The sequence below is a fragment of the Azospirillum lipoferum 4B genome, assembly GCF_000283655.1.
Lineage (GTDB): Bacteria > Pseudomonadota > Alphaproteobacteria > Azospirillales > Azospirillaceae > Azospirillum > Azospirillum lipoferum_C.
This window is the reverse complement of sequence record NC_016586.1, coordinates 69,197-184,539: the sequence shown is the minus strand read 5'-3', so window position 1 is coordinate 184,539 and position 115,343 is coordinate 69,197. Positions and strand designations below refer to the sequence as shown.

At 65.8% G+C, this 115,343-nt stretch carries 73 protein-coding genes, 12 pseudogenes and 1 other annotated feature (1 of these 86 cut by a window edge); of the genes and pseudogenes, 44 read left to right on the top strand and 41 right to left on the bottom strand.

Annotated elements, in window-relative coordinates; genetic code table 11:
- The first annotated feature begins 441 nt into the window (after positions 1 to 441).
- From AZOLI_RS19150 to AZOLI_RS32635, 5 genes are read left to right on the top strand one after another with little or no spacing between them, the layout of a single operon-like run.
- Positions 442 to 780, top strand: a complete 339-nt coding sequence (locus AZOLI_RS19150; RefSeq protein ID WP_014188780.1) for a trypco2 family protein — start codon at positions 442 to 444, stop codon at positions 778 to 780.
- A 29-nt stretch (positions 781 to 809) separates the two neighbouring features.
- Positions 810 to 2,315: a S1 family peptidase gene (locus AZOLI_RS19145; RefSeq protein ID WP_014188779.1), complete on the top strand. Its 1,506-nt coding sequence runs from the start codon at positions 810 to 812 to the stop codon at positions 2,313 to 2,315.
- A complete protein-coding gene (locus tag AZOLI_RS19140) occupies positions 2,312 to 3,358 on the top strand; it encodes an AAA family ATPase (RefSeq protein WP_014188778.1) in 1,047 nt (348 codons plus the stop codon). The genes AZOLI_RS19145 and AZOLI_RS19140 overlap by 4 nt, the downstream gene beginning before the upstream one ends.
- A gap of 17 nt (positions 3,359 to 3,375) precedes the next feature.
- Positions 3,376 to 7,611, top strand: coding sequence for an O-antigen polymerase (locus AZOLI_RS19135; protein WP_014188777.1), 4,236 nt, complete (start codon positions 3,376 to 3,378; stop codon positions 7,609 to 7,611).
- Positions 7,608 to 7,925, top strand: coding sequence for a hypothetical protein (locus tag AZOLI_RS32635; protein ID WP_162488305.1), 318 nt, complete (start codon positions 7,608 to 7,610; stop codon positions 7,923 to 7,925). Before AZOLI_RS19135 ends, AZOLI_RS32635 begins: the two co-directional genes overlap by 4 nt.
- Positions 7,926 to 8,314: 389 nt before the next feature.
- Here AZOLI_RS32635 and AZOLI_RS19130 read toward each other — a convergent pair whose 3' ends face one another.
- The 3 genes from AZOLI_RS19130 to AZOLI_RS19120 are packed head-to-tail and all read right to left on the bottom strand — an operon-like array spanning position 8,315 to position 11,588.
- A complete protein-coding gene (locus AZOLI_RS19130; RefSeq protein WP_014188776.1) occupies positions 8,315 to 9,199 on the bottom strand; it encodes an efflux RND transporter periplasmic adaptor subunit in 885 nt (294 codons plus the stop codon).
- Positions 9,196 to 9,411: a DUF1656 domain-containing protein gene (locus AZOLI_RS19125; protein ID WP_014188775.1), complete on the bottom strand. Its 216-nt coding sequence runs from the start codon at positions 9,409 to 9,411 to the stop codon at positions 9,196 to 9,198. Before AZOLI_RS19125 ends, AZOLI_RS19130 begins: the two co-directional genes overlap by 4 nt.
- Positions 9,408 to 11,588, bottom strand: a complete 2,181-nt coding sequence (locus tag AZOLI_RS19120; RefSeq protein ID WP_014188774.1) for an FUSC family protein — start codon at positions 11,586 to 11,588, stop codon at positions 9,408 to 9,410. The genes AZOLI_RS19125 and AZOLI_RS19120 overlap by 4 nt, the downstream gene beginning before the upstream one ends.
- Positions 11,589 to 11,681: 93 nt before the next feature.
- Between AZOLI_RS19120 and AZOLI_RS19115 the strand changes: the two genes are divergently transcribed.
- The gene (locus AZOLI_RS19115) at positions 11,682 to 12,533 is read left to right on the top strand and encodes an AraC family transcriptional regulator (protein ID WP_014188773.1); all 852 of its coding nucleotides are present in this window, start codon (positions 11,682 to 11,684) and stop codon (positions 12,531 to 12,533) included.
- Positions 12,534 to 12,592: 59 nt separating this feature from the next.
- Here AZOLI_RS19115 and AZOLI_RS32630 read toward each other — a convergent pair.
- The 3 genes and pseudogenes from AZOLI_RS32630 to AZOLI_RS19100 all read right to left on the bottom strand — a co-directional run.
- A pseudogene (locus tag AZOLI_RS32630) lies at positions 12,593 to 12,763 on the bottom strand (IS3 family transposase); the annotation flags it as partial.
- A gap of 185 nt (positions 12,764 to 12,948) precedes the next feature.
- Positions 12,949 to 13,691: pseudogene (locus AZOLI_RS31440) on the bottom strand (IS5 family transposase).
- 334 nt (positions 13,692 to 14,025) lie between these two features.
- On the bottom strand, positions 14,026 to 15,105 hold the full coding sequence (locus tag AZOLI_RS19100; protein WP_014188771.1) for a LacI family DNA-binding transcriptional regulator: 1,080 nt from the start codon (positions 15,103 to 15,105) through the stop codon (positions 14,026 to 14,028).
- Between the two features lie 223 nt (positions 15,106 to 15,328).
- Here AZOLI_RS19100 and AZOLI_RS19095 point away from each other — a divergent pair, with 223 nt between their 5' ends.
- The 5 genes from AZOLI_RS19095 to AZOLI_RS19075 all read left to right on the top strand — a co-directional run bounded on the left by AZOLI_RS19095 (position 15,329) and on the right by AZOLI_RS19075 (position 20,305).
- On the top strand, positions 15,329 to 16,351 hold the full coding sequence (locus AZOLI_RS19095) for a TRAP transporter substrate-binding protein (RefSeq protein WP_014188770.1): 1,023 nt from the start codon (positions 15,329 to 15,331) through the stop codon (positions 16,349 to 16,351).
- Between the two features lie 70 nt (positions 16,352 to 16,421).
- Positions 16,422 to 17,333, top strand: coding sequence for a ribokinase (locus AZOLI_RS19090; RefSeq protein WP_014188769.1), 912 nt, complete (start codon positions 16,422 to 16,424; stop codon positions 17,331 to 17,333).
- A 72-nt stretch (positions 17,334 to 17,405) separates the two neighbouring features.
- Positions 17,406 to 18,344 carry a dihydrodipicolinate synthase family protein gene (locus AZOLI_RS19085; protein WP_014188768.1) on the top strand — a complete coding sequence of 313 codons (939 nt, stop codon included), beginning with the start codon at positions 17,406 to 17,408 and terminating at the stop codon, positions 18,342 to 18,344.
- An 83-nt stretch (positions 18,345 to 18,427) separates the two neighbouring features.
- Positions 18,428 to 18,982: a TRAP transporter small permease gene (locus AZOLI_RS19080; RefSeq protein WP_014188767.1), complete on the top strand. Its 555-nt coding sequence runs from the start codon at positions 18,428 to 18,430 to the stop codon at positions 18,980 to 18,982.
- A gap of 42 nt (positions 18,983 to 19,024) precedes the next feature.
- A complete protein-coding gene (locus tag AZOLI_RS19075; protein ID WP_014188766.1) occupies positions 19,025 to 20,305 on the top strand; it encodes a TRAP transporter large permease subunit in 1,281 nt (426 codons plus the stop codon).
- Between the two features lie 240 nt (positions 20,306 to 20,545).
- On the opposite strand, the pseudogene AZOLI_RS33335 reads toward AZOLI_RS19075, so the two are convergent.
- From AZOLI_RS33335 to AZOLI_RS33850, 7 genes and pseudogenes are all read right to left on the bottom strand, one after another.
- Positions 20,546 to 20,649, bottom strand: a pseudogene (locus AZOLI_RS33335) (IS6 family transposase); the annotation flags it as partial.
- A gap of 193 nt (positions 20,650 to 20,842) precedes the next feature.
- Positions 20,843 to 22,312: an efflux transporter outer membrane subunit gene (locus tag AZOLI_RS19065; RefSeq protein WP_044552481.1), complete on the bottom strand. Its 1,470-nt coding sequence runs from the start codon at positions 22,310 to 22,312 to the stop codon at positions 20,843 to 20,845.
- A 17-nt stretch (positions 22,313 to 22,329) separates the two neighbouring features.
- On the bottom strand, positions 22,330 to 25,503 hold the full coding sequence (locus AZOLI_RS19060; protein ID WP_014188764.1) for an efflux RND transporter permease subunit: 3,174 nt from the start codon (positions 25,501 to 25,503) through the stop codon (positions 22,330 to 22,332).
- Between the two features lie 10 nt (positions 25,504 to 25,513).
- Positions 25,514 to 26,590: an efflux RND transporter periplasmic adaptor subunit gene (locus AZOLI_RS19055; RefSeq protein ID WP_244442610.1), complete on the bottom strand. Its 1,077-nt coding sequence runs from the start codon at positions 26,588 to 26,590 to the stop codon at positions 25,514 to 25,516.
- Positions 26,591 to 27,337: 747 nt separating this feature from the next.
- Complete coding sequence (locus AZOLI_RS19050; protein WP_014188762.1) at positions 27,338 to 28,267, bottom strand: DUF1932 domain-containing protein; 930 nt, start codon at positions 28,265 to 28,267, stop codon at positions 27,338 to 27,340.
- A 4-nt stretch (positions 28,268 to 28,271) separates the two neighbouring features.
- Positions 28,272 to 28,955, bottom strand: a complete 684-nt coding sequence (gene ligK, locus AZOLI_RS19045) for a 4-carboxy-4-hydroxy-2-oxoadipate aldolase/oxaloacetate decarboxylase (protein WP_044552475.1) — start codon at positions 28,953 to 28,955, stop codon at positions 28,272 to 28,274.
- A gap of 99 nt (positions 28,956 to 29,054) precedes the next feature.
- A pseudogene (locus tag AZOLI_RS33850) lies at positions 29,055 to 29,231 on the bottom strand (PrpF domain-containing protein); the annotation flags it as partial.
- Positions 29,232 to 29,292: 61 nt separating this feature from the next.
- Between AZOLI_RS33850 and AZOLI_RS19040 the strand changes: the two are divergent.
- Positions 29,293 to 29,913, top strand: a complete 621-nt coding sequence (locus tag AZOLI_RS19040) for a LysR substrate-binding domain-containing protein (protein ID WP_014188760.1) — start codon at positions 29,293 to 29,295, stop codon at positions 29,911 to 29,913.
- Between the two features lie 91 nt (positions 29,914 to 30,004).
- On the opposite strand, the gene AZOLI_RS19035 is transcribed toward AZOLI_RS19040, so the two are convergent.
- From AZOLI_RS19035 to AZOLI_RS19005, 7 genes are read right to left on the bottom strand one after another with little or no spacing between them, the layout of a single operon-like run.
- Entirely contained in the window at positions 30,005 to 31,456 is a 1,452-nt protein-coding gene (locus tag AZOLI_RS19035) for an isochorismate synthase (protein ID WP_014188759.1), read from the bottom strand.
- A gap of 13 nt (positions 31,457 to 31,469) precedes the next feature.
- Positions 31,470 to 31,772, bottom strand: a complete 303-nt coding sequence (locus tag AZOLI_RS19030) for an isochorismate lyase (RefSeq protein WP_014188758.1) — start codon at positions 31,770 to 31,772, stop codon at positions 31,470 to 31,472.
- A gap of 55 nt (positions 31,773 to 31,827) precedes the next feature.
- Positions 31,828 to 32,616 carry a thioesterase II family protein gene (locus tag AZOLI_RS19025; protein WP_044552143.1) on the bottom strand — a complete coding sequence of 263 codons (789 nt, stop codon included), beginning with the start codon at positions 32,614 to 32,616 and terminating at the stop codon, positions 31,828 to 31,830.
- A gap of 14 nt (positions 32,617 to 32,630) precedes the next feature.
- Entirely contained in the window at positions 32,631 to 33,767 is a 1,137-nt protein-coding gene (locus AZOLI_RS19020) for a saccharopine dehydrogenase NADP-binding domain-containing protein (RefSeq protein WP_014188756.1), read from the bottom strand.
- Complete coding sequence (locus AZOLI_RS19015) at positions 33,757 to 39,246, bottom strand: non-ribosomal peptide synthetase (protein WP_014188755.1); 5,490 nt, start codon at positions 39,244 to 39,246, stop codon at positions 33,757 to 33,759. Before AZOLI_RS19015 ends, AZOLI_RS19020 begins: the two co-directional genes overlap by 11 nt.
- Positions 39,243 to 42,680, bottom strand: a complete 3,438-nt coding sequence (locus tag AZOLI_RS19010; RefSeq protein ID WP_014188754.1) for a non-ribosomal peptide synthetase — start codon at positions 42,678 to 42,680, stop codon at positions 39,243 to 39,245. The genes AZOLI_RS19015 and AZOLI_RS19010 overlap by 4 nt, the downstream gene beginning before the upstream one ends.
- 8 nt (positions 42,681 to 42,688) lie before the next feature.
- Entirely contained in the window at positions 42,689 to 44,350 is a 1,662-nt protein-coding gene (locus tag AZOLI_RS19005; RefSeq protein WP_014188753.1) for a (2,3-dihydroxybenzoyl)adenylate synthase, read from the bottom strand.
- Positions 44,351 to 44,914: 564 nt separating this feature from the next.
- Between AZOLI_RS19005 and AZOLI_RS19000 the strand changes: the two genes are divergently transcribed.
- The 7 genes from AZOLI_RS19000 (at position 44,915) to AZOLI_RS18970 (ending at position 54,973) form a co-directional block, all read left to right on the top strand.
- Positions 44,915 to 45,811, top strand: coding sequence for a helix-turn-helix domain-containing protein (locus AZOLI_RS19000; protein WP_014188752.1), 897 nt, complete (start codon positions 44,915 to 44,917; stop codon positions 45,809 to 45,811).
- A 239-nt stretch (positions 45,812 to 46,050) separates the two neighbouring features.
- Entirely contained in the window at positions 46,051 to 48,288 is a 2,238-nt protein-coding gene (locus AZOLI_RS18995) for a TonB-dependent siderophore receptor (RefSeq protein WP_044552138.1), read from the top strand.
- A gap of 11 nt (positions 48,289 to 48,299) precedes the next feature.
- Positions 48,300 to 49,466 (top strand): ABC transporter substrate-binding protein, encoded by a 1,167-nt coding sequence (locus AZOLI_RS18990; protein WP_014188750.1) that lies wholly within the window; start codon positions 48,300 to 48,302, stop codon positions 49,464 to 49,466.
- A complete protein-coding gene (locus AZOLI_RS18985) occupies positions 49,463 to 50,530 on the top strand; it encodes a FecCD family ABC transporter permease (RefSeq protein WP_014188749.1) in 1,068 nt (355 codons plus the stop codon). The genes AZOLI_RS18990 and AZOLI_RS18985 overlap by 4 nt, the downstream gene beginning before the upstream one ends.
- Complete coding sequence (locus AZOLI_RS18980; RefSeq protein ID WP_014188748.1) at positions 50,527 to 51,315, top strand: ABC transporter ATP-binding protein; 789 nt, start codon at positions 50,527 to 50,529, stop codon at positions 51,313 to 51,315. The genes AZOLI_RS18985 and AZOLI_RS18980 overlap by 4 nt, the downstream gene beginning before the upstream one ends.
- Before the next feature lie 119 nt (positions 51,316 to 51,434).
- Complete coding sequence (locus AZOLI_RS18975) at positions 51,435 to 53,147, top strand: ABC transporter ATP-binding protein (RefSeq protein WP_244442609.1); 1,713 nt, start codon at positions 51,435 to 51,437, stop codon at positions 53,145 to 53,147.
- Positions 53,144 to 54,973, top strand: a complete 1,830-nt coding sequence (locus AZOLI_RS18970; RefSeq protein WP_014188746.1) for an ABC transporter ATP-binding protein — start codon at positions 53,144 to 53,146, stop codon at positions 54,971 to 54,973. The genes AZOLI_RS18975 and AZOLI_RS18970 overlap by 4 nt, the downstream gene beginning before the upstream one ends.
- 346 nt (positions 54,974 to 55,319) lie before the next feature.
- On the opposite strand, the pseudogene AZOLI_RS18965 reads toward AZOLI_RS18970, so the two are convergent.
- Positions 55,320 to 55,469, bottom strand: a pseudogene (locus AZOLI_RS18965) (transposase); the annotation flags it as partial.
- A 58-nt stretch (positions 55,470 to 55,527) separates the two neighbouring features.
- On the opposite strand from AZOLI_RS18965, the pseudogene AZOLI_RS33330 reads away from it, so the two are divergent.
- From AZOLI_RS33330 to AZOLI_RS18940, 6 genes and pseudogenes are all read left to right on the top strand, one after another.
- Positions 55,528 to 55,641: pseudogene (locus AZOLI_RS33330) on the top strand (AbrB/MazE/SpoVT family DNA-binding domain-containing protein); the annotation flags it as partial.
- A gap of 556 nt (positions 55,642 to 56,197) precedes the next feature.
- Positions 56,198 to 57,910, top strand: a complete 1,713-nt coding sequence (locus AZOLI_RS18960; RefSeq protein WP_081505991.1) for a hypothetical protein — start codon at positions 56,198 to 56,200, stop codon at positions 57,908 to 57,910.
- Positions 57,911 to 58,012: 102 nt separating this feature from the next.
- Positions 58,013 to 59,722, top strand: coding sequence for a hypothetical protein (locus AZOLI_RS18955; RefSeq protein ID WP_014188743.1), 1,710 nt, complete (start codon positions 58,013 to 58,015; stop codon positions 59,720 to 59,722).
- An 81-nt stretch (positions 59,723 to 59,803) separates the two neighbouring features.
- Entirely contained in the window at positions 59,804 to 61,702 is a 1,899-nt protein-coding gene (locus tag AZOLI_RS18950; RefSeq protein WP_162488321.1) for a hypothetical protein, read from the top strand.
- 67 nt (positions 61,703 to 61,769) lie between these two features.
- Positions 61,770 to 64,166, top strand: coding sequence for an SAM-dependent methyltransferase (locus AZOLI_RS18945; RefSeq protein WP_014188741.1), 2,397 nt, complete (start codon positions 61,770 to 61,772; stop codon positions 64,164 to 64,166).
- Between the two features lie 41 nt (positions 64,167 to 64,207).
- Positions 64,208 to 64,906: a streptomycin biosynthesis enzyme StrG gene (locus tag AZOLI_RS18940; RefSeq protein ID WP_014188740.1), complete on the top strand. Its 699-nt coding sequence runs from the start codon at positions 64,208 to 64,210 to the stop codon at positions 64,904 to 64,906.
- A gap of 329 nt (positions 64,907 to 65,235) precedes the next feature.
- Here AZOLI_RS18940 and AZOLI_RS33080 read toward each other — a convergent pair.
- The 3 genes and pseudogenes from AZOLI_RS33080 to AZOLI_RS33845 all read right to left on the bottom strand — a co-directional run.
- Positions 65,236 to 65,379: pseudogene (locus AZOLI_RS33080) on the bottom strand (IS30 family transposase); the annotation flags it as partial.
- A 17-nt stretch (positions 65,380 to 65,396) separates the two neighbouring features.
- Positions 65,397 to 66,463, bottom strand: a protein-coding gene (locus AZOLI_RS31415) for an IS630-like element ISAli3 family transposase (RefSeq protein ID WP_085938487.1) whose coding sequence is annotated in 2 segments (ribosomal slippage) — positions 65,397 to 65,977 and positions 65,977 to 66,463 — 1,068 coding nt in all. Because the reading frame shifts where the segments join, the coding sequence is not laid out codon by codon here.
- Positions 66,464 to 66,567: 104 nt separating this feature from the next.
- Positions 66,568 to 66,844: pseudogene (locus AZOLI_RS33845) on the bottom strand (IS30 family transposase); the annotation flags it as partial.
- A 509-nt stretch (positions 66,845 to 67,353) separates the two neighbouring features.
- On the opposite strand from AZOLI_RS33845, the gene AZOLI_RS18925 reads away from it, so the two are divergent.
- The 3 genes from AZOLI_RS18925 to AZOLI_RS18915 all read left to right on the top strand — a co-directional run bounded on the left by AZOLI_RS18925 (position 67,354) and on the right by AZOLI_RS18915 (position 69,459).
- Entirely contained in the window at positions 67,354 to 67,791 is a 438-nt protein-coding gene (locus AZOLI_RS18925) for a hypothetical protein (RefSeq protein WP_014188738.1), read from the top strand.
- Between the two features lie 115 nt (positions 67,792 to 67,906).
- The gene (locus tag AZOLI_RS18920) at positions 67,907 to 68,701 is read left to right on the top strand and encodes a hypothetical protein (RefSeq protein ID WP_014188737.1); all 795 of its coding nucleotides are present in this window, start codon (positions 67,907 to 67,909) and stop codon (positions 68,699 to 68,701) included.
- Positions 68,702 to 68,808: 107 nt separating this feature from the next.
- A complete protein-coding gene (locus AZOLI_RS18915; protein WP_044552128.1) occupies positions 68,809 to 69,459 on the top strand; it encodes a hypothetical protein in 651 nt (216 codons plus the stop codon).
- 269 nt (positions 69,460 to 69,728) lie between these two features.
- On the opposite strand, the gene AZOLI_RS18910 is transcribed toward AZOLI_RS18915, so the two are convergent.
- The 6 genes and pseudogenes from AZOLI_RS18910 to AZOLI_RS32620 form a co-directional block, all read right to left on the bottom strand.
- Positions 69,729 to 70,820: a hypothetical protein gene (locus AZOLI_RS18910; protein ID WP_162488320.1), complete on the bottom strand. Its 1,092-nt coding sequence runs from the start codon at positions 70,818 to 70,820 to the stop codon at positions 69,729 to 69,731.
- Between the two features lie 135 nt (positions 70,821 to 70,955).
- Positions 70,956 to 71,474, bottom strand: coding sequence for a glycosyltransferase (locus AZOLI_RS18905; RefSeq protein ID WP_052315468.1), 519 nt, complete (start codon positions 71,472 to 71,474; stop codon positions 70,956 to 70,958).
- A 336-nt stretch (positions 71,475 to 71,810) separates the two neighbouring features.
- Positions 71,811 to 72,080: a hypothetical protein gene (locus tag AZOLI_RS18900; RefSeq protein ID WP_162488319.1), complete on the bottom strand. Its 270-nt coding sequence runs from the start codon at positions 72,078 to 72,080 to the stop codon at positions 71,811 to 71,813.
- Between the two features lie 192 nt (positions 72,081 to 72,272).
- Positions 72,273 to 74,747: a hypothetical protein gene (locus tag AZOLI_RS18890; protein WP_044552116.1), complete on the bottom strand. Its 2,475-nt coding sequence runs from the start codon at positions 74,745 to 74,747 to the stop codon at positions 72,273 to 72,275.
- Between the two features lie 138 nt (positions 74,748 to 74,885).
- A complete protein-coding gene (locus AZOLI_RS18885) occupies positions 74,886 to 79,598 on the bottom strand; it encodes an SIR2 family protein (RefSeq protein WP_162488318.1) in 4,713 nt (1,570 codons plus the stop codon).
- A gap of 540 nt (positions 79,599 to 80,138) precedes the next feature.
- A pseudogene (locus AZOLI_RS32620) lies at positions 80,139 to 80,294 on the bottom strand (IS6 family transposase); the annotation flags it as partial.
- A 73-nt stretch (positions 80,295 to 80,367) separates the two neighbouring features.
- Between AZOLI_RS32620 and AZOLI_RS18880 the strand changes: the two are divergent.
- From AZOLI_RS18880 to AZOLI_RS18805, 16 genes and pseudogenes are all read left to right on the top strand, one after another.
- Positions 80,368 to 80,517 (top strand): annotated as a pseudogene (locus AZOLI_RS18880) (transposase); the annotation flags it as partial.
- Between the two features lie 149 nt (positions 80,518 to 80,666).
- Positions 80,667 to 81,068, top strand: a complete 402-nt coding sequence (locus tag AZOLI_RS18875; RefSeq protein ID WP_162488317.1) for a winged helix-turn-helix domain-containing protein — start codon at positions 80,667 to 80,669, stop codon at positions 81,066 to 81,068.
- Positions 81,025 to 81,348, top strand: a complete 324-nt coding sequence (locus AZOLI_RS33840; RefSeq protein WP_081505989.1) for a helix-turn-helix domain-containing protein — start codon at positions 81,025 to 81,027, stop codon at positions 81,346 to 81,348. The genes AZOLI_RS18875 and AZOLI_RS33840 overlap by 44 nt, the downstream gene beginning before the upstream one ends.
- A complete protein-coding gene (locus tag AZOLI_RS18865; RefSeq protein WP_429725908.1) occupies positions 81,294 to 81,902 on the top strand; it encodes an IS630 family transposase in 609 nt (202 codons plus the stop codon). Before AZOLI_RS33840 ends, AZOLI_RS18865 begins: the two co-directional genes overlap by 55 nt.
- Positions 81,903 to 82,048: 146 nt before the next feature.
- Positions 82,049 to 83,115, top strand: a protein-coding gene (locus AZOLI_RS31400; protein WP_076611116.1) for an IS630-like element ISAli3 family transposase whose coding sequence is annotated in 2 segments (ribosomal slippage) — positions 82,049 to 82,535 and positions 82,535 to 83,115 — 1,068 coding nt in all. Because the reading frame shifts where the segments join, the coding sequence is not laid out codon by codon here.
- Positions 83,116 to 83,155: 40 nt separating this feature from the next.
- Positions 83,156 to 84,005 (top strand): annotated as a pseudogene (locus AZOLI_RS31395) (transposase); the annotation flags it as partial.
- A 76-nt stretch (positions 84,006 to 84,081) separates the two neighbouring features.
- Positions 84,082 to 84,231: pseudogene (gene tnpA, locus AZOLI_RS33835) on the top strand (IS66 family insertion sequence element accessory protein TnpA); the annotation flags it as partial.
- A 42-nt stretch (positions 84,232 to 84,273) separates the two neighbouring features.
- Positions 84,274 to 84,657 (top strand): IS66-like element accessory protein TnpA, encoded by a 384-nt coding sequence (tnpA, locus tag AZOLI_RS33830; RefSeq protein WP_014188733.1) that lies wholly within the window; start codon positions 84,274 to 84,276, stop codon positions 84,655 to 84,657.
- A complete protein-coding gene (gene tnpB / locus AZOLI_RS18840) occupies positions 84,657 to 85,010 on the top strand; it encodes an IS66 family insertion sequence element accessory protein TnpB (protein ID WP_044552105.1) in 354 nt (117 codons plus the stop codon). Before tnpA (AZOLI_RS33830) ends, tnpB begins: the two co-directional genes overlap by 1 nt.
- Before the next feature lie 69 nt (positions 85,011 to 85,079).
- Entirely contained in the window at positions 85,080 to 86,606 is a 1,527-nt protein-coding gene (locus AZOLI_RS18835; RefSeq protein WP_014188731.1) for an IS66-like element ISAli15 family transposase, read from the top strand.
- 774 nt (positions 86,607 to 87,380) lie between these two features.
- Entirely contained in the window at positions 87,381 to 87,737 is a 357-nt protein-coding gene (locus AZOLI_RS32615) for a hypothetical protein (RefSeq protein WP_162488314.1), read from the top strand.
- A gap of 49 nt (positions 87,738 to 87,786) precedes the next feature.
- Positions 87,787 to 88,230, top strand: coding sequence for a hypothetical protein (locus tag AZOLI_RS32610; RefSeq protein ID WP_044552101.1), 444 nt, complete (start codon positions 87,787 to 87,789; stop codon positions 88,228 to 88,230).
- Between the two features lie 4 nt (positions 88,231 to 88,234).
- Positions 88,235 to 91,486, top strand: a complete 3,252-nt coding sequence (locus AZOLI_RS18825; protein WP_014188728.1) for a hypothetical protein — start codon at positions 88,235 to 88,237, stop codon at positions 91,484 to 91,486.
- 22 nt (positions 91,487 to 91,508) lie between these two features.
- Entirely contained in the window at positions 91,509 to 92,735 is a 1,227-nt protein-coding gene (locus tag AZOLI_RS18820; protein WP_014188727.1) for an endonuclease/exonuclease/phosphatase family protein, read from the top strand.
- Positions 92,736 to 92,753: 18 nt separating this feature from the next.
- Positions 92,754 to 102,896: a hypothetical protein gene (locus AZOLI_RS18815; RefSeq protein WP_014188726.1), complete on the top strand. Its 10,143-nt coding sequence runs from the start codon at positions 92,754 to 92,756 to the stop codon at positions 102,894 to 102,896.
- A 100-nt stretch (positions 102,897 to 102,996) separates the two neighbouring features.
- A protein-coding gene (locus tag AZOLI_RS18805; protein ID WP_085938455.1) for an IS3-like element ISAli4 family transposase occupies positions 102,997 to 104,228 on the top strand; the annotation gives its coding sequence in 2 pieces (ribosomal slippage) (positions 102,997 to 103,291 and positions 103,291 to 104,228; 1,233 coding nt in all).
- Positions 103,281 to 103,397 (top strand) — a sequence feature (AL1L pseudoknot). (Overlaps the previous gene by 117 nt.)
- Positions 104,229 to 104,264: 36 nt before the next feature.
- Here the strand turns inward: AZOLI_RS18805 and AZOLI_RS32990 are convergent.
- The 11 genes from AZOLI_RS32990 to AZOLI_RS18755 all read right to left on the bottom strand — a co-directional run.
- Entirely contained in the window at positions 104,265 to 104,714 is a 450-nt protein-coding gene (locus tag AZOLI_RS32990; RefSeq protein WP_244442615.1) for an IS630 family transposase, read from the bottom strand.
- Positions 104,711 to 104,899: a helix-turn-helix domain-containing protein gene (locus tag AZOLI_RS31375; protein ID WP_081505987.1), complete on the bottom strand. Its 189-nt coding sequence runs from the start codon at positions 104,897 to 104,899 to the stop codon at positions 104,711 to 104,713. Before AZOLI_RS31375 ends, AZOLI_RS32990 begins: the two co-directional genes overlap by 4 nt.
- A gap of 90 nt (positions 104,900 to 104,989) precedes the next feature.
- On the bottom strand, positions 104,990 to 105,145 hold the full coding sequence (locus AZOLI_RS31370; protein ID WP_081505986.1) for a winged helix-turn-helix domain-containing protein: 156 nt from the start codon (positions 105,143 to 105,145) through the stop codon (positions 104,990 to 104,992).
- A 23-nt stretch (positions 105,146 to 105,168) separates the two neighbouring features.
- Positions 105,169 to 106,235, bottom strand: a protein-coding gene (locus tag AZOLI_RS31365; RefSeq protein WP_076611116.1) for an IS630-like element ISAli3 family transposase whose coding sequence is annotated in 2 segments (ribosomal slippage) — positions 105,169 to 105,749 and positions 105,749 to 106,235 — 1,068 coding nt in all. Because the reading frame shifts where the segments join, the coding sequence is not laid out codon by codon here.
- A gap of 315 nt (positions 106,236 to 106,550) precedes the next feature.
- Positions 106,551 to 107,630 carry a type III-B CRISPR module RAMP protein Cmr6 gene (cmr6, locus tag AZOLI_RS18785; RefSeq protein WP_014188724.1) on the bottom strand — a complete coding sequence of 360 codons (1,080 nt, stop codon included), beginning with the start codon at positions 107,628 to 107,630 and terminating at the stop codon, positions 106,551 to 106,553.
- Entirely contained in the window at positions 107,627 to 108,064 is a 438-nt protein-coding gene (locus AZOLI_RS18780; protein WP_014188723.1) for a type III-B CRISPR module-associated protein Cmr5, read from the bottom strand. Before AZOLI_RS18780 ends, cmr6 begins: the two co-directional genes overlap by 4 nt.
- Positions 108,061 to 109,056 carry a type III-B CRISPR module RAMP protein Cmr4 gene (gene cmr4 / locus AZOLI_RS18775; RefSeq protein ID WP_014188722.1) on the bottom strand — a complete coding sequence of 332 codons (996 nt, stop codon included), beginning with the start codon at positions 109,054 to 109,056 and terminating at the stop codon, positions 108,061 to 108,063. Before cmr4 ends, AZOLI_RS18780 begins: the two co-directional genes overlap by 4 nt.
- Positions 109,053 to 110,288, bottom strand: a complete 1,236-nt coding sequence (locus AZOLI_RS18770) for a type III-B CRISPR module-associated Cmr3 family protein (RefSeq protein WP_014188721.1) — start codon at positions 110,286 to 110,288, stop codon at positions 109,053 to 109,055. The genes cmr4 and AZOLI_RS18770 overlap by 4 nt, the downstream gene beginning before the upstream one ends.
- Positions 110,285 to 113,533, bottom strand: a complete 3,249-nt coding sequence (gene cas10, locus AZOLI_RS18765) for a type III-B CRISPR-associated protein Cas10/Cmr2 (protein ID WP_014188720.1) — start codon at positions 113,531 to 113,533, stop codon at positions 110,285 to 110,287. The genes AZOLI_RS18770 and cas10 overlap by 4 nt, the downstream gene beginning before the upstream one ends.
- Entirely contained in the window at positions 113,530 to 114,714 is a 1,185-nt protein-coding gene (gene cmr1, locus AZOLI_RS18760) for a type III-B CRISPR module RAMP protein Cmr1 (protein WP_014188719.1), read from the bottom strand. Before cmr1 ends, cas10 begins: the two co-directional genes overlap by 4 nt.
- Positions 114,715 to 114,738: 24 nt before the next feature.
- Positions 114,739 to 115,343, bottom strand: partial view of an AAA family ATPase gene (locus AZOLI_RS18755; RefSeq protein WP_014188718.1) — the end only. Its footprint extends 1,423 nt past the window's final position; only the last 605 of its 2,028 coding nucleotides appear in the window; its start codon lies beyond the right edge, outside the window; it ends in the stop codon at positions 114,739 to 114,741.

The following is a 115,343-nucleotide window of genomic DNA, read 5'->3' as shown; positions in this document are numbered from 1 at the left end:
TGTCTCAGATGGATGCTCCGGTCAACAAGTTCTATATAGAACTATATGAGCGGTCGACGGACAGTGTGAAACGGCCCATCCGTCATTCTGCTCCAAGAGGATGGCGCCGATGAGGTGATTTGGGCGTCGATCCGCGGAATTCATCAACGCCAGCAGCCAGCGGCTGCGACAACAGGCCGGACAAAGGGATGCATCCTTCTCGGCCAGTCAACGCGGAATTCCCACTTACGCCGGAGAGGCCATCCACACATGCCCTCCCGCTCTTCGCCGCCGGGCTCGGTCGGCGGCGGACCCACTTCCCGACTCTGCCGGTTCTCTCGCCGCAACCACCAGCAATTAAAAAGTGTTCAGAATGGCATAACGGTATATTTTGCTGTGGCTTTCGATTGATCATCTCCTATAAGTAGGAATACATAGGTCATATATGTTCTGAGAGGAAGCATGTCGGACGCACTCATCCCTCTGGCGGATGCAATCCGCGCATTACGCACCGAGTTGATGGAAGCCGTGAAGGAAGGCGAGGAGAAGGACCTGCGCTTTGAACTCGGCCCGGTGGAGCTGGAGTTCAACGCGATCGTCAGTCGGGAGGGGTCCGGGGGCGGCAAGATCGGCTTCAAGTTGTTCGGCCAGGGGGCCGAAGTGAACCTGGGAGGCAAGGTCAGCGACCAGCAGGTTCAGCGGCTGAAGCTGGTTCTGACCCCCCGTTCCCCCGGCGGGACGGTCGAGACGGGCAAGCTGCTGGTCGGCACGACCATCAAGCGTCCGCGTGCGGGCGACTGAACCGTTCCTGACGGTGCGGGAGCTCGGCCATGGAGCGTGAAAGGGTTGTCGAAGTCTATGTCGAGGAAGAGAACGACGGCTACGGCTATGGCAGCGGCTATCTGATCACGGACCGGCTGGTGCTGACTGCGCGACACGTCGCGAAGCTCAGTGGCGCCGCCTGCGAGATCGCCGTCCTCGGCACGGCGCCGGCGAACGGAGGCACCGGTCCGAAGCTGCTGGCGGCCCGGGTCGTCTGGGTTTCGCCATCGCACGACGTTGCCCTGGTGGCGGTCGACGAGCCGGTGGCAGGTCTTCCGCGTGCTCCGGTCCGGTTCGGCAAGGTCGATCTGAACGACCGGGCCGACCGCTGCTACGGCATCGGCTTTCCCGATGCGCAGCGGCGGCAGGACGGAAATGCGGACCGGCTGATCCAGGCCGCCTTGTCCTGGGTCAGCAAGGATGGCCTGTTCAATGCGGACGTGCTCAACGCCGCTCCCGATCAGGAGATCGGGTGGAAAGGCTTCTCCGGAACCGCCCTGTTCGTCGAGGATGCGCTCGTCGCGGTGGTGGAAGCCGTGCCGCCGAACTTTGCCGGTCGGGTGCTGACCGCCACCTCAGTCGCCTCCTTCTGTGACGATGCCGGCTTCCGGGAATGCCTTCGCAGTCACGGGGCGGCCCCTCCCATCCTGGAACGGGTAGACGGGTCCTTCCCCACCGGGCTGACCGAAAGCATCGCGTACAACGTGTGCTTCGTCGATCGCATCCCCCAGGTCGAGATGATCGTCACCGCGGTGACCGATCATGGCTCCGCCGATGGCCGGCCGCGGCTGTTCCTGATCCCTGGCGAGCCGGACGACGACCACGCCCGCGTCATCGAACGGCTGGCGCGCGAGGACCAGATGCAGCGCTTTCTCGGCCGCGACACCGATCCGGGGGACGCCATCATCGAGATCCATTGGCCCCAGGCGCCGGTCATCGACGCTGCCGCGGCATTCCGCAACATGCTTTGCCGCGACCTGACGAACGCGCTGTGCCTTCCGCCGGAGGCGGCCACCGCGGCATCCCTGCGCCAGGCGATGGACCGGCCGGACGCCCCGCGCGCGTTCTGGACACGGATCAGCGCCGGGCGGGCGGGGCCGGGCCACGGCGAGTTGCTCCGGTCCTGGCTCGGGCTGTGGAGCGAACTTGCGGCGCTACCGGGCCGCAACACCGTGCTGCTGCTTCTGTGCCTCATCACCGGGGAGCAGATGCCGGCGCGTAAGCCGCCGCTTCCCTTCATGCGGCCGCCTCCCCCGGTCGACCCCGACCCTTTGCTTCAACAAGTGCTGGAGGAGGCGGTTACCGGCAACCGCCTGCCCTGGGTCGACCCGCTGTCGCCGATCGAGCATGGCCACGTCCGAGACTGGCTTGACCGGATACGGCCGCGATGCAGACAGGTCCGACGGGAGCAGATCGACTTCCTTCGAATGCGCATCGAGCGACGGCTGACCAGCGCAGTCAGCATGCGCGCCTTCTGCGACCACCTGACCGAGGTGCTGGAGTCCCCGCTATGACCCTGGAAAGTCCGTCCGCACAGGATGTCACGCTCGTTCCCCGTGCCGATCAGGCGGCCCCGGTCCGTCTTCCCGCGCCGTTCCACGAACGCTACAAGGATCCGGCCGGCTACGACCCGGATCCCGATCTGACGGCGGCGGTCAACGTCGCCCTGCTTCTGGGGCAGCCCCTGCTGCTGACCGGGGAGCCCGGCTGTGGAAAGACCAGCCTCGCCTTTTGGCTGGCCCGCCAGCTGGGCCTGGACGAGCCCCTGCTGCAATCGGTCAAGTCGACCACCACCGGCCGGGATCTGCTTTACGGCTTCGACGATCTCGCCCGGTTTCGCGACTCCCAGACCGGGACCCGCCGACCGACAGCCGGTTACCTGTCCCTCAACGCCCTGGGGAAGGCTATCCTGTTCTCGGCAGGTCCGGACCGCGAGCTGATACGTCCGGACGACGGCTGGGCCGACGACGGTGTCGCCCGTCATGGCGATCTCTTTCCCCGGGACTATCCGCCGCCCCGCCGCCGGGTCGTCCTGATCGACGAGTTGGACAAGGCGCCGCGCGACACGCCCAACGACCTGCTGCTGGAGATCGAGGCGATGCGCTTCGACATTCCCGAACTGCGGGTGACGGTCAAGGGAGAGCCATCCAACCGCCCGATCGTGGTAATCACCAGCAACTCCGAGAAAAGCCTGCCGGAGCCGTTCCTGCGCCGCTGCGTCTATCATCATATCCCGGCGCCGGGACCGGAGCGGCGGCGTGCCATCGTCGTCAAGCGGCTTGCTCCTTTCGCACAGCGCGGGGAGCTGTTCAACGAGGCGATGACCCTGTTCACGCGCGTCCGCGACCGGCTGGGCCGGCCTCCCGGCACGGCGGAACTGCTGGCATGGCTCGACGTCCTGGAGACGATGGTCCGCCGCCTGGAGGCCGGCGGCGAAACGGTCGCCGGACTGGCCGGGCAGCCCGCCATTCTGCGCGCCAGCCTGCGGGCGCTCGCCAAGACCCAGGAGGATCTGGAGCGCGCGGAAATCGAGCTTGGCGTCGCCGCGCCGCGTTGACCTTGGGAGAACCGTCGATGGAATGGCCGGCCGATGGACTGGGGGACGGGATCGCGCTCGCGGCGTTCCTGCGCGGCGAGGGGTTCCGGCTCGGCGTCGGCGACGACCTGCGGCTGGCCGAACTGCGGCAGCGCCTGCTCGAACAAGAGATCTTCCCCGCTGACGGGCGGGAGGCGGCCCGCTGGTTCGGCCCGGTTCTCTGCCGCAATCCCGATCAGCGCGAACGCCTGCCAGACCTTCTCGACCAATGGATGGAGCGGTCGCGGCTGGAGCGGTCCCGGTTGGCTCCCGCCCCGGCGGTGGAGCTGACGGCGCCGGTGGAAGATTGCGACGCCGGCCAGGCGTCACCCGCCACCAGGCGGCGGCCGTGGATTTGGCTCGTTCTGGCCGTCCTGCTGCTGGCTGGCGGCATCACCTACTTCCTGGCCTCCTTCCAAGGGGCCGAGCTTGCGGCGCCGGCCGTGGAGGCGATAACCCAGCCGACGCCGGACCTGCCCCCCTGGTGGTCGGGATTGTTGACCGACCTGGAGGTCCGGCTGGCCAAGGGAGGGGCGATGATCCTGCCGCTGGCCGCAGCGGTCGCGTACCTGTGGATGCGGCGCCGGCGCCGGACGGCGGTTTTGCGAGGGATGGCCCCGCGCGACGCGCCGCGCGCGGCGCTGGCCCTCAGCGTGCGCGATCAGCCGCTGTTCCGGCCCGCCATGGTGCGGACCGCGCTCCGGGACCTGCGCCGGCACCGGATGGTGGCGTCCGACGAGGTGGACGGCCGCGCCAGCCTCAGGGCGACGGTGGCGGGGGCCGGCTTCGTCAGGCTCGTCAAGGCGCACAGGCCAGTCACGCCCGACTATCTGCTGCTGGTGGACCGGGTCCGCCAGGACGACCATCTGGCGCTGCTGGCGGAACTGCTGGTGGACAGGCTTTCCGCCGAACAGATCCACGTCACCCGCTACGATTATCGCGGCGACCCGCGCATCCTCCGGCGCATCGAACGTGATGGCCGGGCGGAGGCGATGACCGACCTGGAGACGCTGCGGGAGACCTGCCGCGACCACCGCCTGCTGCTGCTGACCGACGCCGCCAATTTCGCGGACCCCGCGACCGGCACGGAGCGCGTGTGGGTGGAGCATCTGCGGCGATGGGAGGTGACGGCGATCGTCACCCCGTCCCCGCAGGGCACCTGGGGACCGCGCGAGCGGGCCTTGATGCGGCAGGGCTTCCTGGTGGTGGAGGCTTCGCCGACCGGGTTGCGGGATCTGGCCGGGCAAGTGCGCAGCGACCTGCCGGTCGACCGTGCCACGCCGGCAGGGCCGGAACCGCTGGCGCTCGACCGCCGTCTGGCCCGTTCGCCGTTCAACTGGACCAGCGATCGGGCGCCGTCCGATGCCGACATTGCTGCTCTGGTCGCCGATCTGCGGGCGGCGCTGGGGGCAGAGGGGATGCAGTATCTCGCCGCGCTGGCGGTCTTTCCCGCCGTGCATCCCAAGCTGACTCTGCTGGTCGGCAATGCCGTGCGGGACGGCGCCGGCCGGTCGTTGCTGACCGAGGATCGCCTGGCCTCGCTCTGCCGCCTGCCCTGGCTGCGCCGGGGCAGGCTTCCGGACTGGCTCCGGCTGGCACTGGTGCGGGACTTGCAGACTCAACCGGAGCGGGCCGCCGCGGTGCGTGACGCCTGGACGGCACTGCTGGAGCCGGTACCGGAGGGCGAGCGGGATACGCTGCGTTTCCCCGTGGTGCCGCGCCGCGATCCCGGCATACGCGCCGTCATCAACGAGCTGGTGCGCCGCGGCAAGGCCCCCGATCTGGAGGAAGCGATCCTGCTTCGTTTCCTGAATGATTTGCCGGTCGAGGAGTTGGGGATGGCGATGCCGGATCGCATCCCTGCGGAAGCCCGCCCGCGCCTATCGCCGAGTGAGGCAGGCCTGCTGGCCGCCGTTTCGTTGACTTCCGCGGCTCTGGCATGGAACCCCGGGGCTCTGGTGGATGGAATCGCCGGACTTGTCGATCGGATGCCCGAGGCCGCGACGACGACGTGGGTGCTTGGCCTCATCCTCCTGACGATGCTGACAAGCTCGTTGCGGGGGGTCCTGGGGACTGCTCCGCGGTGGATCGTCTGGACGCAATGGTCGAGCGTCATCGCGTCCTGTGTGCTGGCATGCTTGGGCCTGTTTGCCGATGATCGCGACAGTGGTCCGATCTTCGTCTCGGCGGTGACCTCTTCGTCCTTGCTGTTTTTCGGCAACACGGAGCGGTCGGCAAGATTTTTTGGATTCCTCAGGTGGTTTATCGACGAACGCTATCCGTTCCTACTGAATCTCCTAATTGTCCCTATTATTATCATAATGGGATCGTTTCTTGCGGTTATTCTTTATGCATATAGCGATAAAAGTACAATATCTGAAGTTTCTGCTATTGGATTGGCAGCGATTTTAATTTCCGCGATTTATATTTTTATTATAGGGATCGGATGCCCTTTCCCAATGCGCGGCATGTATGGGCTGCCGATTGCCATTTCTCTGAATTTAATGATGTCGTGGTCTTATTCATCTTCGGCAATCAATCATCTCTACAGCGGAGCTAGCTCAGAATTAATCCAAATTGGCTATTTTGCTTTTTTTGTCATAGTATTTTCTCTATCTGCAAAGACAGCTCTACAGAGTATATCTTCACATGTTTGGGATTTTATGAGCAGATTGTCAAGATGTTATGTAATTTCTCTCTTATTTTTGGCATTTTTAATTGTATATGGCAAATTTTATAATGCCAATTTGGATACCTTTCTCATGTTGCCGGTTGTTTTGTTATTCAATTTTTATTTGTACATTTTTATGCCGAATAAAACGGCGAAAAAGCACATTTTTTTATATATATCAACGAGCATGATTATTACATTTTTTCTTGTGATTGCGCATTTTTATACAGTTATGTATTTGATGAATTCAGACATCACTGTGACAAGCGCAATTTCTATTGCCAAAAATACAGGCGCCATAAATTTGAAAATATCTAGAGATGATATGCTCATTCTAGGAATAGCTTTCGGGGTTTCTATCATATGGATTTTTCCGATAATAGCTATAGCGTCAACGCGCAGATTGTTGAAGTTGCATGAGCGCCAAGATCCAAAAACACTTACATCATGTGTCAAATATCATAAATTGCCATCGATTTGCTTCTTGAGCATTTTATTGGGGATTGTGGTTAAAATCGATGATTCGTCCATGTTGAATTTCAGCCATTTTGTTCTAGGCCTGTCAATTTGGATTGCAAGCACTCATGCCTGGTCACAGGCGGCGCGCGCAATCGGTTTGGCCGTGCCATTTTTCCTGATCGATACTCAGGTTGGCCCTGTTGCCTCCGTGTTCGAACCCGGCCTGCTCGTCACCGCCTTCCTGCTCATGCGTCTTGTTGCCGATTCCGACTTCCGGAATTCCTGCCGGACGGCCGATAGCCTTTCATGGCGGGCTTGGGCCTTTCTGCTGCTACCGATGGGATTGGGCGTTACGGTCAGCCTGGGGCCGTTCCTGTCACTGGGCTGGAGCCCCGGACCGCTGGCGGTGTTTCTCTTCGGGCTGGTGGGTTTCTCAGCCTTGCCCCTGGTCGTACCGTTACGGGTCGTCGGGGTGGGCGTGGCCCTGTCGGTGGTGGCGTCGGTGGCGGCGTTGGCGGTGCCGGTCGGTCCGACGGCGGAACTTCCCTGGCTGCAGATGTCCCTGTTGTGGCTTCCTCTGACGCCGGCCTGGGGCGTGGCGGCGGTGGCCGGACTGCTGTGCGGGCGGGCGATCCGCGACGCGCTCGACGCCGGGCCGGCGGAATTGCACGGGAGCTGGGGATTTCCGACGATGATGGTCGCGCTGTTCCTGCTCCCCAACCTCGTGCTGCCGCTGGGCGCCGCGGGCCAGGCCGTCTCTGCCGGTACCAGGACGATGCTGCTGATGCCGGGATTCGGCATGGCCGCGCTGGCCGGACTCCGCTATGGATCCGCTGGGGTGAGGACCGTATTGGGCGTGGCTCTCGGCTCCACGGCCTTCCTCCTGATCACCCTCGACAAGCGCGGGATACTGGATGATCCGCTGGTCCTTTTCTTCGGCAGCGGGCCATCGGCGGCATCCCTGGCGGAGGCGACAGGCATCGGCTTCGCTTATCCGGGCCTCATCGCGCTTTCGGTAAACGGCTTGGCCGCCCTCTGGCTGGCGGCCCTGGCCGCCGGCTGGCGAAGGAAGGCGGTCCCTTCGGTGGCGGGGGCGCCGGCATGAGCGGGGAGCGTCCGCCCACCGACATCGTCGCCTGGATGCGGGACCGGCGGCCGGCGCATTCTGCGGCGCCACGGCAGACGGCTGCTACATTCCGCCGCGTGCCGCCGCCGCTCGACTGGCGCCCCTGGGATCTGCTCCTCACCTGCTTGGCCGCGGCACTCCTCGCCGCCGCCATCCTCGCCAGCGTTGTCTCCGCTCCGCCCGGCGGAACGGATCGGCCGGCGCATACGCCGCCGGAAAGGTCCCTACCGCTGGACTCCCCGCCTTCGCCCAAGGCCCCGCCGACTGTCGGCCAGTCTCAGGCGAAGCCCTGACCTTTCCTGCCCGGCGGAGCGGGTGGCGGTGCGCCTTCTGGCGACCGCCGCCATGCTGGACGGTCACAGCCGGGCCCACGCCGCGCGCTTGAGTGGCATGAGCAGCGTCATGGATAAACGATCCATCCTCACGTGGCGGCCGATCCACAGGTTTGGACGGAGGCAGAGCGGGCGCGCAAGGTCTTCTTGTCGCTTTTCCCGGCACTCGTTCCCGGCAATTCTCCAACGGCCATGAAGCGGTCGAGTTTCGCGCACCGCATACCGGCCGAGGTTAGAGCGTGCCCCTCAATGGGCTCTTCCGAAGACTGCCAGATAGCGCAGCCGTGGAAGGTATTCTGGCACGGCGCATATGTTTGACGGTGAAGGATGCTGCGCTCTACCGTAGCCGGTTACAGCGCGTCGGAAGCCGTCTTGGATTCGATGGCGACGGTCGCCGTCATGCCCGCCGCCAATTCGACGCCGGGCGGCACCCGGTCGATATGGATGCGCACCGGTATGCGCTGGGCGAGGCGGACCCAGCTGAAGGTCGGCTCGACATTCGGCAGGCCGCGATGACCAGGCGTTCCGTTGCTGTCCTCGATGCCCCGGCCGATGCTGTCGACATGGCCGGAAAGCGGTTCATCGAAGCCCATCAGCATGATCTGCGCCGGGCTGCCGACATGGATCCGCCGCAGCTTCGTTTCCTCGAAATAGCTGGTGATCCAGAAGCTGCTGGCATCGAGGATGGCGATCTTCGTCACGCCGGCCGTGGCATAGTCGCCGGGGCGCAGCCGCAGATTGGTGACATACCCGTCGATGGGCGCCCGGATCGTCGCCCGTGCGAGGTTGAGCTTGGCAAGATCGAGTGCCGCCACCGCGCCTTCATAGCTTGCGGCCGACTGGGCGGCGGCTCCGGCCGTCTGTTGCAGATCCTCCTGGGAAACGACCTCGCGGAGCTGGCTTCGCCGCCGCGCCGCCGCCTGGCGGACAAGCATGTCCTGGCGCCTGGCTTCGGCCTCGGCCTGCGCGGACGCCACCGCGAGCGAAAAACGCTCGCGGTCGATCACATAGAGAATGTCGCCACGATGCACATACTGGTTGTCGGCGACGGAGACAGCGCCCACGGTCCCGGAGACCTCCGGTGCGATCTGGACGACCTCCGCGCTCACCCGGGCATCGCGCGTCCACGGCGTCTGCTCGTGACGATTCCATACCTGCAGTGCCACGAGAGCGGCAACCGTGCCGAAGCAAAGAGTCAGGGCGTAGCGCCCGAGCAGGGAGAGCACAGGTTTCATTGGAATGTTCCGCTGGATGGCAGAGCCTGCAGGAGCAGACCGAAAAGAAGGGCGAAGGTGGCGAGTTCGACGAGCGGCCGGCTGGCGGTCAGCCGGAAGAGTCCCGCGGCTGCGAAGAGGCGGACCACCGCAACGGTGCCGACGAGGGCTGCCAGGGCGAGCACCAGCAAGCCGGGGAGGAAGACTCCCCCGATGTCGAGATCGGGAATCATCGGTCGTTCTTCCAACTCACCCCGCCGCCCGGACCGAGAGCGAACCGGAGGTCGATGAGCAGGTCGAGCAACAGAACGCGGTCTGCAATCGGGCTGTCGGCGATCCGTGACATCAGCGCTTCGATGCGACGGTGCAGAGCGATGGCATCGGAAGGCCCCGCCCGATATCCGGGGCCGAAGCGCAGGGCAATCGCGGTGAGAAGCTCCAACCCGTCACAGCCGATCTTGCCGTCATTGTTGGCACCGTCATTGCCGTCGACATGCCGGATTGCCTGATAAAACCGACTGGCGGCGTGACCGACACGAAGATGGTGCAGGGTGTCGTCAAGAACATCCGGGTGGGATCTCCCGGACAGCCGGAGCCTCGGCAGCAGCAGCGCCGTCCGGTCGATCATGAGGCTTGTCCAGAGCGCTTCGTCGGAACCGCCACCCAGGGCCCGCCGCCTCACATCCCGCCGGTTCAGTCGAAGCAGCCGGCCGATTGCCGCATCGGCCGGAATGGTCTGGAACAGACCCATGCTCACCACCGCGAATCCCGTCGCGGCAAACAGCGCGATGACGCTGTTGAGCCACCCGGCGAAATCGCCGGCATAGGTGGCGCCCAGCCCCGACAGGATCGGGATCGTCAGGGTGATGCCGAGCGCCATGTATGTCGTCGGCGGCCGCGCCTGCAGGGAACCAGCAATCAGGAAGGCCGGTGCGAGCACAGCGGCGAGGCCGGCAAAATCCGTCACGCGGGGTAGGATGACGAAGCTGTAGACAAGGCTGATCGCCACCCCGGCGACCGAGCCGACCATGTATTTGACGACATTCGGCGCCGGCGTGTCGACATTGCCGAACAGGGCACAGCAGACGCCCAGGATCGACACCGCCAGTCCGCCCTCCGGCCAGGCCGACCAGATCCAGAAGGCACAGCCGATGACGATGCCGGCGACCGCACCCAGCGCGGACCGCGCCGCCATCCAGGGGTCACGGTGATAGACATAGCCTGTCGCACGCCTGGAACGGAGGTGCAATGCGGCGTCCGGCGGCCGGGCGGCGGCTATGGCGGTCCGTGTGCCGGTCCGTGCGCCCCTCCGTACGATGATCCGTTCAAGCCGGTCGCACTCGTGAAGCAGGCCGATCATCTCGGCGAGGTGTCCGGCGAGGTTGGCCGCAAGCCTGTCGCCGACCGTCATGGCCTCCGCGGCCATGCGTGTCCGCACCGTCTTCGCCCGGTCGATCAGCCGGATCGCAACAGCGTCCCGATCGGCCGCATCGGCGGCGGCGACCCAATGCCCTGCTCCATCCAGCAGCCCTGTCAAATCGTCAGGCAGGCGGTGGTCTCCGGTGCGAAGGGCATGGATGCGGTCCTCGACTTCCGTCGCGAGTGGAAGCAGTTGCGCAAGCCGGTCATGGATCAGTTGCAGCGTTTGGCGGTTCGGCTTTACCGGGACCGGGTCGTATGGCAGGTGGGCGGCCAGCCCTTGCAGGGCGAGAAGATCCCCCGCGAGCCAGTCGCGGTCGCGGCGGATCGCCTGCCCGGAGCTTCCGCGGAGCGCGTCTTCCGCCAGCCGGCGGGCGTCCCGCAACGTTGCCGACAGCTTGGCGGTGAACTGGCCGGTCATGCGCTTGGGCAGGACGAAGCGATGGACCAGGACCGCGCAGAGGATGCCGATGGAGATCTCCTGGACCCGCACCGACGCCGTATCGAAGATGGCGGCGGGATCGAACACGCCGGGGAAGCCGATCAGGCTGGCGGTGTAGCCGGACAGAACGAAGGCATAGGCTCGCGCGGTGCGGTCCAGCAGCGAGAGGTAGAGGCACAGGCCGATCCAGCCGGCGAGAACCACACTGCAGACAATCGGATCGTTCACGAAGCAGGGGATGATAGCCACGGTCGCCACGGCACCGACAATCGTCCCCACGAATCGATAGACGCCGCGACTGAGCGACGCGCCGGCCGAGTTCTGCGAAACGATGTAGACGGTGACGATAGCCCAAGAGGGTTTCGGCACTCCTGCACGCAGCGCGATGTAGTAGGCCAGCATCGCCGCGGCGAAGCTCTTCGCCGAGAAGAGCAGCGCATCCGCATCCGTTCGCAATTCCGGCATCCGGAATTGCAGTGACCACGCGCGCCCGATGGCCGCGATGCCGGTGATGGCAAAAAGCCGGTTCGAAGGTTGTTCGGTTCTCATGACCGAGAGTATCGGCGCGTTGCGCAGCCGGATAAATTAGATATCCTGTCAAAAAATCCCTTAATCATGCCAAAGTTGATCATGCAGAAACCCATGTCCGCGTCACGGTCGGCCGTTTCCGTCTTCGACCCCGATGTGGCGGATCGGCCTGCGGTCGCACGGCTGCTCGACTTCGCGGAGTACAAGGCGGAAGTGCCGGTGCATGCGCATCGCAAGGGACAGCTGATTCTGGCGCTGCATGGTGCCGTCACCTGCACCGCGGACGACGAGATCTGGATCGTTCCGACCGACTGCGGAGTCTGGATTCCGGGCGGCATGCCGCACAGCGTCAGGACGACGGCGAATGCCCGGCTCAGCTACCTGTTCGTGGAGCCGGGAGCCGCAAATCTGCCCGATGTCTGCTGCACCCTGTCGATCTCTCCGCTGGTGCGGGAACTGGTCAAACGGCTGAGCGGCGAGGTTTCGGACTATCCACCGGACAGCCATGCCGCCCGGCTTGCACGGGTAACCCTGGACGAACTGGCCGGTATGCCGCGTGAACACTTCAACCTGCCCATCTCCAATGATCCGAAGATCCGGGCGATCGCCGACGCCCTGACAATCGAACCGTCTGACCGGAGCACATTGGGGGAGTGGGCAAAGCGCGTCGGGATGAGCGAGAGGTCGCTGGCTCGTTTGATGATCCGGGAGACAGGCCTGACGTTCGGACGCTGGCGTCAACAGTTGCACCTTGTCGTAGCACTGCGTGAATTGGCCAGTGGAGCAGCGGTGCAGACTGTGGCGGATTCGCTGGGCTATGAGTCGGTCAATGCTTTCATCACGATGTTCAAGAAAGCTCTGGGAAGTACACCAGCACAGTATTTCATCCAACGCAGGGTGAAGCTATCACAATCCCGAATAATGACGAACGCGAGAGATATTGGGGCCGGAACTCACAACCGATAACCGCAGGTCGGTGGCGGTGCCGTAACTGAACCGCGCCGGGTTTGTCGGATGCCATTTGTTTAGAGTCGCGCCGCGATGGCAACGTCCTCGGATTGAGCATAGTAGCGTGCTTCGGCCTCGGCGGGAGGAACATTGCCGATGGGCTCAAGGAGGCGCCGGTGGTTGAATCAGTCCACCCATTCCAGGGTGGCGAACTCGACGGCCTCCAGGGTGCGCCATGGGCCGCGGCGAAGCGACTCCAGTTTCCGAGATGGTGTTGCGAAACGGAGCCGATAGAAGCCGCCCTCAAGTTGGCGGCTACAGCGTCGTGCGTTCAATATGAAACGCACGACGCTGTAGCTTTATGTTCGGCGATCGGATTCACGCTCCAAATCGATTCCGATTTTACGCGATCCGATCTAGGGTCTGTTGACATTCACCGTGTTGCCAAGACGGTAGCGACGAGGTTGATGGCAGCGGCGTAGCTTGTGTCTGTTTTGTCGTATCGCGTGGCAATACGGCGAAATTCCTTGATTTTGCAGAAGAAGTTCTCGACCAGATGGCGCCATTTGTACATTTCGGCGTCATGGGGAATCGGAGTGGTGCGGCTGGTCTTGGACGGAATGACGGCGACCGCGCCACGCTCGGCGATCAAGGTGCGGATGGCGTTGCTGTCGAAGGCTCTATCAGCCAGCAAGGCGGAGAACTCGATACCGTCCAGCACCGGTTCGACGCCAACGCTGTCATGTCGTTGGCCCGGCAGCAGGATGAAGCGCCCAAGGTTTCCCAACCCATCGACGACGGCCAGGATCTTGGTCGTCAGTCCGCCGCGAGAGCGGCCAATGGCCTGAGCCTGAGTCCCCCCCTTGCGCCGGTGCCGTGCTGATGCACCCGGACAATCGTTCCATCGATGATCGCGTACTCGAAGTCCGCGTCGCTCGATAAGGCGGCGAAGACCTCATCGAAGACACCGGCCTTGGCCCATCGGCGAAAGCGTTGGAACACCGAGTTCCAATTACCGAAGGCTTCGGGCAAGTCCCGCCAGGGTGACCCAACACGGACGATCCACAGGACCGCCTCCAGAAACAGCCGATTGTCCGCCCCCGAGCGGCCGGGATCGCCGACTTTGCCCGGAAGAAGCGCCGCTATCCGCTCCCACTGATCGTCCCGCAGAACCATCCGATCCAAGGATACCTCCTTTTTGGAAGCCTTGAATCAGATTTCAGAGGCCAGCGGAATCCCCTTTCGTTCCTCAAATGTCAACAGGCCCTAGGTCGTCGGCGCGCCGGTCCCGTCGCACCGCCTTGGGCGAGCAACACCGCTTTCCGCGCCATCCCGGCGATGTCCTCATCGCCTTTCAAGTCCGGAACGCTCTGTGTAGAGTGAAGATGCACAACCGCACAGGCGGGGCGGGCGGTGTCGTTCACGGAAAAGGTTTCCGTTGCAAAGCTTGACGGCAGGCGCGGAGAGCCGCGGAAGCCGCCAAACCTTGCAACGGAACCGTCAGGCGGACTCATCCCTGGCCGGCGATCCCGCCCGAGGCGACGTCTCCCGCGGCCGGTGCGGCGGTGCTCCCACGGCGGATCAGGGTCGGCTCCAGCGGCGGCAGCGGTGGCGGCGGCGATGGCGTGCCCCCCTCCAGGCAGTCGAGCAGATAGCCGGCGGCGCGCCGGCCGATCTCGCGGTTGTCGATGTGCATGGTGGTCAGCGGCGGGTCCATCTGGCGGCTGATGGCGATGTCGTCGAAGCCGGTGATCGACAGGTCTCCCGGCACCGCCAGCCCCATGGCGCGCGCCTCCAGAAGAGCGCCCACCGCCAGATAATCGTTGCCGCAGATCACCGCGGTCGGCCTGGGCTCGGTCGCCAGGATGGCGCGCACGCTCTGACGTCCGAAATCGATGCTCCATTCTCCTTCGCACAGATGCTGCGGGCGGATGCCCAGCCCGCGTTCGGCCAGCGCGTCGCGCACCCCGTCCAGTCGGGCGGCAACACGGTCGTTGCCGGCCGTCGGCTGGACGATGACACCGATCACCTCATGGCCGAGATCGAGCAGGTGCCGCGTGATGGTGCGGAAAGCCTGCCGGTTGTCGAAGCCGACGCACGGGTGCGGGCTGTCCGGGCGATGACTGTAGGTGACGACATAGGGGACGTGCCGTGCCTGGATGCTGGGGAACAGATCCGGGCGGTGCGCCTCGCCGACGATGGCCAGCGCCTCCACCCCGCGCGCCAGCATGGCCTGGACATCGTCGAAAGCCTGGTCGCGGTTGTAATTGAAGCAGCTGAGCAGCAGCGTGATACCGCGTTCGGCGAAGGCCGTCTGCATCGCCCCGACCTGGGCGGCAAAGACCTCGTTGTCGAGAGTCGGAATGACCGCTCCGACGATCGAGGTGCGGCGCCGGGCCAGCGCACTGCCGGCGGCATGCGGCATCCAGCCCATCGCCTTGGCGGCGGCAAGCACCCGTTCGCGGATCGCCGGCGCGACCTTCTCCGGGCTGTTGAACGCGCGGGAAACGGTGGCGATGGACACTTCGGCGGCCGCAGCCACATCCACCGCGCGCGGCGGGCGCTTCGGCTTCGGCTCACGCTCTGACATCGGCGGCATCTCCATTGGCCGGTGGGGGGAAACCGTCTGGATGAAAGCGGTTACATATCCACCATGCTGCGTCAAGTTTGCCGTTGCATCAGTTCGTGCAACGATCTATGTAAGCGCTTACATCGGTGACGGACGCGTGAATTCACAGCCCCGTCCGCCGACCCGGTTTCCACGGCATCCCGCAAGGCCCGCCCCCTGAACGGGCCACCAGAGGAGGAATGGTATGCGCAACGGTCTGTCAGCACTTCTCGCGAGCACCATCACGGCAGGCATGCTGCTGTTCGGCGCCCCCTCCACCGCGGCGGAGATCGGCGCCCACACGATGAAGCTCGCCAGCGCCGGGGCCGATGGATCGCCGCTGGCTCTGGGCATGGCGAAGTTCGCCGAGATCGTGAAGGAGAAGAGCGGCGGCAAGATCAAGGTCCAGCTGTTCACCAACGGCGTGTTGGGCGGCGACGTCCAGATGATCTCTGCGCTGCAGGGCGGCATCGTCGAGATGACGGTGCTGAATGCCGGCCTGCTCTCCAGCCTGGACGACAGTTTCGTGCTGGTCGACCTGCCCTTCCAGTTCGATACGCCGAAGGAGGCAGACGCCGTCATGGACGGCCCGGTCGGCAAGGCCCTGCTGGACAAGCTGTCGCCGAAGGGGCTGGTCGGGCTGGGCTATTGGGAGCTGGGCTTCCGCCAGCTGACCAACAGCCGCCGCCCGATCGCCAGTGTCGACGACATCGCCGGCCTGAAGATCCGCGTGGTGCAATCGCCGATCTACATCGACCTGTTCAACGCGTTGGGCGCCAATGCCGTGCCCCTGCCCTTCCCGGAGGTCTACACCGCGCTGGAAACCAAGACGGTCGACGGACAGGAGAACCCGGCCCCCAGCATCCTGACCGCCAAGCTGAACGAGGTGCAGAAATATCTGACCCTCAGCAACCACATGTACAATCCACAGGCCGTTCTGATCGGCGCCAAGTTCTGGAACAAGCTGAACGAGGACGAGCGCAAGCTGATCCAGAACGCGGCGCTCGAAGCCCGCGACTACGAGCGCCGCGTGTCGCGCGAGCAGGCCGGCAAGGCGGTGGATGAGCTGAAGGCCAAGGGCATGACCGTCACCGAGCTGGCACCCGCGGAGATCGAGAAGTTCCGGGCGAAGATCCGCCCGGTGGTGGAGAAGTTCTCGCAGAAGGTCGATCCGGCCCTGATGGCTCAGGCCCAGGCGGAGATCGCCAAGGCGCGTGCCGCCCGCTGACCGGCCCATCCGGCAGCGGAGCTCGAGTCATGATTCCGGCCTCCCTGCGGCCGGTTTGCGGAGCAGAACCATGATTGTCGTCTTCGGATCGATCAACCTCGACATGATCTTCGCGATGGACGATCTGCCCGGCGCCGGCCAGACCCTTCTGGCACGGTCGCTGGAGCTACATCCCGGCGGCAAGGGTGCGAACCAGGCGGTAGCCGCCGCCCGCGAGGGTGCCGCCGTGACCATGGCCGGCGCGGTCGGCGGCGACGGGCTGAAGGAAACTGCGCTGAGCGGTCTGCGCAGCGCCGGGGTCGAGCTGTCCCGCGTGGCCGTGACCGACCGCGCGACCGGCACCGCCGCCGTCTGCACCGACGCGGCGGGCCGCAACCAGATCGTCGTCGCCGGTGGGGCCAACCTGCAGGCGCGCGCCGCTCAGGTTGAGGATGCGCTGCTCTCCCCCGGCACCACCCTGCTGGTGCAGATGGAGTCCGATCCCGGCGAGACCACGGCGCTGATCCTGCGTGCCCGCCGGCTCGGCGCGCGGGTCATCCTGAACCTCGCCCCGGCGGCCCCGCTGCCGCTGCCGGTACTCAAGGCCGTCGACATCCTGGTGATGAACGAGGACGAGGCGGCGTGGCTGGGTGCCCGTCTGGGATGCGGCGGCGACGCGCCGTCGCTCCATGGCGTGCTGGGCGGCACGGTCATCCGCACGCTGGGCGGCGACGGTGTCGAATGGTCGTCGACCGACGGCAGCGGGCATCGGCCGGCCCCCGCAGTCGCCGTGCGCGACACCACCGGGGCCGGCGATTGCTTCGTCGGGGTCCTGGCGGCCCAGCTCGACCGTGGGCAGCCGCTGGCTGCAGCGATCCGCCGCGCCGCCGGCGCCGCCTCGCTGTCCTGCACGCGGGCCGGCGGACAGGCCAGCCTGCCGACCGCGGCGGAAACCGACGCGGCACTTGTCAGGTCGGTGGCCGGTGGGCTGGCCGTCGTCTGACGGCCGCTTCGCCACTGCCGGTATTCTCCCTTCCCTTGCTTTCGCACTCCCTCCCGATTGGAAAAGTCACCCATGGCGCAGCCTGTTGACGGCATCATTCCGGTGATGCTGACCCCCTTCACCGATGCCGGCGAAATCGATTATCCGGGGCTGGACCGGCTGATCGACTGGTATCTGGCCCACGGTGCGGACGCCCTGTTCGCCGTCTGCCAGTCCAGCGAGATGCAGTTCCTGTCGCTGGACGAACGGGTGCGGTTGGCGAAGGCCGTCATCGCCAAGGTCGCCGGCCGCGTCCCGGTGGTGGTGTCCGGCCACATCAGCGACGACCTCGACGCCCAGGTGGAGGAGTTGACGGCGATGGCCGCCACCGGTGCCGACGCGCTGGTTCTGGTGACCAACCACCTCGACCCGAAGAATGAGGGGACGGAGGCGTTCCGCCGCCACCTGGCGCATCTTCTGGAAAGGCTTCCGCGCGACATCCCGCTCGGTCTGTACGAATGCCCGGCCCCCTACCGCCGGCTGCTGACCGACGAGGAGTTGAGGCTGTGTATCGACACCGGCCGCTTCATCCTGCTGAAGGACGTCAGCTGCGATCTGGCCACGGTCAAGCGCCGGCTGGAGATCGCCCGCGGGTCTGGACTTGCGGTCATCAACGCCAACGCGGCCATCGCGCGGGACGCCATGCGAGCGGGATCCCCAGGCTTTACCGGCGTCTTCACCAACATCCATCCCGACCTGTACCGCTGGATGCGGCTGTCGGGCGACCGGCACCCCGAGTTGGCGGACGAGCTGGCGACCTTCCTGGTCGTGGCCGCGGTGTCGGAAAGCCTGGGATATCCGGCCTTCGCCAAGATGTATCACCAGCGCATCGGCAGCTTCGGGTCGATCCGTTGTCGGGCGATCGGGTATGACGTGCGCGAAAAATTCTGGGCGCTCGACGCGGTGCTGGACAAGATCGTCGAAGGCACCGACCGCTTCCGTGCAAAGATCGCCGCACTGCCCGCCGAATGATGCCGGCGGTCATTGAAGATGACCGCCGGTATCGCGTCCCGGCCGGCGGATGTTCGGGCCGAAAAGACGATAGGGAGGAGCACATGTGCCGGTTCATCGACGGGTATGTCTTCGTTCTGAAGGTCGCCATGGTGGCCTGCCTCGCCGGCATGCTGGTGCTGGTCTTCGGCAATGTCGTGCTGCGCTACGGCTTCAACAGCGGAATCACCGTCTCGGAGGAGCTCTCGCGGCTCCTGTTCGTCTGGATGACCTTCATGGGCGCGGTCGTGGCCCTGCACCGGCACGGCCATCTCGGTATGGATACCCTGGTCGCCGTCCTGCCCAGGATGGGACGTCTGGTGTGCTTCTGCGCCAGCCATCTGCTGATGATCTATGTGACCTGGCTGCTGCTGCGCGGCAGCTGGGACCAGACCATCATCAACCTGTCGGTGGTCGCGCCGGCCACCGGGATTTCGATGGGGGTCTTCTACGGCTCCGGCGTCATGTTCGGCGTTCTGGCGCTGGTGATCCTGGCGGTCAACCTCGTCCGCGCGCTGAGCGGTCGGGTCGGCGTCAACGAACTGATCATGGTGACGGAATCCGAGGAGGAGGCCGACGCCACGCGCGACACGCACACCACGCGCGGCCGCCCGGCCTGACATCCCGTTCCGGGCGCCCGGTCCAGTGTGAAGGAGTATCCGATGACCGTCACCATCTTCCTCGGCTCGCTGTTGGGTGCCATGGCCATCGGCACGCCGATCGCCTTCGCGCTGCTGCTGTGCGGTGTCGCGCTGATGGTTCATCTCGACCTGTTCGACGCCCAGATCGTTGCGCAGAACGTCATCAATGGGGCCGACAGCTATCACCTGATCGCCGTTCCCTTCTTCATGCTGGCGGGCGAGGTGATGAATGCCGGTGGGTTGTCGCGGCGCATCGTCGCCGTGGCGATGGCCCTGGTCGGCCATGTCCGCGGCGGGCTGGGCTATGTCGCCATCCTCGCTTCCTGCATCCTCGCCAGCCTGTCCGGGTCGGCGGTGGCCGACGCCGCCGCGCTGTCGGCCCTGCTGGTGCCGATGATGGTGCGGGCCGGACATAACAAGGCGCGGTCCTGCGGACTGATCGCCGCCGGCGGCATCATCGCCCCCATCATCCCGCCAAGCATCGGCTTCATCCTGTTCGGCGTGGTGGCCAACGTGTCGATCACCAAGCTGTTCCTGGCGGGGATCGTACCGGGCCTGATGCTCGGGCTGGCGCTGGTCTTCGCCTGGTGGCTGGTGGTCCGCCAGGAGGATCTGGTCCCGCCGCCGCGCGCCTCGAAGGCGGAGATCGCCACGGCGGTCAAGGACGGCGTCTGGGCGCTGATCCTGCCCGCCATTATAATCTTCGGCCTGAAATTCGGCATCTTCACCCCGACCGAAGCGGCGGTGGTGGCGGCGGTCTATGCGCTGTTCGTCGCCGTGGTGGTCTACCGGGAACTCAGGCCGTCCCAACTGTTCGACCTGTTTGCCTCGGCCGCCACGACCACCGCGGTGGTGATGTTCCTGGTCGCCGCGGCCATGGTGTCGGCATGGATGATCACCATCGCCAACCTGCCGGCCCAGGTCGGCGACATGCTGGCGCCCTTCATGGGCGACCCTAAGCTGCTGATGGCGGCTATCATGGTGCTGGTGGTCATCGTGGGAACGGCGATGGACATGGCGCCGACCATCCTGATCCTGACGCCCGTGCTGATGCCGATCATCAAGCAGGCCGGCATCGACCCCGTCTATTTCGGCGTGCTGTTCATCATCAACAACGCGATCGGATTGATCACTCCACCGGTCGGCACCGTGCTGAACGTCGTAGCCGGCGTCGCGAAGCTCAATATGGGCAGCCTGATGCGCGGGGTCTGGCCCTTCCTGATCGCGCAGCTGGCGGTGCTCGTCCTCCTGGTTCTGTTCCCTTCGCTGGTCATGGTTCCGGCCCGCTGGTTCGCGGGCTGAGGGGAAGGGGCGCCCCGACCGGCTCTGTTGCAAACTCTTGCTGTAGGCGCGAGATGATGGTTACGGGCATCACCGCCGACGCTATGCGTCCTGGAGTTCGAGCTGCAGGCTGATGAGCTGCATGGCCTCGGCGAGCACGCAGGGTCCGACGTTGAAGGCGCGTTCGACAAGGCGCGCCTCGCCCCGCATGTTGCGGGTGATGTTGAAGCTGGACGCTTGACCTTTGCGGAGCGCCCGCATCACCATCTGTTCGAGGTCGCGATAGCTGACGCCATATCGGCAGTACCAGCGCACCGCCCAGAGCACGATCTCACCCTCACATGGCGCCCCTTGACGTCCGACACGGCTTGGTTCGCTCCAACGTCCAGCCATTTCGCCGCCTGCCGGATAACTTTGCAACAGAGCCGAATGATGCGCAGAAGCCAGCATCGGAAAGTCCCTGGCGGCATGATGCGCAGGCTCGCCATGGCAAGCCTGCCACCTCGATGAATCCGCCATTGGAACGCTTGACAAACGACCCCGGCCAGTGGCGGTACGCTACTGCCAGCCTCCGCCCAGAACCTTGTAGAGGGTGACGAGATTCTCCAGTCTCGCGGCCTTCAGCGAGATCAGAGTCTGCTGTGCCGAATAGAGCGAGCGTTGCGCATCCAGGGTCGTCAGGTAATTGTCGGCCCCGCTGCGGAACCGCATCTCCGACAGCTGATAGGAGCGGGCGTAGGCATCGACGAGCGACTGCTGCGCCGCGATCTGGTCGTCATAGGTGCTGCGGGCGGCCAGCGCGTCGGCCACCTCGCGGAAGGCGGTCTGTACCGTCTTCTCGTAGGTCGCCACCTGGATGTCCTTCCTGACCTTGGCGAGGTCGAGGTTCGCCTCGTTCACGCCGGCCGAGAAGATCGGAATGTTGAGCGACGGGGCGAAGCTCCAATTGGAGGAGCCGGGGGCGAACAGAGACTGGATACCGGAGGCGGCGGTGCCGGCCCTGGCGGTCAGCGTCAGCGACGGGAAGAAGGCGGCGCGGGCCGCCCCGATGTCGGCATTGGCCGCCCGCAGATTGTGTTCGGCCGCCATCACGTCCGGGCGGCGCAACAGGACGCTGGAGGGAAGGCCCGCCGGCAGGTCGGTCAGCACCGGCTGGGCATCCAGCGATGCGCCGGAAGCGATGTCCTGCGGCAGGGGCTGGCCCAGCAGCAGGGCCAGCGCATTCTCGTCCTGCGCCACCTGCCGGGTGTAGAGCGCAAGATTGGCCCGCGCGCTGTCCACCGAGGTCTGCGCCTGCCGCAGGGTCAGCTCGGTGGCATTGCCGGCTTCGAAGCTCTTGCGCGTCAGCTGATAGGAGGCGTTCTGGCTGTCCAGCGTCTGCCGGGTCAGATCCAGCAGCGAGCGGTCGGCGAGCAGGGTCAGATAGCCGGTCGCCACCTGCGCCACCAGCGAGATCTGGGTGCTGCGCCGCGTCTCTTCATAGCCGAGATACTGCTCGAACGCCTGTTCGGTCAGCGCGCGGACGCGACCGAACAGATCCAGCTCATAGGAGGTGAAGCCGATCCCGGCGCTGTAGGAGCGCGATTCCACCCCCGCCGTCTTGCCCAGCGCCGAGCCGGCGGACGTGGTCGCGGCCGGCACGCGCGACCAGCTGGCGGATCCGCTGCCGGAGATCGTCGGGAACAGGTCGCCACGCTGGGCGCGGTAATCGGCCTCCGCCGACTGGACGTTCAGCATGGCGACACGCAGGTCGCGGTTGTTCGCCAGCGCGGTCTCGATCAGCTTCTGCAGCTTGGGATCGCGCATCACCTCGCGCCAGCCGATGGCGTCGGCGGAGCGCGCCGGATCGGTGCCCGCGGGCGCCGGGGCGGATACGGATGTGGCGGGCGGGCTCCGGTAGGCCGGCCCGTCCGGCCAGGCGGCCGGAACCGGCGGATCCGGCAGGACGAAGTCGGGCACCAGGGAACAGCCGGCCAGCAGCAGCGCGGCGGCGAGAGGGGCAGCGAAGGGAACGAATCTGTGGGTCATGGTCTTGTCACCGCCGCTCAACGATGGCCGTCGGCCAGAGCGTCCGGGCCGATTGGAGGGGATGCCGCCGCTTCGCCGGACTGCGCCAGCCGGGACGGCTTCACGCGGAACAGCTTCAGCACGACGACGAAGAAGATCGGAACGAAGATCAGGGCCAGCAGCGTCGCGGCCACCGTGCCGCCGACCACCGCCGTGCCGATGGCGTTCTGCCCGCCCGAGCCGGCCCCGCTGGCGATGGCGAGGGGCACCACGCCAAACGTGAAGGCCAGCGAGGTCATCAGGATCGGCCGCAGGCGCTGGCCCGCGGCGCCGATGGCCGCCTCCACCAGCGTCTGGCCCCGGTCGAAGCTCTCCTTGGCGAACTCGACGATCAGGATGGCGTTCTTGGCCGACAGGCCGATGGTGGTCAGCAGGCCGACCTGGAAATAGACGTCGTTCGACAAGCCGCGGCTCCAGGTGGCCATCACCGCGCCGAAGACGCCGAGCGGCACCACCAGCAGCACCGCCGCCGGGATCGACCAGCTCTCGTACAGCGCCGCCAGGCAGAGGAACACGACCAGCAGCGACAGCGCGTAGAGCGCCGGGGCCTGCGCGCCCGATTGCCGTTCCTCGTAGGAGGTGCCGGTCCAGTCGAAGCCGATGCCGGGCGGCAGCTGCGAGGCGAGCCGGGCCATTTCCGCCATGGCCGTGCCGCTGCTCTGGCCGGGGGCGGCCTGACCCAGGATCTCCATCGAGGCGGCGCCGTTGTAGCGTTCCAGCTTGGGCGCGCCGTAGGTCCATTCGGCATGGGCGAAGGCCGACAGCGGGATCATCGAGCCGCTGGAGTTGCGGATGAACCAGCGCGACAGGTCGCCCGGATCGGAGCGGGAGTCGGCGTTGCCCTGCATGTAGACGCGCTTGATGCGGCCGCGGTCGAGGAAATCGTTGACGTAGCTCTGGCCCCAGGCCGACGAGATGGTGCTGGTCACGTCGCTCACCGACAGCCCCAGGGCCTTGGCATGCGGCCAGTCGATGACCAGACGGTATTGCGCCTCGTCATTCAGCCCGTTGGGGCGGACGGCCATCAGCAGCGGGCTTTGCGCCGCCATTCCCAGCAGCTGGTTGCGCGCGGCCACCAGTTCCTCGTGCGTCACGCCGCTGCGCGCGATCAGTTCGAAATCGAAGCCGGCGGCGTTGCCCAGCTCGCTGATGGCGGGCGGCGCGAAGCCGAAGATCATCGCGTCCTGATAGCCAGCGAAGCGCCCCATGACCCGGCCGGCCAGGGATTGAACCTTGCTTGCCGCACCCGGACGGACGGACCAGTCCTTCAGACTGATGAAGGCGATGCCGGAATTCTGGCCACGGCCGCTGAAGTTGAAGCCCGACACCGTGAAGACCGACCGCACCAGCGCGCCCTCGTCCTTGAGAAGATAGTCGCGCACCTGGCCCAACGCCTGTTCGGTCCGCTCCAGCGTGGCGCCGGGCGAGGTAGTGACCTGGATGAACATCACGCCCTGGTCCTCGTCCGGCAGGAAGGAGGTGGGGATGCGCAGGAACACCACCGCCAGTCCGGCCACGATCAGGCCATAGACCAGCAGGAAGCGCATGGGCCGCTTCAGGACGCCGCCCAGTCCGCGCACATAGGCCCGGTTGCCGCGGTCGAAGTTGCGGTTGAACCAGCCGGCGAAGCCGCGCGAGGTCCTGTCGTGATCGGGCTGTTTCAGCAGCGTGGCGCAGAGCGCCGGGGTGAAGACGATGGCGACGCCGACCGATAGCAGCATCGAGGTGGCGATGGTGATGGAGAACTGACGGTAGATCACGCCGGTCGAGCCGCCGAAGAAGGCCATCGGCAGGAAGACGGCGGCCAGCACCATGGCGACGCCGACCAGTGCGCCGGTGATCTGGTCCATCGACTTGCGCGTTGCCTCCAGCGGCGACAGATGCTCCTCCTCCATCACGCGCTCGACATTCTCGACGACGACGATGGCGTCGTCGACCAGCAGGCCGATGGCCAGCACCATGCCGAACATGGTCAGCGTGTTGATGGAATAGCCGAAGGCCGCCAGCACCGCGAAGGTGCCGAGCAGCACGACGGGCACCGCGATGGTCGGGATCAGCGTGGCCCTGAAATTCTGCAGGAACAGCAGCATCACCAGGAAGACCAGCACGATGGCTTCGACCAGCGTCTTCACCACCTCTTCGATCGACAGCTGAACGAAGGGCGTGGTGTCGTAGGGATAGGTCACCTCGACGCCGGCCGGGAAGGACGGGCGCAGGTTCTCGATGGTCTGGCGCACCGCGGTCGCGGTGTTCAGCGCGTTGGCGCCGCTGGCCAGCTTGACCGCGATGCCCGCCGCCGGCATGCCGTTGTAACGGGTGTTCATCGTATAGTTTTCGCCGCCCAGCTCGATCGTCGCGACGTCGCGCAACAGGACCTGGGACCCGTCGGACTGCACCTTCAGCAGGATCTTGCCGAACTGCCCCGGCGTTTGCAGATAGGACGGACCGATGACGGTGGCGTTCAACTGCTGCCCCGGCCGGGACGGGAGGGCGCCGAGTTCGCCCGAAGCGATCTGGACGTTCTGGGCCGTGATGGCGCTCTGCACGTCGGACGGCATCAGGGCGTATTTGTTGAGCTTGTCGGGATCGAGCCAGATGCGCATCGCATACTGGGCGCCGAACAGCTGATAGTCGCCGACGCCGGCGGTGCGGCTCAGCGGATCCTGGATGGAGGAGGCGACGAAGTCGGACAGGTCGTTCGACGACATGCTGCCGTCGGTCGAATAGAACCCCACGACCATCAGGAAATTCTTGGTCGCCTTCGCAACGCGGATGCCCTGGTTGCGCACCGTTTCCGGCAGGCGGGATTCGGCCAGCGTCACTTTGTTCTGCACCTGCACCTGCGCAGTGTCGGGGTTGGTCCCCTGGGCGAAATACAGGGTGACGGTGATGCTGCCGTCCTTGTTCGATTCGGACGAGAAGTAGAGCAGGTTGTCGAGACCGCTCAGCTGCTGTTCGATCGGCTGGACGACGGTGTTCTGCACGGTTTCGGCGGATGCGCCGGGATAGCTGGCCGAGACGGAGATGGCGGGCGGCGCCACCGACGGGTATTGCGCCACCGGCAGCGTCCGCAGGGCGAGAAGGCCGGCCAGCATGATGACGATGGCCAACACCCAGGCGAAGACCGGCCGGTCGATGAAGAAACGGGCCATGGACGGTCTCCTAACGGGCCGGCTGGGTGGAGGAAGGCAGGGCCGCCACCGCACGCTGGTCGAACTGCTCCTCGGTGAGGTCGGTCGCCGCCAGCTTCACGCCGGGGCGAATCTTCTGCAGCCCTTCGACCACCACGCGGTCGCCGTCGGACAGGCCGTCGGTGACCACCCATTTGCTGCCCTGTGTGCGGTCGGTCGTCACCGGCCGCGCTTCCGCGCTGCCGTCGGCCTTGATCACCTGGACGATGGCCTGCCCGTGGGAATTCCGGGAGACCGCCTGCTGCGGGACCAGGAAGGCATTGGGGTCGGTGGCCTGCCGCAGCTTTTCCCGCACATACATGCCGGGCATCAGCAGCCCGTCCGGGTTGGGAAACACCGCGCGCAGGGTGACCGAGCTGGTGGTCTGATCGACGGTCACCTCGGAAAATTGCAGCGTGCCGGGCCGGTCGTACTCGCGCCCATCCTCCAGCACCAGCCGGACCTCCGCTTGGCCGGCGGCGGCTCCCTGGATGCGGCCGGCGGCCAGATCGCGCCGCAGGCCGAGCAGAGCGGAGCTGGGCTGGGTCACGTCGACATAGATGGGGTCGAGCTGGGTCACGGTGACCATCGAGGTGGTCTGGCCGGCGGTGACCAGCGCGCCGGGCGTCACCGACGAGCGGCCGGTGCGGCCGGAGATCGGCGAGCGCACCTTGGTGTATTCCAGATTGATGCGCGCTGTTTCGACATTCGCCTTCGCCGCGGCGACATCGGCCTGCCCCTGGCGCAGCGTGGCGATCGCGGTGTCCAGATCCTGCTGGCTGACCGCCTTCTCCTTCGCCAGCGGCTGATAGCGGTTGACGGTCAGCTGGGCCGACGCAGTCGCGGCCTCCGCCTTCTGCTGGGCGGCGATGGCGCTGTTGAGCGCCGCCTGATAGCTGGCCGGGTCGATCTGGTAGAGCGGCTGTCCCGCCGTCACCGGCTGCCCCTCGGTGAACAGCCGGTCGCGGATCACGCCGCCGACCTGTGGCCGCACCTCGGCGGTCTGGAAGGCGGTGACCCGGCCGGGCAACTCCGTCACCACCGGAACCGGATGAGGATGCAGGATCACGGCGGTCACCCCCTGCGGCGGGGCCGACGGGGCTCCCTGAGCGGAACTCCCTCCCTGGCCGCCTGTTTCCTGGCAGGCGGTAAGAAGCAGAAGCGCTGCACCGATGCCGAGCACCGGCAATCGTCCCGGCCGGACGGAAAGCAGACCGCTCCTCTCGACGGGACGGATCCTGGCGCAATCGTAGGACTGGCCGATCATTTCCAGATCTTCCTTTTGAAACTGGCGACTCTCATGTCTGTTCCGGAAAAGCTAAGGCTTGACTGTAACCTGTCGATGTCCGGTAGCGGCTTTCATGTTACGGTCTGTAACGGGCGGAACCTGTGCGCCATTTTCTGCCGGTCCCGCTTGGGTCGCCAGCGCACCGCGGCTGTTCTTAATGGACGATGCGGCTTTCCATGGCGCCCAGTCCCAAAACAGCAAGTCTTGCCATGTGTTTTCGAGCTTCCTTCCGGGACGGCCCAGCCGTGCCAGGCGACACGCGCCGGCTGCCCCTCGACCGGTGCCGGATGTTCGACGACCTGCGCATCCGCCGGCGACGCACCGCTGGACATCGACCGGATTTGTGCGCTCGACCACGCGCCGATGTCCCATGACGGATCCAGATTCCGTGGAGCGACCGATGTCGCTCTCGAGGCGGTCGGACGAAGCCGCCGGGTGGTCGCCGTGGTTCCAAGCTTTCTCATCCTGATCGACCTCGTGCGCCACTTCGATCTTGTGGCGATGGTTCCCAGCCGCTCTTCCGAACCTTCATGATCGGCGATGAGCAAGGATTCGGTCAGCTTCGGCGCGCCAATCCTCGGACTTTGCGAAGCCGTCACCGTCCCTCGATCCGAAGACGCCCTGTCCGGCCAGTTCGGCGATCCAGGCCTGACGCTCGGCGGTGCCGGCCGCCGACCAGGGATCGAGGCCGACCTCGCGCACCGTCTGCGCCACCTCGCGCATCTCCTCCGCCCGGCGGGCACCATGCTGGATCACCCGCTGGAAGATATAGGCCCCAGTCTGCTCCCAATCGATGCCAGGGAAGGTTTCCGCCAACGAGGCAAGCACGGCATCCTCAACACCATAGGCGCGCGCGGCGGTGAAGCTTTCGATCACCATGGCCTCGAGGCCCTTGATCATCACCGATCGGCACATCTTGGTGGCCGACGCCACGCCCAGGCGCTCGTCCGCGACCGCTGCGGCGAAGCCCAGAGCGGTGAGCGCCGGTGCCAGCCCGGCCGCACAGGGGCCGCCCAGCAGCAGCGGCACCTTGATGCGGTAGGGCGGCACCGAGGTCATCACGGCCCCTTCGACGAAACGGCCGCCCGACGCCGCCACCAGTTCCGCCGCCCTGGCCTTCGCACCGGGGGAGGCGGGTTTAACGTCGAGATACCAGACGCCGGAGCGCAGGCCGGGTGCCGCAGCCGCAGCCACCGCGACCGCCTGGCTGGCAGTGACGGCCGAGATGACCAGATCGGCCCGTTCCGCCAGCAGCTTCGGATCGGCGACCGGTTCGACCCCGTGGCGGGCGGCATGCTCGACCAGGAAGCGCCCCTCCGGGCCGCCCATCTTGATGTCCGAGGCCAGCAGGCGCGTCACGTCGCGTGCGCGCAGATCCTCGGCGAGAATCCGGCCCACCTCGCCATAGCCGATCAGGCCGATGGTCCAGTCCCGGAAGGAAGCGTCGGCCCGGTTCATGGCGTCAATCCACATAGGTGAGGCCGGCCTTGGCCAGCGCCTCGCGCATGGAATACATGTCGAGGCCCAGCTCTCCCGCGGCCAGCCGCTTGCGCTTGGCCGCCTCGTTGGCCTCGCGGCTTCCTGCTGCTTCGGTCACGGCGGCGGCGATGGCGGCCGGCACAACAACCACACCGTCGTCGTCGGCCATCACCACGTCGCCGGGATTGACCGCGGCACCGGCGCAGACGACCGGAATGTTGACGCTGCCCAGGGTCGCCTTGACGGTCCCCTTGGCGCTGATCGCCTTGGAGAACACGGGGAAGTTCATCTCGGTCAGATCGCGGACGTCGCGCACGCCGCCGTCGATGACCAGCCCCACCGCCCCCCGCGCCCGGAAGGAGGTGGCCAGAAGGTCGCCGAAGAAGCCGTCGCTGCTGTCGGCCGTCACTGCCGCAACCACCACGTCGCCCGGCTGGACCTGCTCGGCCGCCACATGCAATATCCAGTTGTCGCCCGGTTGCAGCAGCACCGTCACCGCCGGGCCGCAGAGGCGGGCGCCGGCATAGATCGGCCGCATGGTGGGCTTCATCAGGCCGACCCGGCCCATGGCCTCGTGAACGGTCGACACGCCGAAGGCGGACAGCAGCTCCAACGCGGCCCGGTCGGCCCGCGCGATGCCACGTTTCACGATGCCCAGCTTGTTCATGCTCATGATTACAGTCCTTTTGCCTTGAGCGCCCGGTCGAGGCGCGGATAGACGCGACGCGCATGCCCTCGTAGACCTTGAAGCGGTCCTCGGGCGAACCCCGTCGATCTGACGCCCATCGGGGCTGCCCATCGCCGCCAGAAGCAGGCGGTCGCGCGCGTCCCTGTCGGAGGGCAGATCCCTCGCCTGGAAGAACGCGGCCTTCGAGGTGCCGCCGCGTATCCACACGCAAGGGATCCTGGCAAGACCGGACACCGTCGCAGCGCTGGTGTTCATCGAAGTGCTCCAGGCCGTGAAACGATGGCGGGCACTATAGTCGGTTGTGCCAATCACACCGTTGCCGCTGCCTGATCATGCGTTCCATTTTTGTGATGCCCTTGTTTGGAAGCGTCTGGGCCTGCGCGATGGCGATATCGACTTCATTGTCGGCGCACTGCGCACCGGGGAACGCAATGCCGGGCTGATCACCGAAAGTCTTTTCGAAGACCGGCTGGGCATCGTCGCACGCGCCGGGCACCCGTTGGCGAACAGCCCGCTCTCGCTGCGCGACCTGCTGTCCCAGCGCTGGATCCTGCCCAGGCGCGGCGCGCCGGGACGCCGGCTGATCGACCGGTCCTTCCAGGAACTCGCATGCGACCCACCAACCCCATCGGTTGAAACCGGCGATCTGGCCGTGCTGCGCAGCCTGCTCAAAAACAGCGACATGCTTACCGCCATCTCGCCACACCAACTGCATTACGAGATCGCTTCGGGCGATCTCATGGAACTGCCCATCCTGCTGGGCGGGACTGTTCGTCAGATCGGTATCACGTCGCGCGAGGGGGCAAGGCTTTCTCCCGCGGCGCTGGCCGTTCTGGATGAGATACGGGCGGCATCCAAAGGCCCATCCGGCCCCGCGGGTGCGGAAGCTTTCGAGAAGGTCAGGCGCTTGGAGGCGCCGGGAGCGAGGTGGTCCTGAGGGGGGAATCGCCGCCCGTTCCCCGATCAGGAATCCGTAGGCGGCGATGCACAGCGTCGCGTGATGGTGGAATCCGCGCCAGCCCCGGTCTTCATAATGGCCGAGGCCGAGTTCCTGTTTGAGTTCGAGGCGCGGGAACCGCCCGAACAGCAAGCTCCCTGAGGCCGAGCGCATCCGCCATGGTCACGAATTTCAGCAGGGTCTCCCGATATTCACTGTCCGGTTCGGACCCGGCGACCAGGCCGCAGCCGGCGAACAGCGTGGCCCGGCGTCCGTCGATCAGTGCCGACCGCAGGGCGACCATGAATTCGCCATTTCCGTCGGTGTCGATCCATCCAACCGGGCTGGCGTACCATCCACGGTCGAGATCCTCGTGGCGGCGCAGGAAATCGAGCGCCGTTTCCAGGGACACGCCACCGACCGCCGGTGTCGGGTGGAGCCTGCCGACCAGTTCGATCAGCGACGTACCGCCGCGCACCCTGCCACCGAAACGGGTCATCAGATGCTGGACACGCGGCAGTTTGTGCAGGGTCGGTGCCGCATCCGTGTGAATCTCCGTGCAGAACGGCTCCAGCGCCCGGCGCAGGGTCTCGACGACCAGACGATGCTCCCGCCGGTCCTTGGCGCTGCCCAGAAGCCGCTCTCCCGCCCGTCCATCCTCGTCCGGATCGGCGCCGCGTCCGATGCTGCCCGCCAGCGCCATCGTCTGGAACGCGTGGTTTTCCATGGTGAGAAGCGTTTCCGGCGTGGCGCCGGCAAAACAGGCGCCATGCCGTTCGAACGCGAAGACGCTCGCCTTGGGATTCGCATCGCGAAGCCGGTCCAGAACCGATCCGGTCGGAACCGGTGCGGAGAAGGTCATATCGACGGTTCGCGCCACGACCACCTTTTCCAGTTCCCCGCGCCCGATGGTCGCGACCGCCCGATCGACCAGCGCCGTCCAGGCCGGTCGATCCCCGGGTCTCTCGCGCAGTTCCGGCATGGCGCTTTCGGTGGAATCCGGATTCCTGTTCAATTCCCGCAAGCGGGACCATGCATCCAACAATGCGGTGAAGCGGGCTTCGATGTCCGTGGCATGGTCGACCGCGTCGCTGACGATCACTTGGCCCCGGCCATGCCGCAAACGCAGGACGAAGCGCGGCACGCTCAGCACCGCATCGGGAAAGCCCCGCCACAACTCCGAAGTCGGCCGTCGCGGGTCGAACCGGAAGCCTCCGAGGGCGACCGGCCCCTCCTCTCCGGACACGACGGCGTTTTTCGCGGTCCGCCGCCATGCCGCCGCGATCGCGGAAAACCGCTCCTCCCCTTGGGCGACGGCTTCCCAGGCGACATCCAGGCCGACCATGCCGTGATCCCCGGTTCCCAGCCAAAGGAAGGCCGGCAACCGTTTCGGACGAGACGCGAAGAGCGACGGCAGGTCGAACGCGCTCGGTTCGACCGGCGCGCTCGCCGTGGCCAGCACCGTTTCGCCATGCCGCTCAGCCTGCCGTCGTGCGCCCTGCAAGGCTTCACGCAGACGGATCGCGAGAAAATCGGACAGCATTGCGTATCCTCCGTCACGCGTCGCGCCTGGCGCGCCAATAGGCGGTCTGTGTCGCGATGTACCAATCGGTGATCTTCGCGAACAAACCCGCGACGAAGTCCGGCGGGAGGCCGACCTCCACGGCCCAGCTCCGGCGTTCGACCATCATCGCCGCCACCCGCTCCGGCGCCGGGATGCTTTCCACCGTCGGTTTGAAGGCGGCGGCGGCATGAACATACCGCAGGCGTTCACCCAGCAGGGTGACGATCTGGCGGTCGATGGTGTCGATGCCCGTCCGGACATCCTGGAGATCCGCGCATTGCTCCGGACTCTTCATGCTCAACACTCCTTATGGATCGCGCTTGGCGGGCAACGGCCGCCAAGCCCTCGGGTCACGGTGTGGACGGCCATCCGGAAGACGGTGGATGGGCACAGCCGAGATCGGCCAGGATCGCCGCCACCACATCCCGCCAGCGCTCTACGAGGTAGAAATGGCTGCCGGTGAAAGTCCGTATCGTCGTTCGGCCGTGGCTGTGGCGTGCCCAGCCGCCGGCTTCGTCCAGGCTCACTTCGGTATCCGCATCCGCCAGCATGACCGTGATCGGACAGAGCAGGCGCCCCGTATCGTCCGCCCGATAGGTTTCTATCGCCCGGTAGTCGCTGCGAATGACCGGCAGCAGAAGCTGACGGATTTCGGCGATGTCGAAGATTTCCATCGGTGTGGCGGCAAGCCGCCGGACCTCGTCCAGCAGATCCTCGTCGGATTGCAGGTGGAAATGCGTCGCGCGATGGCGGTGCGGCGGGGTTTGACCGGAAAGGAAGAGATGGGAAACGGCGATGCCCGACCGCTCCAGCAGGCGGGCCGTCTCGAATGCCAGGGTCGCGCCCATGCTGTGCCCGAACAGGGCGATCCTTCTGCGAACGCCGTTCCGCAGGGCATCGGCCGCCGTCCGTGCAAGTTCGCCGATTTCCGGGATGAGCGCGTCGTCGATGCGGTCTTCGCGGCCGGGATACTGCACGGCAACCAGTTCGACCTCCGCCGGCAGGATGTCGGCCCAACGCCGGAAAAAGCTGGCGCCACCGCCGGCATGGGGAAAGCACGCGAGTTGGAGGGGAGCGGCAGGGCTCCGCCGATGGACTCTGAGCCAGTCCCCCCCGATGCCGGAGCTTGCGCCGTTCATAACGTTCCCGCGTTTCATAACGCTCCCTCGTCCACGGCGACCGCGGCGGCATCCGATCTCAGGATCCGGCAATCAGGCCACCACATCCCGATCCGGGACAGCACCGTCCGCACCGGCAGAATGTCTGCGGCATGATGGACCCCGTCCGGGATCGCGCCCTCCAGCACCGCCAGCACCGCGCATGCCGCGACTCCGCCCGTCAGCGCCGCACCGGAGCCGGCACGGACGGCGATGCTGCGCACCGCAGGACGGCCGGAGCGCAGGCCTGTCGCTTCGATGACCAGGAGCTGCTCCGGCGACCGTCCCGCCACGTCCAGAGCGCTGGCGCCGATCAGTCCCGCGACCGCCGCCGCATCCACCCCCGCATCCACCGTCTCGGGGGGACCGCCCCCGGCTTGCCCGGCTTGGAAACGGCGAAGGAAATCGACCGTGTGGCGCCCGGGAAAGACATTGTACCAGTCCCCATCCACCGCGAGCCGCCGGCAGAGCCGCAGGAACTCGCTGCTGACGTAAGGCCGCGCTTCGGCCGGAGTGCGCGAGAGGGGCAGCCTGACCGGATCGGGATGCGGTGCCGGGGACGGCCGCAGATCGCCGGCCCGGACGCACATGCCGCCCCAGCCGAAGCCGTTCGACAGGCTGGCCAGGAAATCCTCGGCCCCGGCGGGGGAGAAGCGCTCGATTCCCCCCGCATAGCCGGTCACGCGATCGATGCTGTCGAACTCCCCGACCAGATCGAGCGGCAGAAGCCCCGACAATCCGGGAAGCATGCCCGCCGACACCACCGCGGATCGTCCCCGCCAATCGTGGTGGACGATGCGGCGATGCAGCGGATCGTCTCCGCCCGGATCCACATAATGGGCACCGGCCGTCAGCGCCGCCAGCGCGACGGCATCCAGAAGGCGGCAGCTTGGCCCGGCGCAGTTGACGACCGCATCGCAGCCGTCGCAAAAGCGGGCGAGCGCGTCGCCGTCTTGCGGGTCGACCACGTGGATCTCGCCGTGCCCATCCGCCTCCTCCGCCAGAGCCCGCTCCGCCCGCTTCCGGTCGCGCCCGCCGACCCGCAGCCGGACGGTGCCGGCAAGGGCGCGCAGAACGCCGCGCCCGACAGCTCCCGATCCCCCCAGGAGTCCGACCGTCGGTTCACCGGCCATCGCCCGGCTCCCGCTTGTCGAGGCCGAGAGCGGCGGCGACGGCACCGACATTCGGTGGCGACAGGCAGCTGAAATGATCGCCTGGAACATCGGCGATGCGCAGCCGGCCGGAGCACAGGGCCGCCCAATAGGCGCTCATGTCGTCGTGCATGCCTGGAAGGACCTGGACCTCGCCGGTTTGCCGGATGAAGGTCATGTCACCGGAATATGGCCGTCCCTCGTGCCGGGCGACGGCAGCCAGGCTGTGCCTGATCAGCTCATACTGGGATTTCACCCGCTCGTGGGAAGCGAGATCGGTTCCGGCGTGGCGCATATGCCGCGCGATGGCCTCCAACCGCTCATCCTGCCCGCGGCTGGCCAGGATCAGCAGCGCCGACGCCGCATCCCCGCCGCGGGATGCCGCCGCCCGTTCCAGCGAGCCCGGACCGACCCGGCCGGGGGTCTCGGCCAGCACATCGCCGATCAGCCGCCGCATCCCGGCCTCGTCCGCCGGATAGCCGAGAACGGCCGGATCGGCGCGCATGACGCGGGCGAAGACATATTCGGCAAGAATATCGTCCTCGATGAGGAAAGGCACCCGATAGCTGCTGATGACGCTCAGCCGCTCCACCGCTATTCCGCGCTGCGCCAGCCGCTGTGCGATCTCCGTCGCCAGCAGACCGCCCAGGCAATAGCCGACGATATGGAGCCGTTCGCCCGGTGACAGGGCGGTCACGATGCGGCCGACATGACCGTCCGCCAATTCGGAGATGGCGCAGGCGGGATCCATCGCCAGGAAGGGCGCCGGATCCTGGATCGCAAGTCCCAGGATGCGACGGACGTTGCCGTCCGGACGGTCGAGCAGGGACCGGTACGGTACGATGGTTCCGCTGCCGTCATGGACGAACAGCAGCGTGGGCCCCTTGCCATCGCCCTGCCTCAGTTCGATCAGCGACAAGCCATCGCCCGCCGGCCCGCCGGCGCCGCGCAGCAGATCCGCCAATGCCGCCACCGTCGGCTGATTGAGCAGCCGCCGCAACAGCACGTCCCACTCCAGCCCGGCTGCCTTGGGCAAGCATTCACGCAGCCGGCCGACGACCTGCGCCACCAGCAGAGAATCTCCCCCGAGATCGAAGAAGTTCTGGTCGATGCCGACGGACTCCAGCCGCAGAACCGAGGCCCAGACGGCGGCGATCTCCCGTTCGAGATCGTCCCGCGGCATCGATCCGGCAGCCGCCGCGGTCCGCCGGGATTTCGGCGCCAAGCCGGCCAGCGCCTTGCGGTCGATCTTTCCGTTTTCCGTCACCGGCAAGCTGTCGAGAATATGGATTTCCGCAGGAACCATGTGTTCGGGCAGCCGTTCGCTTGCATGCCGGCGAAGCTCCGCCGCCGGGATCGCCATCCGGTCGGGTTTGAACTGGGCCGCGAAGACATGCTGACCGACATCGGACATCGCGCCGCCGTCGCCCGGAAAACGCAGGACGGTCGCAGCACCGGCCAGCCGCAGTTGATCCTCCCACTGGCCGCAGGACAGGAAGGTGGTGTCGAGGGCGCGGCGGCAATCCTCGAAGTCGGTGAGCCCTTCCTTGAACTCCATCGACGACATGATCTGATAGCTGTCGGACGTGGCCTCGATGAAGACCAGCCAGCCGCCGGGCGCCAGGATCTCCCGCAGCCGCCGCAGGACGTCGGCGACATCGCGGGAATTGTGCAGCACATTGGCGCACAGGATCACATCCACCGTATTCGGCTCGATGCCCTGGGCGATCGGATCGGCATTGATGTCGAACAGCCCGAACCGCACCCAGGGGAATGCGCCCAGCCGGCTTTCCGCCGCGTTCAGGAAATACTGGGAAACGTCGGTGAAATGGTACTCGACACCGCAGCCGTCCAGGCGGGGGATAAGCTCCATGCTGGTTCCGCCGACGCCGGCCCCGGCTTCGAGAAGCCTGATGCCGCCGCCCGTGCCGCCCGCCTTCCGGCTCAGGGCGATATGACGGACGACCGCGCAGACCAGACCGTTCATGTGCCGGCTCACCAGATTGTTCCGGTAGGCCGCCTCGGCGACGATGGTTTCCCCTTCCGGGAACAGAAGATGCAGAGGATCGACCTCGTCGCACATCAGCCCGCCGAGAACCTCCTGGCTCGACCGGACATAGCGGAGAACCTCGCCGCCCCAATCGACGTCCCGCGCCAGATCCTCGATCCGCGACCAGAGCCCGTCGATTTCGCCGCGATCGACCGGCCGAAGCCGACGATGGCGGCCGGTCTCGTCGCAGGCCAGAAACCCTTCACGGACAAGGGCGCGCAGCCAGCGCCGGATCAGCCTGCGGTTGCGCGGGCTGACCGCGCAGGCGCGAAGCACCTCATCGGCAGACGGCCCCGGTCCAGGGCCGGAGAAGACGCCCTGACCGTCGAGCGCCGCCGCCATCGACAGCAGAGAAACCCGTTCGATGCTGGCGGCGAGCGCGGAGACCTTGGCCATGTCCAGCCCGGCGACGAGCTGTCCCGCCGCGGCATCGACCACCTCGGGCAGATCCGGCAGCGCGTGGAGACGATGCGAGGCCGTGACGGCGGTGGCGAAGGCAACGAGGCGCCGGTCGCGGTTGTCCTCCCCCTGCACCAGCACCGCGGCACCGGCCACATCGGGATGATCGGCCAGCGCCGCCTCGACTTCGGCGATCTCGATCCGATGCCCGCGGATCTTCACCTGAAGATCCTGCCTGCCGAGGAATTCTATGCTGCCATCGGACAGGTAGCGCCCGAAGTCGCCCGTCCGATACAGGCGCTCGCCGGTCAGCGGGTGGCGGAAGAAGCGTTCGTCGGTCTTCTCCCGGTCGCCGAGATAACCCAGCGCCAGACCGTGGCCGCCGATGTAAAGCTCTCCAGCGACCTGATCGGGACAGGGGCGCAGGGCCTCGTCGAGGATGTGGAAGGTCTGGTTGGCAAGCGGCTTGCCATAGGGAATGCTTTTCCACTCCGGCGGCACCGTCCCGATCCGGTGGAAGATCGACCAGATCGACGCTTCCGTCGCACCGCCCAGGCCGATCAGCTCCAGATCGGGCAGGAAATGGCGGATGCGCGCCGGTAGGGAAACCGGAATCCAATCACCCGACAGCATCGCCAGCCGCAGGCTTCGCGGCCGGTGGCCGGGTTCGCCGCGCAGATAGTCGGTCAGCATCTCCAATTGGGCCGGAACCGAGTTCCACAGCGTGACCCCGCAGGCCGTCAGCCGTTCCGCCCAGTGCGATGGATCGCTACGCCTCGACGGATCGGGCAGAACCAGCGTTCCGCCCGCGCCGAGCACGCCGAAAATGTCGAAAACCGAGAGGTCGAACCCGAGATTCGCCAGCCCGAACACCCGATCCGCCGCGCCGACGGCGAAACGTTCGTTGATGTCGTCGATGGTGTTCCTGGCCCCCCGATGGTCGATCATCACCCCCTTGGGCGTGCCCGTCGAACCCGAGGTGAAAATCACATAGGCGAGATCGGTGACGGCGGCGAGATCGGTGACGGCGCCGTCATGCCCGGTGGTCTCGATCCGGTCCACCGCGATCACATGGTCCACCGTCATCGGCGGTTCCAGCCGCAGGGCGATATCGCTGTGGGTCAGCATATGGGTGACGGAGGCGGCGGTCAGAATGACGTCCCGGCGCGCCCGCGGCTGGCCGAGATCGAGCGGAAGATAAGCCGCTCCCGCCCGCAGCACGCCGAGCACGGCGACGATCTGGTCGATGCCCTTGTCCATCGCGACGGCCACCAGATCGCCGGGGGCGCAGCCGCTCCGCCTCAGGGTGGCCGCCACGGCGTCGGCCCGGCCGGCCAATTCGCCATAGGTGATCTCACGCTGCACCGGCCCCCGGTCGGTGTGCTGGAGGTCGATGACCGCGATGCGTTCGGGAGCTTTCGCCGCCTGCTCGAACAACGGATCCTGCAGCAGCCCGGTCGGCAGCGGCCGGGTCACGCCGTTCACCCCGGCCCGCCGTACCCGCTGGTCGGACGGCAGATCGATGGCGGCCGGCGCGGTCCAAGCCGTCGCGTCGCGGCAGAGGGAGCGCACCAGCGCCTCGAACGCCTCGAACATCGGCTGGATGACGTCGTCGGGAACGGCGCCGTCACGGATGTCCCAATTGACGGTCAGCCCCTCCTCGCCCGGGCCGATCTGGCAATCGATCGCCACCTGCGGGGTCTGGGTGATGCCGAAGCTCTGCTTCGCCCCCGGGAAAAGAGCGGCCCGGCATTCGGAGCCGCCGGCGATGGCGCTGGTGAAGGCGACCGGGAACAGCGCCGCATCGCGCCCGCGCCGTCTGGCCAATTCCCTCAGCACGTCGATGCCCGAGAAATTCGGATGATCGAGATCGGCCCACAGCTGCTCCTGAAGCGCGCGCGCCTGTTCGGCGAAGGATCGCTGCGGATCGAGCGTCACGCCCAGCAGTTCGACGGAACTGAAATCGCCGACCACGGCGTCGATCTCGGGATGGGCCGTTTCCCGCCGCGCCGTCGTCAGGCTGAGGGTGAAGGCGCTCTGGGCCGACCAACGGCCGATCGCCTCGGCATAGGCGGTCAACAGCGCGGGCGAGACGCCGATGTCATGGCGTCCGGCATGCGCGCCCAGGGCCTGGAAGTCCGTCTCGTGCAGGACGAAGGATTTTCTGGAAAAGCGGGGAGCCGCGCCGCCCGTCCCGGCCGGAAGCGCCGGCGCCGGCGGCAGGCTCTCGATCCGTTGCAGCCAATATCCCTGGTCGCGCTGGAAACGCGCATCCTCCTTGCGCCGGCGTTCGGCCAGCACATGATCGCGGAACGAGATGGCGGGCGGCGATCCGGCCGCACCGTCGAAATAGGCGGCGCTCAATTGGCCGAGAAGCAGCCGCGCGCTCTGGAAATCGCAGACCAGCAGATCGATCGACACATGCAGCGTGGCGCGGCGATCCTCCAGCGTTGCCTTGAGTTCGATCAGCGGCCAGCGGTCGGTGGCGGCCTTCCGGTGCGACAGCGCCGAACGGAACCCCTCGACCGCCGGAGGATTTCCGGCCTCCGCCCGTCCCCGCGCGTCGGTGACCTCGATCACATAGGCGGGCACATCGGCAAGGATCCGCTGGCTGCCATCGGGGCTGACGATGGCGCGGAGCATGTCGTGCCTGGCGATCAGGCTCCGCCACGCCGTTTGCAGCCGGGCCACGTCGAGAGCCGCGAACTCGAATTCCAGATAGCCGTGGCAGGCGACGCCGCCCAGGTCGAAAGCGTCGCCACGCCCCATCAGATAGGCGGATTGCAGATCGGTCAGCGGAAAGGGCTCATGCAGATGTTCGCGGTCCGGTGTGACGGACGAGGCGTCGTTGGCGGCGAGATAGTCCAGCACCGCCGCCTTGCCCTGCCGCAGGCGTTCCAGCCGCTCCGCCGACATCGCACCGGCCGGCGCACGATAGCGCAGGGCCCCATTCTCCTCCCAGAGATCGACGCCGGCATCCTTCAGTTCCATCACCAGCTGGTGGATCATCATACCGTTCCTTCTTCGACGGTACCCAGGCGGGCAGCGTCCAGTTCAATCAGTCCGGCAACGCCGGCTATCGTCGGGCGGCCGAGAAACGCACGCAGAGGAAGCGAAACGCCGAAGGTCCGGGCGATTGCGGCCGCGAGCCTCGCCGCTTGCAGGCTGTTTCCGCCGAGCTGGAAGAAGCTGTCGTCGCGGCGGGCCGCAGTCGTGCCCAGGGCCTCGTTCCACAAGGCGGCCACCGCCGTTTCGATAGGCCCCTGGGGGGGCGATCCACCATCCGCACCGGGCGGTGGCTGGAGATCCAACAATGCCCCGATGGCCGTCCGGTCGATCTTGCCGTTCGCGGTGAGTGGCAGGGCGTCCACGAAGGCCAGCCGTTGCGGCACCATGTGGTCCGAAAGCTGTCCCTGTGCGAAGGCCAGGATTTCGCTGTCGGCGGCCGGTGCCGACAGCGCGACGCAGGCGCCGAGCGCCCGGTCCGGTCCGTGCCCGACCACCGCCGCCGCCGCCCGCGTGACGGCGGGGTGGCGTTCCAGGGCAGCTTCGATCTCGCCCAGTTCGATCCGATGCCCGCGGATTTTGATCTGGTGGTCGAGCCGGCCGAGAAACTCCAGCGTGCCGTCATGCCAGTACCGTCCCCGGTCGCCGGTCCGGTACCAGCGCCCGCCATCGGCGGCGACGAAGCGTTCGGCGGTCAGCTCGGGCGCCCCCTTATAGCCGCGGGCAAGCCCGTCGCCGCCGATCCACAATTCTCCTGGCACCAGATCCGGGCAATCCCGGCCCTGGGCATCGACGACGCGGAATTGCTGGTTGGGCAGCGGCAGACCGTAGGGGATCGAAGGCCAGTGGGCCGGAATCTCGGTCACCTCGATGGCGTTGGACCAGATCGCCGCTTCGGTGGCGCCGCCGAGTGCCACGAAACGGACGCCCGGACCGGAGACGCGCCGCAGCCGGTCGGGAAGATCGAGCGGAATCCAATCGCCCGAGATCAGCGCGGCGCGCAGCGTCGCCAGCTGTTTGCCCTCCGTCACCGCGACCGTCGTCATCTCCAGCAGAGCCGGCACCGAGTTCCACAGCGTAACCCGATGCCGCCGGACGAGATCGATCCAGGCATCGGGATCGCGGCGCTGGCTCTCGTCGATGGTGACGATGGCGCCACCCGCCGACAGCGGACCGAAGATGTCGTAGACGGACAGGTCGAATTCGAGAGCCGACAGTGCCAGGATCCTGTCCCCGCTTCCGACGCCCAGACGGTCGTTGATGGAGGCGACGGTGTTCCAGGCGGCGGCATGGCTGACCTCGACGCCTTTGGGTTCTCCCGTCGAACCGGAGGTGAAGATGATGTAGGCGGAACGCTCGGGATCGCCGCTGACCGGTGCCGGAAGCGGCATGACACCGGCGGCCTCGGCCAGGTCGACCGGCGTGACCCCGTCAGGCCAGCCCGCGAAATCCAGTTTCTCGGCGCGGGTCAGAACCAGCCCGGCCCCGGCCCGCAGACAGATGCGCCGTGTCCGCGCGGCCGGCTGGTCCCAGGCCACCGGAAGATAGGTGGCGCCGGCGGCGGCCACCCCTAGAACGGCGGCGATCTGGTCCGCCCCCTTCGGCAGGGCGATGCCGACCACGTCGCCGTCCCGCACCCCCCGGCCGCGCAGCAATCCGGCGATGCGCAACGCCCGCTCGGCCAGGGTGCGGCGGCTGAGAATCTCATTGCCCGCGATCAGCGCGACGCAGTCGGGTCCGGCCAGGGCATGCGCGAAGAAGGCCTCGTGCAGTTGCCGCGCTTCGACCGGCGCGGCCGTGGCGTTCACCGCCGTCCGGACGGCAGCCTGAGCGGCAGGCAACGGAAGACTGGCCGGCTTGTCCCAGTCGCCGCCGGCCAGGGAGCGCACCAGCCCTTCGTAGGCGGCGAACATGTCGTCGAGAAGACCGGGCGGGAACAGATCCTCCACGGCGTCCCAGTTCAGCAGCAGCCCGTCCGGCGTCGGATATGTCTGGTGGTCGAGCCAGACCTGGGGCGTCTGCGAGATCATCCACGACACCTGTCCGAAGGCCTCGACAGCCTCCTGCGGAACGAAGGGCGCGCCGAGATTGCAGGCGAACACGACGGGTGCGGTCCGGCCGCCTCCCTGATCGTGGCGGGCGAGATCGCGCAGCACCTCCACGCCCGAATAATCGCCCTGGGCAATGTCGCGATGAAGCTGCGCCTGTATCCCCCTGACGCGATCGGCAAAGCCGGCCCTGGTCTGGAAGTCCACCTCCAGCAGGACGAGGTTGGTGAAATCCGCCACCATGTGGCGCACTGCCGGATCGATCTCCTGCCGGTCGAACAGGGGGATGTTGATGAGGAAGCGCTGCTCCCCGGCCCAGCGGGCCAGCACCTCGCCATAGGCGGTGGCGAGGACGCAGGCCAGCGTTACCCCGTGCCGCCGGGCCTGCGCACGGATCCGGTCGATGTCGGCCGATGCGAGATGGAACTGGCGGCGCACGAAACGGGGTGCGACCCGTTCCCGGGGATCCCGGCGAAGCGGAAGGCGGGGGCCGCCCGGCAGCGAGGGAAGCCGTTCCGACCAGTAGCGCCGCGCCATGTCGCTGTCCGCCGCGCGTTCGGACCGGATGCGCGCGAGATACTGCCGGAAGTCGAACGACAGCGGTGGCAATTCATCCTCGCGGCCGCCATAGATCGCCGCCAGATCGCCGAGAACGATGGAGACGCTCAGAACGTCGGCGACCAGCAGATCGATGTCGAAATGGAGCCGTGTTCTGCCGCCTTGAAGCAGGGAGAGCTGCACGCCGAACGGTTCGCCGTCCACCACCGCTAACCGGCGATGCGACAGCCGGTCGCGCAACTCGGCCAGCGCTCCCGCCCCCCCGTCCGGCCGGCGGCTGAAATCATGCACCGTCAACGCGGCGCCCGGACCGGCATCTCCGATCCGCTGCCGGCCGTCGTCGAGGAAACGCGCCCGGAGCATGGGATGGCGGATGGCGAGCCTTTTCACCGCCCGGTCGAGCCTGGATGGATCGACACCCTCGCCGTCGAGTTCGAGATACAGATGGCAACCGACGCCGCCGAGGGGCTGATCGTCGCGCCGGCCGAACCAGTAAGCCTGCTGCACCGGGGTCAGATCGAACGCCTCCCCGTCATCCCGGACGACGCCGTCGGCCGCGGCCGCATCGCCCTGTCCAGAGCGGGCGGGCCGGGCGTCTTCGCCCCGACCAGCCAGGCGCATCCAGGCCCCGATGGTCGGCGTCGCGATCAGGTCGTCGAATTTCACGCTGTGCCCGAATGACTTGAAATAGGCCGCGATCCGCATGATCGAGATCGAATCCAGGCCCGCCTCCAGCAAGGAGGCATCGGGAAACAGGTCTCGCGGCGGGATGTCCATCAGAGCGGCGACATAGTCGGTCAGCGCCCCGGCGGACAAGACGTTGCTGGCGGTCATATCCACTCCTATTCGGCGGCGGCGGCCGAGGCGGCCCCGGCCCCTGAATGCATCGCCTTCAGGGTCTCGCGCAGCGTCTTGCGGCTGATCTTGCCGACCCCCGTCGTGGGAAAGCTGTCGAGGAACTCGAAGCGATCCGGAATCTTGAAGGCGGCAAGTCCGCTGGCCTTGAGGAACATCCGCAGATCGTTCGGTGTCGGACGCGACGACCGCGGCAGCACGAAGGCGCAGGTACGTTCGCCCAGATAGCCGTCCGGCAACCCCACGACCGCCACGTCGAGCACGCCCTCATGGCCGAGCAGGAAATTCTCGACCTCCTCCGCCGCGATCTTCTCGCCACCACGATTGATCTGATCGGTGTCACGTCCCTCGACGACGAGTTGGCCGCCGGCAACGCGCCTGACCAGATCGCCGCTGCGGTAAAATCCATCGGGCGTGAAGGATGCGGCGTTCTGCTCGGACAGGCCGAAGTAGCCGCGTATGGTGTAAGGTCCCCTGGTCAGCAAATGCCCGGTGACGCCGTCGGGCACGTCGTTGCCGTCGCCATCGACGATCCGCACTTCGTCGGCCGTCGACATCGGCTTGCCTTGGGTGTTGAGAACCACATCGTCGGGATCCTCCGGCGCGGTGAAGCAGATCAGACCCTCGGCCATGCCGAAGACCTGTTGCAGCCTGCACCCCAGGGCCGGAGCGACACGACGGGCCGCTTCATGGCCGAGCTTGGCGCCGCCGACCTGCAGAATGCGCAGGCTCGGTACCTGCGGCTTCGTCATCTCCGCCACATCGAGCCAGACCATCGCCAACGGCGGAACCAGCGCGGTGGCGGTGACGTTCTCGCGGGCGATGAGGTCGAAACAGACGTCCGGGGTCGGCCGGTCCGTCACCACCACCCGTCCGCCGGCAAGAAGGGTGCCCAGGAAGCCGGGGCACGCCATCGGGAAATTATGCCCCATCGGCAAAGCGGCGAGGTAGACCGTGCGTTCGTTGAAGTCGCACGCCTCCACACTCGCCCTGACATTATAGAGATAGTCGCGATGACGGCGTGCGATCAGCTTGGGAATGCCGGTCGTCCCGCCGGAAAGCTGGAAACAGGCCAGATCGCCGGCGTCGATGGCCGGCAAGTCGACAGGCGGCCGCCGCAACCCGTCGAGCGCCAGGAAAGGGCCGGGCTCGCCGTCGACGATGACATGGGCAAGCGAGGGCGCGCGGGCGCGGATGTCGGCGGCCAGCTCCCGATAATCGAAGCCGCCGACGACATCGGCCACGATGTAGGCCTTTGCCCCGGTGAAGCTGCAGAATGCCCCGATCTCGACGGATCGGTGGGCGGGCAGCGCGAAAACCGGAACCGAGCCCAGCCTGAACAGGGCGAAGACGACCTCGACGAACGCCGCGCGGTTCGGAAGCTGGACGACGACGACATCGCCTTTGCCAAGCCCCAACCCGGCAAATCCGGCGGCCAGTTCATCGACGGAACGGTCGAGCTCCTCGAACGACAGGCGCCGGTCCCCATCGACCAGCGCGATCTGTGCCCCCATCCGCCCGGCCACGGTCTTCAGGACCCCGCCGAAGGTCTCGGATCTCCAGAAGCCAGCGGAAACATAGCGTTCCACGAATTCGGGGGGCCAATCCGGCGCAGTTGGGTGCATCGTGGCCGTGACAGGAGCGGACATGGCAGCGTCTCCGATTTGGATTGAAGGCATCCGCTTGCGATCTGCAAAGCCGCCCACCCGGAGAGCGCGGGACCATTGCGGGGCCGGGAGGGATCGGCGCGAATGCGCTCGATACAGGCAATTCCGCCTTCAGCCCCTGTGTATCGGCATCACTTGTAAATGAGAATGATTATCATTTTAGATTGCCGCACTCATTCTTTCGATCGAATGCGGGTTCCTTTGCTGTAGGATGGTTCCGAATCATCATGGCACCATTGGTTGACTGCCATTTTATGATTTATCGAAGTTGGATTGGCGTTTTTACATATAGCTCGTGATTATATTGTAGAATGTTTTCTGGATTTTAAAGAAATCGCACAGTGCTCTGTTGTTTGTTTTCTTAAAATTGTGTTTTGACGAATTTTCCGATGGAAATACGGGATTTCTCCCATCGGAACCGGCACGCGAGCTTGGGAAAAGAGTTTACAATTGATAATGATTATCAATCGCAATATGATGCGCAATGAACATGATTGAGGCACCTCGTCCCTTGGATGGGTGTCTTTGGATGTGGGGAAAGGCTTTATGGTTGAGAAAGCGCCCGAAATCGGCAAGACGATCCGTCCAGCGGTGTCCATCGGCGGCAGTGTCGCATCCTTCTATGACGGCACGGTCTCTCTGACATGCGGCCACATCTGCGCTCAATCCACCGCTTGGGAATCGGAACCTCTCACCAAAGGGTTGAAGCTGGTCGTCGTCGACAACAGCGAATTGCTGTGCAAGCTGCCCAACTGCGAAAAAACCAGGATTGTCGGCCCCTGCATCTGCGCGATCTGGAACGAGAGCGACTGCGAGGGGATGCAGTCCTTTCCAGCCGGAAGCCGGATGCAGTTCACCGCGATCAGCCTGTCGGCGTCGACCGTCAAGGATCGCCTCCCCACGGCGTTCGAACGGTTGAGCGATGCGTCGAAGGGCGCATCCGGCCCCAGCCTTGCCGTGACCAGTGCATCGGCCGCCGTGAGGGCGCTTTGCGCGCAGGTTGGCGCCTGCCCCCTTCGCGGGCTGTCGCGCACACTTTATCTGTCCGGAAAGGCGCTGGAGATCGCCGCGCATGCCCTGGACAGTTTGCAGGCCACCCCATCGAATGCCAAAGACCTGCATTTTTCGACGGCGGACATCGAGAAGCTCCAGCATGCGCGTGACATCCTGACGGCACGCATGCGCCAGCCGCCTTCACTGGCAGAACTGGGGCAAAGTGTCGGCCTCAATCCCCGAAAGCTGACGGTCGGTTTCCGCCGCGTCTTCGGCGACAGCGTCTTCGGCTATCTGCGATCGGCGAAGCTCGATGCTGCCTATCGCCTGCTGGTGGAGGGGGAGATGAGCGTCTCCTGCGCCGCCTATTCCGTCGGCTACAGCCCGGCACATTTCTCCGTCGCCTTCCGAAAGAAGTTCGGCGTTTCGCCGAAGCAGGTGTGTCTCTGAAGGCATGTCCCAACTCCGCCCATGGATGAGGGGCGGGGATTCCCGCAAGGCACACGTCTCGCCCGGACCGGACCATCAGCGCTCCGATCCGGGTGAGGCCGTTTCCGGGTGAGCCTTCGGTGGGGTTTTCCATCGGGCATCCGCTCACCGTGCTCCCAAACCCATGCGCCGCTATCGAAAGAAAAAGTGCGGCCATCGAAAGGCGGCGGCGTTGCCTGGAGGCGCCGGGAAGGCTTTCCATGTGGCAACTGATTTTCATTCGCAAATTGGGGAGAGGCAGTTTGCCCAGAAGCAGGCGCAAGCATCGTCTGGAGGCTCATGTCGCCGGTTCGGTCGCGATTCTGATGATCGCGGCGATCCCGTCGGCTGTTTCGGCGCAGACGGAAACGCGGAACGATCAATCGTCAGCCCGGCAAAACGGCGACGGAGCGACTTCGCTTCCAACGATTTCGGTTTCTGGCGAACAGCCCGATGGGGCCGTCACGGGCTATGTGGCGAACCGGAGCAGTACGGCCAGCAAGACCGGGGCTTCCATTCTCGAAACGCCGCAATCCGTCAGCGTCATCGGACGCGAGGAACTGTCCGACCGCGCCGTTCAGTCGACGACCCAGGCGCTCGGTTATGTTCCGGGCGTCTTCGCCTCGACCTCGGCGGTGTCTCAACGCTACGACAGCTTCACGATCCGTGGCTTCGATGCGACTTTGAGCGGCATCCTTCTGGACGGCCTGAGGTCGACGACGGCACAGTCCTATGTGCGCTACGAGCCGTACGGCATGGAGCGCATCGAGGTCCTGAACGGTCCGAACGGCTTCCTCTATGGAGCGGGTTCGCCGGGCGGCGTGGTCAACATGATCAACAAGCGCCCGACGGAAGAGACGCTGCGTGAGGTCGGCATTCAGTACGGCAGCGACAACCGTTTCCAGGGGCAGTTCGATTTCTCCGGTCCGGCGAACGACGACAAGACGCTGCTCTACAGGATCGTCGGCGTTGGCCGGAAGGCCGACACGCAATTCGACCACGTCCCCGACAACACGGGCTACATCGCCCCGTCCTTCACCTGGCGGCCCGATGCAGACACCACGCTGACGGTCCTCGGCTCCTACAGCCGCAACGAATTCGGACCGCCGCGCCCGATGGTGCCGATCAATGGCACGCTGCTGGCCAACCGCAACGGAAAGATTCCCTGGAACACCTATCTCGATGGCAAGGATCTGGACAATCACATGATCCAGGCCAGCATCGGATACATCCTCGACCATCGCATCGACGGCGTCTGGTCGCTCCATTCCGGCAGCCGCTACAGCTATACCGATCTCTACACCCAGACGCTGTCCGGCTTGAGTCTTGCCGCCGACATGCGCACGCTCAATCGCGCCGCATACGAATTCGACATCAAAGGCAACATCTTCTCCACGGACAATTACGCCAAGGCCGAATGGCGGGCGGGACCGGTCCGTGCCACGTCGGTTTTCGGCGTTTCCTGGCGCAGAACGGGCGAGGACTATTATCTGAATGCCGGCCGGGCGGCCAGCATCGACATCTACAACCCGACCTACACGGCGACCCTCGGCACGCTGTCGCCCAGCGCGAAGACCTATCAGAGCGCCGATGAGATCGGTCTCTACACCGCGCACAGCCTGACTCTCGCCGACCGTGTCGTGCTCGATCTCGCGGGGCGGCAGGACTGGGCTTCCGTCGATACCAAGAACAAGCTCCGGGGCGGCAGCACGTCGCAGAACGATCAGGACTTCACCTATCGCGTCGGCCTGACCTATCTCACCGACATCGGTGTCGCCCCATATGTCAGCTACGCCACCTCGTTCAGCCCGATCCTCGGCACCGATTTCTACGGCGAAGCCTACAAGCCGACCACCGGCAAGCAGGTCGAGGCCGGCGTGAAGGTCCAGCCGGCAGGTTGGGACGCTCTGTTCACGGCGGCCTGGTTCCACCTGGTTCAGACCAATGTGCGGACGACGGATCCCAACAATTCGCTGAACTCGATCCAGACCGGCGAAGTGACCTCCAAGGGGGCCGAACTGTCGGCGGTCGCCAACCTCACCCCGTCCTTGAAGGCGCGGGCGAGCTACACCTACATCGACAGCGAGACCACCAGCACGACGGTCGCCGCCGCGCGCGGCAAGGCGCCGACCGGGCAGCCCAAGCATATGGCCTCTTTCTGGGGCGACTATACGATCCAGGACGGGCCGATGGCCGGGTTCGGGTTCGGCTCCGGTCTGCGCTATGTCGGATCGACCTATGCCGATACCGCCAACACCATCAAGGTTCCGGAATTCACGCTTGTCGATGCCGCTGTCCATTACGACCTGGGCGCGCTGAAGCCGGCGCTGAAGGGGGCGAAACTCGCCGTCAACGCCACCAATCTGTTCGACAAGCACTATTACTCGACCTGCTCCGCGACGTCCTGCAATCAGGGATACGGGCGATCGGTTCTGACCACTCTCAGCTACCGCTGGTAAGGACGCCAAGAATGCCGACATTCTCCCATTTTCCCGGCGGAGCGGATGCGGTTCGCCGGATCGCGCGCCGGGCACTCCTCCTGCTGGCCCTCCTGGCGGTCTGGCTGCTTGGCGCCGGCGGTGAGCAGGCGCTGGCCGCCGGCCAGTCCGCGATCGCCGTGACGGACATGCTCGGCCGCAAGGTAACGCTGCCGTCGCCCGCCAAAAGGATCGTCCTTCCGGAAGGGCGGCATGTCCTGACCCTCGGTCTCCTCGACAAGGATCCTCTGTCCTTCGTCGTCGCCTGGGGCAACGATTTCAAGCGCTATTCCCCCGCAACCTTCGAGGTGCTGCGCAAGCGCTTCCCCAAGGCGGACAGCATACCCGACGTCGGCGGAACGACGGCCGGTTCCTTCTCGATGGAGGCGACGATCGCCGCCAAGCCCGATCTCGTGATCTTCACGCTCTACGGCCCGCCGCCGGATGGCCTGGACAGGCTCGATGCCGCCGGAATTCCCTATGTCTTCGTCGATTTCTTCCAGAAGCCGCTGACCAACATCGTTCCGAGCATGCGGATGCTGGGCGCGCTGCTCGACCGTGAACGGGAAGCGGAAAGCTTCATCGCCTATTATGAGAGCCATATGGCCGCCGTCGCCGCGCGTCTTGCAAAGACCGGCGGGCCGAAACGGGTGTTCTTTCATCTGAATCCCGACGGCAAGGATTGCTGCTATACCTCAGGTCCCGGCAACATGAGCGACTTCATCGCCGCCGCAGGGGGACACAACATCGGCGCCGACATCGTTCCGGGCGCCATCGGCAAGATCAATCTCGAATATCTGCTGACGCACGCCCCGGACTTCTATCTGGCCGGCGGCGGTTCGGCCGTGGCTCTCAACGGGTTGCAGGTCGGTCCCGGCGTGACTCCCGATGCCGCGCGTCAGACGATGGCGACCATTCTGAAGGCGCCGGGCATCGCCAAGCTGGCGGCGGTCGAGAACGGTCGCGCTGGCGGGGTCTGGCTTTTCTTCTTCGACACGCCCCTGTTCTTCGTCGGCGTCGAAAAGATCGCCGCAATGCTGCATCCGGCGGCGTTCGCCGATCTCGACCCCGACAGGACGATGGCCGAGATCAACCGGACCCTGCTGGCCTTTCCGCTCGAGGGCACCTTCTGGGTCGATGCCAAGAGTGCCGCCAGATGAGCGGAATCGGAGCCGGCGAAGCGGTATCGAGGGCCGGGATCGCCGCCCAGTATTCGGACGGCTTGAAACGGCGATCGGTCCGCATCGCCGTTCTGGCGGTTCTGATGCTTGCCGGCCTGTTGGCGGACCTGATGACGGGTCCGGCCGGTCTGTCCCTGCGGGATATCCTGGACGGATTGTTCGGTGCCGGTGGCGACCAGGGGTTGCCTGCGGTCATCATGTGGCAGATCCGTCTGCCGGCGGCGGTGCTGGCGGTGCTGGTCGGTGCCAGCCTCGCGCTGGCGGGCGCGGAGATGCAGACGATCCTGCACAACCCGCTGGCCAGCCCGTTTACGCTGGGCATTTCCTCTGCGGCCGCGTTCGGCGCCGCCCTGGCCATCGTGCTCGGCATCGCCGTTCCATTCGTGCCGCCGGTGCTGGCGGTGCCGGTCAACGCCTTTCTCTTCGCCATCGGATCGGTGATGCTGATCCAGGCCCTCGCGGCCATGGGACAGGGGGCGATGCCGCTGGTGCTGTTCGGGATCGTTCTGGTCTTCGGCTTCAACGCGCTGGTCGCCGTCATCCAGTTCATAGCACCAGCGGACTCGCTGCAGCATCTGGTCTTCTGGACCATGGGAAGCCTGAACCGGGCCGACGGCACCTCCGTCGCCGTGCTGGCCCTGGTTCTCGCCGGCGCCATCCCGTTCTCCATGCGCGCGGCATGGTCGCTCACCCTGCTGGCGCTGGGCGAGGAACGGGCGCAGAGCCTCGGTGTCAATCCGCGATGGCTGCGGGTCGGCTGCCTGTTGCGGGCGAGCCTGCTGTCGGCGGTCGCGGTCGCGGTCGCCGGCACCATCGGCTTCGTCGGACTGGTCGGTCCGCACATCGCGCGGCTGCTGGTTGGGGAGGATCATCGCTTCTTCCTGCCGGCGTCGATCCTCGCCGGCGCGGTGGTCATGTCGTTTTCGAGCATCGCCTCCAAGACACTCCTGCCCGGTGTGCTTCTGCCGATCGGAATCGTCACGTCGCTGGTCGGGCTGCCCTGCTTCGTCGCGCTGCTGCTGGGGGGACGGGGGCTGCGATGACCGACAATCCCGCGAAAGGACCCCTGGGCGTGCGGGGGCTGACCGTCCGCTACGGCACGACCGTCATTTTCGACAGCGTCGACCTTCCCACGATCCGGCCGGGAGAGGTCAGTGTCTTCGCCGGACCCAACGGCGCCGGCAAATCGACCCTGCTGCGCGCCCTTGCCGGCATGATCAGGGCGTCGGGAGAGATCCTCTATGACGGTCGCAACCTGCTGGACCTGACTGCGCACAGGCGGGCGGAGCTGGTCGGCTTCATGCCGCAATCCATCGCCGCAACCAATGGGCTGACGGTGCTCGACAGCGTCCTGGCCTCGTTGCGGCTGTTCTCGCCCGGCATCTCCGCCCGGCGCAGCCAGGACGCCGCCTTGTCGGCATTGGAACGGATCGGCATCCTCCACCTGGCGATGCGGCCGCTCGGTCAGCTGTCGGGCGGGCAGCGGCAAATGGCCAGCCTTGCCCAGTCGCTGGTCCGCAGGCCGCAGATCCTGCTTCTGGACGAACCGACGAGCGCGCTCGATCTGCGCCATCAGGTCGAGGTGATGTCGGCGATAAAGTCCGTGGCGCGGGAAGGCCGCATCGTCATCGTGGTTCTGCACGATCTTTCCCTGGCGGCGAACTGGGCGGACCAGTTGATCTTCCTGCATGACGGGCGTGTCGCCGATGCCGGAACACCGGCCGATGTGCTCACGTCCGACCTGTTGCGAAGCGTCTATCGCGTCAGTGCCCGCGTCGGCCGGGCGGCGGGCGGCGGAGCCTATCTCGCGGTGGACGGCCTGGCCTGATACCGCCGGTCATCGAGGATGGCCGCCGGTGTCCGCGCCGGGCCGATGCGCGTGCGACCGGAAAGTCTCGTTGCGATCATTCTGAAAGGGTGTCCCGAATGCCGGGGAAAGCATTGGCCGTGGGCGGCTCCGTCCGCTGGCCCATCGCGGTGAGTGTCGTCATCGGCCTTGCCGTCACCGCATGCTATGGTCTTCAGGGCGGACTCCTGGCGTTGCTGCTCGCGCATGCGGTCGGCGGCGATCCCGATCCGCGCGTCATGGTTCAGCATATCATGCCCTTGCTTCTGGCACTTGGCGCCGTCCTGCTGGCGCGTGCGCTGCTGCTGTGGGGGGCGGAGATCGCTGCCCAGGCGACGGCGCGCACGGTGAAGGAGACGCTGCGCGGCCGGCTGCTGCGGCACCTGTTCGATCTCGGTCCGGGCGTCACGCTTCGCCGGCGGACCGGCGAGCTTCAGGCGATCCTGGTCGGCGGCGTCGAGGCGTTGGAAACCTATCACAGCCGCTATCTGCCGGCTCTTTGGAACGCCGTTCTCGGATGCTGCGGCATTCTCGCCGCCATCGCCGCCGTCGATTGGCCTTCGGCCGCCCTGCTGTGCCTGTTCGTCGGCGGCTTTCCCGTGCTCGACCGGCTGTGGTTGCGGTGGCGGATGCCGCGGACCTCCGGAATCTTCGCGGCTCTGGGTGCGCTCGGTGCCTATCTGCTCGACAGCCTGCAGGGCATCGTCACGGTGAAGGCCTTCGGCGCCTCGGCACGGCGGCGGGCGGTGCTGGCGGACCATGCGGCCGCGTTGCGGCGGGAATCGATGACCACCCTGGCGGTCACCCTGATGCGAACCGGCCTGACCGGCCTGGTCATGCTGTCGGGTATGGCGCTCGTTCTCTCGGCAGGCGCATGGCGTGTATCGTCCGGCACTCTCGATCCCTTCGCGATGCTGGTCACGCTTTTCCTGGCGCGGGAGGCGTTCCGGCCGCTCGAACGACTGGAGCGTGAGTTCCACAGCGCTTGGGCGGTCGGCGGAGCCGTCGCGCCGATCATGGAATTCCTGGCGATGGATCCGCCGGTGCGCGAAGCGGACCGGCCGCTGCCGGCACCGCCCGCCCACGACATCCGGTTCGAGGATGTCCGCTTCAGCTATGCGGGCGGGGGAGCGCCTTCGCTCGATGCCGTGTCCTTCCATGTCGCGGCACGGGAACATGTCGCGCTGGTCGGACCCTCGGGAGCGGGCAAGTCCACCGTCGTCGCCCTGCTGCTTCGCTTCTTCGATCCGGACGCCGGTACGATCCGCATCGGCGGAACCGACATCCGCTCCTTGCCGCTGGAGACGCTGCGCTCGCTCATCAGCGTCGTTTCCCAGGATACGGTGCTGTTCGAGGGCACGGTCGCCGACAATCTCAAACTGGCGAAACCGGACGCGACGGATGAGGAGATCCGGGCCGCGGCCCAGGCCGCTCACATCGACGCCTTCATCGAAAGCCTGCCGCTCGGCTATGCGACCCGGATCGGGGAACGCGGAGCGACGCTGTCCGGCGGGCAGCGTCAGCGTATCGCCATCGCACGCGCGCTTCTCAAGAACGCGCCGATCCTGATCCTGGACGAGGCCACCTCCAGCCTCGACCCCGCAAGCGAGCAGGCGATCCGGGAGGCGCTCGCCAGGCAGTCCGGCCGGCGCACCACCCTGCTCATCGCCCATCGGCTGTCGGCCGTCGCCGATGCGGACCGGATCCTCGTCTTCGACGGTGGCCGGCTGGTCGAAGACGGCGCGCGTCCCGATCTCGAACGGAACGGCGGCGTCTATGCCCGGCTTGCCGCACTTCAGGGGGCAGCCGCATGATTGCCAGGATCTTTTCCGGATTGGCGGCGAGACAGGGTGCTGCCGGTATTCTCGGGCTGCTGCCGCTCCTGAAAGGGCGCCGCCGGCTGCTGGCTCTGACGATGCTGTCCGGCGTCCTCGCCCAGGGCGGCACGCTCGCCAGTCTGGCATGCGGCGCCTGGCTGGTCGGCCGGGCGGTGACGGGGGCCGCGCTGCCCGACCCCCTTCCCGGCTTTGGTGTTTCCGGCTTCTGGCTGTTCGGCATCGTGGTCGTGGCCGCCGCCGGGGCGCGCTGGTGGCAGGCCCACATCTCCCATGCCTTGGCTTTCGCGCTGATCGAGACGTTGCAGATCGGCATTTATGACGGGCTGGAAAGGGCGGCTCCGGATTCCGTACTCGGGCGGCAGACAGGAGAACTCGCGGCCATCGCCACCAGCGACGCCGAGTTGATGGAGCATTTCTACGCCCATACCCTGGCGGACTATGTCGGCGCCCTTCTGGTGCCGCTTGCGGCCCTGGCCGGTCTTTGCGCGATCCACCCGGTCATGGCGGCGGCGCTGTTTCCCTTCCTGGTCCTGGTCGCCAGCGTCCCCTATTGGCTGGCCCGTCGCGCCGGGGAACAGGGCGCGCTGGCATTGGCGGAACTCGGCCGCCTCAATGCCCGGACGGTGGAGATCGTTCAGGGGCTGCGCGAGCTGGCGATCTTCGGTCGGGGACGCGACTTCCTGGCGCGGCTGGCGCGGCAAACCGAGCTGCTGTCCGCCGCGCAACGTCGCTATGGATCGCGCGCCGGCCTGGAGTTGGCGATGATCGACGGGTTGACGACGCTCGCGGTGTTGACTGCCGCTCTCGTCGGCAGCGTTCTTGTCGCCGGAGCAGGGCTGGACCGGGCGCTTTTCCCGCTGGCCCTGGTTCTGGCGGGTGGCGCGCTCACCCCCATCGCCGAGGTGACGCAGACGGCGCGCAAGCTGGGCGAACTGCGTGCCGGGGCCGCCCGCGTGCTGACCATCTTCCACCAGCCGGCGCGGATTGCCGATCAAGGCCGCCAGACGGTTCCGCAGGATGCGACGGTCCGTTTCGAGCATGTCGGCTTCGGGTATGGCAACGGCCGGGGCGACGTGCTGGACGGCTTCGATCTCAGCCTCTCGCCCGGGGAGATGGTGGCGCTGGTCGGTCGCTCCGGGGCCGGCAAGAGCACGGCCGCCAATCTGCTGCTGCGTTTCTGGGACGTCGGATCGGGGCGGATCAGCATCGGCGGATGCGACATCCGGACCCTGCCGGTCGACGCCCTGCGCCGGCTCGTCGCCTATGTGCCGCAGGATGTCCACCTGTTCAATGAGACTGTCGCCGACAATCTGAGGCTCGGCGCCCCGGATGCGGCGATGGACGAGGTCGAGCGGGCGGTGCGGTTGGCGCAGGCCGCCGACGTCGTGGCCGGGCTTCCCGAGGGATACCGGACGATGTGCGGCGAGCGCGGCATGCGCCTTTCCGGGGGGCAGCGCCAACGTCTGGCGATTGCCCGAGCGCTGCTGACGCGGGCCCCGATCCTGCTGCTCGACGAAGCCTCCTCCAATCTCGATGCAGAGAACGAGCAGGCTCTTCACAAGGCGTTTGCCACCATAAAGCGGGATCATGCGGTACTGGTCATTGCCCACCGGCCGTCGACCATCCGGCAAGCCGACCGCATCATCGTCCTCGACGCCGGGCGGATCGTCGAGCAGGGGAGGCACGACGAGTTGCTGACCCTTGGCGGACTGTATGCGGATCTCATGGCTTCCGCCCGCCACAGTCCCGTTGCGATACCGGACGGAGAAAATCGAACGGTGCCCCCGTCGGGGTTGCCATGACCGCCAAGGTCGCGGTCGAGTAGCTCAGCCATTCGGCTCTCGCCCTCACAGATCCGGGCTTGCGGCTTTCCCGCACCCGGCTCTTCCCGAGGGTGGCCCTCCTCCGAATCAGTGGACACCTCTGCTAAGCTCCAGATGGAGCGGAGAGGTCAAGAATGACGACGACACGGCGGATCTTTACGGATGATCTTGCTCCGGTTCGGTGGACACGGGTTCACGCAGATCTTAGCTCGGTCTTTTCGGGGGTGATGTATCCGATGGCCGAGTGGGCGCGTTGGCGATTTTGGCGATTTTGGCGATTTTGGCGATTGTAGTAGGTTTCGATTTAGGCGAACACGTCCCGGTGGCCTTGGGCTACCCGCCGCCAGTTCCGCAGTACCGAATCCTGCAGGCCTAACTCCCGCGCCACATGCTCCAGCGGCCGGCCGCTCCCTTCCAGCAGGGCTACAGCCTCACGCTTGAACTCGTCCGTGAAGGATCGCCTTGTCTTCGTCATCAGACACCTTCCCGCTCCAATCGGAGCTTGGCTGAGGTGTCCACCAAACCGGGGCAAGATCAGTCTGACGGTGACGGCTAAGGGACAGGTGACGCTGCGGCAGGCGGTGCTCGATCATCTCGGCGTCAAGCCCGGTGAGCGGGTGGAGGACGCGGATCAGCAGCACGGTGGGGCGTCCGAAGCACGCCACAACACCAAGGCTGCGGCCAGTAGGCGCCGTGAACGCGGCGTGAGGGTGTGCCGCAGCCAGTGCAGGATACTGAGACAGGAACTGGCTGTGCACGCACGGTGATCCGATGGAAGCTTTGATCGACGTGATCCAGCAGCGATTCAGCTCCGCCGGCTCAACCTCTGCTTGGTCACACAAAACTTGGAAGAGCCCCCTATCTCAAGCCGATTGACAGGGCGCGTCGTCACGACCGCCAGATACTGGCATCCCAGCCACCAAACCAACCCCGACTTGACGCTGCCCCTGCCCGGCCTGGAGCTGGGGAAAATGCCCCCAATTTCCTTTACCTATAGTTGTGTAAGGAGGAGCGGCAGGGGGACAATGTCGTAAATGTCACCGACATCCGAATAATAACCATTGCCTATCGTAGTATTTCGTACAAAATATGCGGCGTAGTAGCCGTTGTTCATAATTGCATACGGATGCATGCGTTTGACGTGTGCGTCTATCGCCCGCGCCCTGAAGAATAACTCCCATCTGTACCTGAGGAATATTAAAAATGTCTGATACGAATTCTGCAAATAGCTGCAGCGTCACCAATTGCTTGGTCGCGCCCGCCACTCCCGCCCAGCCGCAGACCGGCTGGAACGGTGACATCGTGGTCATCAATGCCTACAACAGCGCTCCCAGCGGTACCCAGCAGGGTTACGAGCAGACGCTTGCGCTGCTGCCGTTCACGGGCGGCAACACGCTGGCGCCCTCCGCCACCGACAGCATCACGCTGGATCAGGTCCTGAACGGCGTGCCGATGAGCATCTACGACCTGCTCATCGCGCAGGCCAACAACCTGTTCCCGGTCCAGGTCGTGTCGGAGATGATGTCCTTCACCACCTTCGACTATCAGGCAATCACGGTGGAGCCGTCGGCCGCGAATGCGGATCCCTTCATCGGCGCCTGGCAGTTCTACCAGATCATCACCGCGGATCCGTCCTGCAATCTGGCGACGGGCTTCACCGCCGCCTGCAATTCCGCCAGTTCGTCCGCCGCACAGTCCAGCGACGTCGATTCCACGGTCAACCAGTTCTTCAAGGGAACGCAGAGCTACCAGAACGTCACGTTCGCGTCCTATGTCGCGGTGTCGACCTACCTCACGAGCTTTGCCGCGCCGTGGGCCAATTTCCAGAACAGCTACACCTATTATCTCTACGTCAGCGGCGGCGAGGGGACCGAGGCGAAGGCCTACGGCTCGGTTGCCTTCGTCCTGAACCAGGCCTCCGGCTTGCCTTCGCCGACCGACCCGAGCAGCGGCTACACCATCACCTACACCGACACCAGCGGCAACACGACCCCGCTCTATTTCTCCAAGGGGCAGCTGGTCTCCAGCACCACCCAGGACAACCCGCCGATCTGCCTGCAGATGGCCTATTCGCCGCTCAGCACCTTCACCGGCCAGTCCAGCGACTACAACACGATCATGCCGATGACGAGCGGCATCGTGAATGGCCAGCAGGTGGTCGGCGTCAATGAGCAGCAGAGCGACTGGCAGGACTTCCTGAACTTCCTCGGCACCGTTCTCAACAACCAGTATGTCCAGCTGTTCGTCCAGATCACCGGCGTCGCGATGGGCATCAAGACGGTTGTGGACGGCGTGGCCTGGCTGAAGGGCAAGCTCGCCTCCACGCAGGCCGCCAACAAGGGGACCCCTCCCACCCAGGAACAGGTCTCGGAAATCAAGGGCCAGCTTCCCGAGGTGCAGCAGGGTATCCAGACCGAGTTGCAGACCAAGCTGAACGACGTCGGCAGCGGCGGGACGGTTCCCGCACCGTCCGCCATGCCCGAGGCGCAGACCAACCTTCAGTCCCAAATGGTCCAGAACAACACCGAAGACCAGATCACCGAGGTCAAGGACGGGATCGCGAAGGAGCAGACCGAACTCCAGGACGATGCGGAGGTCAGCGTCAACACCGGTGTCGAAACGGATGCCAGCAACCTTCGCCAGGTCGCCGGCGACGTGAACAGCCTGAGCCCCACCGACCCGCAGGCTCCGCAGAAGCTGGCAGCGGATGAGACGTCTCTGAGCAATATCCAGACTGACCTCACCAAGCAGAACGAGCAGGATTCTGCGGGTATGGCCAGCAACGAAAAGGCTACGGTCCAGGCCGCCGAAGAAGAAGAGGAAACGGAAGAGGAAGAAGAGAAGGAAGAAAACACGGAGGATTCGGACCTCGAAGACGGCGAGTTCGGGGAGGACGTGGAGGACGTCTTCCGCTGATGCGCGGAGCATGATTGCCGGCGGCGGCGTCCCCCCGGCGGGGGCGCCGCCGCCGCTTTCGCCGCCTGCGACGCCGTCAATTCGAGGAAACAGGGGAAAGCCATGGCTCAAGCCACGACCGGTACCAGCAGCACCAGCTGCATCGTCTCCAATTCCCTGGCAGTACCCGCCAACCCCGCCCAGCCGCAGACCGGCTGGAACGGCGACATCGTGGTCATAAACGCCTACAACAGCGATCCCGACGGAACCCAGCAGGGCTACGAGCAGACGCTCGAGCTCCTGCCGTTCATGGGCGGCGACACGCTGGCTCCTTCGGCCACAGACAGCATAACGCTGGACGACGTGCTGAACGGCGTCCCGATGACCGTTTACGACCTGATCGTCGCGCAGGCCGACAACCTGTTCCCGGTCCAGGTCGTGTCGGAAATGCTGTCGTCCGACGATCCGCCCATCTACCCGAAGATCACCGTCGCGGCATCGGGCAACGGCGCCGATCCCTTCGTCAGTGCGTTGCAGTTCTACCAGACCATCACCGCCTATCCGACGTCCAACCTGGCAACCGGCTTTACCGCCGCTCTCAACGCGGCGCGCAGCGGTTCGGCCAGTTCGAACGGGGTCGATTCGACGGTCAACCAGTTCTTCCAGCAATATCCAGCTTACCAGACGGTCACGCTGGACGCCTATGTCGCGGTATCGACCTACGTCGCCACCTTCGCGACGGCCTGGGCCGGTTTCCAGGACAGCTTCACCTATTACCTTTACACCAGCGCCGGCAAGGGAACGGAGGCACAGGCCTGCGGCAAGGTTACCTTCCTGCGGAACCAGCCCGCCGGCGTGCCGTCCGTGACCGATCCCGATGCCGGCTATACGGTCACGTATTTCGACGGCGACGGCACCCCGACGCCGCTCACCTTCTCGAACGGGGTGCTGGTATCGAGCACGACCGACGCGGTGCAGACGATCAGTCTCGTGCCGAGCTATACGCCGCTCAGCACCTTCACGGGCAATTCCGACGACTACGGCACCATCATCCTGACGCTGAACGGCACCGCGAACGGGCAGCAGATGGTCGGCGTCGATCAAGAGCAGAGCGGCTGGCAGGACTTCCTCAATAATCTCGGGACCATCCTCGCCAACCAGTATGTGCAGCTTTCCCTCGCCCTGATCGGCGTGGCGTTCAGCATCAAGCTGCTGGCGGACGGTGTCCGCTGGCTGAGAAACCGCTTCCGCTCGAACGAGGCCGCCAACGGCGGGGCGCCGCCCACGCAGGCGCAGGTCAACCAGGACCGGAGCGACCTTTCCGTCGCCGAAATCAACCGGCAGAACGGCATCGTTCTGGAATTGCAGAACATGAACGCCGGTGTACGAATTTCCGCACCGGCCGACATCAGTGCCGACGCGCTTGCGCTGCGGGGCGGGCTGGTTGAAAGCAGCAATTCCATCGTGGTGCAGAACCAGACGAACATTATCGGGGAACAGGGAGGCGAGCTTGGGGTTCTCAGCCAGTTCAGCAACAACAGCGACATGAGTTCGGCGGCAAACACCCTGCGGAACACCGCAAGCCAGCTTCAGCAAATTCAGCCCGGCAACAGCGGCGCTTCGGGAAACCTCGAGGCCATCGCGGACAACCTGTCCCAGAACCAGGCCTTGATCGACAAGATCACCGCCGCCGTAGGCTCGCGGCTCGCCGGTCAGGCCGCGAAGACGCTGATGCAGGACAAGGCCGTGCAGACCGATCTCGAATCCCAGGACAAGGCACTGGAAGAGGAAAGCTCGATGATCAAGGACGGAGAGATTTCCGGGAACGAATGAGTGGTCTTCCCGGATCGCGACAACGCCTCCGCGCCTCCGCACACCACGCCGATCATCCCCCAGAACATCGGAGCAGACAGCATGTCCAACGCCGTCGCGGCCGGCATTCCGGTCACCGTCACCAATCAGCTTTCGTTTCCGCTCGTGGTCTATTCCACGGTGACGCCCACGCCTCCCAGCAGCCCGCCCAGCACCAACCCGGCGGATTACCTGCCGGTCTACACGCAGATCGCCACGGTTCCCGCAAACGGCGCCCAGAGCTTCACGACCCCGGACGCGCTGTGCCGCATGGTGATCTGCCGGGCGAGCGACGATTTCCCGCTCCAACTCTTCATCCCGTCGATTCTGGCCGAGAGTGCCGCGACCACGGTCGCGCAGACGGACCTGCAGACCTGCCAGACCGTGCTGAGCTTCTACCAGCAGGTGATGAGCCAGCCCTACGCCCCGGCCTCGCTCCAGTTCAACGAGCTGTTCGTCAACGTCACCGACGTCTCGACGCTAGAATCCGCCGTTGCCACCTTCTTCAGCACCAACGGCATGAACGGTGCGACCTACGGCCATTGGTCGATCGTCAGCTATTGGGCGACCAATTCGCTGAACGCCTGGCCCGGGACCTATTACTGCTACCAGCCGCAGACCAGCAGCTCCGGTTTCGTCATCCCGCCGTCCGATTGCGGAACCCTGACCGTCGCGAACGGCACGGCGACCTTCACGCCCGCGGCCGGAACCCCGTCGACGGGGCCGCTGACCTTCTCCCACAGCACCCTGTCGTCCGACGGCGCATCCGCGGCCGCCGGCCTGCTGCTGACGGCCGTGCCGCGCAGCCTCGCCTGGGAAGGACAGCCGGACAGCGTCGTCCTGTGCTTCGTCGGCACGCTGAACGGACAGACGCTGGTGGCCCAGCCTTACCAGAATCCGTCCATCCCCTGGTGGATCGCCGCCTACGATCTCGCCTATGGCGCTTTCCAGACCGTACAGCTGGCGATGGCGCTGGACATGGCGGTCACGGTTCTGGGGGGCGTCGCCAACGGGATCGGCTATCTGTCGTCCAAGATCTCCAGCTTCATCAGCTCGGGCAACAGCGCGCTGAGCGCCCAGAGCGGCACGGCCAGCCCGGCTTCCGCCATCGGTGAGGAGGCGGAGCCGATCAACGTGGATGTGGACGTCGACGTCGATGTGGACATCGACACCGACACCGACAACGTCGAGGACACCGACAACGTCACCGACACCGACGTGGATGTGGACATCGACATCGACATCGACATCGACGACGACGTCTTCGCGGTCATCGACGTGGATGTGGACGTCGACGTCGATGTGGACACCGACGTGGTCACCGACACGGACAACGTTACGGACACCGACAACGTCACCGACGTCGATACCGACACCGACATCGACACCGACGTAAACGTCCAGCCCGGCATGATCAAGGGGGCACTGTCCAACCTCGGCAGCTGGATCGTCAGCAAGGGCTTCCCGGCGCTGGTCAAGAACCTGGCGATCATGGTCGCCTTCACCTCGGCGCAGAAGCTGCTCCAGGTCTGGCAGCAGGCCGCCTCGCAGGACCTCCAGAACATGGCGCCGCAGCAGAGCACCGGGCTCGGCCTGCTGATCAACTACATGCTGAACGAGAACAACCCGATCGCAACCCGCTGGACCACCTTCGCCGACTATGTCCAGGCCGGTTCGGTGGCTGCGGACGTGCCTTCGACCGGCACCCAGCAGATGGTTCTGACCACCATCGTGATGACCAAGGATCCCGCCGCCGATTCCGCGCAGTCCGGGTGGAACTGGCCGCAGGCGACCGAGGTCGCCCTGGTCAACCAACTGGCCCAGTACGGCAGCGCCGCCACCCAGTACCAGGCGTATCAGGTGCTGGCCTCCTACACCTATGACGGCAAGCCGCTGCCGGTGAAGGTCGCCTGCAACGTCGCCCTGGAATACCTGAAGCAGATCTCCGGGAAGAACGCCTGATCCGCGGCTCCCGGTCTTTTCCACATCGCTCCGCATCCGCCGGACTGCAACGAGGGTAGACCCCATCGTGACCGACACCATACACTTCCCCACCCGGGAGCAGCATGCCCGCGCCTGGGAGGAACTGGCCCAAGCCATCGCTGCATCGGCGGACAGCGTTTCACAGGACGCGCCGGCACATCCACCGGCACGTCCGGGGGAACTGACCATCATCGGCTCCGGCATCGAGACGATGGGATTCACCATCGGCGACGAAGAGTTGATCCGCGGTGCGGATGCGGTCTTCTTCTGCGTCGCCGATCCGGCCACGGTGGTCTGGCTGAAGTCGATCCGGCCGGACGCCTACGACCTCTATGTGCTCTACGACGACACCAAGGTCCGCTACACCACCTACATGCAGATGTCGGAGGCGATGCTGCATCACGTCCGCCAGGGCAAGAAGGTGGTGGCGGTCTATTACGGCCATCCCGGCATCTTCGTGCTGTCCACCCACCGCTGCATCATGATCGCCCGGCGCGAGGGGCATAAGGCGGTGATGCGGCCGGGCGTCTGCGCGCTGGACTGCCTGTGCGCCGACCTGGGGGTGGACCCCTGCCATCCGGGCATGCAGACCCATGAGGCGACCGACATGCTGATCCGGGGGCGTATCCCCGACACCAGCCTGCACGTCGTGCTATGGCAGGTCGGCCTGATCGGAGAAATGGGGTTCCGCCGCCGCGGCTACATCAACAACAACTTCTCGGTTTTCGTCGAGTATCTCCAGAAATACTACGGTGACGACTATCCGGTGACGCATTACATCGCCTCCCGGTATCCGACCATCCCGCCGACCATCGAAGTCTATCCGCTGAGCGCGCTGCACGATCCGCAGATCCAGACCCGGGTCACCGGGGTGTCGACCTTCTACGTGCCGCCCAAGAACGCCGCGGCCGCCGATCTCGACATGCTGATCCGGCTCGGCCTGATCCAGCCCGGACAGGAGGTCCGGACATCGGACGGGCCGCTGCGCGAAATCGGGCTGTACGGCCCGCGCGAGCGCAAGGCGTTCCGCGCCTTCCGCCGGTTCAAGGTCTCCCGCGACTACCAATGGCAGGAGGACACCGGCGCCAGCCGCTTCCTCATCGCCCTGCGCAGCAATCCGGCCTTGCAGGAACGCTATGAACGCGACCCGCGCGCCGCCGTCGCGCCGGAGTCCTTCCCCGGCCTGACCGACCGCGAGCGCTCCTTGCTGGCGACCCGCGATCACGGCGCGATCCAGATCGCGGCCAAGGGCACCGGCGTCGCCCACCCCGGCAACCGCGATTTCCTGTTCCAGCTGTTCGACCGCAAACCGGTGATGCGCAGCCTGCTGGCGGTCCTGCGTGGCGTGCGTCCCGAAACGGCCACCGGCGCCCTGGCCGAGTGGTCGGCCGGTCAGGGGCTTGCGCTGGATTGGGACCGCATGCGCACCGACGTCAACGGGGTGCTGCGCGACCGCCTGTTCCCCTGGGCAGGCGTCTACGAGGTGCGGGGCGAGACCGGAGAGGACGGGCGCCTGATCGTCCTGACCGGGGACGGCGACCGGGCGCGGCTGTTCGTCGATGGACAACCGGTCCGCCGCTTCTCCTTCCGGCGTGGCATCCTGCAATGGAAGGCCGGAGCCGGCCGTGCCGACAACGGATTCCTGCGGGTGGACGTCGACGTGCAGGGCGGGCGCCGCCTGATCGGTTCCATCTGGCCCGCGGGGGAGCCGGTTCCGGCCGAACACGGGCTCGTCGCCGTCGAGGGGCGGCCCGGACATCGGCACCCGTCCTCGCTGGCCGGACGCTACACCCGCAAGGGCGCCGAGGGGCCGCAATGCCTGGAGGTCGGCGTGGCCGAAACGCCGGAGCGCGGCCGCCATCTGTGCGTCACGCTGGACGGCCGGCCCCTGGATGGAGCCATCGTGGTCGGCGGGCGAACGCTCAGCGTCGGCGATCTCAGCTTCGTCCTGGGCGGTTCCGCCGATGCGCCGACCGGCGCCTGGATGCCGGAACCGGGGCTCGCCCCTCTGACCGGCAGTTACGTCGTGCGCGCCGCCGACGGCGGGCTGCGCTCCCTCTCCTACGCGGCGGGCGGCCTGCTGCTGGACGGACAGGCGGCCGGCACGATCGATCTCGACGGGTCCATCGTTTCCTGGTCGGGCGGGCCGGCGCACTGCTCCGCCGGGCAGGTGACTTTGCTGCTGGATCCGATCACCTTGTGTCCCGCACTGTTCGGGACGGTGGAAACGCCTGCCGGCACCGTCCGCTGTATCGGCCGCGCAGCAGCGCCGACCCAGGCGAACCGGCCTGAGCCGGAATTCGGGCTGCAAGCCGCGGCCTGGCGGCAGCTGGTCGATCTGGCGGGACGGCCCGACGGCGAGTTCCTGCTCTGGCACAAGTGGGAGAAGGCGAATCTCGCGGCGACGGTGGTCAACACCGCCCTCGCCCGCCTGCTCCCCTGATTCCCCTGATCCGGGCGAACCGGTCTGGAAGGACGGAAGACATGATGGTGGACGGCATAGAGGCGCGGACTCCGCTGATCCCGGTGGCGGCGGTGCGGACGGCATCGCTTCTGCGGTACGACACAGGCCGCTATCCGTTCGCCAAGGTGACGGCCGCGACGGTCTTCAAGGTCCGCTCCCTGGAGCGGCTCCACGAGGCTTGGCAACGCCACCGTGAGCGCCAGGGGCAGGACACCGCGCCGACCTATGCGGACAATCTGGCCCTGCGGGCACTGATGCAGAACCTCCCCGATGCCTCGCCGCTTTTCCAGCTCTACCACCGGTTCGTCCGTCAGGTGATCGCCCCCGTCTTCGGCGGGCGGATCTCCTACTCCAACCGTCCGAAGATGCGGGTCCATCTTCCGGACACCGGTTCGGTCAGCGCTTGGCACCGTGACGCCGACGTGACCGGGCGATACGACCAGATCACCGTCTGGCTCCCCTTCACCGACTGCCGCGAAGGAGGGACCCTGTGGTCGGAAACCGATTACGGGCTGCGCGACTTCCGGCCCATCGATGTGGCCTATGGTGAGGCGCTGGTGTTCGACGGCGGTCTGCTGGAGCATGGCACCGTCGCCAACGACGCCGGCATGACGCGAGTCAGTCTGGATTTCCGTTTCGCCGTCACCGGAGACATCCTCCCGGACACTGCGAAGGCGATCCTCGGCCAGCGCCCTACCCACATGGTTCCGCAAGACTGAACCGCCCCAGGCTTATCGGAGGGAGTGCAGGTTGAAACAGACGCAGTAGCGGCTTTCCATCAGCGCATGGTGTGGGTGGCTTCCCAATCGCTATGCTGCATCCGCCTCCCGCAACAGCCCCTGCTCCCTGGCGCGGTCCAGCAGGTTCTTGACTGACGACCGACTCCAGCGCAGGCCGCCGCGCAGGGAGCCCTGCCCCATGCTTTGCAATCGGCGGGCGATGCCGTCCAGCGTGTGCCGGGTTCCGAGCGCGCCAGGCCGACCACCATCAGAACGAGGTCGCCGCTGTCGATCCGTTTGGGCGACGCATCGAGGACGTCCTGGCGCACCAGCTGCAGATTGACCACCAGCTTGGCCGGCTTGGGCCAGCGAGCTGAGCGGTCGGCATGCCATTGCGCCGTTGTTGCCCGATACTCCAACCCGCCCGATCGGGTGGCGGCATTGCGCCGCAGCTCCCGGGAAATGGTCGAGACGGCTCATACCAGCGGCTTTAGACATTGACCGCTGCCCACGAGCGTGAGGCGATTGAGCGAATGATTTCGGGTGCCTGGGCGAGAGCGTTCCACGCCTCGCAGCAGGCCTCGACGATGGCGGCATAGGAATCGAAGACGCGATGGCTAAGGTGGTTCTGTCGCAGGAACTGCCAGATGTTTTCGACCGGATTGAGTTCCGGGCAATAGGGCGGCAGATGCAGAAGGCTGATGTTTTCGGGCACGACCAGCTTGTCGCCCGGCTGGTGCCAGCCTGCGCCGTCGAGGATGAGCACCGCATGGTGGCCGTCGCTCACTTGGCCGCTGATCTCGGCCAGGTGCAGGGTCATTGCCGCGGCGTTGGCCTTGGGCAGGACCAAGGCCGCGGCGGCGCCACGGCTCGGGCAGACGGCGCCGAACAGGTAGGCCCAGCTATGGCGCTGGTCGCGGGGCGCGCGTGGCCGGCTGCCCTTGGCGGCCCACACCCGGGTCAGGGTCCCTTGCTGGCCGACCCGGGCTTCGTCCTGCCACCAGAGCTCCAGCGGCTTGCCGCGGGCGGTGTCGGGGAGGGCGCCGGCAACCAGAGCGGCAAAGTTTTTTTGTGAGCCTCGAGCGCCTCGCCATCCTGCTGAGGATGCTGGGGGCGCACCGACAGGCGACGGAACCCCAGACGGCGCAACAGCCCGCCAACGCTGCGCTCGGCCAGCACCACGCCGAACCGGCGCTCGATCTTGCGGGCCAGATCGCACCGCCGCCACCGAACCACGCCATCCTCGGCGAGGTCCGGACCGGAGCGGACCCAGGACGCCACCTCCGCTTCCTGCTCCGCCGACAGCTTCGGCTTGGCTCCCGGTGCCTTACGATCCCGCAGCCCCGCCACGCCTTGGGCGTTGTAGCGGTGAACCCAATCCCGCAACGTTTGCCGATCCATCCCGCAAGACCGCGCGGCGTCCTCGCGAGATCGCCCCTCCAAAACCAGAGCTAGGGCGAGAAGGCGCCGCGCTACATCCGGATCGCCAAAACGCACCGCCCGCTGGCGCAACTCCGCTGAACTCAGCTCCAGCCGCGTGATCGCAATCGCCGCCATACCCGCCTCCTTCCGAGAGCTGGCAGCGAATCACAGGGCGGACCAAAAGGGAATCCACCGTGACGAGTCACACTTCAAAGCCGCTGGTATCACTCCAACTGCCGAGCGATCTCCTCCCGCTCCGCAAATTGCAAATACCGCTTCGACGGCAGCTTCGCCGACGATGCAGACTTCGCTGGTGGCATACCCCCCGCCTCTCGGAACCGACGTCCCCCCCGCGGGCGACACGCCTCCCAGGGATGCCGCATCCTCGCTCGATTGTCCCGTCGCAATCGCCGCCCAGAACCGCCGGTGATCCTCACGCTGAGCCGAGGGGGGCCGACCGGGTGACCGCAGAGAAACCCGTCCAGATCGATCCGAGCGCCGCTTCCGCTTCTTCATCGCAACCTCCTGCGTCAAGCTGTTACGACGACCGCTTGAATCCGCCCGGCTTTCTTTGAATGGCCCTGGGTCTGGCCCCATTCCGCTTTACAAACACCAGGGTATCCATGGCGTCACCCCTATTCGTCCACATGGCGGTATTCTGCAACCGTAAACGACCGCATTCGGCTTTCCGCCGCATCAGCGGAGAGAAGGCCGAATTTGGCGCCTTTTAGCCCTCAGTCCTTTCTGCCATGAAGAGGTTGGAACAAACTCCCACCGTATTCACAAGAAGGTTCAACAAGTAATCATTTTGCATCTAAGCATACATACGAAAACATCAGAGTGTTAATTAGAAAACTAAATATAATAATCTTGAAAAATTGGAGATTCTTTCTTTGACTATCCAAAGCAATAATGTACAAGATCATGAGTTGCTTGTTTTCCAGAAACGGAATCGACATGCCAGGATATTCAAAGCCCTGACGTGCGACATGCAATAATTCTGAAATCGATATGACGGGTGCAAGATGAAACAGAATCTGCGCCGGACGCTGCTTGGGCTGGCCGCCATGACGACCATGGCCGTCGCCACCACGTCGGCGATGGCTGCGACCATGACGGTCTATGTGAAGAACGACACCACGTCGACGGTGGAGTTCCAGGCCGGCGGCGGTTTCCAGGGCGTTCCGTCGCCCAGTTTTCCGACGACCATCATTCCAAGCGGCACGACCGCCGCGATCAGCGTGACCAGCCCCTACCCGACCTCCACGGGCGGCAGCTTCTACTATCGCCGCCAGGACAATCTGAAGCGGTGCTTCTTCGTGCCGTCGCGTACCATGTCCGGCTCCGTCTGGAACTGGCCGACGACCAACGCGACCCCCAGCGCCACGGGCGTGAACTGCTCCGGCACCGCGAGCAGCGTCAGCAGCAACGGCAACTGGACCGCCAACTTCCGAATTTATTGATCGACCCATAACACAGCCTGCGGTACAGTATACAGGCTGTATCATTACTGATAAGTGGCATGGCTTGCCGGTACCTCAAGGCGCTGGCAAGTCGGCGGCAGCGGGAGAGTGACCGATGAACGTACTGAACTCCACGGGCACAAATCGGCAGCCACCTGTTCAGTTCGCCAACACGCCGCCCATCCCCAAGGGCACGTCAGAGGCAACGGGCGAAAGCGGCGGCTCCACCGGCAGTGCGCGCGACACCGCCGCGGTCGTCACGCTGTCGAAGACGGCCCAGACATCCCTCTCCGGTCAGGCCGCCGGGAAAAAGGATTTCGCGGCCGTCGCCAAGGACGCCCGGGCGACCATCGATGCCAAATACGCCGAGCTGGCCGCCCAGGGCAAGCCGATGGACTATATGCACGCGACGCAGGAGAGTTGGGACACCGTCTTCGGCGGACTGGACCGCCGCTCCCTCTACGCCATCGCCAGCAACAGCGACGGCAGCTTTTCGAAGGATGAACAGGATACCGCCCAGTCGATCATGTCCCAACAGCAAGGGCAGGCCATGATGGCCGCCGACCCGACGGGCAACAATCCCGCAGCCCGCTATCGCGCCGGAGCATCCTTTCTGGACGGCGTCAGCGACGAGGAGAAGACGTCCAACAACTGGGCCGTCCAACGTGCCGCCGTCCAGTTCGGGTATGAGCAGTCGATGCGCGACAGCGGCCAGGAACCCGATGCCCTCGACAGCGACAGCCCGCTGGTCCGCATGATCAAGGGCGCCCTGGACGGCCTGAAGGACAAGGCGCCCGGCGCCGTCGCCACCGGCGGCTATGTCAAGGATCTGAAGGATATGCCGCTGTTCCGCAACGGCGTGCCGCCGGTTGCGGCCGGTGCGGAAAGGCCGCTCGACATCAAGGCCTGATCGGCCGGACATGGATTGCCGGACATGGATTGCCGGGCTGGGATTGACGCAACGGGGGCTTGGTGCCGGTGAGGGGACGGGAGCGAACGGTCGGCTGCTGAACGGCCATGATTGTCCTGCTGGGCGCCGGGGCGGCACATGCCCAGATGCCGCCGGTGCGGTCCTACGTCGGAAGCGGCGCGACATCCGCGGAGCGTACGGACGCCGAACTTCCGGCCGCCGAACTTCCGGCCGATGAACCGGAGGTCCGGCTGACCCTGCCGGAAGCGGTGTATCTGGGCCTTCGCCGCAACCCTTCGGTTTGCGGTGCCTATCTCGAACGCGTTCTCGACCAGTTCGATCTGCATGTTGCGGAATCGCGCTTCTCCCCGGTCGGCTCCATCATCGGCTCCGTCGGGGTCGACCGCACGGGCTCCACCCGCACCGGCGCCGACGGGATCGCCCCGACCGTGCAGATGCTGATGCCGCTGGGCACCACCATCCAGTTCGGATGGGACATGCGCCAGCGCGGAAGCCGGCAGCCGGACAGCGGCACGATTGCGGGGATATCGGCCCTGAACGCATCGTTGGTCCAGCCGCTGTTGAAAGGAGCCGGCATCGACGCCGCGACGGCGCCGCTGCGCCAGGCCCGCCTGCAGGAACGCTATGCGCAGCTTCGGCTGAAGGCGACGGTGGCGGCCAGCGCGACCAGCGACAGGCAGGTCAGCGTCGCCATGCTGCCGGATGCGAGCACCCGATCATACACCTGCATCATGTAGAGCGAAGTGGTCAGCGCCAACAGGTTGATCGGCAGGCTGAAGGCGGCGGCCCACCCCAGCGCTGCACGGCACCGGGCCAGCGCCTGCGCCGGCTTGATGTCATCGGTCATGCGGAATTCCGGCTGGTCGGGCGGCGTCGCCGATGCGCTGCGTGCCGTCGCGCTCCGACGCCAGGGCTGGAGTGGCCGACAGGCCAATGTCGGCCATCAAAACACCCCTTCGGATTGCGTCACGTCCGGTCTCTTCAAATCCATGCCGGCGGAGATGGGTCAAACGATGGTGTCGGTCCGGCCGGTCCCGGCTCCGCTTCCGGCGGCTTTGTCGCCAGTCTTCAGCGCTTGGGTCAAGGCCGTCAGAACGCCATCGTTGCCGTTCTTGCCGGTCGCTGAAGTGCCCTGCCGGTCTGGTGTGTTTTCGGCGTTGGCTTTCAACAACGCCAGCATCGCGTCGTTTTCCGAAGTTTTCATCGTAGGGGCAGCCAGACCGCCCAACCCCGCATCCGTCCGTGATGTGGACAGCTGCGACGAGGCGTGCTTTGCCTTCATTGATGGGTCTGCGTTCGCCGCTGGCGTGCCGGAACTGGCGGAAGAGGTCCGTTGCACCCCACTCAGGTCGACGTCATTGACAGCCGCTTTTGCGGCACTCGTGTAGACTGACGTATCGAATCCGAGATCTATCAACTTGCTTAAGGATGTCGTATCAGATTTCGAGAAGAAATCACCGTCACCTTCATCCGAAAACAAGTTTGAGCTTTTAAGATCATTGACTGACCTCGCGATGTAGCTTTGGTCCTGGTTGTAATCCAGCTTCTCGAATTCACCGTTTTTACCGACAAAATCCTGCTCAAAGTTGGCCAGCGATTGGAAATCCTCTTTTGCTTTTGAAGTGGTCTCGTTGGAGTCCTCTGCTCCGGATTTCTCTAGATTCCTCATGAGATCGGTCGCACCGTCCATGAACTTCATCTGCTTGTTGTAGAGATCCTTTCGCACATCGCTGCCCGAGGCCGCCGGTCCGCCGTTCTCTTCCGATAACTTGTTCATATAGTGGCTTTGTACGGCTTCTTTACCGATGGCCCGCAAGCCGCCGACAACCTCTTCAGCCGTCATGACGCCGGCCTTGACATAGCCTTCCAGCATGCCACGCGCCTTGCCGTCCAACTTCTCGAAGACTTTGGCAGCAACACCCGTCAGCGCCTTGCCGAGCGGACTGACATCGACACTGTCCGCGCCTTGTGCCGAAGGGGCCGAAAAGGCTGTGGAAACCAGACTTTTGCCTGAACCGCCACCCGTGGTCACCGGCTTCCATGTTCCGGCCTGGCTGGCGGATACGGCTGAGAACAGGTTGTTCGGATTGAGAGACATGGCGATCCCCTGGGGTTTCGGCAGGTGAGGAAGAGTGGTCCGCACTCGAAATCAGCGTGCTTATTCTAACGATACTCGCCATAATGTGTTAATCGGTTCTTATATACCGTCCGAAATTTATTATTACTTTGAAATCTATGCATTCATGAGCTGTCTGAGCAGCCGCTGCTCGCGATCCAGGCAGATCGGCAGATCGTAGGAGTCGATGACGCTCTGCCGGGCAGCTTTGCGCAGGTCTGCGAAGGCGGCCGGTTCGGCCAGAATCTCTCCCACCCGATGGGCGATGGAACGCGAATCGAAGAAGTCGGTCAGAAGGCCGTTTTCGCCATGGCTGATCACCTCACGCACCGGACCGGTATCCGATCCCACGACAACGCATCCGGTCGCCATGGCTTCCAGCACCGACCAGGACAGGACGAAGGGATAGGTCAGATACACATGGACGCGGGAAAGCTGGAGAACGGAACGGTACCGGTCATAGGGCAGGCGGCCCAGGAAATGGACGCGGCCGGGGTCGACCGGCACCTCCCGCAGCATGGTTTCCCGCCATGTGCCTCCGTCCGCAGAGGAGGCGCCATAGCTGGTGCTGTCGTCACCCATGATCAGGATGACGGCGTCGGGGTGCTTGTCGAGGATGTGGGGGATCGCCCGCATGAAGGATGGAAAGCCGCGATAGGGTTGTGGACTATCCACCCAGGCGAGGCCGGGCTGCGCCTGTGCCCGAGCTTCTCCACGTCATAGGAGGTTGGGTGAGCGTGTCAGGCCGGACACAGGATCGAACAGGGTGCCGGCGATGATGGCCGCAATGCCGCGATTCTCATCTCTGCGGGCGCGCAAGCGGTTGTCAATGAGCGAACCATGGGTTGGATTCCGGAGGCCATGCCGCTTCGGGCAGACGCAAGTGCGGACCACCCTCTACGCACGCTCCGCGTCCCGCAGCAGCCCCTGCTCCCTGGTGCGGTCCAGCAGGTTCTTCACCGACGACCGACTTCAGCGCAGGCCGCCGCGCGGCGTGCGCTGCCCCATGCTTTGCAGCCGGCGGGCGATGCCGTCCAACGTAACGCCGGGTTCCGAGCGTGCCAAGCCGGCCACCATCAGAACGAGATCGCCGCTGTCGATCCGTTTGGGCGCCGCATCGAGAACCTCCTGACGCACCAGCCCCGCCGCCGCCAGCCGGCGCACCGCCCGGATCAGGCGTTTGGGCGTCCAGGGCTTGCCATCCCAGGGCCGGGTCCTGCCCTGCCCTTTCAAGGCCCGCACACCCCTGGTCCCGGCCCCGGCCATGCCGGCTCGGCTCGATCGCCTGGAGTTGGATTACGCCGCACTCGACACCATCATCGCCGACACCAACCGGGCCGTCGAACGGGTGCAGCGGCTGTTCAAGAACCGGTAACACGACCTCGGCGTTGGCCGTCCAAGGTTCCTCAGCGCCCGGAGATCGCAAAGTCGAGATCACCTCCGGGCCATCATGCGGGAGTGCCAGTCGAAGCATACGCCGGCGCTTTGGTCCACTGCCCACGGCACGCCGTCGATGGCAAGGCCGAGATCCCTCAGGTAGTCGGCGTTTCCCTTGCCGCGTTCAGGCTTGGTCTTATCCTGTTGGTCGCACCAGTCATTCCACATGTCGCGCAGCGAGCGCTCCGACAGGAACCAGCTCATGGCCGGATCGGCCCAGCGTTCCGCCTCGTCGCGGCTGCGCAGATTGAAGCGGATATGGGCGCCCTGCCCGGCCAGGACCTCGCGTTCCAGGCTGGCTCCGGCTGCGGTCCCGCGGCCCCCGCGGCTGGCCGCCAGTCCCATGGGCGGCGACAGCAGCTCCGGCGACAGTTTCATCGACCACCGCATGGCTTCGGCTTCATCGCCGATGGCCTCCACCAGGGGCGGACGACGTGTGCTTCCCTTGGGCAGAGGAGGAGGCGGGGCGTTCTTGATGACGAGAACCACGATGCGGACCCTGGACGGCATGTCGGGCACCTTCGCAGCCGCCCGGATCCCCGGCAGCAGGTCGAACAGGGTGGAAGCGCCAAGGGCTTCCACATAGCCGCCGTCAACGATGCGGTCGGCCTTGTGGCCGGACACCCAGATGGTGCCGGCCGGCGAAACATAAGGGAAGCGGGCGGAGTTGTGCACGGCCGTGCTGACCCGCACCGGCCGGTTGACGAGACAGTGGAAGTCGACCGTGTCCGGCAAATCGCTGGCATGCGAACCGCGCTCGGCACCGTCGAGGCCGGGACAGGGGGTGAGCAGCGCATCGCTGGTGACGATCCGCCGCCCGGTCTTGACCGAGGCCCCGTTCAGCAGCAGCAGCGGGCTCCAGCCGGGGCCGGACGGTCGGACGAAGGGCTTGTCGAACGCCCCCTTGGCTTCTTCCTTCATCCGGTCGTCCCAGGCCTGTTCCCACGCCTCTTCAAGCGCGGCAGCGCGGTCGGGCAACAGATTGCCGGGCAGCAACCAGTGCATCAGGTCGGTGTGGAACAGCCTGAAGAAGGTCGGCCCCAGGAAGTCGGTGCCCAGGATGGCCTGCGCGCAGCGGCCGAATCCCTCTGCCGGATGCCCGTCGCGATCCACGCAGGACGGCCCCTTGCCGCCGCCGGACAGCAAAAGCTGGCGGTAGACCGTGACGCCCAGCGACCCGCCGGAAACGCCGCTCAATGCGAAGATCCGCTTGTGGAATCCGGGATGCATGTCCTCCAGGTCGCCCAACACGGTCGCGGTCCAGAACGCCGACCGGCTGGCACCTCCTTCCGCCGCGACGAGGATCATGGGCTTTTCCCAGCAGTTCGTGAGGTTGGAACCGGGACCTGGGCAGGGAGCCTGAGCATACCACTCGTCGAACAGCGCCTTCAGGGTCTGGCGCGCCTCGGGTGCCGGCCCGCTGGCGGGCAAGAGCCGCACCTCGTGATGATCGTGACCCCAGAACTCGCCGATCCCGGCTCCGAATGTGGTGAGCACCAGCAACAGCAGCGTTACCGGCAGGCGCAGCCGCTCGCCCGGATAGGCGAGGAAGAAGCTGCTCGTCCCCACCCAGGCGGCAGCCGCCAGCATCAGCGCACCGCCGGGTCCGATGGCCGTTCCGACCGGCACCGGCGCCAGCAGACTGACGACGAAGCTGGCCAGCGTGAGCAGCAGCAGTATGGCCACAGCCCGGCGGGTGCCGGTTCCGATGTTCAGCCGCCACAGCAGACACAGCACCCCCGCCGCCGACGTGGTGACGAGAAGGCCGACCAGCAGCGGCCGGACAATCGGGGTCTCCGCAGGCAGGAACGCCGTAAGGGCCACCGCCACCACGGCGACCGACCAGGCGACCACCGCGATGCCGACCGTCTGGAGGGTGCCGGCCTTCGGCGACGGCCAGCCGGAAGGCATGCCGCTCCCCTGAAGCGCGGCGCCGGGCTGTTGGGCCAGCGTACCGGTGGCGTGCCGCGGCACACCATGCGCCCGCTGCAGGCCGGTCTGTCCGCGCGGTCCGCCCTGCTGCGCACCGTTGAGCCAGTATCGCCGCACCGCCGTCAGGGTGTAGAAGATCAGGCCGTTGCCCAGAAGGAATCCAGCCCACGGCAGCGTCTCCTCCCAGGGGCCGCAGAACAGCAGCGACGTCGCCACGGCAACGAACGGGCCGACGCCCAGCAGGCGCGGCAGCAGCGCATCGAGAAAATCCGAATAGTCGGACGGCGCCAGGATGTAGAGGCATTGGGGCATCGGCCGGGATGGCAGGTAGAACAACAGGCGGGTCCAGTACCAGGACTGGATCGCCCACGCCCAAAGCCCGGCCAGGAACCACAGCTTCCGGCCCGTGCCGCCTTCATCGGCGATCAGCGAATAGAGTACGTCCTGCGCCTGCCCGACCAGCAGCAGGACCACCCAGACGGCTAGCAAAACAAGGATGGTGAAGCGGGCCGGCCACAACAGCACGGCGACGATCTTCATCGCTTCCCACATGCACCCGAGAGATCGCAATCCCTTTCCGACCGACACAAGGAACGCCATGCCATCCTCCATACCAAGCACTTTCGTGATCCCGCGCCCGCACCGGTGTCCGGCATGAGAGCCGGCCATCAGGTCACGTCAGACGACCGTGGCCCCCGATCCTTTCGTGTCCGCTGCCAGGAAATAGCCGCAGGAGCGGGCCGTGCGACGCGCCGAAGCCAGCAGGCGCGCAGCGCCCTCGAGGTTGCCCTGCGCCCGGTAGATGCGGGACAGGAGTTCCGTCCCGGCAATCCGTCTGGGGACGAGATCGTTCAGGTTGGCAACGCGCAAGGCCTCCGTGACAAGGTCGGCCGGCAGGCGGGTCTCCCCCTGGCTCAGGAAGATTTCCGCCCGGATGCGCAGCAGGTCGACCTTGAGCCGTGGCATGTCCATGCGGTCGGCATACGCCTCCGCCGAATCGAGACCGGGAAGCAGTTCCGCCAGGCCCGCGCCGCGGGCCAGGCCAAGCCGCGCCTCCGACACCTGGGCAAGGTGGATGAAATCGGAAAATCCTCCGGCCTCGGCCGCCTGCACGGCAGCGTCCAGTTCGCGGCGCGCGTCGTCCGTGCGGCCCATCTTGCACAGCATGTGGGCACGGTACCGCCGCAGCTGGCTGGTCGGACGAAGATGGTGGAGGGCATCAAGCCCCCTCAAGGCATCGCGGAACAGCAGGTCGGCCTCATCGTAGCGCCCGGCCAGATGCTCGACCTGCCCCAGATAGCCACGGGCGAGAGCGCGCAGAAGAAGTTCCTCGTCCGGCGCCTGCTGTACCTCGCGGAAGATCCGACGTGCCACTTCCAGACGCCCCATGTCCATCGCGCACAGGCCGCGATTCAGCAGGATGCGCCGGTACATGGCGCCGCCGGGTTCGCCCTCGGCCATCCGGTTGGCCCGGACGGCCCGGGCGAAATAGCTTTCCGCCTCGCGGCAGCATCCCTGCGCCAGCGCGAACACGCCGACTTCGTTCAGCAGCCAGACCGTCTCGTCGGCATAGAACGGCGGCGGGGTTTCCACCAGGTTGTGCGGACTGTCGCTGATCAGGGCGGCGTGCAGCATCCATCGCAGCACGAGCTTGTGGTGTTCGAGGCAGCCCATCCCGCGCGTTCTGACCGGAAGGGCGCTGGTATCGCCAAGACGTGACACGATGCCCAGCGTCAGGAGCGTCCGGACGATGCCCAGCGAGGCGCGCAGGCTCTTGAACCGGACGGCGGCGGGCATCGGGGGCGAACCGGCTTTCTCAGGTCTGCCCGAGGGTTCGGGATATTCGGTCAGTCCATCGACGAGTTCATAGAGGAAGACGTAGGCATTGGCGTGCAGCTGCGGCAGGCTGCTTGCCTGGCTGCCATACAGCGTCGGCGTGAAGTAGAGAAACTCTACAGGCTCCATAACCTGCGAGCCAAGCTTGCGATATACGTAGTATTGGACCGACCGATGCAGCTGGTAACGTTTTTCCTGATTTGGATCTTTCTTGCTTTTCGCACGAATATCATGATTGTCGATCTTTAATATGAGATAATCCAAAGCCAAGCACTTCAGGGCATCTTTCACCACGTCGTCGATAATATCCTGCCCGACGGCGGAACCGTCTGCATCCCCCGCTCTCTCATGCCTCCTCCAGGCGCGCTCCGCCAGCGCCTTCACCTGGGGACACCGCGCAAGGACCAACGCTCCGGCCGGTATCGAAATCAAGGCAAGATGGCGGATCAGGGCTTCGTGCAGGAACGGATCTTCCGCAGGCTTCTTCCCGGCCCGCTCTTCCCGGACGTCAAACACCTGGTCGAGCAAATCATGGAGGGGACGCGGGGTGCCGTCCTCGTCTTCCGCCGGGATTCCGGAAGGGGCGGGGTTTTGCGAGCAGCTCTCCCGCAGCCGCTTCAGGATGATCTCGGCGTAGCTTTGGACCGGGCCGGAGCCGCCATGCTGCCGCCGTCGGTCACGGAGCCTGATCAGCACATCGGCGTTGGTCACCGCTGCATCCGAAAGGAATGACCCGCCGGCGGGATCGACGGCTGTAACCTTGAGCGGTGAGATCGGCCTTTCATAGCGATGCCGGCACATGTCCGCTCCGGATGTCTTGGGACCTGCCGTGCCGCCGGCCGGCGGGTCCGTGCCTGTCTGCTCCTCGATGAAATCGGGGAGGCGGCTGTCGCGAACCATGACGACGAAGTCTATCGGCGCGTCCGTCGCCTCGCTGAACAGAAGGCGCATCACCTCGCGGATTTCCGCGTTCTTCGCCTCGCCGTTTGCGTGAAACAGCATGTCGAAGGCATTGAAACCGATCAGCAGCCGCTCACCGGTTGGCCATTCCGACGCCAATTTCAATGCCGCGGCGAGACGGTCCAGGCGCCGCATCGCGGTATAGCCCGGCCCGACGCCGCCTCCCAAGGGATCCGCTTCGCTAAGGAGCTTGCTTCTGGACTCACCGAACCGGTCGGGCCAGAGCAGGAAGTCGATCAAGGCATCCCAGACCGATGCCACTTCGCAGGAAAAGCTGAAACCTGCGAAGAAGTGTGCCTTGTACAGAGCACCTTCCTCCGGCTGCTCGGCCATGGTCTGGATCAGGCGCGAGAAGATGCTCCCCTTCCCGGCGCCGACGCCGCCGGAAACGACCAGGATCCTGCGCCCAGGGTAATTGCGGTCCCTTTGCGCCAGGAAGCCAGCCACCGAACCGCCATCGGCCGCATGCTCGGTCATGGACGAGAAGTGGCGGACCCATGTGCGGCATTTGAACGGACGGGCGCCCCGCGACGGGATAGGCTGGTAGCGGATGTACTGCCCGCGCGCTTCGGGATCCCGGTTCCATTCAGTCCGCCAGACACCATACAAGCGCTGCACCTCGATCAGGGCGGCGTTGAAGGCGGCCGTCCTGATCGCGGTTTCCGTCCGCATGGCCGCGGTAAGAAGAACCTTCTTCAGAGCGTCCCTGATGTGTCGATCCGGCAGGTTCGGCAGCACGTCCGTCGCAATGTCCGCGATGTGCCTGGCCAGTTCCTTCAGGTGCCCGTCGTCATGATCCAGGTCAGGCAGCCTGCCTGCGGGGGGGACCGTCACCGGGGACCTGTCGATCGCCTGTTTGATGGTTTTCATCGTATCGAGGCACTGGAAGAGCTTTTGCCTGGACTGGGGGGTGAAGCCCTCCGTGCCATAATGCAGGATGCAAATGCGGTGACGGTTACCGGCCGCCAGCGTTTTCGCGTCGCACGCCGGGGGTTCGTGCTGTGCCGGCATCAGCGCCAGCACGGGCGGGTTGGAGTCGGATGACAGGGCCAGAAGCTCGCGCAGCGGGCGCAGCAGGTCGGCCTCGCTTAGCCCGACACCGAGAAAAAGGACAGGATTTCCGCCGAACAGAATGGACAATCCCCGCCGGTAGGTTTCCGCGGAGTGGGTCTTGTCGATATAGATGTCGCGGTAGTCCCGCTCAGTCACCACGATCCGGGAATCGCGCGTCGCACGCCCGTGCAGATGCACGACCTGCGCGACATATTCGTCGGAGGATAATGCGAACCCGATCAGATCGGCCGCCCCGACGCCGTCGAGCGCGATGTCGCGGGCCTGTTCGCCGAGGGCGCCGACCCGTTCCCTGCCGTCCTGAAGGGCACCGCCGGAGGGCGTCTTCGGTTCGAAGCCGAAATCCTTCAGATAGCGTTCCAGTTCGAGGTCGTAATTCGTGGTCGCGAAGCGGCGGATGTGCAGCCTCTTCGTCAGCGTGTTGATCGGATCCCTTGCAGGCTCGACGAACGCCGCGCGGCCACACTCGCCGATCGGCGACCGGCTGATCATGGCGTCCACCACGGCCTTGACGATGGTCTGATGTTGATCGTCGCAGGCCCGGACGAGGTCGAGGGCCAGGGACAAAGCGTAATACAGCGTCGGGTGAACGGTGCCGACCTGCTTCTCGTCACTGGTCTCAACCGCCTTCGTCATCACGTCGACGATGCCGGCGGCATGCCGCAGCAATTCCGCCACAACGGAATCGCCGGCCGATGGGCCGTGCTGCGTCGCCCTTCGATTGATGGCGGTCTTTCCGGTGGCCCCCTCGATAGCCTTCTTTATGCTGTTCAGTATGTCGCTCCGAAAGAAGGCCAGGTGCGGGCGCAGGTCGGTCAGCGCGGCACGGTCGAGCGGCGAAGGTCTCCAGACATCCTCGAATATCTTCTGCCAAGCCGTGGCCTGATCATCGGGTGGATTGGAATCCTGGCACTTCCGGCTGATCAGGTCATAGAGGTCGCATTCGATCCCTTTTTTGGGTTTCTTTCTGTTCCCGGACGCCTTCACCTCCATCTCGCCCTGCAGGATGCGGCGGACGTGAGCGCACTCGTCCACCGTTTCCTGCTTGATCGCTTCCTGGAAGCAGGCTCGCGCGAACTCCTGCCTGCCGAGCTTCTTCGCCTCCGTCAGGAACGCTTCGCCGATACCGAATTTGGATTGGGCCAGGTCGGAGATGCAGTTTTCATCAAGGGCGGTCCAGACCTGCTCACACAGGTCGAGAAGAAGCTGCTGATCGCCTTGGCCTGATTCGAGCGACTTTCGATGAAAGTCAAAGCGATTTCCGAACGTCTCGGTGTCAAATTGTCCAGGATGCGCCTTCAGAAAGGACTGGACCGCTTTGGCGTGGGTCAATGCAAGATCGGTCCAGGACATCCGCCCATAAGACATCGAACTGCCGGAACCGAGAAACGCGACGAGGTTCCTGGTCTTCAAAGCCCAGTAGAGCATTGACTGACCACGTCTTTCGATCGCCTGTGGGTCGGTCCAGTCCGAATCGGAGTCATTAAGACATGGCCAATACCCCTCGCGGTCCAAAGAAGGCATCGAGTGCTCCCTCAATGAAATCTAAAAAGAAAGACTTCTCGCGCAACTGACGGCAGTCAATATGAGTTTTCATAATTTACAGGTATTCATTACAGGAACAAAGATGATTAATGAATACATTTGTAGTTTTCGTCACCGATGAAGGCGTGTCGATCTGGACGGTGCCGGTGAAATAATCTTCGGGATCTTTCTTCGAGGGCTACGAGCCGCTGCGCCTGATGTCCACCCTCGTCGTCCTGCTAATGGTATCATTCACCAAGACCGACTTCCGCGACGCCCAACGCCCCTCGCCGCTTCGCTTAGGGTGACCAAGGTGCAAGCCCGTCGCCGCTTCCCCCCTGGATGGCCTCATGTCTGAACTCGGGCACACCGACAGCTAATGAAGTCGTTGCAGAAATCCGGGTGAAACCGAAGGCGGTACGCGGCACAGGCGTAACGCGCGTCGTGAATCCAGGACCCGCCGCGAAGGACGCGCTCGGCGTCGGGGCTTTGTCACGGCAACCGAGGCGGCAAATGGAAGGTGCGAAATCCGCAACTGGTTCATGCTGCAGCGGTCGCGGCCTGCCGGTCGGCCACGGCCTGTGCCCGGAAGGTGCGAAGGGTGCGGCGGGAGACCAGGTGACGTTGAAGGTTGAAGGTGTTGTAGACGGCGACATGAAGAGAGACGAAGCGCTGGGCGGAACCCATTGATTTGAACCGCTGCATCTTGATCTTGCCCCGGTTCGGTGGACACCTCAGCCAAGCTCCGAGCGGAGCGGGAGGGTGTCTGATGACGAAGACAAGGCGATCCTTCACGGACGAGTTCAAGCGTGAGGCTGTAGCCCTGCTGGAAGGGAGCGGCCGGCCGCTGGAGCATGTGGCGCGGGAGTTAGGCCTGCAGGCTTCGGTGCTGCGGAACTGGCGGCGGGTAGTCCAAGGCCACCGGGAGGTGTTCGCCTACATCGAAACCTACTGAAATCGCCAACGCGCCCACTCGGCCATCGGATACATCACCCCCGAAAAGGCCGAGCTAAGATCTGCGTGAACCCGTGTCCACCGAACCGGGGCAAGATCAGTGCCGACATCTACATGGTCAAGCACACCTCGTTGCGGGAGATCGAGGCGGCGATCAACAGCCTGCTCCGCCGTATCCAGGAACCGTCTCACCGGACAAAGCCGTCCCCCCCCCGGCCCTGGGTCCTTCACCGGCCGAGCTGGAGCCTGATCGCTCCCGATCTCAGCGCGGTGAAGCTGACCGCCACCGAAGTGGCATTTCTGACCGTGCTGATGAACACCATCAACGAGACCTGCCTGCGCGACGACTTAGTCCACGCCATGGCCCGCCGCTACACCACCTTCGACAACCGCCACCTCGACGCGGTGGTCAGCCGCCTGCGCCGCAAAATCGCCAAATCCACCGATCTCCCCTCGCCGATCAAGGTGATCTATGGCACCGGCTATGCCTTCACCAGCCCTGGACGGATCGACTGATACCTGTGAGCGGAGCCACTGCTTCACTGAGGGGGAATCCCAAGGCTGGCAAATCGTGATTCGATTCCTCATTGCGATGGGGAGGAGCGAATGCCAGCGGCGTTGCCGATCCTGTGCGAGGGTGATCGCCGAGCGCTTCGCCAAGACGCTGCACCCGGCCAGCCTGTCGCGCATCGTGCGCCGGCTGAACCTGTCGAAGCAGAAGACGCGGCCCCGCCATCCGCAATCCGACGCCAATGCCCAGGCTGCCTTCCAAAAAAGGGGCTGCGCGAAGCCCTGAAGGCCGCGGCAGCCGAACACCTTGAACGCCGCCTCCAGCTCCGGTGCCAGGACGAAGCGCGCATCGGCCAGAATGGCCGCACCGCGCACCGCTGGTGGGAGCGCGGGCAGTGTCCGGCCGGGCTGTGCGACAAGCGCTTCACCTCAGCCTACCTCTGCGCCGCCGCCTGCCCAGCAACCGGTGCCGACTTCGCGCTGGTGATGCCGACCGTCTCCACCACCGCCATGAGCCTGTTCCTGGACGGCTTCTCCCGAAGCCTGGAACCAGACGTCCAGGCGGTGCTCGTTCTCGACCAGGCCGGCTGGCATGGATCGCCGACGCTGGTCGTGCCGGACAACATCACGCTGGTGCCGCTGCCGCCCTACAGTCCGGAGTTGAACCCGGTCGAGCGAGGCTGGCTGTACCTGCGCGAGCGCTTTCTGTCCCACCCGCTCCTGGACGACTACGACGCCGTCGTCCAGGCCTGCTGTAACGCCTGGAGCGCCCTCACCGCCACACCGGAGCGCCTACGCTCCCTCACCAGCTATCCGCGGCTCCCATGTGTCAACGCTTAAGCGCGGCGGTACCCTCCGTGCCAATGACGGTGAGACATCATCTCCCCGGAAGTTTAATACCAGCGGCTTTGAAGTGTGACTCGTCACGGTGGATTCCCTTTTGGTCCGCCCTGTGATTCGCTGCCAGCTCTCGGAAGGAGGCGGGTATGGCGGCGATTGCGATCACGCGGCTGGAGCTGAGTTCAGCGGAGTTGCGCCAGCGGGCGGTGCGTTTTGGCGATCCGGATGTAGCGCGGCGCCTTCTCGCCCTAGCTCTGGTTTTGGAGGGGCGATCTCGCGAGGACGCCGCGCGGTCTTGCGGGATGGATCGGCAAACGTTGCGGGATTGGGTTCACCGCTACAACGCCCAAGGCGTGGCGGGGCTGCGGGATCGTAAGGCACCGGGAGCCAAGCCGAAGCTGTCGGCGGAGCAGGAAGCGGAGGTGGCGTCCTGGGTCCGCTCCGGTCCGGACCTCGCCGAGGATGGCGTGGTTCGGTGGCGGCGGTGCGATCTGGCCCGCAAGATCGAGCGCCGGTTCGGCGTGGTGCTGGCCGAGCGCAGCGTTGGCGGGCTGTTGCGCCGTCTGGGGTTCCGTCGCCTGTCGGTGCGCCCCCAGCATCCTCAGCAGGATGGCGAGGCGCTCGAGGCTCACAAAAAAACTTTGCCGCTCTGGTTGCCGGCGCCCTCCCCGACACCGCCCGCGGCAAGCCGCTGGAGCTCTGGTGGCAGGACGAAGCCCGGGTCGGCCAGCAAGGGACCCTGACCCGGGTGTGGGCCGCCAAGGGCAGCCGGCCACGCGCGCCCCGCGACCAGCGCCATAGCTGGGCCTACCTGTTCGGCGCCGTCTGCCCGAGCCGTGGCGCCGCCGCGGCCTTGGTCCTGCCCAAGGCCAACGCCGCGGCAATGACCCTGCACATGGCCGAGATCAGCGGCCAAGTGAGCGACGGCCACCATGCGGTGCTCATCCTCGACGGCGCAGGCTGGCACCAGCCGGGCGACAAGCTGGTCGTGCCCGAAAACATCAGCCTTCTGCATCTCCCGCCCTATTGCCCGGAACTCAATCCGGTCGAAAACATCTGGCAGTTCCTGCGACAGAACCACCTCAGCCATCGCGTCTTCGATTCCTATGCCGCCATCGTCGAGGCCTGCTGCGAGGCGTGGAACGCTCTCGCCCAGGCACCCGAAATCATTCGCTCAATCGCCTCACGCTCGTGGGCAGCGGTCAATGTCTAAAGCCGCTGGTATAAGATCGAGGGCGTAGGAAATTCATTTCGTGGTCATGCCCAACAAGACGCCCTTGCCAGCGGTTGAAGCTGGCGCCGTCCCTGACGCAGGAGAGAAACCGCGGGTTGTCGCCGCGCCTGCTGCAGTCTCCCCGGAATTGTCGGTTCGCCCGAAACGCCGCACCTTCACGGCGGCGGAGAAGCTGCGGATCCTGGCCGAGACGGATCGGGCGGCGGGCACCGGCGGGATCGCGGCCATCCTGCGCCGGGAAGGTCTGTACTCGTCGGCCCTGACCGACTGGCGCCGGCAACGCGACGCCGGCGCCTTCGAGCCGCTCAAGCCGCTCAAGCGCGGACCGAAGGCAGCGCCCGCCCACCCGCTGGAGGCGGAGCTGACCAAGGCCCGCCAGGACATTGCTCGTCTCCAGCGCCGCCTGGAGCGGGCCGAGGCGGTCATCGATGTCCAAAAAAATTCTCGGCCCTTCTGGGGATTGCCTTGCCTCCCGCCGACAGCGACGAGACACCGCGATGAGCGCGGTTGCCGCCTTGCCGCCTGGCCGCGGTCTTGTGAGCGCGGCCTGCGCCGTCGTGAGCGTCGCCCGCGCCGGCCTCCATCGGCATCGAACCCGGCTCGCCGGCCGGGAGCCGGCGCCGCCCCCCCGACCTCGCCCGCCCCGGGCGCTTGCGGCTCAGGAATGCCAGACGGTGCTCGCCCTTTTGCGCGAGCCGCGCTTCGTCGATCTGGCACCGGCGGAGGTCTATGCCACCCTGCTCGATGAAGGCGTCTATCATTGCTCCATCCGCACCATGTACCGCCTGTTGGCCGGGCATGACGAGGTTCGGGAGCGTCGCGACCAGCTCCGTCATCCGGTCTATCGGAAGCCCGAGTTGCTGGGTAAGCGTTGCGTGACGACACATCCGACATGACCCTGGTTCATGAAATATTCCGCTGGTCGCAGCTCAGCGGGGTAAGAGGATGTCGGGTCAGGATCTTGAGAGCTCTTGGCGCGGTCATGTCGAGGTCTGGAAGGGTAGCGGACTGACGCTGAAAGCCTATGCTGAAGCCCATGGCATTGGGCGGTGGGCTCTGGGGCGGTGGTCGCGCCGCTTTGCCGCTGCGCAGGAGGTGAGCGCTCGCCGTCATAGGGATAGTCCTGGTGCTGTCCCTATGACGGCGAGCGCTCCCTTGGTGATGGAGATCGTCGAGGCGGCCCCCCGCCGGCGGTATTGGTCACAGGCGGAGAAAGAGCAGCTGGTGGCGGAAACCTGCGAGCCTGGCGTGAGCGTGTCGCTGGTCGCCCGCCGGCGCGGGGTCGATCCCAGCCAGCTGTTCCGCTGGCGCCGCCGGATGCTCACTCCGGCCGAGCCGACGCCCATCTTCGCGCCGGTGGAGGTGGCGGACACCACGTCCGCTCTTCCCCTCACGCCGCCAACTCCATGCGGTGCCGGCATGATCGAGATCGAGTTGGCCGGCGGACGGCGGCTGCGGGTCGGGCGGGATGTCGATGCCGAAGCATTGCGCCGGGTGATCAGCGTGCTGGAGCGGCCATGATGCTGTCGATCCCGGCCGGTGTGCGCATTTACCTGGCGCTGGAGCCCTGCGACATGCGCCGCGGCTTCGACGGACTGGCCCTGCTGGTGCAGCAGGCGCTGGGCAAGGATCCGTTCTGCGGCCACCTCTACATCTTCCGAGGGAAAGGGGCTGGACGCGTGAAAATTCTCTACGCCGATCAGAACGGCATGTGCCTGTTCGCCAAGAGGCTGGAGCGTGGCCGTTTCGTTTGGCCAACGACGCGGACGCCGGGCGGCACGGTGGTACTGACGCCGGCGGAGTTATCCCTGCTTCTGGAGGGGCTGGACTGGCGTCACACCGTGCCGGTGTCGCGGCCGACCGCAGCGGGATGAATGGAAGAAAAAGTGAGGAAAACCGGGGGCTTGGCTGGCCTGAGACCGTGAGCCGAGGTACAATCGGCCATGCGCTTCGACCTCGACAACCTGCCCGCCGATCCGGCCCTGCTGCAGCAGATGGTGCGCGATTTGGCCGAGGTTGTGGAGCGCCAGAAAGCCGATCTGGCGGAGTTGGAGGCTCTGCGTCAGCAACTCCGGCAGATGCAGCGCACCGTCTTCGGGCGCCGCTCCGAACGGCTCGATCCCGATCAGCTCGATCTCGGGTTGGAGGAGCTGGAGGCGGACATCGCCCGGGTCGAGGCCAAACTCGCAGCCCCTGAACTGGAACCGTCGGCCCCTGCGGAACCGCCCAGCCGTGGCCGCGACTTGCCCGATGATCTGCCGCATCACGATCTCACGCTCGAGCCGCCCGGGCTGGAGTCCGGCGCCGGGGTTTGCCCCTGCTGCGGCGGGGCTTTGCATGAGGCCGGCGAGACGGTGGCCCGGATGATCGACTACGTGCCGGCCCAGGTGCGGGTGCTGCGCATCCGCCGGCCCAAATACGCCTGCCGCGGCTGCGGCTCGCTGCATCAGGCGCCGGCTCCGGAGAAGCCGATCGCCAAAGGCATGGCGACGCCGGCGATGCTGGCGCACGTCATCACCAGCCGCTACTGCGATCATCTGCCCTTCTACCGCCAGGCGCAGATCCTGGCCCGCAACGGCTTCCCCGTCGACCGCTCGGTTCTGGCGGGCTGGGCGGGACAGGCGTGCTGGTGGCTGGAGGCGCTGCATGAGGAGCTGGCCAAGGCCCTGTTCGCCTCGGCCAAGCTGTTCGCCGACGACACGCCAATGCCGACGCTGGCGCCGGGAACCGGGCGGGTGAAGACCGGACGGCTGTGGGCTTATGCCCGCGATGACCGGCCCTGGCAGGGGCTGGACCCGCCGGCGGTGATTTACGCCTACACCAGCGATCGCAAAGGCGAACGCCCAGCTGCCCATCTGCGGGAGTTCCGCGGGGTGCTGCAGGTGGACGGTTATGCCGGGTTCGAACGGCTGGCTGCCAGCAACCGGGTCGTGCTGGCGGCGTGCTGGAGCCATGCGCGTCGACGCTTCTACGACTTGGCCGAGGCCGGCTCGCCGGCCGCCGCCGAGGCGCTGCGCCGCATCGCCCGGCTCTACGCGATCGAGGAGCGCATCCGCGGCCGCACGGCCGATGAGCGCCGGCAGCTTCGGCAAGCCGAAGCCGCTTCCCAGGTGGCGGAGCTGAAGGCGTGGCTGGAGCACGAACTTCCCCGCCTGCCGGGCCGCTCCAAGCTGGCCGAGGCGATCCGCTATGCGCTCGGCCGCTGGAAGGCGCTGTGCGTCTACCTGGATGACGGCCGGGTGGAGATGGATACCAACACGGTGGAGCGCTGCATCAGACCGGTAGCCCTTGGCCGGAAGAATAGCCTCTTCGCCGGCTCGGAGGGCGGCGGCCATCGCTGGGCGGTGATCGCCTCGCTGGTTGAGACCTGCAAGCTCAACGCTGTCGAGCCGTTCGCCTACCTGCGCGACGTCCTGGAGCGCATGGTGAACGGCTACCCCGCCGCACGCCTCGCCGATATCCTCCCCTGAAACTGGAAGCCCGCCGTCAACGCCTGATCCGGTGCAATCACGCCCCGCTTACCGAGGGCAAGGGGCTGGCGATCGTGCTGCGCGGCGATCTGGCGGCGCTGCTGAGCTTTGCGACGAACACGAAGAAGCCCGGCCTCCGTCGGGAGACCGGGCTTGTCTGCGATCGAGGATCGCAAGCATCGTTTGGTTGCGGGGGCACGCAACCAACGATTCTTGCGATTGGTTCAGGCTCAAATTCCCAAGCTCGCGGCATGAAACAACCATATGCACCCAACCATCGCCATGGGGGGAGAGGGCGTAAGTCAGCGCCTATGCGCCTTCATGGGGGTGACGGGCCAAAAGATCAATCTTCAATGCCTATGGTATGATTAAAAATCTGAAATATGATGATGACACGGTTCAGATCAGCGCTTCTCGCCGTGCTCTTTGAGTCCTGATAGAAAACATTCCAAAATAAAACTGCGGAACCTGCTCATAATATACTGTGAATTGACCTATCAAATACAAAAATTACTGGGGTAATTTCCTTGTAATTGGTTTTTACAGCCAAACCGATAAATTAGTGCACGGCTAAAATCATTAACAACTAATAAGGGATATTTCCTAGAAATGCCCTTTATGGGAGATTTTTTATATGATTAACGCCATTTGTTATGACACAGCATGGCTGAATGAATTCGAGGTTGTTTTTTATGCAAACTTACGGTAGCTTCTTGTTGTATGTCCGCCAGATTCAGACACGCAACCTCATTTATGGAATGACGAGGACAACCTATGACCAATACCAGCCCGATCACCGCAGTTAATTATCTCGGGTCATTGACTTGGAACGTTACGATCGATCCGACCAACAGTTATGGAAATTCTGCGACCCTCATATCGTCGCTCAATAATGTTCAGGTCGGAATTTTCAAATTCTCCCCGGGCTTTAACCAGTGGCAGGTGACGAATGCCCAGGTCGGCACTACGACGGTCAGCTATCTTGCCACCTACGCGCCGCCCACCGGCGCCAATGTCGGCACGATCGTCATTTCCTCCGGAGTTTTGACGGTAAACGGGCAGCCGAACACCTCGTTTGCCGGAACGATCTTCTCATGGGCCAGCGACGGCACCCTCTACATTCCCACCTGACGTCACGCAGCCATCCGTCTATTTCCACAGGTGACGCCAGGAAGAGGCCATGGCCATGACGCGACGATGGGCTCCTGCGGTTCTGGGGGTGATCCTCGCAACGCTCGGGCCGATCGAGATCGCTCCAATCGGCATGGGGCCGGCTGGACGGGCTTGGGCGGCAACCGCCGTGCCGACCATAGCCCAGCCGGTCGCCCTTGGCCCCCTGGCCATCACCAGCTCCGTGGACTCGGACAACCGCACGGCCACGGTGGTCATCCAGTTGCAAAACCAGGTCGTGGCCGCGGCCTCCTTAACCGCCTCGGTTCCTCGATACAGCTTCGACGTAATCGTGGGCACTAGTTCGGCCAAGGGCATGGTGACGGCGGCGTTCATGCCCCCCGGCCAGTTGTCGTCGGTCGGCGCCGATGTGGTGATCTCGACCGCCGGCCAGCCGGATCAGCCTTTCCGAGGCGGGCTGTTCTACTGGTCGATCCCGGCTGAAGGGCCGTGATGCAATGACGATCCAACTCCAGGCAAGCGCAGCGTGCCCGTCAGTCTATCTGCCGGTTTCGACTCCATCCAGCCCCTTGGCCGGCCCCTGGGTCGCTCTGGTTCTGCCCGAGGGCGTGTCGCTGACCGCCGTCCCGCAAATCCTCAGCGATTGGGCCTGGCTCGACCAAGCTTCGTCCCAAACCCCGTCGATGATTCCGCCAGTCCCGGGATTCTGGGTTTTCGCCCCGGCCGCGCCGGCCGATCTGCCCAGCTTTGCCGAAGCCCTGTGGGGCAGTCCGGCGGCGGCGGTCTTCACCGGCACCACGGTTCCGGTCTGGTGCCGGAATGCCGACGATCTCTCCAACGGGCTGCAATGGCTGGCTACGGGATCGACCACGGGCCCGCTGATCCTGAGCAGCGCCAACATCGGCTTCGGCAATAATTTCGCCTTCTTCATTCCCAGCGGCAGCCCGTTCACCCGGAATTCTGCCAGCGACACCCTGACCATTACCGCCCAGGGAAAGTTCATCTTCAACATCCGGGGTTCGGGCATCACCGGATTCGATCCCAGCCTGACCCTGGCCCTGACCGGCAGCGACGCCGGCCTTCTGATCTTGGGCGCCACCCTATCCTTCGACCCCAGCCCGTCGTCCGCCAATCTCGGAATTCATTATCTTTACCAGTCAAGCGGCGCCGCGGTCACGGTCCTGAATTATCCGCTGTTCGACGTCGGGGCGGCGGGACCAAAGATCGGCTACCATGTCAGCCTGGATCCAGCCGCGCCCTTCGACGGCGCCCGGACCCGGTTCAGCTTCACCCAGCCCGCGACGACCCTGGGGGCCGGCTTCACCAGCCCGCTGGGCCAGACCGTGTGTCTGACCCCCAGGAGCGGCGCCGGGCTGGTGATCCGCTCCCTGTGGGGAACCGGGGGCGAAAGTTGCCTCGAGCCCGACGGCGATTTCACCGCCAGCTTGAGTCCGGCCATGTCCGACGGCTCGGTGGCGCTGCTGTGCGGTTCGGTCGGCACCGAGGGGCTGGGGGGAGCCGCCGGATCGGTGCTGAGCTTCATCGCCGGTGCGGCCTATTGCCCGCTCGATCCGACGACCGCCACCGCCAGCGACCAGAGCGACCCGCTCGACGATCGCGGCGGGGCGGCGGTCACCGCCTGGGTCGCGGTTTCGGCCGCCGACGGCAGCGCCCAGTACCGCTGCCAGCCCGCCCAATCGGCGCTGTTCCAGGGGGGCGCCGGTCTGCCGGACTATCTGTTTACCGGCGCGGCGTTTCCGCTCGTGGCCGGCACCACCCTGTCGCCGGTACCAATGGCGGCCTATGGGCTGATCAACAGCCAGATCGCCAAGGTCGCGGCCACGCCCTATCGGGCCTTCGAAAACCACGTGCTGGCGCCGGTGCGCGCCCAGACCATGGCGACGGCGACCAAGGCGGCGCTGGCGGCCAAAGCCGCCGCCCGGACGGCGAGCGCCCCAGCCCCCGCGGCGGACACCACGAGCACCTATGTCACCAACAGCGGATTGGTGGCAACGGTCGACGGAGAGGTGCTGCTGTCGGTGCAACTGGCGGCCACTGTCGATGCCGGGGGCAAAACCCATAGCTGGGTGGCCGAAGACATCTCACCGGCATTGCAAACCGCCTTGATGACCAATGATTGCTTCCTGGTCGTCTCGCGAACCGCCGGCAGCGACGGCGACATCCTGTTCTCGCTGTCGGGCGACGTCGCCTTCTCCGACTGGTCCTTCGAACCCGGGATCGGAGCGGACGGCCAGTTCCTGATCTTCAAATATGCCGGCACCGATATCGCGACCCTGGCCGGCAGCCTCGCCAACTGGGCCGAGGCCGCCACCTTCAATGCCGATCCCGCCGCGGTCCAGGCGGCGTTGCTCTCGCTCATCGCCACCGTCCAGGCTGCGGCCGAGGGGGGCGACACCCTCTACACCACTCTTTGGAGCGCGCTTTCCGATCCGGCCTGGAATGGTCTGCTGGCGCTGTCGGCGCCGGCAAACACGCTGCCCGAAATCGTCGCCAGCATGGAATACAGCCTGGGCAGCACGCTGTCGGCGCTGGCGGTCGGGCTCCAAGTCAATGATCTGTCCGGCGGCGGCGACGAAAGCCCGGCGGTGGCCGCCAGCGCACCGTTCGCCGTGGTCGATTATGCCAACCCGGATCAGGCCGCCTCGCCCGCCGCTGGCGGCGCCTACGGCTACACCCTGGACAGCCTGCGCGCCGGCTTCATCAACGGCACCCTGACCAGTTTCACCGCCGGCGGCCGGTTGGAAATCAATCAATTGTTCGGTCTGCCCGCGGCTCTCCAGAATGACGGAGGGGACGCCACCAGCAATATCGTCGCCATCGACGGCCGGTATCTGCAGCCGGTCGGCGATGATGCCACGGGCTATTACGCCTTCAGCGCCGCCGGGCCGGCGGAATTCCGGATCGCCTATGATTATTTCGACGGCCAAGCGACTGCACAGATTCTCAAGACGGTCAACGTCACCAACCTGCAATTCGTTCAGGTCAACGACAACCAGTCGCGTTTTTCACTGAACGGCGCCCTGGTCTTCAATCCGCCCGCGTCCGCACCGGAAGACCCTTATCTCTATCTCGGCTCCCCGCCCACGACCGACCTGTTCGACTTCGACGCTCTCGCCTATTCCGATCTGGGCATCGTCATGACCGGCAGCGGCGTCGATCTGGTCTATTCCTTCGACGTCGCCCAGGTTCGCTTTCCCACCCCGACCAGCGGCCTGCGCCAGGGCCTGGTCACCGACCTGCCGCTGACCGCCCAATCGCTGTCGGGAGCGGGCAGCCTGTCGGACCTGGGGGCCATCGCGTTTCAGGTGCCCACCGGCTGGACCCCGCCGGTGGACGGGTTCGATTATGCCCTGGTCTTCGCCATCACCCTGGGCAGCCCGGGCCTGCTGTCAAGCCAGGCCGGCAGCCTGACCGGCACCGTCTATCTCGGCTGGGGCGCCTCCGGCAGCTACAGCCTGGGCCTGCTGATCTCCGGCATCGACCAGACCTGCAGCCTGACCCTGCAAGGGGTGATGAAACTCGCCATCGGCGTGGCCGGGATCGACACGATGGCCTCCGACGGCACCAACCGGACGGTGCTGCTGCTTCAACAATGCAGCCTGTCCTTCATGGGGGCGGCGATCCCGGGCAGCGCCCGCCCCTTCACCCTCACCCTGTTCGGCGCCCCTCCCTACCCCTCGCAAACGCTGCTGTGGTTCGGCGACGCCGTGCCCGCAACCTCCCTATGACCGCAGGCACGGGACCACGCCGATGAATCTGCTCTACTGGAACATCCAGAATCTGAGCGCCGAAAAATATCAGGAAGCCGACGTTCAGACCGTGATCTCCAACGCCCTGCTGCCAGGGGTCGGCCCGCCTTTCGCCTGGGTTCCCGACATCATCGTCATCGTGGAGGTCCATACCCGGGCGGCCAACCAACAGCCGGGGCAAATCTACCAGACCGACGGCACGACCGGCTTGAGCCTGATCGCCGGACTGATGGCCGCGATCGACAACAACTACCAGTGCGTCCCCCCGGTCAGCACCGGCACCGGATATTACAGCGAAGCCGTGGGCCTGATATACAACAGTGCGATCTTCACCTTTCAGGGGCCGCATGTCTGGAGCAATTTCGGCCCCGTGCCAGCGACCGAGATCGGCTGTAACTTTGCCACCGCAACGCCACCCTGGAACCGGTTTCTTCAGGGAGCGATCAACCAGGGGGCCGTCAATCCAACCTTCCAGCTGGCGGCCTATCCGAATCCCTGGGATGTCGGGCCGTTCCAGGATTTGGGCGTCGCGTTGCCGGCACCTCAGATATTTTATCCCGATGCCCTGAATACGAGTTTTGTCGGTTTCCCCTACCCCTGGAATCGGAGTCCGGTCCGGTTTCTTTTGACCTATCCAAATGGCGCCGCCATCAACACTCTCGATATCTTTGCCGTCCACACCTCGCCGTCGACCGTCGATGACGTCAACCAAGCGACGCTGGGGACCGCGGCGGTCGCCGGCCTGGCCGAGGTGACCGCCGCGCCGGGAGCCAACGGCGCCAAGCTGGTCTTGGGTGATTTCAATGTGCCCACCAACAATGCGGGCGGCGCCTATGCCGGATTCTTTGCCAATCAATACCTTGCGGCCATTGGAAACAACGGTTTCGAGGCGGTTGGCACACCCACTTTATTCAATACTGGAAATCCCAGGCCAGATGATTTCAATTATTTGAATTGGAACAGAGGATCAATTGATAATATATTCTATCGATCAAACGGAATCGTCTTTAACAATTTTGGGATTATTGATCAGGTTTCCGGGAGCATCTTCAATGGAACGCCATGGGCATCCGAATTGCAGACGCAGATCGGAAATTATGGTGCGAATGCCACCAACAGCTTCCGCGGTTGGGACAATTTCGGCCATATCGCCATCCGAATCGCCACGGGAGCCAGCCAGCAGCGCTTAGGCGCCTCTGACCATCTGCCTTTGGTCCTCTCCTTCTGAATAAGCCGGGAGCCCCCGATGGCGATCGAGACCATCTATGATACCCTGGCGGCCCAGGGGGGCACAGTCCGTCTGGACGATGCCAGCCTGGGAACTATCGGACTGGATGCGCTGCTGGCCGCCACCGGCTTGCCGGCGGCGATCGCGGTGGTGTTGCCGGGGGCGCTGCCGCAGCCCGACGGCGACACCCTCGTCTTTTCCGGCACCTCCGGCTTCCTTGCCGGCACGGTCCAGTCCTGGGGCGGCTCCAGCGGTTTTCTCGACGGGGCGGCGTTTGGCGTCACCGTCACCATCATCACCAGCGGCAGCGACGAGGCCAGCCTGGAGGTGACGGTCGCGCTGCCGGCGGGATGGGTGCTGGGCGACAGCTTCTATGGCTTCAGCGGCACGACCTTCACCACCGATGCCCTGCGATACCCCGGGCTGGTGTTCGGCTACAACGGCGGCGGGGTATCCGACGGCCTGATCCTGTCGGCCGAAATCTTCGCCACCGGACCGCTGACACCCTTGCCGCTGCTCGCCGATATGCCGAGCCCGGCGCCGATTTCCGGGCCTGTGGTTCTGAGCGAGTGGGGGCCGGCGTTTACCCTGTCCGGCGCGCTCGGCACCATCCGGTTGATGTTCGATCCGTTGCCGCTCACCAACGCCAGCTACCGCCTGACTCTGGGCTATGAGCAATCGTCCTACACCGACACCACCGACACCGCCTATCTGCCGAGCATCGGCAACGACTTCGTCGCCGATTGCGGCGCGATCAACGATACCACCCTGGTCATGACCGTGACCCTGAGCCGGACCAACGTGGTCACTCTCAGCTTCAGCGGCGCCGCCGGCTCCAATCCCGTGGCCAATCAGGATGTTCTGATTCCGCTGTTTCCCAACAGCGCGGGCTTTCCCGGTTCCCTGACCTCCAGCCTGTTTGCGGGGATGGTGCCGGGGATCATCCTGTTCGGCGCCACCGGCGATCCGTCCACCGGCGCCATGTCCTCCACCTTCGGTTCCCTCGGTCTGATCGAGCCCTGGATTCCGATCCCGGCCTTTCCGGACTTCCAGGTGGTCTCCCTGGAAATGACGTGGAGCTATGTCTACGGCCCGCCGTCCAGCCTGTCGGGCTCGATCGGCGCCACGCTGGATCTCGGCGGTTATTATTTCGATCTCGATATTGAATATCCTTCGTTGTCCTTTGCCGGGACCTTGCAGAACACGGTCACGCTGTCCTTCGCCGAGGTCAACAGCGCCATGCTGTCGGTGCTGGATGTCCAGGCCCCGGCCAATGCCGATGTCGGGACCCTGACCTTCAGCGGCTTCGGCATCGCCGTCGACCTGGACGCCGACACCCTGTCGTTCCAGGCCACCGCCGACATCCAGTTGACGCTGGCGGGACTCGCCATCAGTCTTTCGGCGACCACGCTCAATCTGGATTATGGCTGGTCGGCGAATGCCGCGGTCTTCACCGTCGACGGCGTGTTTGCGGTCAACAGTTGGCAGTTCAGCTTGAGCGCCTTGCTGGAATCCGCGGGAATGCGCTTTTCCGGCCAATTGCTCCAGGCGCAGACCGTGGTGGTTTCCGACGTGGTCGGCCAGCTGCTGGGGCCGGTGGTGACGCCGGACCAGTTTTCCCTGGCTCTGACGGTGGAAGCCTTTTCGCTTACGATCGATACCATCACCGACGCCATGGCGGTCAGCGGCGCCGTCGGCTGGAGCCTGACCGTCTGCGGCCAGACGATGGGCGGGGATTTCACCATCGACGTCAGCTCGCCCGATTCCGGCAGCAGCTGGGCCGGCACCATCGGCGGCGGCATCACCATCGCCGACATCGCCTTCGGCATGGATTACAGTTGGGGGCCGAGCCTTGGCCTGTTGAAAGGCAGCTTCAGCGCCGGCCAGACCTATGACTGGACCGCCTTCGTCGATGCCTTCGGCGCGACCCAGGTGCCGCTGCCGGCACCGATCCCCACGGCTCCCGACCTGGACCCGATCACGGTGGGCTTCGACTATGATTTCGAAAGCGACGTCTTCACCCTGACCGGGGTCGCGGCCGGCGGCGACGCCAGCATGGCCGGCTTCTTCTCGGCGGTACCGGCCCTTTATACCGGCACCGGCAAGACCGGCTTCGCCGCCGGTATCCAGGTGGAACTCACACCGGGCTTCTTCGCCGGGATGAATTCGGCTCTGGCCCCTTTCGACGATTTCGGCCTGTCCTCGGTGATCGCCTTCACGGTGGCCAATTTCACCAACCCGTCCTTCCTGCTGCCGATCGCCACCCAGTCCTATTTCCCCGGCGTTTGCGCCGGCATGACCTTCTCGGCCGCCTTCAGCTGGCCGGAGTGTCCGGACGATCTCACCAGGACCTCGGTGTCGCTGATGACCGGCAGCGTGTCGGCGATCAGCGTCATGATCGGTTTCTACGACATCGCCGGAGGCTGGAAATTCCAGTTTGCCGGGACCATGAGCGATATCGCGCTGAATCTGGGCGCCGGGATCGATATCGAGAGCGTCAGCCTGGCCCTGGCCATGACCGAGACCGGCATCGACGTCGATTATCAGGTGCTGTTCTCGATCCTGGTTTCGATCGATCCCGGTTCGGGGTGGGTCGATAGCGGCGATGGCACCAAGTCCGACCAGTTGCTGTTCGACGGTCAGTTGGAATTCGAGGCGACCAGCGCCGGCGGGGTGGGGGGTTTCGCCGCGATCTTCATGTCCGGCACATGGCACGAACCGTTCGGCATCCCGGATTTGTCGGTTGCCGACCTCGGGCTATTGCTCGGGGTGGCGGAACAGGGCGGCGAGCCGGTCCCCAGCTTCGGCCTGACGGGTTTCCTGGCCTATCCACCCGCCGGGGTCGAGGCGTTCGTCGCGATCTATTTCGACGGCGCCAATCCCGACGACAGCCTGTTCATCGGCAGCATGAGCGAGGTCGCGTTCCTGCAGTTCGCCGAAATGATGGCCTGGGCCGCCGCCGGAGTGGAGGTGCCGTCGCTGCTGCAAAGCGTCCTCGAGACCTATGGCGTCTATCCAATCCCCTTCGACCTGTCCACCGCGACCACGACGCTGACCGACGCCGATTTCGCCCAGCTCAACGACTACGTCGTCCCCAACGCCTTTTTCGCCTTGGTCGCCGAGTTGGGCCAGCCGATGCAGAAGCCTGCGGCCGGCGCGCTTTATCAGACCCTGACCGTCATTCTCGGCGACGCCGACAATCCCGACGTCAACACCGAATGGTTCATCGCCGACTTCCAGAGCGGGCAGATTTTCCACCTGGTACGGACCGGCACCGGCAGCCCGCCCTACACCCTGGCCATGGATCCCTGGCTCTATGTGGTGCCCAACACGGTTACCCTCGGCCTTGTCACCTATCAGCAGGGCTATGGTTTCGGCGGCCGGCTGAAACTGCCTGGGCTGGAACTGGACATCGTTGCCGAGTTGGCCCCGACCCTGGGGCTGAAGGTCGATGCCGACGCGCCGGAACCGATCCTCTATCCCGCCGCCATCGGCAACACCCCGGTGCCGCCACTGCTGGTCATCACCGCGGCCACCGACGACACCCTCGGGCCGCGGGTGTCGCTCTACACGTATCAGGTTGGCGACATCCCGCCCCATTTCTATCTCGATGCCGCTGTCAGCCTGCTCAATATGGCCAAGATCAGCACCGAGATCAGCATCCTGTCCAGCGGGCTCAGCTTTTATCTGGAACTGTCCACCGCACTCGACGTTCTCGATGCCCGGATGACCTGCCTGGTCGCCAATGAGGGCTTTTCCGCAAATTTCGACCTCAGCCTCGATCTGGACGTCGACACCGACCCGGTCAAGGTGGCCGGGGTGACGGTGATTCCCTCGATCCACCTGAACACCGGCTTCGGCCTGTCGCTGGCGGTCAGTTTCCCCCTGACCTCCGGCGACTCCAACGTCCAGGCGGCGTTCAAGGGTAAGATCTCGTTCAACTGGGGCGATCAGAGCTTCAGCGCCGGCATCGACTTCAAACTGTCGGATCTGGCCGACCTGACCACGGTCATCGCCGATTGGGTGGTGAAAAATGCCGGCGCCCTGTTCGAAAACCTGCTGAATGATTTCATCCAGTGGGCGCGGGCGATGATCAACGGCCTGTTCAGCTTCGCCGCCGCCGCCGCCGCCTCGGCGCTCAAGGCGCTGGGGGCGGCCTATGATGCGGCGGCCCAGCTCATGGCCGAGATCGGCTATACGCTGGACGAAGTCTACGACGCGATCAAAGCCGTGTTCGCGGTCGCCGAGGAGTTGCTGATCAACGCCCTGACCAAGGCGTTCCACATCCAGTTCTCCTATGCCGCGCTCAGCCAGCAGGTCGGCCCGGCCACCACCGCCACGGCTCCCAGCACGCTCCTGGACTGGACCGAAAACACCGCCGCTCCGGCGGTGGCTGCCGGCGAGTGGCTGTCGATCATGCAGCCGGACAGCGGGGTCAGCGGCGTATTCGCGGCCTCGCTGTTCGACACCATCAGCCTGGACATCGCCCTGGCCGATCCCGGACTCTATGCGCTGAGTTTCAAGGGATTCGGCCTGAGCGCCACCATGCCCTACCAGCGGGTGAGCGACAGCCTGGGGGTGTTCTCGCTGGAAATGCCGTCCTCGGCCGAGCTGCTCACGATCGGGTTCGGCCCGTTCGGCTTTCGCAATCCGGCGCTCACCATCGCGATCTATACCGACGGAACCTACCTCTTCGATTACGGCTATCCCGACGATGGCGACTGGAGCCGGTCCGCCGCCCTGGTGACGCCGATATTCTCCGGCCAGGGCGGATTCCAGTTCACCAGCCTGGGCAACAGTTCGTTGCCGGCCGGCTGGTCGCCAGTGACGCTGGCCTTGGGGGTGGCGGCGGCGATGCGGATCGCGCTGGACGGCAGCCTGGATCTGGGGATGCTGTCGGGCGGCTGGTCGCTCACCTACGAGGGTGGGTTCACCGCCATTGCCGGCTATGGCGCGGGCCTGAGCCCGACCGGCAGCGCGGTGATCGACCCCAGCCAGCCAGCCGAATTCCAGGGCACCCTGACCCTGTCCTTCTCGGGGGCGCTTTATGGATCGGTGGATTTCGGCATCGTTTCCGCCGCGGTCCATGTCGATCTGTCCGGCACCATGGGATGCGGCCTGACCGTCGGCAGCAGCGTGGCGCTGTCGCTGAACGTCCTGGTCTCGGTAGGGGTCAAGGTCCGGATCAAGCTTGGCCTGTTCAAGATCACCATCAGCTTCAAATTCTCGATGCATGTCGACGTCGGCCCGGCGACCCTGCCCTGGCCCAGCACCGCGATGCCGTCCAGCGCTGTCACCTCCCCGCTTGAGCCGATCGCCTGGGCCGGAACTCCCTCCTCCCGGCTCCTCTCTTCCCGGACCATGGCGGCCACCGCGGCCGGTGCCTCGCTGCCTGCGCTCGGGCTGTGGTTCATTCCGGAACTGACCATCACCTATGACGGCAAGGGCAGCGGCACGCCCGCGATGCTGTTCAATCTTGCGATCCCCTATACCGAAGCCGACCCCGGCTGCATGTTCAACCTTCTGGTGCAAAGCCTGCTCCAGTGGGCGCTTTCGCTGGATGGTGAGGCGGGCGAAACCACGGCCGTGAGCCGCGACCGGCTGGAGCGCCTGACGAGGCGGCTGAAAACCAAGCCGCGCCAGTCGCGGCTTTATGCCGACGCTGACGACCCCGACACCCTGCTGACCTATGATCTGCTGGTCCAGTTCCTCCAGGACTGGTTCAGCGCGGTGACCGTGACGGTGCCGGTGAGCGACGCCAGCGCCGTGGCCTTCCCGATGATCCCGGATCTGGTCGCTTGGGGCGGGGTCGAGGGCGGGACAAGCAGCTCATTGTGCGACTTCGCCCAATATAATCGGCAGCCGACCTCCTATGAGGATGCGATCGCCGCGACCTTCGCGACGTTCAAGCTGTTCGCCGCGCCCGAAACCACGGCACCGCTGGCCATGGCCGAGGACGACGGCACCGCCTCGCTCGCGACCTACGCCTTCCTCGCCTATTTCGAATATCTGCTGCAGGGCGGCGCCGGCGAGGCGCTCGATCTCACCGGGGCGGCCGGGTTGGACCAGATCGGTGCCGCCGATTGGGCGGCCCTGGCCTTCGACCAGACCGCGTCCGGGATCACCGTCAGCTTCCGTGGCGGCGTCCAATTGCCGGCCAACGGCGAAGCCGGCCAGGACATGGCCCCGCTCTATCAGTTGACCGGCCAGCAGATGACGCTGGCGACCATCGCCACCCCGCCGACGGCGATCAGCCTCAGCCTGGCCCGTGGCAGCGGCGGCGGCTGGATCACCCTCGACCCCCAGCCGGTGGCGGGCTTCAGCCAGCAGGCCGTCAGCGACATTCTGGGCCTGACGGTCTCCGCCCAGCTCACGCGGGTCACCCAGACGGCCTTGACCGCGATCCTGGCCACCTATCCGTTCGGCAGCTTCACCGCCTATGCCCCCACCGACGGCAAAAGCGCGACCCTGGCGGCGATTCCACCGGCCCTGGCGGCAGCCCCCGGCGCCGTGACCCTGGCCACCGGCGTGCCCGGCCAGTCCGGCACCCTCGACGGCGACGTGCAATGGGCAAGCCTGCTCACGCTGACCCTGCGGCAGGTGGTGGCGGCCGGTGGCGGCATCGACCAGACTGTCTATACCCTGACTGCGGTCGATTCCAGTCAGGTCGGCGTCATCGCGCAGCTCATCGTGGCCAGCGCCGCTGGCACGGCCCTGACCCTCACTCTGCTGGTTCCGACCGGCGATGGCGGCTACGCCGCCTGCGCGGCCGCGGCGGACGCCACCACCCTGCTGCGCACCAACCTATCCACCGAAAGCCAGCCCCAACTCGACACCGCAGCACGGTCGCAGACTGAGGAAGCGTCGGCCACAGGCGGGACCGATCCCGTCGCGGCCGCCCTGACCGACGCCGCCAACGCCCTGGCGATCCTGCTGGCGTTGGGCGAAACCAATGCCGCCGGTTATTATCTGGCGCTGGATGAGGCCGATTCCGGGCTCGCCGGACTGTTCACCACCAGCAACACGGCGACCGCGGCGTTGCTGGTGGCCCGGGGCAGCGCGGTGAACGGCACCGCTACCACCAGTTCGGCCGCCACCGACAACGTGCTGCTGGTTGACCAGATCGCCGCGTCCGATCTCACCAGCCTGGGCCTGTTCGCAACCTCGACCAGCCTGGTCGGCTATCAGCCGGCCTATCCCCCGGGCGTGCTGCCGGTCACCGTCACCCGGCCGAACCCGGAGACGGCCGACAGCGACGAGGACCAGAGCTGGCTCGACCAGCTCTATGGTCTGTTCACGGTGGCGATCAGCGGCAGCGCCTATGCCGATCTCGGCTACGCCCCGGCCTGCAGTCCGGCCGACGACGGTGCCGAAACCTGGACCTATTTCCTGTCGCTGCCATTGACCAACCTGCTGGCTGGCGGCCCATCCGACAATCCCTATGCCGCCATCGGCACCACACCGACGGTGACCACGCAGATCCGCGATTGCTTCGGCAATCCGGTTACCACCAATCTGACGGCCTTCGCCGTGCCGCAGACTTATAACGACGTGCTGGTCGGGCCGGGAGCCTGGGTCGGCTCGACCCTGAACTGGACCCCGACCACCAAGGCGGGCACCCTCACCGTGACCCTGGCCGTCGACAAGGCTACCCTCGACAACAATCTCGACACCGCCCAGCCGCTCTATGCCCAGGCGGCATGGCAACTGGCTGAAACCGGCGACATCGAGTTCCGGCTGTCCAGTTCGCTCGATACCGGCGGCGCCCAGCCGCTGGCTGCGGCCGGTCAGCAGGCCATCACGGCCTATGTCGCGGCGGTGCTGGACTATCTCGACGGCGCAAGCACCACCCTGCCGGCGGCGGTGGAGTTGACCTACGGCATCGCCAGCCCGGTCGCCGCTCTGCCTCCGGTGGCGGTCGACGTCGCCCTGATCCTGGCACGGGTCGCCCATGTCGACGCCAGCACCGCGGCCCTGCTGCCCCAAGTCGCCAGCATCGCCACCCCGGCCACCGCGGATCTGTCGGCCGGGCTGACCACGTTCGCCACCATTTTCCAGACCGCCTTTCCCAACCTGTGCCTGGCCACCGGCAGCGGCAGCGGCAGCAACCAGCTCTGGGCGGTCGCCGCCGGTCTGCTCCAGCCCGCCATTTCCGGCACGCCCACCTATTTCGCGCCGGCGCCCTTCTATACCAGCCTGCAATCCGGCACCACGCCGGTACCGCAGTACGGCGCCTTCACCACCAGTTCATGGACCAGCGCCGACCAATCCTATGCCGCGGTCGATTGCGACCAATTGTTCCAGTCGATTTGCGGCACCATCGACCTGCTTCTCGGCGGCTCCTATGCCGCTGCAGCGTTCCGGGCCAATCCAGACGGCTATCGAACGCTGGTCGAGGGGCGGGCGGCCATCGCGCAACTCTACAGCGACAACCAGCTCTCCTGGCTGTTCACCGAGCAGGCCGGCGCGGCCGACGATCCCACCCTGTGGGGCTCGCGGGAGAGCTTTTCCAGCAATCTGCAGAATGCGTTGGCCAATGCCTATGTCCTCGACGGCGTTCTGGCCTTCGATGCCGACTGGGCCAAGCTGCCGGCGGGAGCCACGGCGACCGGCCTGACCCTTTGGGGCGAGGTCGGCCCAGGCAACGGGTCGACGGCCCTGGTCACCACCACCGCCAGCCTGACCCTGGACGACAGCGCCAGCCCCGCGACCACCCTCTACTATGATTTCCGTCCGGGCGAACTGTCCGCCGATGCGTCGCTGTCGGTCCCCCTGAGCTATCGGGTCACCCATGTCGCCCTAACCGACACCGGCAACGGAGTTTCGATCTGGCTGGCGCTGGCGCTGCCGGCCACGGTATCGATCGGGACCGGCGACGTCGAAGTGCCGCTGATCGACCGCTTCTTCCCGACCGCGCCCACCCTCCAGACGCAGAGCGCCGACGCCACCACCGTCGCCGACGCTGATTTTAGCCAGCTTTTCCAATGGCGCTATTCCGCCGGGATGCTGCTGGAACCGGTGGCCCAGGACACAACCACCCTGACCATCCGTTACAACCGGCAAAGCGCCGACCAGGCGGCGCTGAAAGCCATGGCCGCCGTCACCCCGGTTCTGACCGCGGCTCAGGCGCTGATGCGGTTCCAAGCCGGCTATGCCGAAATCGAACCAGTCCTGCCCGACCTGCTGGCCGCGGACGTCAACGCCGCCAACATCGTCGCGGCGCTCGCGGATCTGGTGCTGGCGATCCAGATCAACAGCGACTGGGCCGGTTCAGGGGCGACCGCTCCGATTCTGGCAGCCGCCATCCCGACGGCGTCGACCGAACTGTCGCTTTCCCTCGCCGCCGAGGAGGAGGACGGAAAGGTTACGGGACGCTGGATTCTGACCGTGGCCACAACCGGCGACGGCACCCTGCCTGGCACCCTGTCGGCCCTGCCGCTCACGGCCGACGGCACCGCCCAACCCGCAACCACGGTCCTCGGCATCGAACCGCTGCAGATCGCCTATATACCGGAGGATGACGCAGCGTCGGTTCTGGTTCAGGTGACGCTGGACGGGCTCGACCTCCGGCTCTACCAGAACGCCGTCACCGAAGCCTACGTCACCCGTAATGCCAGCTTGCTGACCGGCTACACCACCGAGGGCTCCTACGTCTTCGTCACCGCCACTGTGGCCTTTCCGCAGCCGGTGGCGCCATACATCACCGGCACCGGCACCGGCACCGGGTACAACCTTGCCGAGGTGGTGGCCACGCCGGTCAATGCGACCCTCGCCAATTGGCTAGCGGCGCTGCTGAGCGAAGTCGCGGGCAGCGCCGCACACCCGCGGCTGGCCCTGACCTTGGGCTATCGCTTCAGCCAGTACACCGGTACCGATGCCGAGGGCAGCATCGAGACCATTCAGGCGTTCCAACCGGTAACACTCAGCCGGACGGTGCTGCTGGACACCGGCAGCGGCGGCGAGGTGACGGTTGCGACCTTCGCCCAAGCCTTGGCTGACGCCTTCATCGGCTGGCAGGACAGCCATCCGCTCGACCTCCATACCGGCCAACTGGTAGTCACGCTGTCGCTGTATTCGGCGCAAGGCTCAATCGGTCCGGCGCTTTTGCAAGCACCCAACCTCTGGCTGGCGCTTGCCGCAATCGAGAACGAGACCAGATAAGCACGGCGATCCGCCCCAGCGGGTTCCGCCATCTCGCCGGACTATCCTGAACCGCCCCGGGTTTGTCGGAGGCCCCATCTTCTGAGAGACTGGGGTCCTCATGACGAAACAGGCATCACCCAAATACGCCCCTGAAGTGCGCGAGCGCGCGGTTCGGATGGTGTTCGAGCACGAAGGCGAGCATGCCTCGCAGTGGGCGGCGATCAGTTCGATCGCGGCGAAGATCGGCTGCACTCCGGAAACGCTGCGGGGCTGGGTCCGGCAGGCCGAGCGTGACCAGGGCAAGCGGCCGGGGCCGACAACGGACGAGCAGGAACGGATCAAGGCTTTGGAGCGTGAGGTGCGGGAGCTGCGCCAGGCGAATGAGATCCTACGCAAGGCGTCGGCGTATTTCGCCCAGGCGGAGCTCGACCGCCCGTTCAAGAAATGATCGCCTTCATCGACGCGCACCGCGCCGTTCACGGGGTCGAGCCGATCTGCCGAGTGCTGCCGATCGCCCCGTCCACCTATTACGCCCATGCCGCCCGACAGGCCGATCCGTCCAAGGCGCCGGCCCGTTCGCGAAGCGACGCAGTGCTGAGGGAGGCTATCCGGCGGGTCTGGGACGCGAACTTCCAGGTCTATGGGGTACGTAAAGTTTGGCGGCAGTTGCGGCGGGAGGGTATCGACGTGGCACGCTGCACAGTGGCTCGACTGATGAAGCAGATGGGCTTGAAAGGAGCGATGCGTGGCAAGGTGGTGCGCACCACGATCAGCGACCGGGCGGCGTCATGCCCTGCTGACCGGGTGAACCGCCAATTCCAGGCGCCACGCCCAAACGCCCTGTGGTTGGCCGATTTCACGTACGTATCGACATGGCAGGGCTTCGTCTACGTGGCCTTCGTCATCGACGCCTTCGCGCGCCGCATCGTGGGCTGGCGGGTGTCCAGCACAGCCCACGCCGGCTTCGTTCTGGATGCGCTCGAACAGGCACTTCACGACCGCCGACCGGCCAAGGGCTGCGGCCTCATCCATCACTCCGACAGGGGATCGCAATACGTTGCGATTCGCTACACCGAGCGTCTCACCGAAGCTGGGGTCGAGCCTTCCGTGGGCAGCGTTGGCGATTCCTACGATAACGCGTTGGCCGAGACCATCAACGGTCTCTACAAGACCGAGGTGATCCGGCGCCGCGGGCCATGGCGCACCTTGGAGGCTGTCGAGTTCGCCACTCTGGAATGGGTCGACTGGTTCAACCACCGGCGCCTCCTCGAACCCATCGGCAACATTCCTCCCGCCGAGGCCGAAGCGCGTTACTATGCCCAAACCGAGGACGTCGCCAGGGCGGCGTGACTCAACACAAATGGTCTCCGGGAAAACCGGCGCGGTTCAGTCGTCCAGGAGCGGGTGGGACAGAAAGCGCTCGCGCAGGTACAGCCAGCCTCGCTCGACCGGGTTCAACTCCGGACTGTAGGGCGGCAGCGGCACCAGCGTGATGTTGTCCGGCACGACCAGCGTCGGCGATCCATGCCAGCCGGCCTGGTCGAGAACGAGCACCGCCTGGACGTCTGGTTCCAGGCTTCGGGAGAAGCCGTCCAGGAACAGGCTCATGGCGGTGGTGGAGACGGTCGGCATCACCAGCGCGAAGTCGGCACCGGTTGCTGGGCAGGCGGCGGCGCAGAGGTAGGCTGAGGTGAAGCGCTTGTCGCACAGCCCGGCCGGACACTGCCCGCGCTCCCACCAGCGGTGCGCGGTGCGGCCATTCTGGCCGATGCGCGCTTCGTCCTGGCACCGGAGCTGGAGGCGGCGTTCAAGGTGTTCGGCTGCCGCGGCCTTCAGGGCTTCGCGCAGCCCCTTTTTTGGAAGGCAGCCTGGGCATTGGCGTCGGACTGCGGATGGCGGGGCCGCGTCTTCTGCTTCGACAGGTTCAGCCGGCGCACGATGCGCGACAGGCGGCCGGATGCAGCGTCTTGGCGAAGCGCTCGGCGATCACCCTCGCACAGGATCGGCAACGCCGCTGGCATTCGCTCCTCCCCATCGCAATGAGGAATCGAATCACGATTTGCCAGCCTTGGGATTCCCCCTCAGTGAAGCAGTGGCTCCGCTCGCAGGTATCAGTCGATCCGTCCAGGGCTGGTGAAGGCATAGCCGGTGCCATAGATCACCTTGATCGGCGAGGGGAGATCGGTGGATTTGGCGATTTTGCGGCGCAGGCGGCTGACCACCGCGTCGAGGTGGCGGTTGTCGAAGGTGGTGTAGCGGCGGGCCATGGCGTGGACTAATACCAGCGGCTTTAGACATTGACCGCTGCCCACGAGCGTGAGGCGATTGAGCGAATGATTTCGGGTGCCTGGGCGAGAGCGTTCCACGCCTCGCAGCAGGCCTCGACGATGGCGGCATAGGAATCGAAGACGCGATGGCTGAGGTGGTTCTGTCGCAGGAACTGCCAGATGTTTTCGACCGGATTGAGTTCCGGGCAATAGGGCGGGAGATGCAGAAGGCTGATGTTTTCGGGCACGACCAGCTTGTCGCCCGGCTGGTGCCAGCCTGCGCCGTCGAGGATGAGCACCGCATGGTGGCCGTCGCTCACTTGGCCGCTGATCTCGGCCATGTGCAGGGTCATTGCCGCGGCGTTGGCCTTGGGCAGGACCAAGGCCGCGGCGGCGCCACGGCTCGGGCAGACGGCGCCGAACAGGTAGGCCCAGCTATGGCGCTGGTCGCGGGGCGCGCGTGGCCGGCTGCCCTTGGCGGCCCACACCCGGGTCAGGGTCCCTTGCTGGCCGACCCGGGCTTCGTCCTGCCACCAGAGCTCCAGCGGCTTGCCGCGGGCGGTGTCGGGGAGGGCGCCGGCAACCAGAGCGGCAAAGTTTTTTTGTGAGCCTCGAGCGCCTCGCCATCCTGCTGAGGATGCTGGGGGCGCACCGACAGGCGACGGAACCCCAGACGGCGCAACAGCCCGCCAACGCTGCGCTCGGCCAGCACCACGCCGAACCGGCGCTCGATCTTGCGGGCCAGATCGCACCGCCGCCACCGAACCACGCCATCCTCGGCGAGGTCCGGACCGGAGCGGACCCAGGACGCCACCTCCGCTTCCTGCTCCGCCGACAGCTTCGGCTTGGCTCCCGGTGCCTTACGATCCCGCAGCCCCGCCACGCCTTGGGCGTTGTAGCGGTGAACCCAATCCCGCAACGTTTGCCGATCCATCCCGCAAGACCGCGCGGCGTCCTCGCGAGATCGCCCCTCCAAAACCAGAGCTAGGGCGAGAAGGCGCCGCGCTACATCCGGATCGCCAAAACGCACCGCCCGCTGGCGCAACTCCGCTGAACTCAGCTCCAGCCGCGTGATCGCAATCGCCGCCATACCCGCCTCCTTCCGAGAGCTGGCAGCGAATCACAGGGCGGACCAAAAGGGAATCCACCGTGACGAGTCACACTTCAAAGCCGCTGGTATAATTTGACGTACTGGATCGTAATTCCGGTTAGCATGGCGCGCTATAGCGTAAGGGTTGGTTGCGGGGGCACGCAACCAACGATTCTTGCGGCTGGTTGAAGCCGAAATTCCCAAATTGGCAGCATGAAACATCATGGCCAAGTTTGCACACGCTGCTCCATATTTTCGGAACACGCCTACCTGCATCGGAGCCTCCAACGAACCCGGCACAATTCAGTGCACCGCTCAACGGACGGTCAGATGCCGTTCTGCGACCTCGAACCGGTCGCCATCGTCATCGACATAGGCGACCAGGACCAGTCCGCCTTTCCAGCGTTCCAGGATCCGCACCTCGTCGCCTTCGTAGTAATATTTGAGCGCGAGAGGTGGCGGCTGTTGGCCGGATCCGCCGCCCGGTCCTTTGGCTGGCGGCAGGACCGGCACCGGACCGGTGCGGAAGGCGCCGTAGCCGATGGCCGTCTTGGCGCCCAGCCCCAGCCAGTCCAGACCGTCCTTCAGCACCGCCCGCACGTCCGCCACGATGTCGGGCGGGGTCAGCAGGGGAAAGCGAAAGGTGACTCCGTCACCCAGCACCAGGAACTGCGCCGGCACGGGATCCTCGGTCTCAGCCGGACCGGAGGCGATCTCCCGCTGCGCCGTCCGGTCCCCGGCCAGTGCCCTGGCTTGACGCTCATACCAATCGCCATGGTGGCCGTTGACGATATCGACGGTGAAGCGCGGCCATTCGGAGGGAAAGGCGTCGAAGAACCGCACACACCCCATTGCCGCCGCATTGTCCGTCCGGTCGCGTTCCGGCCCGAACCATTTCGCGATCTTTTCGGGGGCGATGCCGCTTTCCGCGGCCGCCTGACGGCACAGCCCCTTGACCGCGCTGCCAGGGATGACCGGCAGGCCGGTGGTGGGGTCGAAGACGAATCCATTGCCGGTGGGATGCGCCGCTCCCAGCCCCATGACGAAGCGCCAGACGGTGTGGGCCTCCACGGGCAGGAACTCCTGACCCGTCGCCGCCGCCAGGGTGCGCAGGGTCCGTTCCATCCGGGCGGTGCGTTCCGATAGCCAGGCAACCTGCTGCGCCTTCGCTCCCTCGCGAGCGGCGACGAACAGCGCCAGCGGAGACGGTTCCGGCTTGTCTCCCCGTCGCACTTGGATGGGTGTCCACCGCCGGGGCGACCGGGGTTCCCCGGTCCAAATCGGGAAATAGCGGTCCCAGACCAGGGCGGCGTTGGCGGTCGGCGCTTCCACCTGGTCAGCCACCGCTTTCCATCCGGCCGGCCCGCCGGGGGCCAGAGCGAAGAGCCGGCTCATCCGGCACCGCCCTTCTCGTGTTTGGCCGACTTGTCCAGGGCGGTGGCGAACAATTTCATCATGTCGAAGAAGGCGACGGTCTCCGTCTGCAGCGCGGCATAGTCGGAGCGTCCGGCACCGGCGGCGCGTTCCAGCAGCAGCCGCGGTCCGGCCTCGGCGGCGGTGGCCGGGTCGAACAGCGCCCGCAACGGCGACTCCCTCAGCAACCAGCGGGATAGCGCGTTGGCCAACCGGCTGTCGTCGCTGTCGCCGGCCATCATCGCCGCCAGCGTCACCAGCAGCCCCTCGGTATGGACCTGCACCGCCAACCCCTGAAGGCGGGTCGTCAGTTTCGTGCGTTGTTTTCCATCGGGCCACCCCGCGACCTCCTGGAAACTAAAGCGAGCCCGCTCGCCCTTCAGGTCGTGGATGGCGGTCCCTCGGGTTCCATTCATCTCGCACCTCCCGACGGAGCCGCTGCCTCCAGAGTGCAGAGGCACAGCCCCTGGCCCACCGTCTCGTGTCCGCCCACCTGCAACACGGCGAGATTGGCGGCCCGATCGAGCAGGGTTTGCAGGGTCGCCCCCTTCCTGTCGCGATCTCGCCGCTGACCCACCAGAGCGACGAACAGGCAGTCGGAGGGCAGCGTCTCCTCGTACCAGAGATTGCCGCTTTCCGTTTCCCCGCTGTCGGGGTTGGTCCACTTGTCCGTCGTCTTGCCGCCGGTCAGCTTCACCCGTGCCCGCACCGGCACGGCGCTGCGCATCAGAGCGGTGAAGTCCGCATCGGGAATGACGATCAGCCCGGATTCCAGACGCCGGCGGGTCGCCGCTTCATCGGCGGGCAGCAGACCCGCCAGGAACGCCGCTATGGCGCCGATGCCGTCCGGGGCGAGCACGGTGTCCGGGGCGAACACCAGATCCTCCAGCACCAGCGCCTTGCCGGCCAGCGCCTTGTCGGAAGCAAGGGCTCCACGGAGATCGTCCAGGGCGGTCAGGTCGAGCGAGGGCGCCGGACCGCCGGTGGCGCGCAGGTCGCGCAGAAGTTGCTCCAGGATCTGCGGGCAGGTGACATGGAAGAAGGGCCGCGACAGGGACCGCACCGGATAGGCCACCAGCCGGCCTTCCGTCACGGCGAGCCGTCCGGGCTTGAGGCCGCCATCGTCGCCATCGGAGTCCTTCCCGGTGTCGGAATCCTTCCCGATATCGGCCAATTCGCTGCCGAAAAGCTGGATGATCAGGTCCCGATCCGATTGGGATGGCTGGGGATCCGGGCTGAACCGGTCGCGCAGCACGCCCTTCAGGCTGGTGGCGGGAAGCACCGGGAAGCCGGTGGCGGCATCGCGGGCGATCGGCAGGTCGATGGCCCCGGTCGCCTGTCCTGTGCCGACATGGGTGGGCGACAGGGTGTAGAGCCCCATCACCGCGGTGCGTGTCCACAGCGTCACGATCCCGTCTCCTCCTGCTTCCGTTCGCACAGTCCGACCAGCGCATGGCCGAAACCCATGACCGCCTCGTTCTCGTCGCCCAAGATGTGGCTGTCATGAAGGTCGCGCAGCAGCGCGGCGCGGGCCGCATCGTCGCCACCCGTCAACTGGATCAGCCAGGCGCTGCCCGCCGGATGGTAGGACCAGTTCGAGCGCGGTTTGCCGCCCGCCAGATCGAACCCGCCCAGCACGACCGGTGGTCCGGCGAGGGCGGCCACGACCCGCACGCTCACGGCCGATCCGCGCGGTGTCCGGATCGGCAACTCGGCCGCCTTCGACCGCCGCGCGGGCGTGAGGGCCACCAGCCAGAAGCGGTCGGCTTCGGTCACCCGGTCGGGTAGATATCGACCCTCGCGCACAGCCAGCCAATCCGGATCGAGCCGTTCCGCCTTGGCGAACCGGACCAGCCGGCCCTTGCGCCCGGCCTGCCCGGCGCCGGTGGTCAGGGCGGCGGCCGACAGGCTAGGGGCGAGCGTCCCCGTGAATCCCCCCAGCAGGCCGGATCCGCTCGCGAACCGCAGCGCCTCGCTGAAATAGAGCATGCCGTGCCGGGTCCGCCCGGTCCGGGCATCGATGGCAACGCCGGACTGGGACTCCCGTTTGACGAAGGGGGGCAGGTCGCAGCACCAGCCCCCGGCGCGCCAGCCTTGCGGGGCGCCCGACAGGACGGCGTGCAGGTTGGCGGGATCGATCCAGCCGCCCGGCGGTCGCATGTCGCCCAGTTCCGGCCGGCCCGGCAGCGTGTCGCCGCCGGGTTCCTTTGGCGCGCGGTCGGACAGGCCGCCCTGGGGGTCGGCGGAGCGGAAGTGCGCCTGATGGACCGTGGCGCCGTCGGCGTCCTTGGGGGGCATCAGCAGGAAACGCGGCGTTGCCACCCAGGGGCGAACGATACCGTCCTTTCCGCGCCGGGCGGGGAAGGGGCCGTCGATCCGCCAGCCTTCCGGCAGCCGGTCCGCCGTTCCGACCAGCGACGGCACCAGCGCGGCCCCGGCCCGGCTGTTCAGGTCCACGGAAAGGTCGCCGCCGAGCAGCAGGCGGGTCCGCACCATGCCCTGGAAGGCCTGGGGCGTCGGCGGGAATTGCGAGGCGACGCGATGCGCCTCCCCGGCGGAGAAGCCGCGCGGCGGGCCGAATAGGAGTGCCTCCGCCGGTTCGACCAGAAAGTCGAGGCGGGTTCGATGCGCCGCACTCATGCCTCGTCCTCCTCCTTGCCGATGCCGCCGGCGATGGCCCGGCACAGCAGCAGCGCGTCGGCCCAGCCGTCGGGCTTCGCCGGACGGGTGCCGACGGCGTGGCGCCACAGGCGGAACGCGGCCTCCCCGGCGGATCCCGGGCTCCCGCTGTCCAGGGCGTCGAGGAACAGTCCGCGAAGCAAGGCGTCTCGCCGCTCCGGCGGTGGTTCCGGTTCCATCGTCAGGACGGCGTGTAGCGGCTCCGCCGTCTCGCGAAGCTTGTAGGGAAGCCGGCCGGGCAGCGAGGTCCGGAACCCTTGGATCACGGTCGCCAGTTCATCGCGGGCGCTGTGGAGAGCCTCGTCCCCTTCGGACAGCGTCCAGGGCAGGCACACCGTCGTCTTGTCCCCACCACGGGAGGCATGGCCGATGGCGAGGTGTGCACCTCCGGCAGCCTTCGCCATGCGCAGCAAATCTGCCGAGCGGCGCAACAGAACGGACAGGGGGGTCTTGTAGTGAGCGAGGGCGATACCGGCCGACAGGCTGGACCCGGACCCCAGCATCGGCATCAGCAGGCCGTGCAAGCGGCGCCGGTCCGCCGCCCCTTCCGGACCGTCTGCAACGTGCGGAGCCGACAGCTGGCTTGGATCGTTCAGCCGGATCAGCCCGCCGTCGCCGGGCATCACCGGGATGGCGAAGCGGCGGCGCAGGTCATCTTGCCCGCGCTCATCTCTTCGGCCGCCGCGACGCCAGCCCCAGGCTGGCTCCTCCGAGCTGGTGTCGATCACCCAGGCGGCGGAAAAGAGCTGTTGCAGGCGGGCCGCCAAATCCACGGCCTCGGCGGCGGGGGCGAGGCACAAGAGATCGTCGCCGCCGGCATAGATCAGCCGGCCGCCGAATTCCCGCTCCACCACCCAGGGCACGATGGTGTGGCTGAAATGCCCGAGCGCCCGGCTGACAAAGGCGTGCAGGGTCGGCCCCATCAGGCGTTTTTGCCCCAACAACGACGGCCAGCCGGCTTTGTTCAGGTACTCGGCTTTCGGCAGGCGATCCAGCACGTCCGGATGCAGGACATCTTTCCAAGTGGTGGCGATCCGCTCAGGGTCGCCCAGCAGCAGCATACCCATGGCGTCGCCGTCCAGGCGCAGCACAGCAATCCCGGTCTCCGGCGCGGCCGGCTTCTCCTTGCCGGCGGTTTCGGTGGCCTTGGCGCGCAGCTTCCGCACCGCCTTTTGGAGGTCCTTCAGTCCGTTCTTCTTCTCGGCGGACAGAGCGCTTGCGCCGCGTTTCCCCTCCAGAACCTCGGGGAACAGCATGTCCTCCGCCTCGAACTCCAGGAAGGAGCGCCCCTCCCCCGCAGCAGCGTCGGCGAGACGGGGCAAAGCGCGAGGAAAGCTGGTGCGGGGCAGTCCCGCCGTCCGGGCGGCGCGGACCACCGCCTCCCGCTCCCCGGCAAGTCCGGGGTCGGTGGCGACGCGGACAAGGAAATCCTGCGCGGCCACGGTGGCGGTGGAGGGGAAGGGGACGCGGTATTTGCCGTCGCGGTCCCGGTCCTCCCCGGTTCCCCACAGATGGTTGAAGGTGGTGCCGCCCGTGTCCGCGGCGACCAGGAATCGCTTCGTGGCGCAGATGGCGCAGAGACGTTCGGCGCCGGAGCGGTCGGGGTCCAGACTCTCATGACTCCAGAAGGCCCGCGCCGCTTGACGCGGGTTGCCGTGCCCTGCGGGCGACAGGCGCAACGCCTCGCGGGCGCCGCACAGGGTGCATTTCTCGCCCTCCTCCGCAGGGGGCACGGCGCTGGTATCGGCAGCCTTGCGCAGCCGGTGACGGACCATGAGTTGATGATGGGTCAGGGCGTAGTCGAAACCCCGCTCCATCTGGTGATAGTCGAGGTGGGACGCGGCATAGACGGATCGGGCATTCTCGTAATGGGTCCAGATTTTTTGCGACATCCAGGGCGACAGACGTTCAGCCCGCTCGGCGATGGCGATCCGGTCTCGCTCCGGAACCTCCGCCCCCGGCGTCTGACAGGGTAGCGGCGCGCCGATCCGCAGGGAGGCGGCATCGCCGATGCGTCCCATAGGGAGCCAGGGCACGGCCACCCAGGTGGCGTGAACGGGGCAGGCGCCGTGCTGGCGGTTCCAGATCGCCCGCCAGTCGTCGCCCTCCGGGCGGACGTCGGCGGCGATCCAGTCGCGGACCCGGTCGGCCAGTTGCCGCCACCGGTCCTCCATCGCCTTGACCGCTTCGGCGCACAGGGCGGCAAGATGCGGCAGCTCCCCTTCGCCGCCCAGCGGCAGCAGGGCGACGAAATTGTCCGGGATCATGGCGGCGAAGCTGGTGGCGTCGCAGGTGGCGCCGTCGAACACGTCGCGCAGGTCGTCGCCATAGTCGCGGTGCGTCTTCAACCAGGCGTCGGCGCGGGGATTGGCGTGGAGGTCGGGATAGACGATGCAGTCCGCGCCATAGCGCTCGACGATCGGCTGCATCAGATGCCAGGCCAGGTCGGACAGGAGAAAGGAGCTGATCCACAGGTCGCGCGAGGAGCGCGACTCCCCGATGAAGCGCCCCACCGGGCCGATCCCCATGCGCAGCATCCAGGGCTGCTGCGCCCCTTCATCACCTATTTTCTCCATCATCTTGTGCGGTTTCAGGAAGGCCAGTGCCGAGGCGACCTTCAGGTGATCCCAGATGGCATGGTCGGGGCACCGCGACTCCGCCGGCATCTCCTGCCACAGCGGGTCGTATCCGCGCGCCTTGATCAGATCGGTGCGGAATCGGCGCCAGAGGACGACCGATGCCTGTCGCAACTGGTCTTCGTTTCCCCAGTCGGTCACGAGGTCGGCCAGTTCGGTGGCGATCGCTTTCGCATCGCCGATGAGGTCCTTCGCCAGATCCACCCCATCGGTGACGGCCAGCGTGTCCTCCTCGGCGGGCGGCACGCCGGCATCACCGTGAAGCTCCATCCGGTGACCGGGCGCCAGTGGATGGGTGATCACCGGCTCCGTATGCCAATAGACTTGACCGACCCCTTTCGGGCCGCGCGGGACATAGAGAAGCGGCCGGTCGGCACCCGATGCCGCCCAGTCGCCTGCCTTGTAGTAATGCCGCCATTCGCGACCCTTGTTGTTCGCCTGGAATGCGTCGAACAATTGGTCGGCAATTTTCTTGTGCCCTCCAACCTTGCCGATTCCGGTGAACGGCTTGGACGGCGGATCGTGGAAGAACGCGATCAGTTTCTGCTGCCAGAGGGAATAGCGCTTCATGACGGCGTACCTTCCCTGGTCGCGTGGTCGAGGAACCTCTCCAGCAGCTTGCCGTCCGTCGGTTGGAGCCGCCGCCCCGATCCGCGCGCGGCGGCCGGCGGCGCGTTGCCGGGGATGGCGCCGTCCAGCCGGGTGACCAGCGGATGCAGCATCCCACCCACCTGCAACAGGCGCAGGAAAATCAGGCTGCCATGCCGTTCATGGGTGGAGCGCAAACGTTCGGCGTAGGGCGCCAGGGTGATCGGCTTCGTCCCCGGCAGGGAGCCGTAGCGGAAGGTCAGCGGCAGCCCGAAGGCGGCCCGCTCCGGCGTGCGATCCAGCGGGCGGACCCTGGCCAGTTCGTCCTTCACCGACTGATAGTCCGGGGCGCGGCGCTGCCGGAAATCCTGCATCAAACGACCAAGACCGTTCAGGCCCTTGCCCCATTCGCCCGGCGCGACCGCGCCGGAAATCAAGCGGTGGTCGAAGCGCGCGCCCAGATGGGGATGTCGGATCGCCACCTGACCCTCCCCCCAGGCGCCGGGGAACCAGACCTCCCGCAAGGTCCGGAGACCCGCGCTCATGGCCGCCGTCGCCTGCTCCGGGGAGTCGAGCCGGGAGATCAGCGGGAGTGCGCGTCCGTCGGGCCAATCGATGCCCCGGATGTCCACCTCCTCGACAAGGGTCAGCGTGCCGAAACCCCGCCGTGCCCGGCTGCCGGCACCGCCGAAATGACCCAGCAGCCACGCCGCCGCCGTCACTGCCCGCAAGCACTCTTCAAGCTCCGGGGTCAAGCCCGCCTTGGGCCGGCGGAACCGGCAGGACAGGACGAAGCGGTGGCCGGGGGCGATGCCCCGCCGTCCCTGCATCGGAAAGGGGAATCCCAGATAGACCAGCCCGTTGCGGGTGCCGCGATCCCTGCCCACATTGAAATGTTCGGGCTTCAGGTCGGCCCAGCCGACCGTGGCCGGCTGGTCCAGCGGCTCCACCCGCAGTCGGAACGGGCTCTGCCCGCCGCCGTCGCCCCGGGCGCCGAACAGCGCCGCCTCCCGCAGCGCGAAATTCGGATCCACGGCGCGATACCAGAAGCGCAGCAATCCCTTCAGCGAAGGGGGGCGAAGCTCCGGCTTGGTCGGGTCGGCACCCCCCATGAACAGCGGGGTGGTCACTTGAAAGGCAAAGCGCAGTTCCACACCCGTCATCGCCGACCATCCCCCTCGATTCCGTCAGAAGCGCGCCAAGGCGTCCTTGAGGCCGAACATGCCGGCCGGATCGGCGCTGGGCTCCACCGTCATCTGCTCGATGTCCGGTCCTGCCTTCTTTGACCACCCCTTGAACCGCAGCATGCGCATCGTCCGTCTTGTCGGCGGCACCATAAGGTCGGCGACCATGTTTATCATATCCTCATGGTGGCAGCAAAGGAACGGCTGTCGCTTTACACGTGTATTCTTCTTGCCTTCAGCCCCATATGCGAGTTGCCGCCACATGACGGTCTCCCGCGTAAGGTTGGACAGGTCATAGGCGGTGGAAACATCGTCCAGCAGGATGACGCGATGACCGAGACGGCTGGTCACCGCCTGATTCTGCGCCAGCAGCAGCGACATGGCGACCTGCGCCCGCTGCCCGGTGGAGAAATGGTCGAGGCCCCGTTCCCCGTCGTCTCCCGTCGTGGGTTCGAAGGTCAGGGACTTCCGGTCTTCCCCACGCGCACGGGTTTCCTGGCTCAGCTTCAGGGGGATCATCCCCTCGACGAGGCTGAACCGGCGCAGGACCGTGTTGGCGCGCCGTTCGAGATCCTCGCGCAGGGGTTTGCTGAGCGGCAGCGCGTCGT

Bases quoted from the DNA above. Each gene is read 5' to 3' on its own strand.
- AZOLI_RS19150 (WP_014188780.1), top strand. From the start codon at position 442: ATGTCGGACGCACTCATCCCTCTGGCGGATGCAATCCGCGCATTACGC.
- AZOLI_RS19145 (WP_014188779.1), top strand. From the start codon at position 810: ATGGAGCGTGAAAGGGTTGTCGAAGTCTATGTCGAGGAAGAGAACGAC.
- AZOLI_RS19140 (WP_014188778.1), top strand. From the start codon at position 2,312: ATGACCCTGGAAAGTCCGTCCGCACAGGATGTCACGCTCGTTCCCCGT.
- AZOLI_RS19135 (WP_014188777.1), top strand. From the start codon at position 3,376: ATGGAATGGCCGGCCGATGGACTGGGGGACGGGATCGCGCTCGCGGCG.
- AZOLI_RS32635 (WP_162488305.1), top strand. From the start codon at position 7,608: ATGAGCGGGGAGCGTCCGCCCACCGACATCGTCGCCTGGATGCGGGAC.
- AZOLI_RS19130 (WP_014188776.1), bottom strand. From the start codon at position 9,199: ATGAAACCTGTGCTCTCCCTGCTCGGGCGCTACGCCCTGACTCTTTGC.
- AZOLI_RS19125 (WP_014188775.1), bottom strand. From the start codon at position 9,411: ATGATTCCCGATCTCGACATCGGGGGAGTCTTCCTCCCCGGCTTGCTG.
- AZOLI_RS19120 (WP_014188774.1), bottom strand. From the start codon at position 11,588: ATGAGAACCGAACAACCTTCGAACCGGCTTTTTGCCATCACCGGCATC.
- AZOLI_RS19115 (WP_014188773.1), top strand. From the start codon at position 11,682: ATGTCCGCGTCACGGTCGGCCGTTTCCGTCTTCGACCCCGATGTGGCG.
- AZOLI_RS19100 (WP_014188771.1), bottom strand. From the start codon at position 15,105: ATGTCAGAGCGTGAGCCGAAGCCGAAGCGCCCGCCGCGCGCGGTGGAT.
- AZOLI_RS19095 (WP_014188770.1), top strand. From the start codon at position 15,329: ATGCGCAACGGTCTGTCAGCACTTCTCGCGAGCACCATCACGGCAGGC.
- AZOLI_RS19090 (WP_014188769.1), top strand. From the start codon at position 16,422: ATGATTGTCGTCTTCGGATCGATCAACCTCGACATGATCTTCGCGATG.
- AZOLI_RS19085 (WP_014188768.1), top strand. From the start codon at position 17,406: ATGGCGCAGCCTGTTGACGGCATCATTCCGGTGATGCTGACCCCCTTC.
- AZOLI_RS19080 (WP_014188767.1), top strand. From the start codon at position 18,428: ATGTGCCGGTTCATCGACGGGTATGTCTTCGTTCTGAAGGTCGCCATG.
- AZOLI_RS19075 (WP_014188766.1), top strand. From the start codon at position 19,025: ATGACCGTCACCATCTTCCTCGGCTCGCTGTTGGGTGCCATGGCCATC.
- AZOLI_RS19065 (WP_044552481.1), bottom strand. From the start codon at position 22,312: ATGACCCACAGATTCGTTCCCTTCGCTGCCCCTCTCGCCGCCGCGCTG.
- AZOLI_RS19060 (WP_014188764.1), bottom strand. From the start codon at position 25,503: ATGGCCCGTTTCTTCATCGACCGGCCGGTCTTCGCCTGGGTGTTGGCC.
- AZOLI_RS19050 (WP_014188762.1), bottom strand. From the start codon at position 28,267: ATGAACCGGGCCGACGCTTCCTTCCGGGACTGGACCATCGGCCTGATC.
- ligK (WP_044552475.1), bottom strand. From the start codon at position 28,955: ATGAACAAGCTGGGCATCGTGAAACGTGGCATCGCGCGGGCCGACCGG.
- AZOLI_RS19035 (WP_014188759.1), bottom strand. From the start codon at position 31,456: ATGCTGTCCGATTTTCTCGCGATCCGTCTGCGTGAAGCCTTGCAGGGC.
- AZOLI_RS19030 (WP_014188758.1), bottom strand. From the start codon at position 31,772: ATGAAGAGTCCGGAGCAATGCGCGGATCTCCAGGATGTCCGGACGGGC.
- AZOLI_RS19025 (WP_044552143.1), bottom strand. From the start codon at position 32,616: ATGAACGGCGCAAGCTCCGGCATCGGGGGGGACTGGCTCAGAGTCCAT.
- AZOLI_RS19020 (WP_014188756.1), bottom strand. From the start codon at position 33,767: ATGGCCGGTGAACCGACGGTCGGACTCCTGGGGGGATCGGGAGCTGTC.
- AZOLI_RS19015 (WP_014188755.1), bottom strand. From the start codon at position 39,246: ATGATGATCCACCAGCTGGTGATGGAACTGAAGGATGCCGGCGTCGAT.
- AZOLI_RS19010 (WP_014188754.1), bottom strand. From the start codon at position 42,680: ATGACCGCCAGCAACGTCTTGTCCGCCGGGGCGCTGACCGACTATGTC.
- AZOLI_RS19005 (WP_014188753.1), bottom strand. From the start codon at position 44,350: ATGTCCGCTCCTGTCACGGCCACGATGCACCCAACTGCGCCGGATTGG.
- AZOLI_RS19000 (WP_014188752.1), top strand. From the start codon at position 44,915: ATGGTTGAGAAAGCGCCCGAAATCGGCAAGACGATCCGTCCAGCGGTG.
- AZOLI_RS18995 (WP_044552138.1), top strand. From the start codon at position 46,051: ATGTGGCAACTGATTTTCATTCGCAAATTGGGGAGAGGCAGTTTGCCC.
- AZOLI_RS18990 (WP_014188750.1), top strand. From the start codon at position 48,300: ATGCCGACATTCTCCCATTTTCCCGGCGGAGCGGATGCGGTTCGCCGG.
- AZOLI_RS18985 (WP_014188749.1), top strand. From the start codon at position 49,463: ATGAGCGGAATCGGAGCCGGCGAAGCGGTATCGAGGGCCGGGATCGCC.
- AZOLI_RS18980 (WP_014188748.1), top strand. From the start codon at position 50,527: ATGACCGACAATCCCGCGAAAGGACCCCTGGGCGTGCGGGGGCTGACC.
- AZOLI_RS18970 (WP_014188746.1), top strand. From the start codon at position 53,144: ATGATTGCCAGGATCTTTTCCGGATTGGCGGCGAGACAGGGTGCTGCC.
- AZOLI_RS18960 (WP_081505991.1), top strand. From the start codon at position 56,198: ATGTCTGATACGAATTCTGCAAATAGCTGCAGCGTCACCAATTGCTTG.
- AZOLI_RS18955 (WP_014188743.1), top strand. From the start codon at position 58,013: ATGGCTCAAGCCACGACCGGTACCAGCAGCACCAGCTGCATCGTCTCC.
- AZOLI_RS18950 (WP_162488321.1), top strand. From the start codon at position 59,804: ATGTCCAACGCCGTCGCGGCCGGCATTCCGGTCACCGTCACCAATCAG.
- AZOLI_RS18940 (WP_014188740.1), top strand. From the start codon at position 64,208: ATGATGGTGGACGGCATAGAGGCGCGGACTCCGCTGATCCCGGTGGCG.
- AZOLI_RS18925 (WP_014188738.1), top strand. From the start codon at position 67,354: ATGAAACAGAATCTGCGCCGGACGCTGCTTGGGCTGGCCGCCATGACG.
- AZOLI_RS18920 (WP_014188737.1), top strand. From the start codon at position 67,907: ATGAACGTACTGAACTCCACGGGCACAAATCGGCAGCCACCTGTTCAG.
- AZOLI_RS18915 (WP_044552128.1), top strand. From the start codon at position 68,809: ATGATTGTCCTGCTGGGCGCCGGGGCGGCACATGCCCAGATGCCGCCG.
- AZOLI_RS18910 (WP_162488320.1), bottom strand. From the start codon at position 70,820: ATGTCTCTCAATCCGAACAACCTGTTCTCAGCCGTATCCGCCAGCCAG.
- AZOLI_RS18905 (WP_052315468.1), bottom strand. From the start codon at position 71,474: ATGCGGGCGATCCCCCACATCCTCGACAAGCACCCCGACGCCGTCATC.
- AZOLI_RS18890 (WP_044552116.1), bottom strand. From the start codon at position 74,747: ATGAAGATCGTCGCCGTGCTGTTGTGGCCGGCCCGCTTCACCATCCTT.
- AZOLI_RS18885 (WP_162488318.1), bottom strand. From the start codon at position 79,598: ATGCCTTCTTTGGACCGCGAGGGGTATTGGCCATGTCTTAATGACTCC.
- AZOLI_RS18875 (WP_162488317.1), top strand. From the start codon at position 80,667: ATGGTCAAGCACACCTCGTTGCGGGAGATCGAGGCGGCGATCAACAGC.
- AZOLI_RS33840 (WP_081505989.1), top strand. From the start codon at position 81,025: ATGGCACCGGCTATGCCTTCACCAGCCCTGGACGGATCGACTGATACC.
- tnpA (WP_014188733.1), top strand. From the start codon at position 84,274: ATGACGGCGAGCGCTCCCTTGGTGATGGAGATCGTCGAGGCGGCCCCC.
- tnpB (WP_044552105.1), top strand. From the start codon at position 84,657: ATGCTGTCGATCCCGGCCGGTGTGCGCATTTACCTGGCGCTGGAGCCC.
- AZOLI_RS18835 (WP_014188731.1), top strand. From the start codon at position 85,080: ATGCGCTTCGACCTCGACAACCTGCCCGCCGATCCGGCCCTGCTGCAG.
- AZOLI_RS32615 (WP_162488314.1), top strand. From the start codon at position 87,381: ATGACCAATACCAGCCCGATCACCGCAGTTAATTATCTCGGGTCATTG.
- AZOLI_RS32610 (WP_044552101.1), top strand. From the start codon at position 87,787: ATGGCCATGACGCGACGATGGGCTCCTGCGGTTCTGGGGGTGATCCTC.
- AZOLI_RS18825 (WP_014188728.1), top strand. From the start codon at position 88,235: ATGACGATCCAACTCCAGGCAAGCGCAGCGTGCCCGTCAGTCTATCTG.
- AZOLI_RS18820 (WP_014188727.1), top strand. From the start codon at position 91,509: ATGAATCTGCTCTACTGGAACATCCAGAATCTGAGCGCCGAAAAATAT.
- AZOLI_RS18815 (WP_014188726.1), top strand. From the start codon at position 92,754: ATGGCGATCGAGACCATCTATGATACCCTGGCGGCCCAGGGGGGCACA.
- AZOLI_RS31375 (WP_081505987.1), bottom strand. From the start codon at position 104,899: ATGCCAGCGGCGTTGCCGATCCTGTGCGAGGGTGATCGCCGAGCGCTT.
- AZOLI_RS31370 (WP_081505986.1), bottom strand. From the start codon at position 105,145: ATGGCCCGCCGCTACACCACCTTCGACAACCGCCACCTCGACGCGGTG.
- cmr6 (WP_014188724.1), bottom strand. From the start codon at position 107,630: ATGAGCCGGCTCTTCGCTCTGGCCCCCGGCGGGCCGGCCGGATGGAAA.
- AZOLI_RS18780 (WP_014188723.1), bottom strand. From the start codon at position 108,064: ATGAATGGAACCCGAGGGACCGCCATCCACGACCTGAAGGGCGAGCGG.
- AZOLI_RS18770 (WP_014188721.1), bottom strand. From the start codon at position 110,288: ATGAGTGCGGCGCATCGAACCCGCCTCGACTTTCTGGTCGAACCGGCG.
- cas10 (WP_014188720.1), bottom strand. From the start codon at position 113,533: ATGAAGCGCTATTCCCTCTGGCAGCAGAAACTGATCGCGTTCTTCCAC.
- cmr1 (WP_014188719.1), bottom strand. From the start codon at position 114,714: ATGACGGGTGTGGAACTGCGCTTTGCCTTTCAAGTGACCACCCCGCTG.